The 114,706-nt window shown below is 60.8% G+C and carries 109 protein-coding genes (2 of these 109 running past the window's edge); 47 read left to right on the forward strand and 62 right to left on the reverse strand.

Annotated features, from left to right (window positions below):
- The 6 genes from GA0061101_RS08550 to GA0061101_RS08580 all read right to left on the reverse strand — a co-directional run.
- A protein-coding gene (locus tag GA0061101_RS08550; RefSeq protein WP_092573467.1) for a sarcosine oxidase subunit alpha crosses the window boundary here: on the reverse strand, positions 1-2,532 show its 5' portion. Its footprint begins 462 nt before the window's first position; only the first 2,532 of its 2,994 coding nucleotides appear in the window; it begins with the start codon at positions 2,530-2,532; its stop codon lies off the left edge, out of view.
- Complete coding sequence (locus GA0061101_RS08555; RefSeq protein WP_037196347.1) at positions 2,529-2,894, reverse strand: sarcosine oxidase subunit delta; 366 nt, start codon at positions 2,892-2,894, stop codon at positions 2,529-2,531. Before GA0061101_RS08555 ends, GA0061101_RS08550 begins: the two co-directional genes overlap by 4 nt.
- 15 nt (positions 2,895-2,909) lie before the next feature.
- A complete protein-coding gene (locus tag GA0061101_RS08560) occupies positions 2,910-3,329 on the reverse strand; it encodes a hypothetical protein (protein ID WP_092573468.1) in 420 nt (139 codons plus the stop codon).
- A complete protein-coding gene (locus GA0061101_RS08565) occupies positions 3,329-4,582 on the reverse strand; it encodes a sarcosine oxidase subunit beta family protein (RefSeq protein ID WP_092573469.1) in 1,254 nt (417 codons plus the stop codon). The genes GA0061101_RS08560 and GA0061101_RS08565 overlap by 1 nt, the downstream gene beginning before the upstream one ends.
- 385 nt (positions 4,583-4,967) lie before the next feature.
- Positions 4,968-5,174 (reverse strand): hypothetical protein, encoded by a 207-nt coding sequence (locus GA0061101_RS08575; RefSeq protein ID WP_141694056.1) that lies wholly within the window; start codon positions 5,172-5,174, stop codon positions 4,968-4,970.
- A gap of 16 nt (positions 5,175-5,190) precedes the next feature.
- Positions 5,191-5,469, reverse strand: a complete 279-nt coding sequence (locus GA0061101_RS08580; protein ID WP_047555308.1) for a hypothetical protein — start codon at positions 5,467-5,469, stop codon at positions 5,191-5,193.
- A 322-nt stretch (positions 5,470-5,791) separates the two neighbouring features.
- On the opposite strand from GA0061101_RS08580, the gene rpsU reads away from it, so the two are divergent.
- From rpsU to GA0061101_RS08600, 4 genes are all read left to right on the forward strand, one after another.
- The gene (gene rpsU / locus GA0061101_RS08585) at positions 5,792-6,004 is read left to right on the forward strand and encodes a 30S ribosomal protein S21 (protein ID WP_003585885.1); all 213 of its coding nucleotides are present in this window, start codon (positions 5,792-5,794) and stop codon (positions 6,002-6,004) included.
- Between the two features lie 137 nt (positions 6,005-6,141).
- The gene (locus GA0061101_RS08590) at positions 6,142-7,017 is read left to right on the forward strand and encodes a tetratricopeptide repeat protein (protein WP_037196343.1); all 876 of its coding nucleotides are present in this window, start codon (positions 6,142-6,144) and stop codon (positions 7,015-7,017) included.
- 115 nt (positions 7,018-7,132) lie between these two features.
- Complete coding sequence (locus tag GA0061101_RS08595; protein WP_037196342.1) at positions 7,133-8,203, forward strand: NAD(P)/FAD-dependent oxidoreductase; 1,071 nt, start codon at positions 7,133-7,135, stop codon at positions 8,201-8,203.
- Between the two features lie 254 nt (positions 8,204-8,457).
- Positions 8,458-10,113 (forward strand): sensor histidine kinase, encoded by a 1,656-nt coding sequence (locus GA0061101_RS08600; RefSeq protein WP_037196585.1) that lies wholly within the window; start codon positions 8,458-8,460, stop codon positions 10,111-10,113.
- Positions 10,114-10,146: 33 nt separating this feature from the next.
- On the opposite strand, the gene GA0061101_RS08605 is transcribed toward GA0061101_RS08600, so the two are convergent.
- From GA0061101_RS08605 to GA0061101_RS08635, 7 genes are all read right to left on the reverse strand, one after another.
- Positions 10,147-11,541, reverse strand: coding sequence for an NAD(P)(+) transhydrogenase (Re/Si-specific) subunit beta (locus GA0061101_RS08605; RefSeq protein WP_092573548.1), 1,395 nt, complete (start codon positions 11,539-11,541; stop codon positions 10,147-10,149).
- A 10-nt stretch (positions 11,542-11,551) separates the two neighbouring features.
- A complete protein-coding gene (locus GA0061101_RS08610) occupies positions 11,552-11,950 on the reverse strand; it encodes a proton-translocating transhydrogenase family protein (protein WP_037196341.1) in 399 nt (132 codons plus the stop codon).
- Between the two features lies 1 nt (position 11,951).
- Positions 11,952-13,115, reverse strand: a complete 1,164-nt coding sequence (locus GA0061101_RS08615; protein WP_037196340.1) for a Re/Si-specific NAD(P)(+) transhydrogenase subunit alpha — start codon at positions 13,113-13,115, stop codon at positions 11,952-11,954.
- A gap of 112 nt (positions 13,116-13,227) precedes the next feature.
- Positions 13,228-13,452, reverse strand: coding sequence for an aa3-type cytochrome c oxidase subunit IV (locus tag GA0061101_RS08620; protein WP_037196339.1), 225 nt, complete (start codon positions 13,450-13,452; stop codon positions 13,228-13,230).
- A gap of 180 nt (positions 13,453-13,632) precedes the next feature.
- Positions 13,633-14,388 carry an N-acyl amino acid synthase FeeM domain-containing protein gene (locus tag GA0061101_RS08625; RefSeq protein WP_037196338.1) on the reverse strand — a complete coding sequence of 252 codons (756 nt, stop codon included), beginning with the start codon at positions 14,386-14,388 and terminating at the stop codon, positions 13,633-13,635.
- 376 nt (positions 14,389-14,764) lie between these two features.
- Entirely contained in the window at positions 14,765-17,068 is a 2,304-nt protein-coding gene (locus tag GA0061101_RS08630) for a putative bifunctional diguanylate cyclase/phosphodiesterase (RefSeq protein ID WP_092573472.1), read from the reverse strand.
- 228 nt (positions 17,069-17,296) lie between these two features.
- Positions 17,297-18,403 (reverse strand): TRAP transporter substrate-binding protein, encoded by a 1,107-nt coding sequence (locus GA0061101_RS08635; protein WP_037196336.1) that lies wholly within the window; start codon positions 18,401-18,403, stop codon positions 17,297-17,299.
- A gap of 292 nt (positions 18,404-18,695) precedes the next feature.
- On the opposite strand from GA0061101_RS08635, the gene GA0061101_RS08640 reads away from it, so the two are divergent.
- A complete protein-coding gene (locus GA0061101_RS08640; protein WP_092573473.1) occupies positions 18,696-19,484 on the forward strand; it encodes a gamma-glutamyl-gamma-aminobutyrate hydrolase family protein in 789 nt (262 codons plus the stop codon).
- On the opposite strand, the gene GA0061101_RS08645 is transcribed toward GA0061101_RS08640, so the two are convergent.
- The 3 genes from GA0061101_RS08645 to GA0061101_RS08655 all read right to left on the reverse strand — a co-directional run bounded on the left by GA0061101_RS08645 (position 19,485) and on the right by GA0061101_RS08655 (position 22,136).
- Positions 19,485-20,453, reverse strand: a complete 969-nt coding sequence (locus GA0061101_RS08645; RefSeq protein ID WP_092573474.1) for a 2-hydroxyacid dehydrogenase — start codon at positions 20,451-20,453, stop codon at positions 19,485-19,487. It abuts the gene before it with no gap.
- A gap of 29 nt (positions 20,454-20,482) precedes the next feature.
- A complete protein-coding gene (locus tag GA0061101_RS08650) occupies positions 20,483-21,505 on the reverse strand; it encodes a LacI family DNA-binding transcriptional regulator (RefSeq protein ID WP_037196333.1) in 1,023 nt (340 codons plus the stop codon).
- Positions 21,506-21,623: 118 nt separating this feature from the next.
- Positions 21,624-22,136, reverse strand: a complete 513-nt coding sequence (locus tag GA0061101_RS08655; protein WP_037196332.1) for a MarR family winged helix-turn-helix transcriptional regulator — start codon at positions 22,134-22,136, stop codon at positions 21,624-21,626.
- Between the two features lie 86 nt (positions 22,137-22,222).
- Between GA0061101_RS08655 and GA0061101_RS08660 the strand changes: the two genes are divergently transcribed.
- The 6 genes from GA0061101_RS08660 (at position 22,223) to GA0061101_RS08685 (ending at position 29,551) form a co-directional block, all read left to right on the forward strand.
- The gene (locus GA0061101_RS08660) at positions 22,223-23,014 is read left to right on the forward strand and encodes a creatininase family protein (RefSeq protein WP_092573475.1); all 792 of its coding nucleotides are present in this window, start codon (positions 22,223-22,225) and stop codon (positions 23,012-23,014) included.
- A 141-nt stretch (positions 23,015-23,155) separates the two neighbouring features.
- Positions 23,156-24,247 (forward strand): CobW family GTP-binding protein, encoded by a 1,092-nt coding sequence (locus GA0061101_RS08665; protein ID WP_092573549.1) that lies wholly within the window; start codon positions 23,156-23,158, stop codon positions 24,245-24,247.
- On the forward strand, positions 24,247-25,236 hold the full coding sequence (locus GA0061101_RS08670) for a WD40 repeat domain-containing protein (RefSeq protein WP_092573476.1): 990 nt from the start codon (positions 24,247-24,249) through the stop codon (positions 25,234-25,236). Before GA0061101_RS08665 ends, GA0061101_RS08670 begins: the two co-directional genes overlap by 1 nt.
- 13 nt (positions 25,237-25,249) lie before the next feature.
- On the forward strand, positions 25,250-26,068 hold the full coding sequence (cysE, locus tag GA0061101_RS08675) for a serine O-acetyltransferase (protein ID WP_376774238.1): 819 nt from the start codon (positions 25,250-25,252) through the stop codon (positions 26,066-26,068).
- A 447-nt stretch (positions 26,069-26,515) separates the two neighbouring features.
- On the forward strand, positions 26,516-28,147 hold the full coding sequence (locus tag GA0061101_RS08680; RefSeq protein ID WP_037196582.1) for a phospholipase C: 1,632 nt from the start codon (positions 26,516-26,518) through the stop codon (positions 28,145-28,147).
- A gap of 21 nt (positions 28,148-28,168) precedes the next feature.
- Positions 28,169-29,551 (forward strand): cytochrome-c peroxidase, encoded by a 1,383-nt coding sequence (locus GA0061101_RS08685; protein WP_037196328.1) that lies wholly within the window; start codon positions 28,169-28,171, stop codon positions 29,549-29,551.
- Here the strand turns inward: GA0061101_RS08685 and GA0061101_RS08690 are convergent.
- From GA0061101_RS08690 to odc2, 3 genes are all read right to left on the reverse strand, one after another.
- On the reverse strand, positions 29,548-30,711 hold the full coding sequence (locus GA0061101_RS08690; RefSeq protein WP_092573477.1) for a GGDEF domain-containing protein: 1,164 nt from the start codon (positions 30,709-30,711) through the stop codon (positions 29,548-29,550). The two genes, GA0061101_RS08685 and GA0061101_RS08690, sit on opposite strands and share 4 nt — an antisense overlap.
- A gap of 123 nt (positions 30,712-30,834) precedes the next feature.
- On the reverse strand, positions 30,835-31,425 hold the full coding sequence (locus GA0061101_RS08695) for a GNAT family N-acetyltransferase (protein WP_037196326.1): 591 nt from the start codon (positions 31,423-31,425) through the stop codon (positions 30,835-30,837).
- Positions 31,426-31,521: 96 nt separating this feature from the next.
- Positions 31,522-32,655, reverse strand: a complete 1,134-nt coding sequence (odc2, locus tag GA0061101_RS08700) for an ornithine/lysine decarboxylase (RefSeq protein WP_037196325.1) — start codon at positions 32,653-32,655, stop codon at positions 31,522-31,524.
- Positions 32,656-33,183: 528 nt separating this feature from the next.
- On the opposite strand from odc2, the gene GA0061101_RS08705 reads away from it, so the two are divergent.
- The 3 genes from GA0061101_RS08705 to GA0061101_RS08715 all read left to right on the forward strand — a co-directional run bounded on the left by GA0061101_RS08705 (position 33,184) and on the right by GA0061101_RS08715 (position 35,936).
- The gene (locus tag GA0061101_RS08705; RefSeq protein ID WP_037196324.1) at positions 33,184-34,077 is read left to right on the forward strand and encodes a LysR family transcriptional regulator; all 894 of its coding nucleotides are present in this window, start codon (positions 33,184-33,186) and stop codon (positions 34,075-34,077) included.
- A 90-nt stretch (positions 34,078-34,167) separates the two neighbouring features.
- Complete coding sequence (locus tag GA0061101_RS08710) at positions 34,168-34,827, forward strand: DUF1007 family protein (protein WP_037196581.1); 660 nt, start codon at positions 34,168-34,170, stop codon at positions 34,825-34,827.
- A complete protein-coding gene (locus tag GA0061101_RS08715; protein WP_047555299.1) occupies positions 34,821-35,936 on the forward strand; it encodes a nickel/cobalt transporter in 1,116 nt (371 codons plus the stop codon). Before GA0061101_RS08710 ends, GA0061101_RS08715 begins: the two co-directional genes overlap by 7 nt.
- Positions 35,937-35,948: 12 nt before the next feature.
- Here the strand turns inward: GA0061101_RS08715 and GA0061101_RS08720 are convergent, their stop codons facing one another.
- The 3 genes from GA0061101_RS08720 to GA0061101_RS08730 form a co-directional block, all read right to left on the reverse strand.
- Positions 35,949-36,164 (reverse strand): hypothetical protein, encoded by a 216-nt coding sequence (locus GA0061101_RS08720; RefSeq protein ID WP_034505356.1) that lies wholly within the window; start codon positions 36,162-36,164, stop codon positions 35,949-35,951.
- 182 nt (positions 36,165-36,346) lie between these two features.
- The gene (locus tag GA0061101_RS08725; protein ID WP_047555298.1) at positions 36,347-37,060 is read right to left on the reverse strand and encodes a tellurite resistance TerB family protein; all 714 of its coding nucleotides are present in this window, start codon (positions 37,058-37,060) and stop codon (positions 36,347-36,349) included.
- Between the two features lie 130 nt (positions 37,061-37,190).
- Positions 37,191-37,829, reverse strand: coding sequence for a 2-dehydro-3-deoxy-phosphogluconate aldolase (locus GA0061101_RS08730; RefSeq protein ID WP_037196320.1), 639 nt, complete (start codon positions 37,827-37,829; stop codon positions 37,191-37,193).
- 159 nt (positions 37,830-37,988) lie between these two features.
- Between GA0061101_RS08730 and GA0061101_RS08735 the strand changes: the two genes are divergently transcribed.
- The 3 genes from GA0061101_RS08735 to trhO all read left to right on the forward strand — a co-directional run bounded on the left by GA0061101_RS08735 (position 37,989) and on the right by trhO (position 40,396).
- On the forward strand, positions 37,989-38,474 hold the full coding sequence (locus tag GA0061101_RS08735) for a CYTH domain-containing protein (RefSeq protein ID WP_037196580.1): 486 nt from the start codon (positions 37,989-37,991) through the stop codon (positions 38,472-38,474).
- A complete protein-coding gene (locus GA0061101_RS08740; RefSeq protein ID WP_037196319.1) occupies positions 38,452-39,363 on the forward strand; it encodes a CHAD domain-containing protein in 912 nt (303 codons plus the stop codon). Before GA0061101_RS08735 ends, GA0061101_RS08740 begins: the two co-directional genes overlap by 23 nt.
- An 88-nt stretch (positions 39,364-39,451) precedes the next feature.
- Positions 39,452-40,396 (forward strand): oxygen-dependent tRNA uridine(34) hydroxylase TrhO, encoded by a 945-nt coding sequence (trhO, locus tag GA0061101_RS08745; protein ID WP_047638992.1) that lies wholly within the window; start codon positions 39,452-39,454, stop codon positions 40,394-40,396.
- Between the two features lie 5 nt (positions 40,397-40,401).
- Here the strand turns inward: trhO and GA0061101_RS08750 are convergent, their stop codons facing one another.
- The 3 genes from GA0061101_RS08750 to GA0061101_RS08760 form a co-directional block, all read right to left on the reverse strand.
- A complete protein-coding gene (locus GA0061101_RS08750) occupies positions 40,402-42,615 on the reverse strand; it encodes a bifunctional diguanylate cyclase/phosphodiesterase (protein ID WP_037196316.1) in 2,214 nt (737 codons plus the stop codon).
- Between the two features lie 110 nt (positions 42,616-42,725).
- Positions 42,726-43,274: an NADPH-dependent FMN reductase gene (locus tag GA0061101_RS08755; protein ID WP_037196314.1), complete on the reverse strand. Its 549-nt coding sequence runs from the start codon at positions 43,272-43,274 to the stop codon at positions 42,726-42,728.
- A 163-nt stretch (positions 43,275-43,437) separates the two neighbouring features.
- Positions 43,438-44,811, reverse strand: a complete 1,374-nt coding sequence (locus GA0061101_RS08760; protein WP_037196312.1) for a GH1 family beta-glucosidase — start codon at positions 44,809-44,811, stop codon at positions 43,438-43,440.
- A gap of 259 nt (positions 44,812-45,070) precedes the next feature.
- Between GA0061101_RS08760 and GA0061101_RS08765 the strand changes: the two genes are divergently transcribed.
- The gene (locus GA0061101_RS08765) at positions 45,071-45,475 is read left to right on the forward strand and encodes a DoxX family protein (protein ID WP_037196311.1); all 405 of its coding nucleotides are present in this window, start codon (positions 45,071-45,073) and stop codon (positions 45,473-45,475) included.
- A 60-nt stretch (positions 45,476-45,535) separates the two neighbouring features.
- Here GA0061101_RS08765 and GA0061101_RS08770 read toward each other — a convergent pair whose 3' ends face one another.
- From GA0061101_RS08770 to GA0061101_RS08790, 5 genes are all read right to left on the reverse strand, one after another.
- On the reverse strand, positions 45,536-46,723 hold the full coding sequence (locus tag GA0061101_RS08770; protein WP_037196310.1) for a Gfo/Idh/MocA family protein: 1,188 nt from the start codon (positions 46,721-46,723) through the stop codon (positions 45,536-45,538).
- Between the two features lie 227 nt (positions 46,724-46,950).
- Positions 46,951-48,003, reverse strand: coding sequence for a sugar phosphate isomerase/epimerase family protein (locus tag GA0061101_RS08775; protein WP_037196309.1), 1,053 nt, complete (start codon positions 48,001-48,003; stop codon positions 46,951-46,953).
- 258 nt (positions 48,004-48,261) lie between these two features.
- Positions 48,262-49,209 (reverse strand): substrate-binding domain-containing protein, encoded by a 948-nt coding sequence (locus tag GA0061101_RS08780; RefSeq protein WP_037196308.1) that lies wholly within the window; start codon positions 49,207-49,209, stop codon positions 48,262-48,264.
- 65 nt (positions 49,210-49,274) lie between these two features.
- Positions 49,275-50,288: an ABC transporter permease gene (locus GA0061101_RS08785; protein ID WP_037196579.1), complete on the reverse strand. Its 1,014-nt coding sequence runs from the start codon at positions 50,286-50,288 to the stop codon at positions 49,275-49,277.
- A gap of 61 nt (positions 50,289-50,349) precedes the next feature.
- Positions 50,350-51,873, reverse strand: coding sequence for a sugar ABC transporter ATP-binding protein (locus GA0061101_RS08790; RefSeq protein ID WP_092573478.1), 1,524 nt, complete (start codon positions 51,871-51,873; stop codon positions 50,350-50,352).
- A gap of 167 nt (positions 51,874-52,040) precedes the next feature.
- On the opposite strand from GA0061101_RS08790, the gene GA0061101_RS08795 reads away from it, so the two are divergent.
- A complete protein-coding gene (locus tag GA0061101_RS08795; protein WP_037196305.1) occupies positions 52,041-53,066 on the forward strand; it encodes a LacI family DNA-binding transcriptional regulator in 1,026 nt (341 codons plus the stop codon).
- A gap of 12 nt (positions 53,067-53,078) precedes the next feature.
- On the forward strand, positions 53,079-53,435 hold the full coding sequence (locus GA0061101_RS08800; RefSeq protein ID WP_047555289.1) for a VOC family protein: 357 nt from the start codon (positions 53,079-53,081) through the stop codon (positions 53,433-53,435).
- A 40-nt stretch (positions 53,436-53,475) separates the two neighbouring features.
- Here the strand turns inward: GA0061101_RS08800 and xylA are convergent, their stop codons facing one another.
- From xylA to GA0061101_RS08825, 5 genes are all read right to left on the reverse strand, one after another.
- Positions 53,476-54,786, reverse strand: coding sequence for a xylose isomerase (gene xylA / locus GA0061101_RS08805; RefSeq protein WP_047555288.1), 1,311 nt, complete (start codon positions 54,784-54,786; stop codon positions 53,476-53,478).
- A gap of 223 nt (positions 54,787-55,009) precedes the next feature.
- Positions 55,010-56,467 carry a xylulokinase gene (xylB, locus tag GA0061101_RS08810; protein ID WP_092573479.1) on the reverse strand — a complete coding sequence of 486 codons (1,458 nt, stop codon included), beginning with the start codon at positions 56,465-56,467 and terminating at the stop codon, positions 55,010-55,012.
- 37 nt (positions 56,468-56,504) lie between these two features.
- Positions 56,505-57,530 (reverse strand): LacI family DNA-binding transcriptional regulator, encoded by a 1,026-nt coding sequence (locus GA0061101_RS08815; RefSeq protein WP_037196301.1) that lies wholly within the window; start codon positions 57,528-57,530, stop codon positions 56,505-56,507.
- A 151-nt stretch (positions 57,531-57,681) separates the two neighbouring features.
- A complete protein-coding gene (locus GA0061101_RS08820) occupies positions 57,682-59,289 on the reverse strand; it encodes a DHA2 family efflux MFS transporter permease subunit (RefSeq protein ID WP_037196300.1) in 1,608 nt (535 codons plus the stop codon).
- Positions 59,290-59,315: 26 nt separating this feature from the next.
- Entirely contained in the window at positions 59,316-60,536 is a 1,221-nt protein-coding gene (locus tag GA0061101_RS08825; RefSeq protein ID WP_092573480.1) for an HlyD family secretion protein, read from the reverse strand.
- A 162-nt stretch (positions 60,537-60,698) separates the two neighbouring features.
- Here GA0061101_RS08825 and GA0061101_RS08830 point away from each other — a divergent pair, with 162 nt between their 5' ends.
- From GA0061101_RS08830 to GA0061101_RS08840, 3 genes are all read left to right on the forward strand, one after another.
- Positions 60,699-61,385: a TetR/AcrR family transcriptional regulator gene (locus GA0061101_RS08830; RefSeq protein ID WP_047555439.1), complete on the forward strand. Its 687-nt coding sequence runs from the start codon at positions 60,699-60,701 to the stop codon at positions 61,383-61,385.
- Between the two features lie 109 nt (positions 61,386-61,494).
- Positions 61,495-62,334 (forward strand): GyrI-like domain-containing protein, encoded by an 840-nt coding sequence (locus GA0061101_RS08835; protein WP_092573481.1) that lies wholly within the window; start codon positions 61,495-61,497, stop codon positions 62,332-62,334.
- Between the two features lie 134 nt (positions 62,335-62,468).
- Positions 62,469-63,212, forward strand: a complete 744-nt coding sequence (locus tag GA0061101_RS08840; protein ID WP_037196296.1) for a TerC family protein — start codon at positions 62,469-62,471, stop codon at positions 63,210-63,212.
- 34 nt (positions 63,213-63,246) lie between these two features.
- Here the strand turns inward: GA0061101_RS08840 and GA0061101_RS08845 are convergent, their stop codons facing one another.
- Complete coding sequence (locus GA0061101_RS08845; RefSeq protein ID WP_047555283.1) at positions 63,247-63,657, reverse strand: hypothetical protein; 411 nt, start codon at positions 63,655-63,657, stop codon at positions 63,247-63,249.
- Between the two features lie 364 nt (positions 63,658-64,021).
- Here GA0061101_RS08845 and gltX point away from each other — a divergent pair, with 364 nt between their 5' ends.
- The 3 genes from gltX to GA0061101_RS08860 are packed head-to-tail and all read left to right on the forward strand — an operon-like array spanning position 64,022 to position 67,309.
- Positions 64,022-65,479 carry a glutamate--tRNA ligase gene (gene gltX / locus GA0061101_RS08850; protein WP_047555282.1) on the forward strand — a complete coding sequence of 486 codons (1,458 nt, stop codon included), beginning with the start codon at positions 64,022-64,024 and terminating at the stop codon, positions 65,477-65,479.
- Between the two features lie 16 nt (positions 65,480-65,495).
- The gene (gene lysS / locus GA0061101_RS08855; RefSeq protein WP_047555281.1) at positions 65,496-66,992 is read left to right on the forward strand and encodes a lysine--tRNA ligase; all 1,497 of its coding nucleotides are present in this window, start codon (positions 65,496-65,498) and stop codon (positions 66,990-66,992) included.
- Between the two features lie 32 nt (positions 66,993-67,024).
- Positions 67,025-67,309 carry a hypothetical protein gene (locus GA0061101_RS08860; protein WP_037196292.1) on the forward strand — a complete coding sequence of 95 codons (285 nt, stop codon included), beginning with the start codon at positions 67,025-67,027 and terminating at the stop codon, positions 67,307-67,309.
- 41 nt (positions 67,310-67,350) lie between these two features.
- On the opposite strand, the gene GA0061101_RS08865 is transcribed toward GA0061101_RS08860, so the two are convergent.
- Positions 67,351-68,190, reverse strand: coding sequence for a hypothetical protein (locus GA0061101_RS08865; protein ID WP_092573482.1), 840 nt, complete (start codon positions 68,188-68,190; stop codon positions 67,351-67,353).
- Between the two features lie 193 nt (positions 68,191-68,383).
- Here GA0061101_RS08865 and GA0061101_RS08870 point away from each other — a divergent pair, with 193 nt between their 5' ends.
- The 8 genes from GA0061101_RS08870 (at position 68,384) to GA0061101_RS08905 (ending at position 76,285) form a co-directional block, all read left to right on the forward strand.
- Positions 68,384-69,292, forward strand: coding sequence for a LysR family transcriptional regulator (locus GA0061101_RS08870; protein WP_037196290.1), 909 nt, complete (start codon positions 68,384-68,386; stop codon positions 69,290-69,292).
- Between the two features lie 36 nt (positions 69,293-69,328).
- A complete protein-coding gene (locus GA0061101_RS08875; RefSeq protein ID WP_092573483.1) occupies positions 69,329-69,943 on the forward strand; it encodes a 3'-5' exonuclease in 615 nt (204 codons plus the stop codon).
- 223 nt (positions 69,944-70,166) lie between these two features.
- Positions 70,167-71,327, forward strand: coding sequence for an ABC transporter substrate-binding protein (locus tag GA0061101_RS08880; protein WP_037196286.1), 1,161 nt, complete (start codon positions 70,167-70,169; stop codon positions 71,325-71,327).
- A 229-nt stretch (positions 71,328-71,556) separates the two neighbouring features.
- A complete protein-coding gene (locus GA0061101_RS08885; RefSeq protein ID WP_092573484.1) occupies positions 71,557-72,543 on the forward strand; it encodes an ABC transporter ATP-binding protein in 987 nt (328 codons plus the stop codon).
- Positions 72,540-73,514 (forward strand): ABC transporter permease, encoded by a 975-nt coding sequence (locus tag GA0061101_RS08890; RefSeq protein WP_037196283.1) that lies wholly within the window; start codon positions 72,540-72,542, stop codon positions 73,512-73,514. Before GA0061101_RS08885 ends, GA0061101_RS08890 begins: the two co-directional genes overlap by 4 nt.
- The gene (locus GA0061101_RS08895; protein WP_037196281.1) at positions 73,504-74,319 is read left to right on the forward strand and encodes an ABC transporter permease; all 816 of its coding nucleotides are present in this window, start codon (positions 73,504-73,506) and stop codon (positions 74,317-74,319) included. Before GA0061101_RS08890 ends, GA0061101_RS08895 begins: the two co-directional genes overlap by 11 nt.
- Before the next feature lie 13 nt (positions 74,320-74,332).
- Positions 74,333-75,760: a gamma-aminobutyraldehyde dehydrogenase gene (locus GA0061101_RS08900; RefSeq protein WP_092573485.1), complete on the forward strand. Its 1,428-nt coding sequence runs from the start codon at positions 74,333-74,335 to the stop codon at positions 75,758-75,760.
- A gap of 351 nt (positions 75,761-76,111) precedes the next feature.
- The gene (locus tag GA0061101_RS08905; RefSeq protein ID WP_037196276.1) at positions 76,112-76,285 is read left to right on the forward strand and encodes a DUF1328 domain-containing protein; all 174 of its coding nucleotides are present in this window, start codon (positions 76,112-76,114) and stop codon (positions 76,283-76,285) included.
- A gap of 31 nt (positions 76,286-76,316) precedes the next feature.
- On the opposite strand, the gene GA0061101_RS08910 is transcribed toward GA0061101_RS08905, so the two are convergent.
- From GA0061101_RS08910 to GA0061101_RS08965, 11 genes are all read right to left on the reverse strand, one after another.
- Positions 76,317-76,991, reverse strand: coding sequence for a DUF1345 domain-containing protein (locus GA0061101_RS08910; RefSeq protein ID WP_047555276.1), 675 nt, complete (start codon positions 76,989-76,991; stop codon positions 76,317-76,319).
- Between the two features lie 109 nt (positions 76,992-77,100).
- Positions 77,101-77,832, reverse strand: coding sequence for an SDR family oxidoreductase (locus GA0061101_RS08915; RefSeq protein WP_037196272.1), 732 nt, complete (start codon positions 77,830-77,832; stop codon positions 77,101-77,103).
- A 114-nt stretch (positions 77,833-77,946) separates the two neighbouring features.
- Positions 77,947-79,077: an extracellular solute-binding protein gene (locus tag GA0061101_RS08920; protein ID WP_092573486.1), complete on the reverse strand. Its 1,131-nt coding sequence runs from the start codon at positions 79,075-79,077 to the stop codon at positions 77,947-77,949.
- A 13-nt stretch (positions 79,078-79,090) separates the two neighbouring features.
- On the reverse strand, positions 79,091-79,552 hold the full coding sequence (locus GA0061101_RS08925) for a MaoC/PaaZ C-terminal domain-containing protein (protein ID WP_037196268.1): 462 nt from the start codon (positions 79,550-79,552) through the stop codon (positions 79,091-79,093).
- Positions 79,553-79,555: 3 nt separating this feature from the next.
- Positions 79,556-80,629, reverse strand: a complete 1,074-nt coding sequence (locus GA0061101_RS08930; RefSeq protein WP_092573487.1) for a Gfo/Idh/MocA family protein — start codon at positions 80,627-80,629, stop codon at positions 79,556-79,558.
- A gap of 174 nt (positions 80,630-80,803) precedes the next feature.
- On the reverse strand, positions 80,804-81,133 hold the full coding sequence (locus GA0061101_RS08940; RefSeq protein ID WP_092573489.1) for an L-rhamnose mutarotase: 330 nt from the start codon (positions 81,131-81,133) through the stop codon (positions 80,804-80,806).
- Between the two features lie 13 nt (positions 81,134-81,146).
- A complete protein-coding gene (locus tag GA0061101_RS08945; RefSeq protein WP_092573490.1) occupies positions 81,147-82,259 on the reverse strand; it encodes a mandelate racemase/muconate lactonizing enzyme family protein in 1,113 nt (370 codons plus the stop codon).
- 11 nt (positions 82,260-82,270) lie between these two features.
- Positions 82,271-83,368: an ABC transporter ATP-binding protein gene (locus tag GA0061101_RS08950; RefSeq protein WP_092573491.1), complete on the reverse strand. Its 1,098-nt coding sequence runs from the start codon at positions 83,366-83,368 to the stop codon at positions 82,271-82,273.
- 5 nt (positions 83,369-83,373) lie between these two features.
- Positions 83,374-84,240, reverse strand: a complete 867-nt coding sequence (locus tag GA0061101_RS08955) for a carbohydrate ABC transporter permease (RefSeq protein WP_092573492.1) — start codon at positions 84,238-84,240, stop codon at positions 83,374-83,376.
- A 2-nt stretch (positions 84,241-84,242) separates the two neighbouring features.
- Complete coding sequence (locus GA0061101_RS08960; RefSeq protein WP_037196258.1) at positions 84,243-85,136, reverse strand: carbohydrate ABC transporter permease; 894 nt, start codon at positions 85,134-85,136, stop codon at positions 84,243-84,245.
- Positions 85,137-85,323: 187 nt separating this feature from the next.
- Positions 85,324-86,607, reverse strand: coding sequence for a type 2 periplasmic-binding domain-containing protein (locus GA0061101_RS08965; RefSeq protein ID WP_376774239.1), 1,284 nt, complete (start codon positions 86,605-86,607; stop codon positions 85,324-85,326).
- A gap of 213 nt (positions 86,608-86,820) precedes the next feature.
- On the opposite strand from GA0061101_RS08965, the gene GA0061101_RS08970 reads away from it, so the two are divergent.
- The 4 genes from GA0061101_RS08970 to GA0061101_RS08985 all read left to right on the forward strand — a co-directional run bounded on the left by GA0061101_RS08970 (position 86,821) and on the right by GA0061101_RS08985 (position 90,257).
- Positions 86,821-87,612, forward strand: coding sequence for an IclR family transcriptional regulator (locus GA0061101_RS08970; protein ID WP_037196575.1), 792 nt, complete (start codon positions 86,821-86,823; stop codon positions 87,610-87,612).
- A 65-nt stretch (positions 87,613-87,677) separates the two neighbouring features.
- Positions 87,678-88,514, forward strand: coding sequence for an amidohydrolase family protein (locus GA0061101_RS08975; protein ID WP_092573493.1), 837 nt, complete (start codon positions 87,678-87,680; stop codon positions 88,512-88,514).
- 32 nt (positions 88,515-88,546) lie between these two features.
- Complete coding sequence (locus GA0061101_RS08980) at positions 88,547-89,092, forward strand: MaoC family dehydratase (protein ID WP_047555267.1); 546 nt, start codon at positions 88,547-88,549, stop codon at positions 89,090-89,092.
- Between the two features lies 1 nt (position 89,093).
- Positions 89,094-90,257 carry a CaiB/BaiF CoA transferase family protein gene (locus GA0061101_RS08985; RefSeq protein ID WP_047639008.1) on the forward strand — a complete coding sequence of 388 codons (1,164 nt, stop codon included), beginning with the start codon at positions 89,094-89,096 and terminating at the stop codon, positions 90,255-90,257.
- 108 nt (positions 90,258-90,365) lie between these two features.
- Here the strand turns inward: GA0061101_RS08985 and tal are convergent, their stop codons facing one another.
- Positions 90,366-91,331 carry a transaldolase gene (gene tal / locus GA0061101_RS08990; protein WP_037200087.1) on the reverse strand — a complete coding sequence of 322 codons (966 nt, stop codon included), beginning with the start codon at positions 91,329-91,331 and terminating at the stop codon, positions 90,366-90,368.
- 503 nt (positions 91,332-91,834) lie between these two features.
- Between tal and GA0061101_RS08995 the strand changes: the two genes are divergently transcribed.
- Positions 91,835-92,824: a sugar-binding transcriptional regulator gene (locus GA0061101_RS08995; RefSeq protein WP_037200086.1), complete on the forward strand. Its 990-nt coding sequence runs from the start codon at positions 91,835-91,837 to the stop codon at positions 92,822-92,824.
- Positions 92,825-92,896: 72 nt separating this feature from the next.
- Here GA0061101_RS08995 and GA0061101_RS09000 read toward each other — a convergent pair whose 3' ends face one another.
- Together GA0061101_RS09000 and GA0061101_RS09005 are read right to left on the reverse strand one after the other, a co-directional pair.
- A complete protein-coding gene (locus tag GA0061101_RS09000) occupies positions 92,897-93,769 on the reverse strand; it encodes a methylated-DNA--[protein]-cysteine S-methyltransferase (RefSeq protein ID WP_047555264.1) in 873 nt (290 codons plus the stop codon).
- 112 nt (positions 93,770-93,881) lie between these two features.
- On the reverse strand, positions 93,882-94,385 hold the full coding sequence (locus GA0061101_RS09005; protein ID WP_092573494.1) for a DUF2244 domain-containing protein: 504 nt from the start codon (positions 94,383-94,385) through the stop codon (positions 93,882-93,884).
- A 22-nt stretch (positions 94,386-94,407) separates the two neighbouring features.
- On the opposite strand from GA0061101_RS09005, the gene nth reads away from it, so the two are divergent.
- Entirely contained in the window at positions 94,408-95,187 is a 780-nt protein-coding gene (gene nth / locus GA0061101_RS09010; protein WP_037200082.1) for an endonuclease III, read from the forward strand.
- A gap of 6 nt (positions 95,188-95,193) precedes the next feature.
- On the opposite strand, the gene GA0061101_RS09015 is transcribed toward nth, so the two are convergent.
- Positions 95,194-95,907, reverse strand: coding sequence for a sulfate transporter family protein (locus GA0061101_RS09015; protein ID WP_092573495.1), 714 nt, complete (start codon positions 95,905-95,907; stop codon positions 95,194-95,196).
- A 255-nt stretch (positions 95,908-96,162) separates the two neighbouring features.
- On the opposite strand from GA0061101_RS09015, the gene GA0061101_RS09020 reads away from it, so the two are divergent.
- The gene (locus GA0061101_RS09020; RefSeq protein WP_047639036.1) at positions 96,163-97,014 is read left to right on the forward strand and encodes a MurR/RpiR family transcriptional regulator; all 852 of its coding nucleotides are present in this window, start codon (positions 96,163-96,165) and stop codon (positions 97,012-97,014) included.
- 28 nt (positions 97,015-97,042) lie between these two features.
- Here the strand turns inward: GA0061101_RS09020 and GA0061101_RS09025 are convergent, their stop codons facing one another.
- From GA0061101_RS09025 to GA0061101_RS09065, 9 genes are all read right to left on the reverse strand, one after another.
- Positions 97,043-98,626: an FGGY-family carbohydrate kinase gene (locus GA0061101_RS09025; protein WP_092573496.1), complete on the reverse strand. Its 1,584-nt coding sequence runs from the start codon at positions 98,624-98,626 to the stop codon at positions 97,043-97,045.
- A 20-nt stretch (positions 98,627-98,646) separates the two neighbouring features.
- Positions 98,647-99,321 carry an HAD family hydrolase gene (locus tag GA0061101_RS09030; protein WP_092573497.1) on the reverse strand — a complete coding sequence of 225 codons (675 nt, stop codon included), beginning with the start codon at positions 99,319-99,321 and terminating at the stop codon, positions 98,647-98,649.
- A 98-nt stretch (positions 99,322-99,419) separates the two neighbouring features.
- Positions 99,420-100,901 (reverse strand): mannitol dehydrogenase family protein, encoded by a 1,482-nt coding sequence (locus tag GA0061101_RS09035; protein ID WP_092573498.1) that lies wholly within the window; start codon positions 100,899-100,901, stop codon positions 99,420-99,422.
- A 210-nt stretch (positions 100,902-101,111) separates the two neighbouring features.
- Positions 101,112-102,053 carry an ABC transporter ATP-binding protein gene (locus GA0061101_RS09040; protein WP_092573499.1) on the reverse strand — a complete coding sequence of 314 codons (942 nt, stop codon included), beginning with the start codon at positions 102,051-102,053 and terminating at the stop codon, positions 101,112-101,114.
- Positions 102,054-102,064: 11 nt separating this feature from the next.
- Positions 102,065-102,907 (reverse strand): carbohydrate ABC transporter permease, encoded by an 843-nt coding sequence (locus tag GA0061101_RS09045; protein ID WP_037200073.1) that lies wholly within the window; start codon positions 102,905-102,907, stop codon positions 102,065-102,067.
- A 1-nt stretch (position 102,908) separates the two neighbouring features.
- Positions 102,909-103,781, reverse strand: coding sequence for a carbohydrate ABC transporter permease (locus GA0061101_RS09050; protein ID WP_037200071.1), 873 nt, complete (start codon positions 103,779-103,781; stop codon positions 102,909-102,911).
- A 148-nt stretch (positions 103,782-103,929) separates the two neighbouring features.
- Positions 103,930-105,246: an ABC transporter substrate-binding protein gene (locus GA0061101_RS09055; RefSeq protein WP_037200070.1), complete on the reverse strand. Its 1,317-nt coding sequence runs from the start codon at positions 105,244-105,246 to the stop codon at positions 103,930-103,932.
- Positions 105,247-105,392: 146 nt separating this feature from the next.
- Positions 105,393-106,346, reverse strand: coding sequence for a sugar-binding transcriptional regulator (locus GA0061101_RS09060; RefSeq protein WP_037200068.1), 954 nt, complete (start codon positions 106,344-106,346; stop codon positions 105,393-105,395).
- Positions 106,347-106,388: 42 nt separating this feature from the next.
- Positions 106,389-106,844 carry an RbsD/FucU family protein gene (locus GA0061101_RS09065; RefSeq protein ID WP_037200067.1) on the reverse strand — a complete coding sequence of 152 codons (456 nt, stop codon included), beginning with the start codon at positions 106,842-106,844 and terminating at the stop codon, positions 106,389-106,391.
- Positions 106,845-107,070: 226 nt separating this feature from the next.
- Between GA0061101_RS09065 and GA0061101_RS09070 the strand changes: the two genes are divergently transcribed.
- From GA0061101_RS09070 to GA0061101_RS09095, 6 genes are all read left to right on the forward strand, one after another.
- Positions 107,071-107,730 carry a response regulator gene (locus GA0061101_RS09070; protein WP_037200066.1) on the forward strand — a complete coding sequence of 220 codons (660 nt, stop codon included), beginning with the start codon at positions 107,071-107,073 and terminating at the stop codon, positions 107,728-107,730.
- Positions 107,727-109,079, forward strand: coding sequence for an ATP-binding protein (locus GA0061101_RS09075; RefSeq protein WP_092573500.1), 1,353 nt, complete (start codon positions 107,727-107,729; stop codon positions 109,077-109,079). Before GA0061101_RS09070 ends, GA0061101_RS09075 begins: the two co-directional genes overlap by 4 nt.
- Before the next feature lie 87 nt (positions 109,080-109,166).
- Positions 109,167-110,093, forward strand: coding sequence for an ROK family protein (locus tag GA0061101_RS09080; RefSeq protein ID WP_092573501.1), 927 nt, complete (start codon positions 109,167-109,169; stop codon positions 110,091-110,093).
- Positions 110,083-110,793: a copper homeostasis protein CutC gene (locus GA0061101_RS09085; RefSeq protein ID WP_092573502.1), complete on the forward strand. Its 711-nt coding sequence runs from the start codon at positions 110,083-110,085 to the stop codon at positions 110,791-110,793. Before GA0061101_RS09080 ends, GA0061101_RS09085 begins: the two co-directional genes overlap by 11 nt.
- A 169-nt stretch (positions 110,794-110,962) precedes the next feature.
- On the forward strand, positions 110,963-111,832 hold the full coding sequence (locus GA0061101_RS09090) for a DUF6030 family protein (protein ID WP_245297457.1): 870 nt from the start codon (positions 110,963-110,965) through the stop codon (positions 111,830-111,832).
- Between the two features lie 322 nt (positions 111,833-112,154).
- Positions 112,155-113,606: a DHA2 family efflux MFS transporter permease subunit gene (locus GA0061101_RS09095; protein ID WP_092573550.1), complete on the forward strand. Its 1,452-nt coding sequence runs from the start codon at positions 112,155-112,157 to the stop codon at positions 113,604-113,606.
- 14 nt (positions 113,607-113,620) lie between these two features.
- Here GA0061101_RS09095 and GA0061101_RS09100 read toward each other — a convergent pair whose 3' ends face one another.
- Positions 113,621-114,706 carry the 3' portion of a SpoVR family protein gene (locus tag GA0061101_RS09100; RefSeq protein WP_047640763.1) on the reverse strand. 462 nt of this gene lie beyond the right edge of the window, so only the last 1,086 of its 1,548 coding nucleotides appear in the window; its start codon lies off the right edge, out of view; it ends in the stop codon at positions 113,621-113,623.

The raw sequence follows: 114,706 nt of genomic DNA on the forward strand, positions 1-114,706 counted from the left end.
ATAGGCGCAGGCGCCCAGCGGCTCGGCCCGCGCCCAGACGGCTTCGAGAACCGACTGGCCGTAATCGGCCGGCACGTTGATTTCATAGCCGACCTCACCGGTAAACGAGACGCGGAACAGCCGCGCCGGCACGCCGCACACCTTGCACTCGGCCACGCTCATATGCGGGAAGGCCTCGTTGGAAAGATCGAGCCCCTCGACCAGCGGCTCGATGATCTCGCGCGCCTTCGGTCCTTGCACGGCAATGACAGCCCATTGTTCGGTCGTCGACGTCAGCCAGACTTTCAGATGCGGGAATTCCGTCTGGAGATAGTCTTCCATGTGATGCAGCACACGCGGTGCGCCGCCGGTTGTGGTGGTCACGTGGAAGCGGTCGTCTGCCAGACGTCCGACGACGCCGTCGTCATAGACGAAACCGTCCTCGCGCAGCATGATGCCGTAGCGGCAGCGGCCGGGCTTCAGCGTGTCCCAGGCGTTGGTGTAGATCAGGTTCAGGAACTCCGCCGCATCCGGCCCGACCACCTCTATCTTGCCGAGCGTCGAGGCATCGAACACGCCCGCCACCTCGCGCGCCGTGCGGCATTCGCGGTCGACGGCCTGATGCATGGTTTCTCCGGCGCGCGGATAGAACCACGCGCGCTTCCAGTTGCCGACATCCTCGAAGATGGCGCCATGCACCTCTTCCCAGGCATGCATCGGCGTCTTGCGGGCGGGATCGAAGAGCGACCCGCGCGAATGGCTGATCAGCGTGCCGTAAGTAACCGGCGTATAGGGAGCGCGGAAGGTGGTGAGACCCACCTGCGGAATATCCTTGCCAAGCATTTCGGCGGCGATCGCCAGCCCGTGCATGTTGGAAAGCTTGCCCTGGTCGGACGCCATGCCATTCGTCGTGAAGCGCTTGATATGCTCGATGGAATGCATGCCCTCGCGCACGGCAAGGCGGATATCCTTGGCGCAGACGTCGTGCTGGAAATCGACGAAGGCCTTGGCATTGGTGTCCGGTCCTGCGCCCTCGGCAGCGCCGATCATGCCACCGGTCCATTCGAAAGCCTGCTCCGCCTGGAGCTGGATCTTTTCCCCGCCACTTGCTCCGGCTGCGCGCGCCATGAGCTCGCCGGCGGCAAGTGATTCCTCGATTGCCGCCTGCAGCCCGTCGGTGCCGTTGCATGCGCCGACGGAAAGACAATCCTGGACATAGGTGCCCGGCAGGAAACGCTGCTTCTCCGCATCGAACTTCAGCTTGCCGCGCGATTGCGAGAACAGATGCACCGACGGCGTCCAGCCGGCCGAAACCAGCAGCGCATCCACGGCGATCTTGCGAGAGCTGGAGCTGCCATTGCGCGCAACGGTCATGGACGAGACCCGCAGCTTGCCGGCCGTATCGACAACAGCATAATCAGCCATGACCTCGATGCCGAGCCGCTTTGCCTCGGCAACGACTGCCTCGCCCGGCCGCACCCGGCTGTCGACGATGGCAACGACTGAGACACCGGCGCGCTTGAGATCGAAAGCGGCTTCGTAGGCCGAATCATGCGCGGTATAGACGCCGATCTTGGCACCGACGGCGACGCCATAATGGTTGAGAAAGGCGCGCGCGGCCGATGCCAGCATGATGCCCGGCCGGTCGTTGTTCGGGAACACCATGTGGCGTTCGATCGCGCCCGTCGCCAGGACGACGCGCTTGGCGCGGACCTGCCACAGGCGCTCGCGCGGCAGGTTGCGGCCCGGCTTCGCCAGATGATCGGTCACCCGCTCGGCAAGCCCGAAGAAATTGTGATTGTAGTAGCCGAAGGCCGTCGTGCGGGTCAGCACCTCGACATTCGGCATCGCCTTCAGCCTGGCAACAATCTCCTGCGCCCAGGCATAGCCCTCGACGCCGTCGATCTTGACGCCGGTATCGAAGCGCAGCGCGCCGCCCGCTTCCGCCTGCTCGTCGCAGAGAATGACCTTCGCGCCGGCTTCGGCAGCGGCCAATGCCGCTGAGAGGCCGGAAATGCCGGCGCCGACGACCAGCACGTCGCAATGGGCATAGCGGCTGGCATAGTGATCCGGATCCTCTTCCGTCGGCGCGACGCCAAGGCCGGCGGCGCGACGGATGAAGGGCTCGTAAATGTGCTTCCAGGCCGCCTTCGGCCACATGAAGGTCTTGTAGTAGAAGCCAGCGGCAAAGAAGGGCGACATCAAATTGTTGACGCCGCCGATATCGAAGGCGAGCGATGGCCAACGGTTCTGCGACTGCGCCTTCATGCCGTCGAACACCTCCTGCACGCTGGCGCGGACGTTCGGCTGGCGCCGGGCCGCATCGCGGGAGATGTCGAGCAGCGCATTCGGCTCCTCGGCTCCAGCCGACAGGATGCCGCGCGGGCGATGATACTTGAACGAGCGACCGACGAGATGAACGCCATTGGCAAGCAGGGCGGAGGCGACGGTGTCGCCTTCGAGCGCCGTGTAGCTTTTGCCGTCAAAGGTGAAGCGGGCGGTTCTGGCGGGCGTCAGACGCCCCTTGCCCGCAATACGATTGGCGCCGCTCATTCAGCAAATCCCTCTTTTTGTGCCGTCTGTTCTTGTTCGCTCTGGCTCGGGGCTATCGGCTCGGATGCGCCCGGCAGCAGCGTTGAAGGATCCGGCTTCGGCTCGCCGGCCTTGTAGGTGCGGTAGAAATGGTCGCTCACCGTGTCGCGCGCCGCGTTGAAGAAGCGGCCGCAGCCATGGATATGCCGCCAGCGTTCGAAGATCAGGCCCTTCGGATTGTCGCGCAGGAAGAAATATTCCTCGAATTCCTCGTCAGAGATTCCGGCGATATTGGCCGGCCGCACGATATGCGCGTCGCCGGCGTTGCGGAATTCGAGTTCCGAACGCTCTTCCTCGCAATAGGGGCAGTAAATCAGCAGCATCGTTTTCTACCTGTGTTAAAGCTCGGAGCCGGAAAGGCTTGTACCGGGTGGCTGCGCGCAAAGCTGCCGTCCCATGGTGACGAAAGGTGTTATGCGCTTCAGCAGCGCCTCCAGCGACCCGTAGGGTTTCAGCACGTTGGTCATCCCCAGATTGATCAGACTCATGCCCAGCAGATCCGTGTCGACTTCGAAAGCCCTCGTGGCCGCCAGCGTCTGTTCCGGCACGAAATAAACGGCCGGCTTGTTCAGCACCTTGACGCAGGCAAGCACGCCGCTTTCGGCCACGAACGGCCAATCCGCTTCGTCCTGTGCCTTGTGGATCACCTGCATGCGAACATCCCCGGCCCCCGGAAAGAGATCGCTGACCTTGGTCACGATCGTCCCTGCCGGAAGCGAAAATCCCGCCGCAAGAACGATCCCGACCGCCGCCAGCATCAATGCGCCACGGCAGCCGCTGCCGCCTCGTCGATCAATCGGCCAGTGCGGAAACGATCCAGATTAAGCCCGGCATTGAATTTGTGCGGCTCGTCGCGGGCAATCAGATGCGCAAACAGATTGGCCGAACCCGGCGTTGCCTTGAAGCCGCCCGTGCCCCAGCCGCAGTTGACATAGAGCCCCGGCACCGGTGTCTTCGACTGGATCGCGGACCGATCCGGCGTGTTGTCGACAATGCCGCCCCAGGAGCGCATCATCTTCACGCGCCGGAACATCGGGAAGAGTTCGCAGATCGCATCCAGCGTGTGGGTGATGATCTGCAGGCCGCCGGTCTGGCTGTAGGAATTATACTGATCCGTGCCGGCGCCGATAACGAGCTCGCCCTTGTCGGACTGCGAGATATAGGCATGCACCGTGTTCGACATGACGACGCAGGGGAAGATCGGCTTCAGCGGCTCGGAGACCAGCGCCTGCAATGGGCTCGACTGCAGCGGCACACGCACGCCCGCCATCTGCATGACAACGGTGGTATGACCGGCTGCGGAAACGCCGATCTTCTTGGCACCGATGAAGCCCTTGCTCGTGTCGACACCGGTCACGCGGCCGTCCGACCCGCGGCGGATGCCGGTCACTTCGCAATTCTGGATGATATGCACGCCGCGATCCGACGCCGCGCGGGCAAAACCCCAGGCGACCGCATCGTGCCGCGCCGTGCCGCCGCGACGCTGCAGGGCGGCGCCATTGATGGGGTAACGCGCGGTGCTGGAAATATCGAGCGGCGGACAAAAGGCCTTGGCCTGCTCCGGCGTCAGCCATTCATTGTCGATGCCGTAGAGGCGGTTGGCGTGGATATGCCGTTTGAACGATTGCTGGTCGTGCACATTGTGCGACAGCATCATCACGCCGCGGGGCGAATACATGACGTTGTAATTGAGATCCTGAGACAGCCCTTCCCAGAGCTTCATCGAATGCTCGTAGATGTGCATGCTCTCTTCATAGAGATAGTTCGAGCGGATGATCGTGGTGTTGCGGCCGGTATTGCCGCCGCCGAGCCAGCCCTTCTCGATAACGGCGACATTGGTGATGCCGTGCTCCTTGGCGAGATAATAGGCCGCGCCCAGGCCATGACCGCCGGCGCCGATGATGACGACATCATACTCCTTGCGCGGCTCCGGCGAGGTCCATTGAGCCTCCCAGCCCTTGTGAGCCCGCATCGCTTCCCTTGCCACGGCAAAAACCGAGTATTTACGCATTCGCCCTCAACTCCTTCAGGCATGACGCCCTTTTATGGGTCATACAGATCGCAAATCAAAAACCGACACAACGGCTCTTTTGCGACGCATTCAGGACCGGCTTTCGACACGGTGAAAAAGAATGGGCGAACGCAACGTCAAACCATCTGTGGAGTCTGTGCCGATGTGGCCGAATTCATGTCCGCTTGAAGAACAAACCACATTGTTGCGTCACGGGTAAAAAGAAGACACGCGGCAAGCAAATAAAAGGAAGTCATCAAAATTAGCAAAGCAAATTCGAAAACCGTTCCCTCTGCGTGACCCTTAATAGCGAGTACTCCGAAGCCGAAACCAATCAAAAACATCATAGCGAATTGCCCGCAAAGTGTCATCCAGCGCGCCCAGTTCACCAGTTATGGACAACCAGCCAAACCCAGAAGATTTGGATGCAAAGAATCGCAATTTGTAAAATCGTGAAAGCCAATGGTGCTTCAGCAAAACGACTGGCCGTCCGATCCCAGTTCACCACCTGATTTATCAAAACAACCGCCACCCCAGCATATGTGAGGCGTTCGTAATATCGAACGCTCGTTGGCATGGTCTTATCGCTCATAATTCCCAGCTCCATCCTACTTGCGCTGTAGGTGACAAACCTTCACCCGGCCACCACGGCCGTCGCTGCGCCAGATGCATCCTTCCTTGCGCGGCTTATGGTTGTAAAGGTAGATTCTCGCGCGATGCTTGCTATCGAAGGTCTGGTTCGAAAAATCATGACCGCCGACGCGGACGTTCTTACCAAAACGCACCTCACCGGCTGCGGCAGGCGCAAGCATTGCAGCAAGAACGACCAAAGCAACCATGGGCATTGCAAGCAGCCTCCCGGCAGCAACGAGGCCGAGTGATTCCATAAAGTGATTCCTCCTCTCGCATCGGACGACTGAACGGACGCGCGAATGGTTGTGATACAGAACCTTCGCACCGGCATGTCAGCGGTCGCTAAACATCGAAAACCAAGTCCGCACCCTATACGGCGAAGGTACCAATAGCCCAATTCAGGGCTCGACAAGCCGCTTTTTACCCGGCAAACTCACGATCTGGCTAGACTTTGACAAACCGATCTGCTATCTCGCCTAACCAATCGCAAGGCTACGGCTGCGCGAACGTTATATTTTTGCCTCCTGGCGCCGCCGTCGCCGCTGGCATTAACCAAACCAAAGGAACGTGATTCTCGTGCAGGTACTTGTCCGCGATAACAATGTCGACCAGGCTCTCCGCGCTCTCAAGAAGAAGATGCAGCGCGAAGGCATTTTCCGCGAAATGAAGATGCGCGACTACTACGAAAAGCCGTCGCAGAAGCGTGCTCGTGAGAAGGCTGAAGCTGTTCGTCGTGTTCGCAAGCTGGCACGCAAGCGCGCGCAGCGTGAAGGCTTGGTCGCACGCTAATCGTCGTCTTTTCGACGTTTTCAGATGTATGTGTGGCGGGGGCGAGTCGTTCGCCGCCGCCTTTTTGATTTATTCTGCGTACAAATCGGATTAGATCAGAACAGCCTGATATGACGCATGGGAAAGCGAACCCGATAATGGCAATCACGACTACCGAACGGCTCCGTACTTCGAACCTGCTCTTTTTTGTTTCGAAGCGCGCCGCCGCACTGCCAGCTTTGGCGATTCTTGCCGCAATCAGCCTATCCGGCTGCCAGACTGCTTCCACCGATAACGTGATCCGCATCGACAAGGCGCAGGGCTCCTCGGAGAATATCGCTTCGCTGACCTCGGTCATCAATGCCAATCCACAGGATCCGGAAGGCTACAATGTTCGCGGTACGGCCTACGGCCGCGGCGGAGATTTCAGCCGCGCGCTTGCGGACTTCAATCAGGCGATACAGCTCAATCCGAAGTTCTATCAGGCCTATGCCAACCGCGCGCTTATCTACCGCAACATGGGCAAGCTGCCGGAAGCGGTCGCGGACTACAATGCCGCGCTGCAGATCAATTCCAACTACGACGTCGCCTATATCGGCCGGGGCAATCTCTATCGCCAGTCAGGTCGCGACGACGACGCGTTCAACGACTATTCCAAGGCGATCAGCTTGGGAACGACGGATGGCCGTGCCTTCAACGGCCGCGGCGTGATCTATCAGAAGCGCAATCAGCAGGATAAGGCGATCGACGATTTCTCCAAGGCGATCTCGCTTTCACCGAACTCGCCCGAGCCCTACAACAGCCGCGGCATTTCCTATCTTGCACAGAACGACGACGACAACGCCTTCGCCGACTTCAACCATGCGATCGATCTTGACAACAAGGTCGCCCAATCCTGGGCGAACCAGGCCTTCGTCTACGAGCGCAAAGGCGACAAGGCGAAAGCCCGCCGTTCCTACCAGCATGCCGTCAACCTTGATCCAAACTACCAGCCGGCCAGAGATGGCTTGGCGCGCGTGGGCGCCGGCTCCTGACATAGCCGCATAGCAATGAGACGTTGAGCCGCCGACGACCCTTCGTCCGGCGGCTTTTCTTTGCGTCATCGAACGCCTAGTCTCGAATATCTCCCCATCCAAACGAGACCACGACATGCCCTCCCCCCAGAAAATCATCGTTATCGGCGCTGGAATTATCGGCGCCTCCATCGCCTGGCATCTCCAGCGCAAGGGTGCGTCCGTCACGACAATCGCGCAAAAGATTGGCGGCGAGGCAACACCGAATTCCTTCGCCTGGATCAATGCCAGCTGGGGCAATCCCGAGTTCTATTTTCATTTCCGTCACCGCTCGATGGCCGAATGGTCGCGGCTTGCGGCGGATCTGCCCGGTCTGCCACTGTCCTGGTGTGGCGGATTGTGCTGGGATATGCCGGAGGCCGCACTGGATGCCTATGCCGCGCAACATCATGGTTGGGGCTATGGCATACAGCCGGTCAATCGTGCGACGAGCGTCATGATCGAGCCGAACCTCGCCACCCCACCCGACTATGCGTTGCATATCGCCGAGGAAGGCGCCGTCGAGCCCGTTGCTGCAGCCGAGCTGCTGCTGCAGGACGCCGGTCGTCATGGCGCCGGGCTTCTGCACGGTGTCGAGGTGACAAGTCTATTGACTGAGAACGGCAGGATCGCCGGCGTCGAGACAAATGAAGGGCCGATGCACGCCGATCATGTCGTTCTTGCCGCCGGCGCCGGCACGGCAGCAATTGCCGCATCGGCCGGCATTCATGTGCCGCTCGAAACGCCGCCTGGTCTGATCGTTCATTCCCGCCCCACGCCGAAACTGCTGAACGGCCTGGTGATGGCTCCGGAACTTCACATGCGCCAGACGATGGAAGGCCGGATTATTGCCGGCGGTGATTTCGGCGGCACCGCTCCCGGCGACAATCCACAGAAAGCCGCAGGCGAGCTTTTCGCCAAGGTGAAGGCGGCATTGAAGGGAGGCGATGCGTTGGAACTCGATTTCCATACCATCGGCTATCGTCCGACACCGAAAGACGGCCTGCCCATCCTCGGCGGTGTCGACGCCAGGCCAGGGCTCTATCTTGCGGTCCTTCATTCCGGCGTCACGCTCGCGCCGCTCGTCGGGCTGCTGGCAGCGGAGGAAATCCTCGATGGCAAGGAGGTTACGGAACTCTCCCCTTTCCGACTATCGCGCTTCGCCTAAGGCGGACGATGGGGCGCGGACGCGCAACCACAACGATGCATCACCGCCCCGTAAACGCCCGGGATTATTTACGATTTCACGGCAATGAATTTTCAGATGTTGCAAGGCAATTTGCCGAGCCCTAACATGGGTGCCCTGAGAGTATGTAGCTCAGGGTCTAGGCATGGGGGCGCTTGGCATGATGACCGGAACCGTTATTCTTGCTTCCGCAAGCGCTCCCGATCGTCATCGAGGTACGATCGGTTGATCGCACCATGAGGAAGCTGCATTTCCCGAAGGCGTCGATTGGGGCTTATCTGATCGCCATCGCACTGGCGATTGCCTTGCCCATTCTCGCCTTCGTCGCGCTGCTTTTGGTCCAGCTCGAAAACAATGAACGCGATGCATTGAAAGGCGACACCGTTCAGGACGCCCAGTCTTTGGCCCGCGTGATCGATCGGCAACTGCAGGATATGGCGACGACCCTGCGGCTGCTCTCCTCTTCGCCTGAGTTGGAGCACAACGATATCGAGACCTTTTTCACCCGGACGGAGACGGTGTTGCGCACCGATGCGCTTTTCGTCCTGCTCCTGGAAAAGGATGGCCAACTTCGGTTGAACACACGCTGGCCGCTCGGCAAGCCGCTTGGCAAGACGGGCAACATCGCCGCGCTGCAATCGGCGCTGGACTCCGGACGCATCGAGGCGTCCGATGTCTTCGTAGGCCCGAACGCCCGTCGATGGGTCTATAACGTCACCCTCCCGCTCGATCATTCGCCGGCCGGCGCCGCATTGGCGATAACCCAGGATGCGGATCAGCTCGCCAAGCTCATCACGACGGAAGCGCTCCCCCCGGGCTGGTCGGCCGCGGTCCTGGACAAATCCGGCCATGTCGTCGCCGCCGGCGGCCCGACGATCCTTTCCCCCGGCGATACATTCAACAAGGATATTCTGCCCAAATTGATCGCTTCCAGCGGCGTCTATCAGGATGACAAGGTCCTGCCGCACTCGCTGCTCGGCTATGCGCAGATCTCCGGCTGGTCATGGAAAGCGGTCGTGTGGGGGCCTGTCATCTCGGCACAGGCATCGCTGATGAGCACATGGCGTTTCCTGATTTATGGCGGCGTCACATTGCTGCTGGTCGCGCTGATCGCCGTCTATGCCCTGGCGCGCCAGGTACGCATAACCATACAGAGCATCGCCGACATGGCGGATCGCATGGGCCGGGGCGAGATCGTGTCGCCGATCGACAGCAGTGTCGTCGAGGCCAATCAGGTGGCCGTCGCGCTTTCCAACGCGTCCTTCGACCGCAGCGTCACCGAGGACCGGCTGCATTTCGTCATGCACGAGCTCGTCCACCGCACCAAGAACCTGCTGGCGCTCGCCCAGGCGATGACCCGCCAGCTCGCACGCCAGACGGATAGCGTCGATACCTTCCAGCGCGCGGTCGCCGACCGGCTGGAAGGATTGGCGCGCTCGATAGAGGTCCTGACCAGCGAGCAATGGTCCGGCGTCTCGCTGCGCCGCGTGATCGACATCCATCTGGCGACCTTCCTGCAAGGGCCGCAACAGCTCGACGTAAAAGGCAACGATTTCCTGTTGAAGCCCGAAGCGGTGCAGAATCTCGGCTTGATCCTGCACGAGCTGGCAACGAATTCGGTAAAATACGGAGCGCTCTCGGCCCCCGAGGGCAAGATTGCCATCGAATGGACGAACGAGCCAGGTGAGACCGGACCGATGATCCGGTTCGTCTGGACTGAAAGCGACGGCCCGCCGGTCAAACCACCGACCGAGACCGGCTTCGGCACGACGGTCACGAAAGCCCATGCCGCCGCATCCTTCAGCGGTCATGTCGAGATCGATTTCCGGCCCGCTGGCCTCGTATGGATACTCACCGCCCCGCGCGCCACGATGGAGCGCAAGCGAACATAGAACGGGTCACGATCGGGAAATGGGGGGTGAACGCTACTCGTTCATAGCCTTGACGATCTCTTCCGTCACCTTCTTGGCGTCACCAAGCAGCATCATCGTCCCGTCCTTGTAGAACAGGGTATTGTCGATGCCGGCATAGCCGGAGCCGAGGGAGCGTTTGACGAAGAGGCAGGTCTTGGCCTTGTCGACGTCGAGGATCGGCATGCCGTAGATCGGCGAGGCCTTGTCGTCGCGCGCGGCCGGATTGGTGACGTCGTTGGCACCGATGACATAGGCGACATCGGCCTGCGCAAATTCGGAATTGATGTCCTCGAGCTCGAACACCTCGTCATACGGCACGTTTGCTTCGGCGAGCAGCACGTTCATATGGCCGGGCATCCGTCCGGCGACCGGATGGATAGCATATTTCACTTCGACGCCGTGCGCCTTCAGGCGATCGGCCATCTCGCGCAGCGCATGCTGGGCCTGGGCAACCGCCATGCCGTATCCCGGCACGATGATGACCTTTGAGGCATTCGCCATGAGATAGGCTGCATCCTCAGCCGAGCCGAGTTTGACGGTCTTGTCGGAATTATCGGCGCCGCCCGACATGCTTTCACCGCCGAAGCCACCGAGAATGACCGAGACGAAGGAGCGGTTCATGCCCTTGCACATGATGTAGGACAGGATCGCCCCGGAGGACCCCACAAGCGCGCCGGTGATGATGAGCGCCAGATTGCCGAGCGTGAAGCCGATGCCGGCGGCCGCCCATCCGGAATAGGAATTCAGCATCGACACGACAACAGGCATGTCCGCCCCGCCGATCGGCACGATCAAGAGCACGCCGAGCGCCAGCGACAGGACGACGACGGCCCAGAAATCGAAATGGCTTTCGCTTACCGCAAGGCCGATGATGAAAAACACGATCAGGATAAGCAGGGCGGCATTGATGATGTGCCGGTATGGCAGCAGGATCGGCTTGCCGGACATGCGCCCGTCGAGCTTCAGGAAGGCGATGATCGAACCGGTAAAGGTCAAGGCGCCGATGGCCACACCGATCGCCATTTCGATGCGGGCCTCGGTGTGGATGGATCCGATATTGCCGATGCCGAAGGAGGACGGCGTATAGAGCGCCGACGCCGCCACCAGAACCGCCGCCAGGCCGACCAGCGAGTGGAAGCCGGCCACGAGCTGCGGCATCGAGGTCATTGGGATGACACGGGCAATGTAGGCGCCCGCTCCGCCGCCGATGGCGAGGCCGAGAGCGATCAGCACGAAGCCGCCGAAGGACGGCGTCGCCAGCACCAACGTCGTGACGATGGCAATGCCCATGCCGATCATGCCGTACAGATTGCCGCGCCGGCTGGTTGCCGGATGGGAAAGGCCGCGCAGCGCCAGAACGAATAGGACGCCGGAAACCAGATAGAGGAAAGCCGCGATATTGGTCAGCATGCCGCCCTCACTTGTCTTTCTTCTTGTACATCGCCAGCATGCGCTGGGTGACAAGGAAGCCGCCGACGATATTGACCGAAACGAGCACCAGCGCCACGAAGCCGAAGCCCGTGGCCAATCCGCTGGCGGAAATACCGACCGCCAGCAGCGCGCCGACGACGATGACGGAGGAGATGGCGTTCGTTACCGCCATCAGCGGCGTGTGCAGGGCCGGCGTCACCGACCAGACCACATAGTAGCCGACGAAGATCGCCAGCACGAAGATCGCGAACTGGAAGACGAAGGGATCGATCGCCCCGCCGGTTGCGGCGCTGGCCGCCTCAGGCGCTTGTGCCGCAGCGGTCATGACGGCGGTAACGGCATCATTCAGTTGCTGGAGTGCCCGATCCATTGCTTGGCTGGCCATTTCAGAGATCTCCCTTCTTGACCGTCGGCTGGTCGGGATCGACGAAATTCGGGTGCACGACTTCACCGCCATCGGTCAGCATCGTCGCCTTGATCAACTCGTCGGCGCGATTGAGGCCGAGGCTCTTGCTGTCCTTGTCGACCATCGTTTCCAGGAAGGTGACGAGGTTCTTGGCATAGAGAGCCGACGCGCTCGCCGGGATCCGGCCGGCCATGTTGGGATATCCGACCACCCTGACGCCTTCGACATCGGCCACGGCGCCGTATTCAACGCCCTCGATATTGCCGCCGCGCTCGACGGCGAGATCGACCGCGACCGCACCCGGGCGCATGGCCTTCAGCATGTCGCGGCTGACAAGCCGAGGGGCAGGACGTCCAGGGATAAGCGCTGTTGTGATGACGATATCCTGTTTGGCGATGTGATCCGCGACCAGCGCTGCCTGCTTGGCCTGATATTCCCCGGACATTTCCTTGGCGTAGCCGCCGGCGGTTTCGGCGGCCTTGAACTCCTCGTCCTCGACAGCGATGAATTTCGCGCCGAGCGAGGCGACCTGCTCCTTGGCTGCCGGACGCACGTCGGTGGCCGACACCAGAGCACCCAGCCGCCTTGCCGTCGCGATCGCCTGCAGACCGGCAACGCCGGCGCCCATGACGAAGACCTTTGCCGCCGGCACCGTACCTGCCGCCGTCATCATCATCGGCAGCGCCCGGTCATAAACGGCGGCAGCCTCGATGACTGCCTGATAACCGGCAAGGTTTGCCTGCGACGACAGGACATCCATCGACTGCGCGCGCGTGATGCGGGGCATCAGTTCCATGGCGAAGCTCGTCAGCCCGGCGCGCGCCATCTCGACAAGGGCTGCCTCGTTGCCATAGGGATCCATGATGGCGATCACGATCGCGCCGGTCTTGTAGCCGGTCATCTCCTTGCTCGTCGGTCGCCTGACCTTGAGAATGACATCGGCCCGCTTGGCATCCTTCACAGCGCCGATGCGCGCACCGATGGCCTCGTATTCGCGGTCCGGAATGCGCGAGGAAGCGCCCGCACCGGCTTCGATCACGACGTCGAAGCCGAGGCTTCTCATCTTTTTCACTGTCTCGACGGACGCCGCGACGCGCGCTTCCTCCGCCACGCTTTCCTTGGCCACGAAAACCAGATTACCCAACGACAACACCTCGCATCAAACGGCCGCACGCCCAAATGCGGTGGCGTGACAGCCCGCAGAATTACGGGAAGGCTCGAGCCAGATAGGCCCGGCGTCGATCAGCGCTGGAATGTCAGCGCAACAGGATAATGCTGGCGATGGAAAGAACGATGAAAATGAGGACGCCACCGAGGAAGCCGGCATGGCCGAAGAAGCCTGCCGCCATGGCGATCAACAATGCGGCAATGATCGCAGATCCGACCCGGGCGCTCGAGAGGAAAAGATTATAAGTCTTCTCATGCTCCTTGTAGTCCATAGGAGCACCGGTTTCAGCGGGTCCGGTATTATGTTCGGCCATTCAAAAATCTCCCCTCGATGCGCTCCTCCCGAAAGACCCGACAACAGGCGGGCGGTTGGAGTTCGTCCTCAAAAGCCACGGCATCTGGCAAGGAGATGCCGCAGCCGAATTTCCTCTACCGAGGGGTTACACAAAGCGACGAAAAATGCAATGCACGAGAAGGTCGCATCAGTGCGCAGGCTAGCCGAATTGCCCGCGAATATCACGCCGGACGCCGCTTGCCAGTCTCGCGGTCGGCAGAATGGTCAAGGGAGGCGAGCCGGTATCCTCGCCGCGGGAAAACATCATGCGTCGCTCGCAGGGCTCGGAATCGAAGAACGGATATCGCTGCATCAGCTTGCCGCGGATCTCCTTTGATCGAGATGCCAGAAGCGTCAATTCGAAACCATAGGTCTTGGTCATGCGGGGCGGAACGACCGTATCGGCGTAGAACACACGCTTGTAAAAGGCCGCATGCGCCGGACGAATATGCTGCATCACCCTGTCGGTGTCGAAATAGATGGCACCCACGATCGCCGGTCTCAGCGTCAGATAGGGCAAGGCCGGCAATTCCAGCTCGAAATCGGGGTCGACGGCAAAGCGTGCCGGGTCGATCAACGTCATCCCGGCATCGAGGAAGGCATGAATTTCGTCCGGGAAAATGCCGGTTGACTGGCACACGCGATGATCCGGCGTGACATGGTGTATCCGCACCGTGCTCACCAGCTCCTCGTAATAGTAGACGCCGAAGATATAGGCATGGTCGTCGAAGTCTATGTCGTCGATCAGGTTCTTGGCCGCCACGGGCAAGACTGCGTGCGCCTTATAGGCCTTGTAACGCAGCCGCGCGACATCCTCCATGTCCTCGCTGCTTTCAATTCGGCGGTATTCTACGTGATCGAGCACCTCCATCAGCTTGCCGGCAAAGCCGCTTTCTTTAATACTCACATGAGTCATGGTTAATGTTCCGTTATGATTAACGGACCATTATTGGTATTAAGAGAAAAATTGATCAATGTTTGTTTCAAATTTTCATTAACTATTCGTTCATAAAGGTTAATTTTTCAACGAATACCGGTATAGATTCGAATATGATCAGGTTCTGAATATTGCATTACTGCTAACCATGAAGGTGCGCATGCGGCCACCAGAACCATCCTATGAAGGCACAGGCCTGATATTCGTGGAGGCAGTCAGGTGACTGTCAGCTCTGGTCTGATGTGGAAAGAACGACGTGAATGGCATGCACCGGCGGGGCGGTGAGACACGGTCGTTACTATGCGCCTTTCAGGGCAGGTGCTTCAGCGACGCGGTCTGAAAAGCTTCGACCGCCTCACGCGACATTGTCCTGCCGCAGGGCCGGCTGCCGGCGGCTGAGGCTGTCGACCATCTCGACGACTTGTTCGCGCGACACGGGAACAGAGAACACATAACCCTGGATGATGTCAGCCAGGTTCTTCTCAACGACTAGCGCCAGTTGCTCGAGCGTCTCCACACCCTCGATCACGATGTGGAGGCTGAGGGCGCGGGAGAGATCGACGATGCCGCACAGCAGCTTGAAACGACGGCTGTCGGTCGTGATGTCGCGGACGAAGGAGCGATCGATCTTGACGACATCCACGGGCAGCGAATCGAGATAGCTAAGGCTGGAGAAGCCCGTTCCGAAATCATCGATGGCGACCGTGATGCCTCTGGCACGCAGATCGGCAAGAATGGACCGGACTGTCGCCACCTCGTCCATCAGGCAGCTTTCCGTGACTTCGAGATGCAACCGTGACGGCTCCAGCCCCGATGCTTCCAGTGCATCCATGACGATATCGACGATGTCGTTGCTGCGCAGATCCTGTGCCGAGAGGTTGACCGACACCGACACTGGCGCTGGCCATGAAACGCAATCCCGACAGGCCTGGTTGATCATGAAGCGGGTGATACCGCCAACGATGCCCATCTCCTCGGCGATCTGCACGAAGATGTTGGGAGGGATGGAACCCTTCTCCGGATGAATCCATCGCGCCAGAGCTTCGCAGCAATCGATGCGGGAGCCATCCGGCGTGAACATGGGCTGATACACCGCCTGAAGGCGGCCGGCTTCCACCGCCTCGCGCAGATCCTCCTTCAGCCTTTGCCGCTCGACGTAGCGCGCATCCATCTCCTCTTCGAAGGCGGTGCAGCCACCCTTCATCCGCAGCTTGGCATCGAACAGCGCCAGGTCGGCCTTGATCTGCCATTCCTCCGAGCGAAATTCGCGGCTCGACATGGTCACGTAACCGCCGCTGAAGGAAATCCGAAAGCTGTTGCCATCCACATCGTAAGTGCCCGTCACCGCGGCATGCAACGCCTGCACGCAGCTCCCCACGTCCGACGTGCCATCCTCATTCGGGAAAAACAGCACGAACTGATCGCCCACCAGACGCGCGGCAAGCGCCGTGGTACCGGCAAGCTCCTTCAGACGCTCAGCGATGGCGACCAGCAGACGGTCTCCGGTCACATGCCCCTTGGTGTCATTCACATGTTTAAAGTCGTCGACATCGAGAACCAGGATGCCGATCTGGCTTTCTCTGGTGCGAGCGGCAAGCTGCTCCTTGACCAGCTCGACGAAATATTCACGGTTCGGCAAGCCCGTCAGCGGGTCGTAGCGCACCATATGCAGGATCTTGCGCTCCGCCCGGATACGCACTGTCACATCCTCGAAGATCAGGATGACGACACCGTCGGCGCGACGGCTGGCCGCGAACTCCAGAAACTGATCCTCATTGAACTGAATGAGCGTGCGGGAGAGCGAACCGCTAACGAGTTGCGCCATCTGCCGCTGGATCAATCCAGGCAAGGAGCCGTCGATGAATGCATGACGCGCACCATACCGCAGCACGACGTCGAATTCGCAATCCTTCAGCTGCTCCTGATGTGTGAAATTCAGGAGTTCGCATGCCTTGCGATTGACCACGAGGATACGGTTATGGGCATCCAGCATGAACAGGCCATGCGTCATATTATTGAGCGCGGTGTCGAACCGGTCGGCAATCTGCGATATCTCGCGCGACGCGATGACATTCTTATAGAGAAACTCGCGCACGCCGTTTGCCATTGCGCGCGTCGTCAACCCGAAGGGAACGAGCATGATGGAAACGATCGCCTTATAGAGCTGTTGCGACATCAGGCAGGCGATGATGATCGGCAGGCAGCATGCCAGGGTCTGGAGGTCGATCGCTTTCTGGGAACCATAGTTGCGGCCGACGATCGACACCATCGACGCCATGGTCACCGCGATGCAGATGAATTCAGCCAGCGGATCCTGCACGATCAGGATGGCATAGCCGCTGCCGATGCCGAGAATGGACGCGGTTGCCGCAGCACCAATCACATAGCGGGTTTCCCAACGAGCGATATCGGCACGCGCGAAGCTGTGCTTGTCGGCGGCATCGAATAACCAGAAGGAGTACATGCGTAACGCAAAGACAGCGGCAAAAGCCAGGCACAGAACGAGATATATATTTGCACGCGTACTCAGGAAAACGACGACGTATGTCAGGATGTGAACGAACACCCCCGTAAACAGCGTTTTACGGTTTCCGAAAAGCGAACTGACGAACGACAGATAGACATCTGTCGGTACGGTGTCCGGGCTTGGAGGCTTCATTCAGAGTTCCCCTGATGCGGCGGACACCCTAGGTGAAACGTTTTAAAATTTGATTGCCCAAATAGGATGCATCCGGGCGAATTTACCAATCATGCCGGTAACTTACGCTGATTTAAAGTTGCGCACCACATCGTATTCGCGCATTCACCTAACGATTACTCTACCCGCGATATATGTTTCAAGTCACTCATGAAAAGCAGAGTATTACCGAGGCTTAAACAACGTCGATCAAAGTTTGCCCGCCCGCTGCTGGATCATCATGAACGTATCGAAAGTATATTCCGAGAGCTGCATCCAAAGATAGGCATCCTTTTTATAGGCTACCTGATCCTCATAGATACGTTTGAAGTAGGCGTTCGACTTTGAAAGATCGGCGTACAATCCGCTGGCCGCCTGAAAACAAGCTTCCATGATCTCTTGGCTGAAAGGACGAAGCGTCACGCCCTGCTGCACGATATCCTTCAGCGCGTGGGGGTTCTTGACATCATATTTCGCCAGCATGTTGGTGTTGGCGAAGGCACAGGCATCGGCCAGGATCGCCTGATAGTTTTTCGGAAGCGCGCCCCATTTTTCCAGATTGAAGAAGGCGTGCACGACAGCACCGCCCTCCCACCATCCGGGATAATAGTAGTATTTGGCGATCTTCTGCAGCCCGAGCTTCAGGTCGTCGTAGGGGCCGACCCATTCGGCGGCATCGACCGTGCCCTTGTCCAGCGCGTCGTAAACGCCACTGACGGCAATGTCCTGTTGCGGTATCACGCCGATCTTCTCGATCACCTTGCCCGCAAGGCCCGCGATGCGCATCTTCAAGCCCTTTAGATCATCCAGCGTATTGATTTCCTTGCGGAACCAGCCGCCCATCTGCGCCCCGGTATTACCGGCCGGGAGGCCCATTATGCCTTGCGTGGCATAGAACTCGTTCATCAGTTTGTTGCCGTCGCCCTGGTAGAACCACGCATTGGTAAGCCGGGCATTCAGGCCGAAGGGAATGGCCGTGCCAATGGCGTAGGTCGGGTCCTTGTTCCAGAAATAATAGGAACAGGTGTGCGCGGCATCGACCGTGCCGGCGCTCACCGCATCGGCAGCCTGCGCGCCAGGCACGATTTCGCCGGCTTCATAGGTCTGGATGACGAAATTGCCGTTTGTCGCGTCGGAAACATGCGCGGCGATATCCTCGGCACCGCCGTAGATCGTATCCAGGCTCTTCGGAAAGGACGATGTCATCTTCCAGGTGATCTTGGGATATTCCTGGGCCAGGGCCGGGCTCGCAAGCGCGGAGGCGGCAGCACCCGCGCCAACTGCTCCTGCCCGCCTGATGAAGGAACGGCGATCCATTGAAATCTCCCATACGGACGGCATTGCTGGGGAACGACGTTCCCGGTCATGGCGCAAGGCATGGAACTAACCACGCCGCACACGGTCTTTCAAGTTTGCTTTCGCATCGCATTATGGCGATTCCTGTACATCCTCATGACGAACGGAAACAAAGCCTTATCGAAACCGCTCCGCGTTGCCGGCCGCGCGCTCTTCGCGTAGATTTGCAGCAGGGATAATCCGCCCTCGGATTGACATCATGATCATTCAGGGGTCTCAACGAATAATCGTTTCGCATCTTCCGGAGCCTTGAATGTCCAGACCGATCATCGCCATTCCCGCAGATATCCGCGAGTTCGACGGCGCGACCTGGCATGCGGTGCAGCAACAATACGTCCAGGCCACCGTCAAGGCTGCGGGACTGATGGCGCTGATCGTCCCGGCGCTGGAAGAAGAGAATGATGCGGACGCCATTCTGGACCGCGTCGACGGACTGCTCGTCTCCGGCTCTGCCAGCAACGTTAATCCATCGCTCTATGGCAAAGAGGCTCTTGAAAGCGACGGTCCTTTCGATCCGGCACGCGATGCGACATCTTTGCCGCTCATCCGCCGGGCCATCGATCGCGCCATTCCCATGCTTGCCATCTGCCGCGGCATTCAGGAACTGAACGTCGCCCTCGGCGGCACGCTTGCAAGCGAGATCCACGAACAGCCGGGCATCTGGGACCATCGCAAGCCGCAGGATGTCGATCGCGATACGATGTATTCCATCCGCCAGAGCGTTTTCGTCAAGGACGGCTCCTGCATCGCCCGCGTCATCGGCCCGGGCGAAGTGCGGGTCAACTCGCTGCATCGTCAGGCGATTGCCGATACGGCCCCGAGACTGCAGGTAGAGGCTCTGGCCGAAGACGGCACGATCGAAGCCGTCTCCGTCATCGGCGCGAAGGCCTTTGCCGTCGGCGTGCAATGGCATCCGGAATATTGGGCGGAAACGGACTCGCCGTCACGCAAGCTCTTTGTGGCATTCGGCGACGCCGTGCGCGACTATGCTGCGAGCAAGGAGCGGCTCGTCGCCGCTTCTCATCAGCAAAAAGCCGTTTGATCAGCCGCGCGGCTTGACCGGAGTTTCCGGCACCGGCGTCAGCGGCTTGCCCTTTTCGAACCACTCGATGATGTTGTCGGCGACGAGATCGGCCATAGCGTCGCGTGTTGGCACAGAGGCGGAAGCCACATGCGGCAATAACGAAACGTTCGGCAGCGTGAGATAGCCGGCCGGAACATTAGGCTCGTCGTAAAACACGTCGAGGCCCGCGGCGCCGAGCGTTCCGTTGCCGAGTGCCGCGATCAGGGCGTCGTCGTCGACGGACCAACCGCGACCGACATTGATGAACACGCCTCGCGGTCCAAGCGCCGAAAGGATCTCGGCATTGATCACCTTATGCGTTTCCGGCGTCTTAGGCACGATGGAGATCAGCGTATCCACCGATTGAGCCATCTCCTTCAGGGTCGGATAGTAGTCGTAGGGCAACGAGTCGCGCGGCGAGCGCGTGTGATAGCCGATCTTCACCTTGAACGGCTCAAGCCTTCTCGCGATCTCCAGGCCGATGCGGCCGAGACCGTAAATGCCGACTCGGCGTCCCTTCATCGAGAAGGGCGAGAGCGGAAAGGCACCATCCTTCACCCAGCGCCCATCGCGCAGCCAGCTTTCCGCTTTCGGAAATTGCCGCAGCGTGTTCAGCAGAAGAGCGATCGCCGTGTCGGCAACTTCATCGTTCAGGACATCGGGCGTGTTGGTGACGACGATCCCCTTCGAGGCGGCATGCTTGACGTCGATGCCGTCATAACCGACGCCGAAATTGGCGATGACTTCGAGATGCGGAAAGGCATCGATCCAGGCGGCATTCACGCCACCGGCGACCGCAATGCCGCGCACACGCGCCGCGACGTCCGCATCGACCTGAGGCCCATCGGTGCGATCGACGGAGACGACCTCGAATTGCTTCCCAAGCCTTTCAAGAACACGCGGGTGTATCTTCCCCGGAACGAGGACGGTAGTGCGATTATCGGACATGGATCTTCCTCTTGAGAAACGGTTCGGCGCTACTGGCGAGCTTTGTAGGGCGTCGTCGACTGGCGGATGCGCATTTCCGGCTTGATGAGATGAATACCATCCGGCTCATGGCTTCCCGCTAACCTATCCAAAAGTGCTCGCGCTGCAAGCCTTCCGACCTCGGCCTGGCCGTTCCACACAGTGGTCAGCGCAGGCGTTGCGATCGCCGCCTCCTCCAGGTCGTCATAGCCGGTGACCGAGATGTCCCGTCCCGGCACGAGACCCGCGCGGGAAATGCCGTTCATGAGGCCGATGGCGACCAGATCGTTCCAGCAGACCGCCGCGGTCGGCTTCTGCGGCAGCGACAGGAAATGCACGGCTGCCTCGAAACCGCCCTGCTTGGAGCGCGCGCCGGGAATGCGCAGATCGGGATCGACTTCGATGCCCGCCTTGCGCAGCGCATTGACATAGCCCTGATAACGGTCGCGCCCGGTCGAGGTCTGGTCCGTGCCGCCGATCATGGCGATGGTGCGATGACCGAGGCTGATCAGGTGATTGGTCGCAAGCGAAATTCCGTAGCTGTCGTCGCCGCGAAAGGTCGGCAGATCCAGCGCCTCGATCTGGCGCGCCACAAGAATGGCCGGCATGCCGTTTTCTTCCGCCAGCTCGAAATCTTCAGGCGGCGTTCCAATCGCCGGCGACATGATGACACCGTCGCCGCCGAGCTGCAGCAGCGTCTCGATGAAGGTCCGCTGCTTCTCGACCGAATCATAATGGTTGGAAAGGATGAAGGTGTGGCGGCTGCGGTCGAGCTCGCTTTCGATCGCCTTGAGGATTTCCCCGTAAAAGGGGTTCATGATGTCGTGAACGACGACGCCGATGATCCCGGACCGCGATGTCCTGAGACTGGCCGCGCGACGGTTGTAGATATAACCCAGCGCGCGAGCCTGATCCTTGATCTTTTCGCGCGTGTTGGTCGCGACCAGCGGACTGTCGCGTAAGGCTAAGGATACCGTTGCTGTTGAAATGCCAAGCGTTTCCGCAATCGTCGAAAGCTTTATCTTTTGCGCCACGCGCACCCTCCCCGTGAAACGCAGCCATATTCACATTCCGTCGTTTAACGATTCCGGAATTTAAAATATTTAATTAAAAGGTTTAATCACGTCGTGCAACTTGAATTCTCGGGGATTCTCAAAATTCGTCTTCGTCCTCGTCGTCATCGCCGGCCTGGAGATTGCTTTCGATCGCCTTGAGCAGGCGCACGAGCGAGCGGATGTCCTTCTCGGAGAAGCCGCGTGTAGCGAGTTCGTCACAACTGGCCGCCGAGCTTTCGATCTCGCTGACGCTGTTGCGCCCCGTTTCGGTAAGATAGACCTTGGTCAGTCGGGCATCCTCGGCATCCGGCCGCCGCTCGACGAAGCCCTGCGCCTCCATGCGGCCGATCGTACGTGTCATCGTCGGCGCCTTGACGCCGAGCTTCTGCGCCAGCGATCCGGCGGGTAAGCCGTCGCTTGCCGCGAGCGCGAGAATGACGCCATCCTGCCCGGCATAAAGACCGCTCGCCGTAAGGCTCCGCGTTATCACCGTACGCATCGACCGCGCCGCCTGCGTCAATGCTGGCGACAGATCGGCAAGCGTGTAGTCGCGGTGATCCTTCTTTTTACCTGACTTACTTTTCTTCCCGACCTTGTTCTTCTTACCCATCGTGATTCCGTTGACCTTTTCGCCGATGCGCCATCACGCTATGACATTGCGCAGGTTATTGACATAAACAAGAGGCACACCCTCAGATGGCGCATCCTTTGCCATGTTTCGACGACAATGATGGGACATTGACGCCGCGGGAACGGGCAAACTGGATCGCCGTGCTGCCGCTTGGCGCCTATGAGCAACACGGCCCGCATCTGCCCTTCGAGACCGACACGCTGATCGCCGAAGGCATCGTCTCGCGTCTGAAGGTTGCCCTGCCCGCCAACTTACCCGTCACCTTCCTGGCCGTCGAGCCTGTCGGCTACTCCGTCGAGCATATGGACGTCGCCGGTTCGAAGACCCTGGCCTTCGACGAAGCCATCAGCCGCTGGCTCGGCATCGCCGAGCGGATGAGCGGGCTCGGCATCCGCAAACTCGTCATGCTCAATGCCCACGGCGGAAACTCACCGCTCATGACCATCGTCGCGACGGAAGCGCGCATGCGCTTCGCCATGCTGGCGGTGGCAACCAGCTGGACCCGCTTCGGCATTCCGGACGGACTGATCGCGCCTGATGACAAGGCCATCGACATTCACGGCGGCGATATCGAGACTTCTGTCATGCTTGCCCTGCATCCTGAAAAAGTCGATATGTCGAAGGCTGCGGATTTCCCATCCCTGCAGTCCGACTATATGGAGCGCTTCAAGCACTTGCGAGCCTATGGGCCGCATGCATTCGGCTGGAAGATGTCCGATCTGAGCACTCAGGGTGTCACCGGCAATGCTGGCGCCGCCACAGCGGAAAAAGGCGAAAGGCTGATTGCGCATGCGGTGCAAGGGCTTGTCGAACTGCTTGAGGATGTCGACAGCTTCGATGTGACGACGCTGACTTGACCAGGCGACCCAATCTCCTGATCCCAAACCTAATGTGATCTTATAACATACAAAAGCCTTTGAACTGACGCTGCCAACTCCTTATATGGAACCCGATCAATGTCCGCTCCCCGGGGCAACCTTCCATATTTCGAGGCTCCCATGACCGAAACAGCCACGCAAAAGCCCATTCCCGTTACCGTTCTCACCGGCTATCTCGGCGCCGGCAAGACGACGCTGCTCAATCGCATCCTCTCCGAAAACCACGGCAAGAAATACGCCGTCATCGTCAACGAGTTCGGCGAGATCGGCATCGACAACGACCTCATCGTCGAGTCGGATGAAGAAATCTACGAGATGAACAATGGCTGCGTCTGCTGCACGGTGCGCGGCGACCTCATCCGCGTCGTCGAGGGCCTGATGCGCCGCCCTGGCCGCTTTGACGGCATTATCGTCGAAACGACGGGCCTTGCCGATCCGGTTCCCGTCGCCCAGACCTTTTTCATGGACGACGACGTCCGCGCCAAGACCGAACTCGACGCCGTCGTTGCGCTTGTCGACGCCAAGCACCTTCCGCTGCGCCTGAAGGACAGCCGCGAGGCCGAAGACCAGATCGCTTTTGCCGACGTTGTCGTCATCAACAAGTCCGATCTCGTATCGCCGGCCGAGCTGGCCCAGATCGAGGACATCGTCCGCGCGATCAACCCGGCCGCCCGCGTCTACAAGACGACCCGCTCCGGCGTCGACCTCGCCCGCGTGCTGAACCAGGGCGCCTTCAATCTGGAACGGGCTCTCGAAAACGACCCGCATTTCCTCGAGCACGGCCATGACGACCATGTCTGCGGCCCGGATTGCAATCATGACCATCACGACCATGATCACCACCATCATGGCCACGACCATCACCACCATGATCATGACCACCATAGCCACGCCCCTTCGCCCATCCACGACGTGACCGTGCAATCGGTGTCGCTGCGCGGCGGCGAGATGAATGCGGAGCGCTTCTTCCCCTGGATCCAGAAGATCACGCAGACTCAGGGGCCGAACATCCTGCGCCTCAAAGGCATCATCGCCTTCAAGAACGATCCGGAGCGCTATGTCGTCCAAGGCGTGCACATGATCATCGAGGGCGACCATCAGCGTGCCTGGAAGGATGGCGAAAAGCATGAGAGCCGCCTGGTCTTCATCGGCCGCGAACTCGACCGCGAAAAGCTGGAAGCAAGCTTCAAGGCTTGCGAGGCGTCTGCCTGATGCCGACTGTCGCTCCGCTTGATATCGACGGCCACGTTCTGGCCGTCGAATTTTTAGGGGACACCCCCTTCTTCGCCAGCGCCGCCGGCGCAGTTCATCGCCTGGAGGGTGGAGACAAGGTCACCGAGGCCCATCGGGGCATGCTGACCTGCATTCGCGATCCCCATAGCGACAGCCTGATTTCCGGTGGCGAGGACGGTAAAGTCCTGCGGATTGCGGCCGATGGCAGTGTGACGGTTCTGGCCGAGGTCCCGCGCAAATGGATCGGGCAGATTGCCGCCGGTCCGCAGGGTGCGGTGGCCTACTCCTATGGAAAGAGCACCTTCGTGCGGCTGTCCGACGGCACGACGAAGGAGTTTCCGGAAGAACGCACGGTCGAGGGCATCGCCTTCGCTCCCAAGGGCTTGCGCATCGCCGTCGCCCGCTACAACGGCGTGTCGCTTCACTGGGTCGGCATGAGCGCGCAGCCGGTCAATCTGGAATGGAAGGGCGCCCATACCGGCGTCACCTTCTCGCCGGACGGCCAGTTCATCGTGACAACCATGCAGGAAAACGCCCTGCATGGCTGGAAGCTGGATGCCAAGCCAGGCGCCGAAGCCAGGCACATGCGCATGACGGGCTATCCCGCCAAGGTGAAATCCCTGTCCTGGTCCAACAAGGGCAAATGGCTCGCCTCTTCCGGCGCGCCGGCGGCGATCGTCTGGCCTTTCCAGGGCAAGGACGGACCGATGGGCAAGGCGCCGCTCGAGCTCGGCACCCGCGCCAACATCATGGCGACCTCGGTGAAGTTCCACGCCGCCGAGGATATTCTCGCCATCGGCTTCATCGACGGCATGATCCTGGCGGTCCGTCTTGGCGACGCCAAGGAAGCGCTCTTGCGCCGGCCGGGCAAGGGTGCGATCACATCGATGAGCTGGAGCAAATCCGGCAAGCTGCTCGCCTTTGCCTCCGAGGCCGGCGATTGCGGCGTCGTAGACGTTTCCGGTTGAACAGAAAGACAGGATCATGCCTCAGTCGGGAACGGCAATTGCCGGAAATACCCCTGCCCCAGCCGAAAACGTCTGGGATGTGATCCGCCGCGAGGCCGCCGAACTCGCTGAGCGCGAGCCGACGCTCGCCCCGCTGCTGCGAGCGCAGATCCTGGCCAGCCGCTCGGATGCAGACAGCCTTGCCAATGTGCTCGCCGCACGGCTTTGCGTCGTCCGGATCGAGCACGACGATCTGCTTTCGCTGCTGTCCGGCGTGCTGGCGCGGCATGTCGCAATTCTGCAAGCGACGGAGGCCGATCTCGTCGCCGTGCGCACCCGCGATCCCGCCTGCACGACCTATCTGCATGCGCTTTTGAATTTGAAGGGCTTTCACGCCCTGCAGACCCACCGCATCGCCCATGCGCTCTGGACCGAAGGCCGCACCGAAATCGCCAGCTGGCTTTCCAACCTCGTCTCGCTCGTCTTCGGCCCGGATATTCATCCGGCGGCCAGGATCGGTTCTTCCATCATGCTCGATCATGGCTCCGGCATCGTCATCGGCGAGACAGCCGTGATCGAGGATGAGGTTTCCATCCTGCAGAACGTCACGCTTGGCGGCACCGGCAAGGAAAGCGGAGACCGGCATCCGAAGATACGCCACGGCGTGATGATCGGCGCCGGCGCCAAGATCCTCGGCAACATCGAAGTCGGCGCCTTCAGCAAGGTGGCGGCGGGCAGCGTCGTGGTGAAGCCCGTCCCACCCCACTGCACCGTTGCCGGCGTCCCGGCCACGGTGGTGCGCATCCACCCAGCCGACGAGATCCCGGCGGAAACGATGGATCAGAATATCTAATTCTAGTTTCCGAGCCATCGTGGCCACCCGTCCTTCGAGGCTCCGCCCCCTCTTCGACAGGCTCAGGGGGCTGCGCACATCGGGATAAGGCGGGGTGAGTTCGGAGCCACGACAAACGATTGAGCCTTCTTTGCCTCCAAGTGGGGAAGAACTAGCCCTCATGGTGAGGGGGCCCAAAGGGCCGTCTCGAACCCCGAGGGCGGGTGATCAGCTGCCTCCCCCGCCCGTGACATAAGGTAGCATCGCCAGCGCCGTTATGTCTCGCCAGCATACAAACCTCTCGGTCATCTCAGCAAAATCAGCTGCCCAGCCGCACCCCTTACGCGGTGCAATCCTCCTCCCCTTCATGGAACTGTCATACTCCGTTGATAGCTCGAAAGAGTTCTCTATGCCCGGCGCGGCGCAACAAGCGCCGGAGCAATGCCCCCACTCGAAGAGGATATGACGATGACCAGTCTTTCGCGTCGCGCCGCCCTTGCAGCCGGCAGCGCGCTTACCCTTATTTCGCTCTGTTCCACCGCCGGCGCCGCCGATATGGCGCCCGCGCCGAATACCGCAACGCCGATCAAGCACCTGGTGGTTATTTTCCAGGAAAACGTCTCTTTCGACCATTACTTCGCGACCTACCCCAAGGCCGCCAACATCGCCGGCGAGCCGGAATTCAAGGCCGCCGACAACACGCCGACCGACATCAACACGCTGGCAAATGCGGGCCTGCTGGACAACAATCCGAACAAGACCAACACGGCGAACGGCGCCGACGCCGCAGCCCCCTTCCGCCTCGATCGCACGCAGGCGGCCACCCAGTCCCAGAACCACGGCTATACTGCCGAGCAGGCCGCCTATAACAATTTCGCCATGGACCTCTTTCCGGCCAATACCGGCAGGGGCACCAAGGGTGCGGCCGGCGCCTTCGGCACGAAGGGCCAGGTCATGGGCTATTATGACGGCAACACCGTCACCGCCCTCTGGAATTACGCTCAGCATTACGCACTGAACGACAATTCCTTCTCTACCAACTTTGGCCCCTCGACCCCCGGCGCCCTGAACCTCATCTCCGGCCAGACCAACGGTGCCATCCTGCCGCCCGGCTACGCGCTGGAAAGCGACGGCACCTATTCGAAGGGGCGCATCGTGCCCGATGGCAGCGGCGGCTGGACCGCGATCAGCGATTTCGACCCGACAGGCGACGTCTGCTCGACCGGCCAGACGGCCCTGATGTATGGCAAGAACATCGGCGACATGCTGAACGAGCACAAGATCACCTGGGGCTTCTTCGAAGGCGGCTTCGACCTGACGTTGACCAACCCCGACGGCACGACCGGCTGCAAGCGTGCGACCACCTCGACCGTCACCAAGGTCAACTACACGGACTACATCCCGCATCACCAGCCGTTCCAGTACTACGCCTCGACCGCCAATCCGACGCATGCGCGCCCGTCCTCCGTGGCCGCGATCGGCACCACGGACGCCGCCAACCATCAGTACGACACAACCGACTTCTATGCGGCGCTGAAGAACGGCAACATGCCGGCCGTCAGCTTCCTGAAGGCGCCTGCCTATCAGGACGGCCATGCCGGCTATTCCGACCCGCTCGACGAGCAGGAATTCGTGACCCAGGTGGTCAACACCGTCCAGGACTCGCCGGACTGGAAGGACACCGCCATCATCATCCTCTACGACGACTCCGATGGCTGGTATGATCACGCCCATGCAGTCGTCAATCCGTCCAAACTCGGCGTCAAGGGCTATGACGTGCTGACCGGTGGCGACAGCTGTTCGACCGGCACGCCGCTGCCCGGTGTCAACGGTCAGCCGGCCCAGGGCCGTTGCGGCTACGGCACGCGTCAGCCGCTGCTGGTCATCTCGCCCTACTCCAAGGTCAACTTCGTCGATCACACGCTGACCGACCAGACCTCGGTCATGCGTTTCATCGAGGATAACTGGATGGGCGGCGCCCGCCTTGGCGGCGGCTCATTCGATGCCATCTCCGGCTCGCTGAAGGCCATGTTCGACTGGTCCAAGGGCGATACGCCGAAGCTGATCCTCGATCCGAAGACCGGCAACCAGGCCTCTTGATGCACAAAGGGGGGGACGGAAATGCCCTTGCAGATCGACCGCCGTCTCCTGCCCTTCATCGCACTCGCGGGCCTATCGCTCGCGAGTGCGGCCATTGGCGCGGCAAGCAAGCCGGTCGCCAATGCTGCCGCCACGGACGGCTATGACAGCCCGGCGCCGCTGAGTGCCGTCGCCCAGCTCGGCAAGCAGCTCTTTTTCGATCCGACGCTATCGGGCGGCGGCCAGATGTCCTGCTCCACCTGCCACGATCCCGGCAATCATTATGCGCCCGCCAACGATCGCGCCGTGCAGCTCGGCGGCCCGCATCTCGACCAGCCGGGCATCCGCACCGTGCCGAGCCTCGCTTACAAGATGTCGACGCCTTCCTTCTCGGTCGGGGCTGAAAGCGCTGCCGACGAGGCTGCCGAAGCCGCGCCGATGACCGAAGCTTCAGGCGTAGCACTCGCCAACGCGCCGGCGGCCATAGCCGGGCCGCTGACGGCGCAAGCCGTCGTCAAGGCCGATTCGACCGCTCCGGATCTAGTGCCGCAAGGCGGAATGTTCTGGGATGGACGCGTGGATTCGCTGGAAGAGCAGGCTTTGCAACCGATGATCTCACCGTTCGAAATGGCGAATGTGGATGCGGCCACCGTCTATGCGAAGCTGAAGAAAGGCTACGGCAAGGACATCTCCGCACTCTTCGGCAAGAATATCCTCGACGATCAGGACATGACAATCGCCGAAATCGGCTTCGCCCTTGCCCGCTACCAGATCGAGGAGCCGTCCTTCCATCCCTATACGAGCAAATATGATTATTACCTTCGCGGCAAGGCCGTGCTCACGGATGCGGAAGCACGGGGATTGAAGCTGTTCGATGATCCGAACAAGGGCAATTGCGCCTCGTGTCACCTCGACAAGATGACCGGCGACGGACAGATGCCGAACTTCACGGATTTCGAATTCGAAGCCCTGGGAGCGCCGCGCAATCCGGCCATTCCGGCCAATGCCGATCCGAACTACGACGATACCGGCATTTGTGGCCCGCTGCGCAATGACACCTATTCCGCCCAGCCGCAGAATTGCGGGCTGTTCAAGACGCCGACATTGCGCAACGTCGCCGCTCGCCACGTCTTCTTCCACAATGGCGTCTATCGCACGCTCGAGGACGTGACGCGCTTCTACGTCAAGCGCGACACCAATCCTGAGGAGATCTATCCGAAGGATGCCGGTGGCAAGGTGATGAAATACAACGATCTGCCTGAGCAGTACCGGGCCAATATCGACGTCATCGACGCGCCGATGAACCGCAAGCTCGGCGACGCACCGGCGCTCAACGACGTCGAGATCGCCGATGTCATCGCATTCCTGAAGACGCTGACGGACGGTTACGACCCTGCGAAGGAAAGTGTGAAGGCGGCGAATTAAGCCGCTTTTTCAACGGCTTCTCCGGGCTGGGTCTGAAACTCGACGCGATCCCGCCCGTTGCGCTTGGCGCGATAAACGGCTTCGTCGGCTCTTTCCAGGAGCCGTTCGAGGCTGTTGCGGCCCTCGGCAATACCGATCGACAAAGTCGGCGAGACCTGTAGGTCGCTTTCCCGCGACATGGCATCGGCGAAGGCTGCACGAATGCGTTGCGCCAGTCGCACCGCCTCGTCCGCCGTGGTGTATTCGACGACGAGCACGAATTCATCCCCGCCCTGACGTGCCACGATCCCTCGGACGCCAAGCTGCGATTTCGCCACCTGCACGAAGAGACTGAGGATGCGATCCCCCACCGCATGGCCATGGCTGTCGTTGAGCGTTTTGAAATGATCGATGTCGATCAGGAACACGGCAACGGGCAGCCTTCCGGCCAGCCGCGTATAGGCGCTGGCAAGACCGCTGCGGTTCATCGCGCCGGTCAGAGGATCGTGATGGGCAAGCTCGATCAGCTTGTTGCGGTTGCGTTCGGAAGCCATCAGAACAATGGTAATGCCGCGCAGGCAGATGAAAACCGCGGCCGTCAGCGCCAGCCATTGATCGCCGCTGGGTTTGTCGAACAGGCCGTCGCCATCCAGCCGGCCCAGGAGGGCAAGCGTTGCCCGTCCCGCAAAGATCAACGATGTCGGGGCAAAAAGGCCAACGAGGATCCAGCCGGAAACCAAAGTCTCGCGCCGGACAAGCCTGTATCCCTCGCGCATGATCGCGAGATCACAGAAACTGAAGACGAAGGAGAGATAGGCGATGCGCGGCAAATAGCTGGCGCCGTCATCGAAAACGAGAAACAAGGGCAATGAGCCGATGGCGATGACGGCAGCATAGCCCCGTAAATTGATGTGTTTTCCGGCAAAGATCTTGATAGCCGCGAGCAAGGCTATGTAACCCGCCAGCGTCAGGCTGTTCGCCACGCCGACCGTTATGAAATCCGGAGCGATATCGCGCAAGGCAACGCCGAGAGAGCCAAGGCCCAACAGCACATTGCTTCCGCCCCACCACAGAGGCCAGCGTTCGAACCGTCCCGTCGCAAACGCGAGAAGCTGCACGCAGCCCAGCACAAGACAAGCGAAACCACAGACAACATAGATCGTCCGCAGATCCAGCACCATGATGACGTCGTCCCTTGTCGACCCTCTGAGAGTTCGAGGATACGACAGGCCGCTTGCGGTTCTCTTAATTCAACATAGCAAATTGAGGCTGTCTCGCTGCGGTTTGCGAGGCAGCCTCGCATCTCAGGCGGCTCTTGCGACAGGCGGCTGGGCCAGCTTGCGACCACTGGCGACGATCATGCCGGCAGCGCCGTTGAGCCAGCCGTCCTTCAGTTCGAGGGCGAGGAAGCGCTCGCGCTGGAACGGGCCTGGCATCACCAGATGGCGGGTCTTTTCGGCAAAGAAGCCGAAACGCTCGTAATAGGGTGCATCGCCGACGAGCAGGATGGCGCCATGGCCGCGCTTCTTGGCTTCCAGGATGGCGGCGCGCATCAGCGCCGAGCCCATACCCTTGCCTTCATACGCAGGATCGACGGCCAGCGGACCGAGCAGCAGCGCATCGACCGGACGGGTCTCGCGATCGACGCCAGCTTCGACGTTCCATAGGCGAACCGTGCCGATGATGTGGCCGGTGCGATCGCGCGCGACCAGTGCCAGACCTTCGGCCGGAACGCGGCCCCGGCGCAGCTTTTCCGACGACTTCTTGCGGCGGTCGGCGCCCATGGCGCGATCGAGCAGATTTTCGCGAGCAACGACGTCGCCTGCGTTTTCCAGGTCGAGTGTGAAAGTAGTGGGCGCAAAGAATGCGCGGACAGAATCAAGAACAGCGGCCATCTCGGCCTCCCGTTGCCCAATACCGTTATCAGCGGTGGTGACAAATAATTGTGAGGGTGCCGCCCCGGCTGATTACGGGGTCGGCAAAGTCAGACCTTAGATGATGTAGGCCTTCAGCGGATCGAAACCGTTGAACGCCACAGCCGAATAGGTCGTGGTGTAGGCGCCGGTGCCTTCGATCAGGACCTCGTCGCCGATGGTGAGCGTCACCGGCAGCGGATAGAGGTTCTTCTCGTAGAGCACGTCAGCGGAATCGCAGGTCGGGCCGGCGATGACGCAGGCTTCCATCTCGTCGCCGTCGCGCTCGGTGCGGATCGGGTAGCGGATCGCCTCGTCCATGGTTTCGGCGAGACCGCCGAACTTGCCGATGTCGAGGAAGACCCAGCGAGCGGCATCATTGTCCGACTTCTTCGAAATCAGGACGACTTCAGCCTTGATCACGCCGGCATTGCCGACCATGCCGCGGCCCGGCTCGATGATCGTGTGCGGGATCTGGTTGCCAAAATGGGCGCGCAGAGACGCAAAGATCGCCTTGCCATAGGCTTCGGCAGACGGAACGTCGCGCAAATACTTGGTCGGGAAACCGCCGCCCATGTTGACCATCTGCAGGTGGATGCCCTGCTTGGCCAGCGAGACGAAGACGCGCTTGGCATCGGCAAGAGCCGCATCCCAGGCATCGACCTTGGTCATCTGCGAGCCGACGTGGAAAGACACGCCGTAGGATTCCAGACCCAGCTGATGGGCATAGACGAGCACGTCGACAGCCATCTGCGGGACGCAGCCGAACTTGCGCGACAGCGGCCATTCGGCGCCTTCGCCATCCGTCAGGACGCGGCAGAACACACGGGCGCCGGGAGCGGCACGCGAAATCTTCTCGACTTCCTCGTGGCTGTCGACGGCGAAGAGGCTGATGCCGAGCGCATGCGCACGGGCGATATCGCGCTCCTTCTTGATCGTGTTGCCAAAGGAGATGCGAGCAGCCGTCGCACCGGCGTCGAGCGCCATTTCGATTTCGGCGACGGACGCGCAATCGAAGTTGGAGCCGAGGCTTGCGAGCAGGCGCAGCACTTCCGGAGCCGGGTTGGCCTTGACGGCATAGTAGATGGCGCTGTCCGGCATGGCATGACGAAAGGCACGAAAATTGTCGCGGACGACATCGAGATCAACCACCAGGCAGGGACCGTCCGGACGTCGGGTAGCGAGAAAGTCGCGAATACGTTGCGTGGTCATGTCAATTCCCTTTCAATTCCAATAGCTCCGGGGAAAACCCAGAGGACAAAGGGCGACGCTCATTCGCTCAGGAACCAGCCGGTGGAGACCCCGGTACCGTGCAAATGCGCGAAGCGCGAATGATGAACGAGTGCCGCAAGCGGCGCTAATTCGCTTTGTCTGCCATGGATTGGAGGGATTATCCCAACCGCACTTCCGGCAATGAAGGTGTGCCTCTTCAGTAACCCCGGCTGATGGAAAGCCGGGAGAGAACAAAAAGGCCCGCACCGTCGTTGCTTTAGATGTCCTCGCATTTTTCGGTTGGCCGAAATAGCGACTGGAGGGGTTAGTTCCAGGTACCTTACCGATTTTCTCACCACATCGAGGATCGGCGGACACCCACGGGCACGTGCGACTTTGGGCTGATCGGGAAATAGGTATATTCGCCGTCATAATCAAGAAAATTTTTCACCCGCGTCCTAAAAAAATAATTGAACAAACCGGCGGGTTTTGTTCAACATCCGGCAACAATTAACGGGAGACTTCACCATGGACACGTTGACCCGGATTCGCGCCTTTATCGACGTGGTCGAAGCCGAAGGATTTTCAGCGGCCGCGCGCAAGACCGGCCGCTCCAAGGCGCTTCTCTCCAAATATGTCCGTGAGCTCGAAGACGAGCTCGGGGCGCTGCTGCTCAACCGCACCACCCGCCAATTCTCCATGACCGAAGCCGGCCACACATATTATCGCACCGCCTCCGACATCCTGAAGGAGATCGACAATCTCGCCGACCTCGTTCGCGAGAACAACCAGCAGCTCAAGGGACGGCTGCGCGTCTCGGTGCCGCGCACCTTCGTCGATGCCGAGGTCGGGCAATCACTGATCGATTTCGCCAAGGAAAATCCCGACCTCGCACTGGAAATCGCCGCCGACGACCGTTTCGTGGATCTGATCGAGGAAGGCTTCGATGTGGCCGTCCGCATCACAAAGCTCGAGGATTCCGGCATGATCGCCCGCAAGATTTCGGATTTCCGCGTGCATCTCTGCGCAACCCAGGAATTCCTCGATCGCTATCCGGCCTTGGAGCACCCGACCGATCTTGCACGAGTGCCTTTCATCATCGACAGCAACAACCGTTCGCAAGGCAATATTCGCTTCGTCGATGCCGACAGTACCACCTTCAACGTCGCCATCACCGGCACGCTCGAGGTCAACAGTCCGCATGCGACTTTGCGAGCTGCCCTGAACAGTCTCGGCGTTGCCGTCGTTCCGGATTTCATCGGTCGCAAGGCGATCGAAAGCGGCCAATTGTTGACGCTGTTCAACGATTATCTTCCGACCGATCGCGGCATCTATGCGGTCTATCCGCATCGCCGCTATCTCCCGGCCAAGGTGCGTATGTTTGTGGACTACCTGCATAACTGGTTCCGCAAGAATGGCTGAGCGGCGCAGACGGGCCGGCCGGTCCCAATTCCGTCTTATTTTCTGACCAGAAGTCGAAGTGAATCAATGCTCGCGAAACATATCGGACGCATGAGAAAATCCACGATTGTCCACACTGTCGCCCTCGCCGGGGGTCTGCTGCTCGCGCCCGCCGTGGTGTCGGCGCATCCGCATATTTTCGTGGAAGCGCGCCTGGAGGTTCTGGCCGGGCCGGACGGCAACGTGCAGGAATTGCGCAACGTCTGGCGCTTCGATGAGGTGTTCTCCTCCTCCGTGCTGATGGACTTTGACAAGAACACCAATCTGAAGCTCGATCCCGACGAGCTGAAGGAAGTCGGCAAGACGGTGCGCGATTCCCTCGCCGAGTACGAGTATTACACGAACCTGACGCTCAACGGCAAAACGATCAAGGTGGCCAAGCCTGACGTCATCAATGTCGATTATCGCGATGGTCAGCTTCTGATGTTCTTCGCCGTCAAGCCGTCCGAGCCGATGCCGCTGACGAAGGGCAATAAGCTCAGCTTCGGCATCTACGACCCGACACTCTACACATCGATCGACTTCCCGACCGACAAGGAACTGGTGACGGAGGGCGACGCCTTCAAAAGCTGCACGCACCAGGTCGTCCGCCCCAATCCGGACGAAGTCATCGCCGAAAACAAGACGACATTGACGGATGCCTTCTTCAACGATCCGACGGGAACGACCATGTCGAAGCTCTTCGCAACGCGGATAGACGTCCAATGCTGATTTCGAAACCATGGCGGTTGCTTCCAGTGGCAATGCTTGCCCTTCTCGCGGCAGCGGGGCTCGCGCATGCCACGGGATCCCCGCTGGGCATCGGCACGGCCGAACCGAGCTTCCAGCCGACGGGCGGCCCGCTGGCGCCCATCTTCCTTTATGTGAATTACGAGCAGCAGGCTTTCTACCGGGCTCTCACCAAATCGATCGAAGCGATGCGCCAGGACCCCTGGCAACTCTGGACGCTGATCGGTCTCTCCTTCGCCTATGGCATCTTCCACGCGGCCGGCCCCGGCCACGGCAAGGCGGTCATCTCCTCCTACATGGTCGCCAATGAAATCGAGCTGAAGCGCGGCGTCGCCATCTCGTTCGTCTCCGCGCTCATCCAGGGCGTCGTCGCAGTCCTCGTGGTCGGAGCCGCTTATTTCGTCCTGCGCGGCTCCGGCATCACCATGACGATGGCCACCAACGCCATGGAGATCGCGAGCTTCGTCATGGTCATCCTGTTCGGCGGCTGGCTTCTGTTTCGCAAGCTGCGCACGATGATCCGCAACAGGGCACAGTACCGCAAGGTCCAGCTGGCGACCTCCGCGGGCCCGATCGGCCTGGCGCTTTTCGAAGACGCCGCAACCGGCACGGGCCCCGCCAGAAGCCTTTCCCGCAGCCGCGCAGCTGCCATGCCTGCCGCCGACGGCTATCAATGCTATGACCCCGCTCACGCGACAGGCGACGGCGCCTTCTGCGAGACCTGTGGCCATGCGCATCTTCCCGATCCGAAAATGCTGTCGAACGAGCAGTTCAGCGCCCGTGAAGCAGTGTCGGCGATCATCGCTGTGGGTTTGCGGCCTTGCTCCGGCGCGCTGCTGGTCATGACCTTTTCGATGCTGAACGGTCTCTATCTCGGCGGGCTGCTATCGGTGCTCGCCATGTCGATCGGCACGGCGCTCACCGTCTCGCTGCTTGCCATCATCGCCGTTTTCGCGAAGGGTACCGCCGTGCGTTTCGCCGGCCGCGGTTCGAAGCTTTCGACATGGGTCGGCGATGGCATCGAAATTTTCGGTGCCTTGCTGGTCATCTGCACCGGCGTCATCCTCCTCGGCGCCTCGTTGCAGACCTGACGGGAACCGAACCTACAGGCCCTTGCGCCTTTGATAGCGAGCCCTGAGCCAGAACACGAAGAAGAAGGCCAGGATGACCAATACGCCGAAGCCGGTGCCGAGCCATGGCGAAATCGTTCCGAGCCAGACGATGACGTTCGGCATGAGATAGAGCACGGCTGTTGCGACCAGCAGAATAATACCGGCGGCGATCGCCGCCGAACGGGTGTCGCTTTTTCTGTCCGTCAAATCGCCGATCCCTAGCGCGCCGTGAAATGTTTCGGCGAAGGCTTAGGCCAGCCGCCGATGAAAGGCAACGGTCCCAGAGCAATTCCAGCAAAAGTGCGCTGCGGCTTTCCGTCCGAAATTGCGTAAAAACAATAGCATAGAGCGGTAAAGCGATCCCATGAAACGCTTTACCGCGCTGTCCGTCAGAGTTGCACTTTGGCGCCCGCAACCGTCGCCTCGATATGATCGACCAGCGCATCGGCCAGGCCGAGCCGCCCGGCAAGCAGATCGAGATAGCCGCGCTCGGCCCTGGAATCCGGCTCGATTGCGAGGCGCGAGGCCGTGTAGACCTGCACTCGCTGCTCCTCGGTCTGCGCCGAGGCGACGATGGCGTCGAGATCGACGGGGTTGGCAAGCTCGCGCTGGAAGAAGGCTTCCGCCTCGGAGCCGACGCCGGCCTCCTGCACCTTGCCGAGAATGCGCTGACGCTCCGCGTCATCGATATGGCCATCAGCGCGGGCAGCTGCGATCATTGCCCGGACCAGGGAGAGCGCAAAATCATTGCTCGCGACTGCAGGTGCAGTGCTGAAGCCGGAGTTCGACGGCGGCGGCAGGAATTGCGGCTCGGCCTGCGGAACCGATTGCGGCGCCGGCTGCGGCTGATTGCCGTCCCTATAATTCTTGTAGGCCTGATAGCCGAGCCCGGCGATAGCGGCGAGGCCGCCGAGTGCCAGCGCATTGCCGGCGACCTGGCGCCCGGTTTTCGTGCCGAGCAGCACGCCTGCGATGGCGCTGGTCGCCATCGGGTTATCCCTGGCGAGATTGATTGCCTGGGTTGCCTTGTCTTTCACGCTTCCTTGCATTCCTGGAACCTGCGACCCCAGGAATTGGTCAAGAAGCTTGCGGGCGTCGATCATCTGAATGGTCCTCCGTCCTTTTGATGGTGAAAGGGAGATAGGAAGCGCAACCGCAAATACAAATCCGCGACAAAGAAAAAGGCGCGCATGAAGCCATGCACGCCTTTGAAATCGATGGGAGAGAAATCGTTCAGCCCTTGAGGGCTGCGGCCTCGGCTGCGAGCTTGGTGATCCCGGCCCAATCGCCGGCCATAACCAGCTCTTTCGGCGCGACCCACGAGCCGCCGACGCAGATGACGTTCGGCAGCGACAGATAATCATGCGCGTTCTTCAGCGAGACGCCGCCGGTCGGGCAGAAGAGCGTGCCTGATAGCGGCGAGGACAGAGCCTTGAGATAGGCGGCACCGCCGGCCTGTTCGGCCGGGAAGAACTTCAGCACTGTGTAGCCCTCCTCGCGCAGGGCCATGACCTCGCTTGCCGTGGCAGCGCCCGGCAGCAGCGGCACATGCGAGGCGCGGGCGGCATCGAGAAGCTCCTGCGTCGTGCCGGGGCTGACGATGAACTTGGAACCGGCTTCGACGGCCGCGTCCCACTGGGCGACGTTCAGGATCGTGCCGGCACCGACTTCGGCGCCCTCCACCTCTTCGGCGACGGCGCGGATGGCGTCGAGCGCGCCGGCGGTCCGCAGCGTGATCTCGATTGCCTTCAGGCCGCCGGCAACCAGCGCCCGGGCAAGCGGAACGGCCGATTTCGCATCATCGACGATCAGCACGGGAACGACCGGCTGCAATTTCAGAACGGAAAGAAGCTTCTTGGTTTTCTCGCCCATGGTCGGTGCGCTCCCTTAAAACGATTGAAATCCGGCCTTCGAATAGCCTTCCCGAAGGTGCTTGTCGAGACAAAAGCTCGCGTTAGATACGACGGGTAGGAAATCGCCAGAACTTGCTATAGTCTACTCTGATCTGTGCCGGTGGAGCATGTCAAACGCATGGCAAAAGAGATCGAGCGGAAGTTTCTGGTGCGCGGCGATCACTGGCGTGATTTCGTCTCCGAGAAGCTTATCCTGAGACAAGGCTATATCGCCTCCATGGACGATCGTTCAGTGCGCATAAGGCTGACGAACGACAAAACGGCGACCCTGACGATCAAGATCGGCAGGTCGTTGACGCGTGACGAATTCGAGTATGAAATCCCTATCCCCGACGCGGAGGAATTGCTGGGAACGGCAATCGGCCTTGTCATCGAGAAGACCCGCCACAAGGTGCCTTTCAAGGGATTTGTCTGGGAAGTGGATGTCTTCCGCGGCGCCCATCGCGGCCTTGTGATCGCTGAGGTCGAGATGGAGGACGAAAGCGATGCTCCGGAACTGCCGGACTGGATCGGCCGCGAGGTGACCGGCGAATACCGCTATTCCAACCAGGCCCTCGCGACGCAGTTCGAACAGGAATACGATGAGCTATCGCATACGGCCTGACCGGCCCCTTGATGACGAGGTGCAAAGGGTCGCCGCGCATCAACTCGGCAAGGCGATGGCCGTCCTGACGGACCGACCGCAAGGCCTGCACGAAGCAGTGCATGCCGCCCGCAAGAACATCAAGCGCGTGCGCGGCCTTTATCGGTTGATCGCCCCGCGCGCGCGCGAATTTCAGCAGCAGGAGAATGACAGGCTTCGGGACATGGCCCGTACGCTCTCAGGCGTGCGTGACGCCACGGCGCTGATCGAGGTCAGCCACTATCTGCAGGCGACTGCGACGTCCGAGGACGAGCTTCACGCACTCGCTCGCGTCACCGAGGTCCTGACAACCCGGCGTGACCGCTTGTCAGAGGCAGAGACCGACCTTGAGGACAAGGCACAGGCGGCAATCGCCACCTGTGGCGAAGCGATCCAGGCGCTGAAAGGTGCCTCCTTCGAGAGCGGCCGGCGCGACACCGCCCGCCTTTTCCAGAAAAGCTGGCGCAGGAACGGCGACAAGGCCATGCAGGCACTCTCCGAATGCCAGGGCGAAGCTGCCCATGCGGAGAGCTTTCACGACCTGCGCAAACGCAGCCAGGACTGCTGGATGCACCATATGCTGCTGCGGGATGTCTGGCCGGCGGCCATGCATGCCAAGCAACTCGAGGCCAAGGCATTGGTCGACGTACTCGGCCGCTATCTCGACCTGTCGATACTATCCGGCGTCGCGGACCGCGAGCCGCATCTTTTCAATGGAAGCGACGACCGCGCACGTTTGCTGGAAGCGATCATCTCCCGTCAGCAGACTGCTCGCGAGGAAGCGCTGAACAGGGGCCGCTGGGTCTTTGCCGACAAGCCGGAGCGCGAGGCGCGAACGATCAAGCGACTTTGGCTAGAGATGGCGGAATGAAGCATTTGCTACGACATTATGCCGATCACGCAGGGCTTCCGTGTAAATCCTGATTGCCTGCTGACGCACAAAATTGTATTTCCCCCGCATGACAGACATCCTTTCCAGCCCACGGCATGAGGCGACCGGCGCATTCCTCGTTGCGGCGCTCTACCATTTCGTTTCCTTTCCGCGCTTCGAAAGCCTGCAGGAGCCGCTGCTTGCGCTCTGCGAGGCAAACCGCGTCAAGGGCACGCTGCTGCTCGCGCACGAGGGGATCAACGGCACCATCGCCGGCACGGATGCCGCCATTGGCACCGTGCTCGGCTTCCTGCGGGCGCAGCCGGAATTTTCCGGCCTGGAGCACAAGGAAAGCCGTGCGTCGAAAATGCCTTTCGTGCGCATGAAGGTGAAGCTCAAGAAGGAGATCGTCACCATGGGCGTCGAAGATATCGACCCCACCAGGGTCGTCGGCACCTATATCGCGCCGAAGGACTGGAACGCGCTGATCTCCGATCCCGATACCATCGTCATCGATACCCGCAACGATTACGAGACGGCCATCGGCGTCTTCAAGGGCGCGGTCGACCCGAAGACGAAGACCTTCCGCGAATTCCCCGAATGGGTGCGCCAGAATACCGGCCTGCACAACAAGCCGAAGATCGCCATGTACTGCACCGGCGGCATCCGCTGCGAAAAGGCGACCGCCTTCATGAAACAGCAGGGCTTCGACGAGGTGTTCCATCTCAAGGGCGGCATCCTGAAGTATCTGGAGGAAGTGTCGCCGGAAGAGAGCCTGTGGGAAGGCGCGTGCTTCGTCTTCGACGAACGCGTCTCCGTCGAGCATGGCCTGAAAGAGGGCAATCACAAGCTCTGTCACGCCTGCCGCCAGCCGATCACCGCGGAAGAAGTGACATCGCCCTTCTACGAAGCGGGCGTCTCCTGCAGCCATTGCTATCATCAGCGTAGCGAGGAAGATCGCGAGCGCTATCGCGAAAGGCAGCGGCAGATCGCGCTCGCCCGCAAGCGCGGGCAGGAGCATATCGGCGGCTGACGATCTCAGGCGGCGGCGACACACTCTTCATCGAGGGCAGTCGCCATCTGCGCGGCAAGGCGCTTGCTGATTTCGGCCTCCGGCATAGGCTTTCCGTAGAAATAGCCCTGCAACTCGTCGCAGCCGAAGCCCTGCAGCGCCCATCCCTGCTCTTCCGTCTCGATGCCTTCGGCGGTGACGGGAATGTCGAGCGAGCGGGCCAGCGCCACCGTCGCCTGCAACATCTCGCGGGCGCTGCTGTCCTCCAGTATATTCATCGTCATCGAGCGATCGATCTTGATGCGATCGAAACCGAATTGGCGCAGATAGCCGATGGAGGAAAAACCAGATCCGAAGTCGTCGAGGGCCACCTTGACGCCAAGCGCCTTCAGCCGCTCGATCGACCGGCGGGTGCGCTCCGGATTTTGAATGATGTAGCCCTCGGTGATCTCCAGCGTAACGCGATCGGCTTCGATGGCCGCGCTGTTCAGAACGTTGCGAACATAGTCGGCGAATGCGGGATTGCGGAATTGCCCCGGCGAGACGTTGACGGCGATCCGCAGGTCCGGCCAGCGCCGTGCCGCCTCGCAAGCCTTGCGCAGGACCAGCAGCCCCAGCGCCTCGATCAAGCCGCTGGTTTCGGCAACGGGAACGAAGTCATCGGGCGGAACCGGCCCATGACCGGGCCGGTTCCATCGCACGAGCGCCTCGACACCGATCATGTCGCAGCTCGACGCATCCACCAGCGGCTGATAGGCGACGGTCAGCTCCTCCATTTCGATCGCGCGGCGCAGATCGAGCTCCAGGGCGTTGCGTTCCTCGCGATGGGCGTCCATGGCCGTCTCATAGCAGGTCATGCGGGCGCGGCCGGCTTCCTTGGCCTTGTACATGGCAAGGTCGGCGCGACGCACCAGCTCCTCGCGGTCGATCCGACCTTCCGGTGAGCTGGCGATACCGATGCTGGCACCGACCACCACCACCCGCCGGCCGATTTCCAAAGGCTCCGAAAGAAAATCCAGTACCTGTTCCGCCAGCCGCAGCGCCGGCGCATCGTTGAGCTCCCGGGTCGGAAAGGCAATGGCGAATTCATCGCCGCCGAGCCGCGCCAGTGCCGCATGGGGCGGAACGAGCACGCCCAGGCCTGCAGCCACAGCGCGAATGAGCTGATCGCCGGTGCCATGCCCATAGGAATCGTTGATTTCCTTGAAGCCGTCGAGATCGAGATAGAGAAGCAGAACATTGCCGCCGTCGCCGCGCGCCTGCTCGACCAGGCGGTCCACATCGAGGCGCAGCCCTTCGCGATTGAGAAGGCCGCTCAAGCGATCCCGAAGAGAGCCCTGTCGCGCCTGGACCTCCTCCGCGCGCAACCGGCGCCCCGCCAGCGATCCCAGAATGAGCAGCACGACGAAGAACAGCCCGACCAGACCGAGCGCGCCGAGCACCAGCGGACGGACCTGTTGATAACTGAGGTCACCCGGTTGGCGCGAATTCCAGATCAGCCGTCCCAGCGACATGCCGAGCGGATCGACTATGGAAACGGCATAGCGCACGACGGTATCCGGCGGCACCAGCTTGAGACCGCTGATGACATAGGTATTGGACAGCATCGTGATCCTGGCGGCATCGAGATAACGCACGAGGATCAGGTAGCGCCGCTGGCCTTCGGGCACGGGAATACGGCCGGATCTTTCCCGGATCGTCGCGGCCGCGGCAGCGGCAATGCCGTTGCTGGTCATGATATAGCCGCCCGCTTCGGGCACTCCGGTCACACGCGTCATCCGGGCCTGGTCGACCAGAGCCCAAACGGCGGTGCCGAGAATGCCCTCGATTCCCTCCGTCACCAACTCCCCATCGTGATAGGCGACGATCGGCTTGTTGTTGTCATCGACGATGACGGCGATATCGAACAGGGCGCCATTGGAGGATATGTCGCCGTAATTGCCGGCGATCCAGCCTTGCTCGTCCTTCCCGTAGATACTTCTCGCGGCATCATTGCGAGCGGAGTGATCGTGCAGCGTCGCCTCGAGCTGTCCTTGAAAGGTCTTGAGCGCGCCGACCGTCGTTTCCCAGGAGCGTTCGTCGTCCAGCTTATTGGAGTAATCGGCGACGCGACCGATCGCGGTAAGCACCATCAGGGTCACTACGGCAACGACTACTGCGAAAGAAATCAAAACGGCCGTCACGATGGAATGACGACCGATGTGCGTACCTCGCCTTAATGACTGTAAAATTGCGCCCAACGCCTTTTCTCCTTGGCATGGAAGTCTGCCGTCAGGTCTTCAACAAACGGTTAAGGCGAGTTCGAGATCCCTACAGGACGGAGTTATATGTCTGTCGCTGGCGATAGAATTCACGCCTCTGTGCAAATCGCCTCCGCGAACCGGCTGAGACTGGTCTGCAACAGGCCGCTTTCGCGCGCCTGCGACAGAATTGCCGCCTGCGCCTCATCGCCCTTGCCAGCGATCGGTAAACGCAAAAAGGCATCCGACACGATGCGTAGCGACATGGTCTGCAGCACGTCGGCAAGTTGTTCCAGCACAAGGTCGCCGCGATGAGAGGCATGCGCGAACATCAGCGGCTTGAACGGCACCTCGTCGCGCGACACCAGCCAGTCCAGCGCATTCTTGAATCCGCCGGGAATGCCATGGGCATATTCGGGGCTGGAGACGATCAAGCCATCGGCTTCGCCGATCTTCCCGGCGAATTTTGCGACGACAGGCGGCGTCCTCTCGCCCTCGTCATCCGGACTGAAGATCGGCAGGCCGGCGATCAGATCGCAGATTTCGATGGTGATGCCCTCTGGGCATGCGAGCCGCAGGGCTTCCAGCAGCCGACGGCTGGCCGAAGCCTGCCGCTGGCTGCCGCAGAGTGCATAAAGGAAAAGCGGGCGCGAGCTCATGCGCTAGACCTAACAGGCTCCACCGATTCGGACGATAGCTACCCTCTCTTTGAGGGGGAGGGTCGGACCAGTGGTCAGGGGTGGGGCGACCATTGCGGACACCGGAGGTCACCCCCACCCGCGCGTTCCGTGCGACCTCCCCCCAAGGGGAGGCAGAACCGCATCAATCCGCCTTGTGGTTGCCCTTCGGGAATTGGGCGGCGAGCTCCCGGTACCATTTGCCGCTTTTCTTCACCGTGCGCACTTGCGTCTCGTAATCGACATGCACGAGGCCGAAGCGCATGCGATAACCCTCAGCCCATTCGAAATTGTCCATCAGGCTCCAGGCGAAATAGCCGCGCATCGGATAGCCGTCCTTGATGAGATCGGCGACGATGCCGAGATGCTCGATGTAGTAATCGAGACGCGGCTGATCATCGATCTCGCCTTTGACGATCCCCATGTTGTAGCAGGCGCCGTTCTCGGTGATGTAGCACTCCGGCAGCTCGTAGCGCTTGTTGAGATCCTCGACGACGTGCTTCAGGCCCGGCGCGTAGATTTCCCAGCCGATATCGGTCTTCACGTCGCTGACCGGCGGCGCTTCCTTCGTCCATGGGAAATCGCCGCTCTTGGAAGCGTCGTCGAAGACGCGCATCGGCATGTAGTAGTTCAGGCCCCACCAATCGAGCTTCTGGTTGATGGTCTTGAGGTCGCCATCCTCGATGACAGGCATACGGTCGCCGAGCGCCCCGACGAAATCCTTCGGATACTCGCCCTTGAAGATCGGATCGAAGAAGGCGCCGTTGTGGAACTGATGGGCGCGCTCGACCGCAGCCAGATCTTCGGGACGGTCAGAACCCGGCAGGATGGAGGCTGCGTTGAGCACGATACCAACAGGCACCTTCGGCGCCACGGAACGGATCGCCTCGACGCCGAGACCGTGGGCCAGGTTCATATAGTGCATGGCGTAGAGTGCCGCCTGCATGTTGCGCTCGCCCGGCGCATGGACGCCGTAGAGGTGGCTCAGCCAGACGATGCACCACGGCTCATTGAAGGTGGCGACGGAATCCAGACGGTCGCCGAGGCGTGCCATGACGGTCTTGGCGTAGCGCTGGAAGGCATGCGCAGTCGACCGCGCCGTCCAGCCGCCGTCGCCGGCAAGCGTCAGCGGCAGATCCCAATGATAGAGCGTCGCGAAGGTCTTGATACCGCGGGCCTTGCAGCCGTCGACGAGACGATCGTAGAAATCGAGGCCTGCCTCGTTCACCGGGCCGGTGCCGTCGGGGATGATGCGCGGCCAGGCGATCGAGAAGCGATAGGCTTCGACGCCCATCTCCTTGATCAGATCGAGATCCTCCTCCAGCCGGTTATAGTGATCGCAGGCGACATCGCCATTCTGGCGCTGAAAGACGCGGCCGGGCATGTTGGCGAAGGCGTCCCATATCGAGGGCTTGCGGCCATCCGCCTTGGTGGCGCCTTCGATCTGGAAAGCGGCGGTGGCGACGCCGAACGTGAAATCGCCGGGGAAGCGATCGGCAAGAAGCTTCGGATCGATCATGATGAAAATCCCGTCTGTTATAGGCTTCGTTGGCTGCGGTTTAGCCAAGCCGCGTGACAAAGTACAGTGCCGATATCAAAGAGCTGCAACGTTACAGTCTCTGAAAATGCGAGCCGGCTACCGGTTTTTCGGAAGATTGCTCCGACTGGCGCCAGAGCCTTTCGGGTGGTCCGATAACATCAATGTCAACAGTCGTGACTTGTGTTTTCACCCTGGATCAATTGAGGGTAGCAGTCATTTCCCAAACGGAAGGACCGAAATGCTCCCTGTGCTCCACTCTCTCCACCCTTATCTGCTGAGCCTCCTGCGCATCGTCTCGTCGCTCGTGCTGTTCAGCTATGGAACGCAGAAGATCCTGCATTTTCCCGCCGCTCAAAACGTGCCATCCGCCTGGTCCTTGCCGTGGATTGCCGGTCTGCTCGAGCTTGTCCTCGGCTTTCTCGTTCTGATCGGCTTCCAGACACGGATCGCTTCCTTCGTGCTGTCAGGCCTGATGGCTTTCGCTTATTTCCTGCGCCATGCGCCGCAGAGCTTCTATCCCGCGCAAAACGGCGGCGTCTCCGCCATTCTCTTCTGCTTCATCTTCCTGTTTCTCGTCGGCGCCGGCAGCGGTCCGTTCAGTGTCGACGCGCTGACAAAGCGCAAGCAGGAACTCGCCGCCTGAACTGCGATTTCTCCATGAGTTCGAGGCGGCCTACGCCGCCTCGAACAAGAAGCTCGAACCCTACAGCTTGATCCAGGCGCCATTGCGCTTCGAGGAGGCAACGCAAGCCTCGACGAAAGCAACACCCTTCACGCCGTCATCGACGGTCGGATAGATCACGGCGGGATCGACGGCCACACCCTTCTTGCGGGCGTTGATGGCGCGCGCCGCCTCGGTGTAGATCGTGGCGAAGGCTTCGAGATAGCCTTCCGGATGGCCGGACGGGATACGCGAAACACGGGCCGCAGCAGCTCCCGAGCCGGCGCCATTGCGGGTAATCAGCCGCTTTTGCTCGCCGAACGGCGTGTACCAGAGATAGTTCGGATCCGCCTGCGTCCATTCGAGGCCGCCCTTGGTGCCATAGACGCGGAGCTTCAGGCCGTTCTCATGACCCGGCGCCACCTGGCTGCACCAGAGCATGCCCTTGGCCGGCTTTTCCGAACCCTTGGCCTTAAAACGCAGCAGCAGATGGGCATTATCATCTAGACGTCGGCCTTCGACGAAGCTGTCGAGATCGGCAGCAAGGCTGTCGAGTTCCAGGCCGGTAACGAAGGAGGCTAGATTATAGGCATGCGTGCCGATATCGCCGGTGGAACCGCCAGCGCCGGACTGTGAGGGATCGGTGCGCCAGGCCGCCTGCTTCTGGCCCGACTGCTCGATATTCTCCGTCAGCCAGTCCTGCGGATATTCCGCCTGCACGATGCGGATATCGCCGAGCTCGCCATTGGCGATCATCTCGCGCGCCTGCCGGATCATCGGATAGCCGGTGTAGTTGTGCGTGAGGATGAAGAGCGCGCCGCTCTCGTCGGCCACCTTCTTCAGCTTCTTGGCATCGGCAAGATTGGATGTCAGCGGCTTGTCGCAGATGACGTGGATGCCGCGCCTCAGGAATTCCTTGGCGGCATCGTAATGGACATGGTTCGGCGTCACGATCGAAACAGCCTCGATGCCGTTCTTCAGCTTGGCTTCGCGGATCGCCATGTCACGATAGCTGGAATAGGTGCGGGTCGGATCCAGCCCGAGATCGCGCCCGGAAGCAATGGCCTTTTCCGGCGAGGACGACAGCGCGCCGGCGACGAGATCGAATTGATCGTCAATGCGTGCGGCGATGCGATGCACCGCGCCGATGAAGGCGCCAGCCCCTCCGCCCACCATGCCAAGCCGAATGCGCGGCTGCCGCGTCTGTTCCGATGATCCTTCGATTGCCATAAGGCTCCTCCTCAATGAAATGAATTGTTTGAACACGATCGCTTGCCGCAATCGTCCCCTCTCCCCGCCTGCGGGGAGAGGGTTAGGCTGAGGGGCTACCGCGGGTCCGGCAAAATCTGCCGTCGCGATGGATATCGAGAAGGCCCCTCATCCGTCCTCTCTCGGCTTCGCCCCGCTCAACCGTTCGAGTCCACCTTCTCCCCGCTTTGCAGGGCGAAGGGGCTTGATTAGAGCCCCAACATGCGCCGGTTGGCTGCCTGATCCGTGCCGCTGCCGGCGAAGTCGTCGAAGGCCTTCTCGGTCACCCGGATGATATGCGCCTTGACGAACTCGGCGCCTTCGCGTGCGCCGTCCTCGGGATGCTTCAGCGCGCATTCCCATTCGACCACGGCCCAGCCGTCGAAATTGTTGGCGGTCATCTTCGAGAAAACAGCGCCGAAATCGACCTGGCCATCGCCGAGCGAACGGAAGCGGCCGGCGCGCTCGACCCAGCCCTGATAGCCGCCATAAACACCCTGACGTCCGGTCGGATTGAATTCCGCGTCCTTGACGTGGAACATCTTGATCCGGTCCTTGTAGATGTCGATGTTGTCGAGATAGTCGAGGCACTGCAGGACGTAGTGCGAGGGGTCATAGAGCATGTTGGCGCGCGGATGGTTCTTCACGCGCTCCAGGAACATCTCGAAGGTGATGCCGTCATGCAGGTCTTCACCGGGATGTATTTCGTAGCAGACGTCGACGCCGTTTTCGTCGGCATGGTTGAGGATCGGCGTCCAGCGGCGCGCAAGCTCTTCGAAAGCGGTTTCGACGAGACCGGCCGGGCGCTGCGGCCAGGGATAGATGAAGGGCCAGGCGAGCGCGCCTGAGAAGGTGGCGTGCGCCTTGATGCCGAGATGCTTCGAGGCCGTCAGCGCCATCTTCACCTGCTCGACAGCCCATTCCTGCCGCGCCTTGGGATTGCCGCGCACCTCCGGCGCCGCAAAGCCGTCGAAAGCCTCGTCATAGGCCGGGTGGACAGCGACGAGCTGGCCTTGCAGATGGGTCGAAAGCTCCGTCACTTCGACGCCGTTCGAACGGGCAACGCCGGCGAATTCGTCGCAATAGTCCTTGGACGTGGCCGCCTTCTTCAGGTCGATGAGCTGGCCGGCCCAGGTCGGAACCTGTACGCCGACATAGCCGGCATCGGCCGCCCATTTGGTGATCGAATCCCATGAGTTGAACGGCGCCGCATCGCCTGCGAACTGGCCGAGAAACAGGCCGGGGCCCTTGATCGTCTTCATCCGTAATTCCTCCCTAATCGCGTTCTGTAAACGTTTCCGAAGCCTTTCGAACCTCTATTCGAGGTGGTTTTGACACCGTTACCTCAAAAAACATAGGGTCGTTTGGCTGAAAGTCGAATGCCTCGTGACCTAATCACGGCCCGCCGCCGACGGCAAGAGGTACGTGCCGCAAAAATCGCCGCCCAGTGCGAAACGAAGCGGCAGCTGCATAGAAAACGCCCGCCGGAACCGGCGGGCGCATCCGTTCAAATCAACCGATCAGAAGGGTGAATCGGCGAAGTAGAAATCCTTGGCATTGTCCTTGGTGACCAGGGTCGCATCCAGGATGTAATTGCCGCGAACCGGAACCTGATTGTAGAAGTTGGCGGCGGTCAGCTCCATGGCCGTCCCGACCATTGCCGGTGGGTAAAGCACGTCGACCGGGATCAGCTTGTCGCCGTCCATGACCTTCTTGACCATGTCCTTCGAGCCGGCGCCGGCGATGACATACTTGATGTCGGTGCGCTTGGCCTGATCGATCGCCTGCAGCACGCCGACGGCCATGTCGTCATCCTGGCACCAGACCACGTCGATCTTCGGGAACTTCGTCAGATAATCCTGCATGACCTTGAAGGCGTCGTCTCGATTCCAGTTGCCGTATTGGCGGTCGAGAACCTTGACGTTCGAGCCGGCAATACCCTTGTCGAAACCGTCCTGGCGCTGCTGATCGATCGGGATCGGCAGACCGCGGATGACGACGACCTGAGCGTCCGGCGTATTCTTCTTGATATATTCGCCGGCGGTCTGGCCGAGCGCCGGATTGTTGCCGGCGACATAGAGGTCGCGGACGGAATTGTCGTTGTTGCTCGGCGCACGGTCGACAAGCGTCACGAACTTGCCCTTGTCCTTCACTTCCTTGATGGCGTTGACGAGAGGATCAGGGTCCGAAGGCAGGATCACGAGCGCATCGATGCCCTGGGTCTCAAGGTCCTGCACGGCATTCGCCTGGCTTGCCGCATCCGGCGAGGTCTTGACGATGACGGTGAGCCCCGGATGCTCCGCCATCAGCAGCTTGGCGACACGCTCGGCATGAAAGACGACGCCCGAGGTCCAGCCATGATCCGCCGCCGGAATGGAAACGCCGATCGTCACCTTCTTGTCCTCGGCATGCACCGTGCCGGCCAGAGCGGCGAGCACGACGGCCAGACCAATTAGTCTTTTACGCATGATTTATCCTCCCAGATAGAAACAGGGCCTTGTCCTGATGACCGGGCGCCCCTTGACCCGGTTATTCATGATTTGCGAGCAAGCGAGCGCTGAACCAGCATGGCGATGATGATGATCGCGCCCTGGATGGCACTCAGCAGATACTCGCTGATGAAATTGGAAAGCAGCATGATATTGCCGACCAGCTCGAGGATGAAGGCGCCGCAGATCGTACCCCACACCCTGCCCGCACCGCCCTTCAGCGCCGTGCCGCCCACGACGACGGCGGTGATCGCCTGCAACTCCCAGAGGATACCCGTCGTTGCCGAGGTGGAGCCAAGCCGTGGCACGTAGAGAAGCACGGCAATCGCCACACACAGACCCTGGATAACGAAGGCGACGGTGCGGACGCGATTGACCGCCACGCCGGAATAACGCGCAACGTCGCGGCTGGAGCCGACGGCGATGACATGCCGCCCGTAACGGGTGCGATAAAGAATGAAGGCCGCGACGCAGGTGACGACAAGGATGACCACGATCGGCACCGGCACACCGAGAACGGAGCCGTAATAGGCGGGCTTGTAGAGCGCCTGCAGATTCGCCGGGCGCAAGGTGATCGCGCCGCCCTGCGACAGCCAGGTCGTCAAGCCGCGGTAGACGCCCATTGTGCCCAGGGTCGCGATGAAAGGTTCGATCTTGCCCATGGTCGTGATCAGGCCATTGGCCAGGCCGCACAGGACACCGGCGATGATCGAGAACAATACCGCGGCCGCCAACATCAGGCTGGGATCGGCGATGACGCCCGAGTTCATAAAGAGGATCATCAGGCTCGCGACGAAGGCGACCATCGCACCAACGGACAAATCGAGATCGCCGGCCGAAATGACGAAGGTTGCCCCCACCGCGATGATCGCAATAAAGGCGCATCTCGTCGCGACATTGGTAAGATTGGTCATGCCGATGAAATTCGGATTGACCAATGCGCCCACGATCAGAAGCAGCACCAGCGCCGCAAACGGTGCGACTGCCCGCAGATCGACATCCCGCCAGGATCGGCCCCGTCTGCCTGTCTTCTCGCCGCTATCCTCGCCCACGCTCATATCCAAAACCAACCTCCCGTCCCATTATTGCTGGGAATTCACCCATGCCTTCGCCGCCCGTTCAGGCGGCCGTCTTTTTCTTCAGGCCCGCCGCATACCGCATGATTTCCTGCTCGGAGATCTCTTCGCCCTCGAGCACGCCGACGATCCGGCCCTCTCGCATCACGGCAACCCTGGTGCACAGCCCGATGACCTCAGGCATCTCCGACGAAACCACGATGATCGAATGGCCGTCGCGCGCCAGCGCCGAAATGAAATGATAGATCTGCTGCTTCGTGCCGACGTCGATGCCGCGGGTCGGCTCGTCGATGATGATGATCTGCGGCTCGGTCTCCATGACCTTTGCCAGCAGCAGCTTCTGTTGATTGCCGCCTGACATGCGGCCGGCGACGATATTTCCATCGCGGACACGGATATCGAAGCGACGGCGCGCCCGCGCCAAGGCGTTCGCCTCGCTCGTGGCGCTGAGATAGCCGAACTTGCCGTGCCGATCGAGAGATTGCAGGGTAAGGTTCGCCGTCATGCCTGAGTTCAGAAGCAGGCCCTTGGATTTGCGGTCCTTGGTCATATAGGCAAGACCGGCGTCGATCGCGGCATGCACATCATGCGGCGGCACGGGTTGCCCATTGGCGATGACTTCACCGGCGGCACGCGAGCGCAGACCGACGATCGCCTCCATCAATTCGGTACGCCCGGATCCGATCATACCGGAAAAGCCGAGTATCTCGCCCTTGCGCAGCTCGAAGCTCGCATCGCGGACATAGCCCGTCGAAACGGAATTCACGGCGAGCACGACCTTCTCATCGACATCGGGCTCGTTCTTGGCAGGATAGAGGCTGGAGAGTTCGCGCCCGACCATCAATTGCGCAATCGATTCACCGTCGAGCAGTGAAGTCGGCGATGTCTTTACCCACTGGCCGTCGCGCAAGATCGTGACCCGGTCCGTCAATTCCATGACCTCGTCGAGCTTATGGGACACGAAGACGAAACTCGTCCCCTGGTCGCGGAGCTTGCGGACCTGCTTGAACAGGAAATTGGTTTCCTCCCGCGACAGCACGGCGGTCGGCTCGTCCATGAAGACGATCCTCGCATCGCGGCTGATCGCCTTGGCGATCTCCACCATCTGCTTGTCGGCGATCGAAAGCGTGCCGATCAGGGCATTCTCGTCGACATGCGAACCGAGGAGATCAAGCACGCGCCGCGTCTCGGCGCGCATATGCTTGCGGTCGAGCACGCCGAAACGCGTGACCTCGCGGCCGAGAAACAGGCTCTCGGTCACGGTCAGATGTTCGGCGAGATTGAATTCCTGGTGGATGATGACGATGCCGAGCGCTTCGGCGGCGCCATTCGGCGGCAGCTTCACCGGCTGGCCGTCGAGCAGGATTTCGCCGGAGCTCGGCTGCTCGAAACCTGAGAGAACCTTGACCAGCGTCGACTTGCCGGCGCCGTTTTCGCCCATGAGCGCATGGATTTCGCCGGCGCGGAGATCGAAGTTGACGCTGAACAGCACCTGCACGCCGCTGAAGGATTTGCAGATTCGCCTCGCGGACAGCACAACTGCACCGTCGACGGCCTCCGAACTCATGGCTTCCTCCCTTGCGGCTCCACCCGCTTTCCATGCTATGTAAACCTTTACATATAACGTGTAAAGGTTTACATCTTTGGATATTGCACAATTTTTCGCGGTCGCCTTTGACCTCCACGGAAGTCTGTGTAGTGTCCGGTGCGAGACGAGACCCAAGGCAGAGCGCAGTGTCGAATTCCACGCCCGCAACCATCGAAGACGTCGCCCGAATTGCCAATGTTTCGATCGCAACGGTCTCGCGGGCAATCCATATGCCGGAGAAAGTCGCCAACTCGACGCGGCTGAAGGTCAACCAGGCGATCGCAGTCACCGGTTATACGACCAATGCCATGGCGCGCAGCCTTCGGCTCGGCCGCTCGAACATGATTCTGGTGGTCGCACCTGACATCGGCGACCCCAATTTCTCTAATATTCTCATCGGGCTGGAGAACGAGGCGCGTTCGCACGGCTACGGCATTCTGATCGGCCACACGCAGAACGATGCCCAGCGCGGGCTGGAATATCTGAAATTCCTGAATTCCAACCAGGCGGCGGGTCTGATCCTGTTCACCGGCATCCTGCCCTTCGGACATCAAACGATGACGGCACGGCTGCCGCCGAGCGTCGGCGTCTTCGAGCCGGTCTTCAATGGCGGCATCCCCTATGTCGGCGTCGACGACATCGCGGGAGCCCGCAAGGCCGTCGACCTCTTGATCGCCGAAGGCCACCGGAAGATCGCCTTCATCGGCGATTCCCGTACCCGCCTCGCCTACAGCCGGCGGCGCATGGGCTATGAGGCGGGGATGGATGCCGCTGATATCAGCGCCAATCTCCGCATCGTTTTCGAAGGCGACGGCACCATCGAGAGCGGCCGGCTGGCCGTCGAGCAGCTTTTCATGCGCGACACGCTGCCGACAGCCTTCATGTGCGTCAACGATCAGACTGCGATCGGCGTTATGATCGGCCTCAAGGCGCGCGGTTACGACATTCCCGGGGATTTTTCGGTGACCGGCTTCGACGACGTGCCGCAAGCCGTGTTCATGACGCCGTCGCTGACGACGATCCGCCAGCCGCGCACCGCCATCGGCAAGCATGCCATGGCGCTTCTCCTCGAACTCTTGTCCGACGGCCAGCCGGCCGAGACGGAAATTCTGCTCCGGCCGGATCTGGTGGTACGCAATTCGGTCTCGGCGCCGTCGCGTATCAGGCGATAGGAATGCGAAGCGATGCCGCTCGGCAGGATCACTCTTTATGTCCGCGATGTGGAGGCGACGATCGGCTTTTACGAGAGGCATTTTGGGTTCAAGCCGCTCCGGCAGGAGGGCGATCGGATTGTCGAGCTGCTGGCGCAGGATGGTGGCGCCAATCTGATGATCCATCTCGCAGGAAAGGCTCAAAAGATGGGCCAGGTGCTGGTGAAACTGGGCTTCGACGTGGAAGATGTCGAAGCCTTCCGCGCCAAATGCGCTGCCGAGGGACTTGAATTCGGACCTCTGCATCAGGCCGACGGCTATGTGTTCGCCAATGCCAAGGATCCCTCTGGAAATCCCATAGCTATTTCCAGCCGCGCATTCAGGCGGTAGCCCGAGAGGCGATGAGTGATCGCCTCTCGGATGTCGTCGATCAAACGTAGCGGTTGACGATATTCTCAAGCAGTTCCTGCTTGCCGGATTTCGGCTGTGGATTGATATCCTTGGCCTCGACCCACTGGGCGATCTGATCGAGCGAATATTCGCCGCGAAGCAGCTTCTGGCCTTCGGCCGAATCCCAGCCGGCGTATCGGTCAGCGAGCGGCTTGGAGAGCGCCTTGTCCTCGATCATCTTAGCGGCGGCCTTGAGACCACGGGCGCAGCAATCCATGCCGCCGATATGGCCGATCAGCAGGTCTTCCGGATCGAGCGACTGACGGCGCAGCTTCGAGTCGAAGTTGGTGCCGCCCGACTTGAAGCCGCCGCCTGCCAGGACCTGATAGTAGGCGAGCGTCATTTCCGGAACATTGTTCGGGAACTGGTCGGTATCCCAGCCGGACTGGTAGTCGTTGCGGTTCATGTCGATCGAGCCGAAGATGCCGAGCGCGTTGGCAAGTGCCAGTTCATGCTCAAAGGAATGGCCGGCGAGGATCGCATGGCCCTGCTCGATATTGACCTTCACTTCGTTTTCGAGGCCGTTCTTCTTCAGGAAGCCGTAGACCGTCGCGACGTCATAATCGTACTGATGCTTGGTCGGCTCCTGCGGCTTCGGCTCGATCAGGATCGTGCCCTTGAAGCCGATCTTGTGCTTGTATTCGACCACGAGGTTGAGGAAGCGGCCCATCTGGTCCAGCTCGCGCGACAGATCGGTATTGAGCAGGGTTTCATAGCCTTCGCGGCCGCCCCAGAGCACATAGTTCTCGCCGCCGAGCTTGTGAGTCGCGTCCATGCAGGTCTTCACGGTCGCAGCCGAGAAGGCGAAGACATCCGGATCCGGATTGGTGGCAGCGCCCGACATGAAGCGGCGGTTGGAGAAAAGGTTAGCCGTACCCCACAGCAGCTTGACGCCGGTATCGGCCTGCTTCTGGGCGAAGTAATCGACGATCTCATTGAGGTTCTTGGTGTTCTCGGCGAAATTCTTGCCTTCCGGACGCACGTCTGCATCGTGGAAGCAGTAATAGGGCGAGCCAAGCAGGGTAAAGAATTCGAAGGCGACATCGGCCTTCAGCTTGGCGGCTTCCATCGTGTCGTTGAACCAGGGGCGAAGGAAGGTCTGGCCGCCGAAGGGATCGCCGCCCGGCCAGGTGAAGGTGTGCCAATAGGCGACGGCAAAGCGCAGATGGTCTTCCATGCGCTTGCCGGCAACAACCTCGTCCTTGTTGTAGTGGCGGAAGGCCAGCGGATTGGTGCTGTCGGGGCCTTCATATTTTACCTTGCTGATGTCGCCGAAAAATCCGGTGCTCATGATCTATCTCCTTGGGTTGGTTGTTCAAATGTTGTTGTTCGTGTCGTGTCGCTTAGCCCTTCACCCTAACCCTCTGCCCGCCTGCGGGGAGAGGGGATGACCTCTGTATCCTCGCCGAGAAAATCGTTAGGGACGGGCAGTAGCTGCCGCTTTCCTCTTCTCCCCGTCAAAACGGGGAAAAGGTGCCCGACAGGGCGGATGAGGGGCATTACGCCACGGTATTTCAATGCGCAGACCACGGCTTGATCGCCGGATAGAGCGCCCGATAGCGCTTGTAGGCATCCGCATAGGCATCGCTCAGCGAAGCAACCGGTTCGATCGTGCCGGCCGTCTGCGGAGGGGTGCAGACCGCAACCGGATCGGCGCCCGTCGCCGCGATCAGGCCGAGACGTGCCGCACCGAAGGCAGCTCCGAAATCGCCGTCCGCCGGCAGATCGACGGGTACGCCGAGCGCGGTGGCGATCGAGGCCAGCCAGTAGCGTGACCGCGAGCCGCCGCCGATTGCGGTGACGCGCGCGATATCGGTGCCGGCCGAACGCAACGCCTCGAGATTGTCGCGGATGGCGAAGGCGACGCCTTCGAGCACGGCCTGGGTCAAGACGACGCGGCCGCTTTCATGGCCGAGACCGATAAAGGCGCCGCGGATCGTCGCATCATTGTGCGGCGTGCGCTCACCAGAGAGATAGGGCAGGAAAGTGACGCTGGAAGGCGCTTTCAGCGTCTCGCCAAGTTCGCCAGTAAGGTCTGCGGCGGATTTGCCTGTCACGCTCGAATGCCAGTTCAAAGCATCGGTCGCGGACAGGATGACGCCCATCTGATGCCAGGTGTTCGGAAGCGCATGGCAGAAGGCATGAACGGCGCTTTCCGGCTTCGGCAGGTAGGAGCCGTTGGCGGCAAAGAGCACGCCGGATGTGCCGAGCGAAACGAAGGCGGCTCCATGGCTCACCGTGCCCATGCCGCAAGCCGAGGCCGCGTTGTCCCCTGCCCCGCCGGCGACGACGACATCGCCGCCAATGCCCCATTTCGACGCCAGTTCGCCACGCAGCTTGCCGGCGACTTCGGTGCCCTCGACCAGTGTCGGCATCTGCTTTTCATCGAGGTTGGTTGCGGCCAGCAGCTCGGAAGACCATTTGCGCTTGCCGGTGTCGAGCCAGGAGGTGCCGGCGGAATCGGACATTTCCGACATGTGCTCGCCCGTCAGCCAGAGACGCAAATAGTCCTTCGGCAGCAGGACCCAACGCACTTTGGCGAAGACATCAGGCTCATGCTTGGCGACCCATGCAAGTTTCGGCGCGGTGAAGCCGGGGAAGACGATATTGCCGGTCAGCGCGCGGAAACGCGGGTTGGCATCGAGCGCTGCGGCCTCATGATAGCTGCGCGTATCGTTCCAGAGGATGCAGGGCCGCAACACCTTGTCGTCGGCGTCGAGCAATGTCGCGCCATGCATCTGACCGGAAAGGCCGATGCCGCGTACGGCGGCCAGCTCCTTCGGATGCGCCGCCTTCAGGCCGGCAACCGCCTCTTCGGTCGCGCGGATCCAGTGCGCCGGCTCCTGCTCCGACCAACCGGAATGCGGACGCGATACATCGAGGTCGCCATTGGCGGAACCGATGATCTTCTGATTACCGTCGATCAGCATCGCTTTGACGCCGGACGTTCCGAGATCGAGACCCAAATACATCAGATGCAACTCCCTATGTTCTGCCGCTTTCGAATGATCAGGGCAGATTGTCCTTCAAGAAAATGTCGAGACGTATGCGCTCCTGGTCGGCGATGACGCTTTGACCATCGGCCTTCGCCTTCATGACGCGGATGGCGCTGCGCACTTCATGACCGGCATCCTGGTTGAGAACAGCATCGACCGTGCCGTCCATCAGCGCGGCCCGCGTATGCTGCGTCAGCTCGTGCACGACCACCGTCAGCTCCCGCTTGGGCCGGACGGCCTTCAGCGCCGCGATCAGCCCTCGATTGCCGGCGCCGAGGCTGTAGACGCCGATGATGTCCTTGCTTGCCGAAAGCGCCTTGGACACGAGCGATCTGGCAAGCTCCGGATCGTCTCGCCCCTCGAGCACGGGCAGCAGCCGCAACCTCGGAAACTCCGCCGCCATGACGGCCGAGAACCCTTCCACGCGCTCGCGATGGTCGCGCACCAGCATCGAGCCTGCAAGAACGGTGATATCGCCCTCGTGGCCGCCGAGAAAACGGCCGAGCAGCCGGGCAGCAGTCCGCCCCGCTGCGATATTGTCGATGCCGGCATAATGATGCCGGGTGGAATCGGTGAGATCTGAGACCAGGGTGACGACGGGGATTCGCTTGGATACGAGCCGATCGACCGCAGCCCGCACCTCCGGCGCATCCGTCGCCACTAGGGCGACGCCGGCGATATCCTGCCCCTGAAGGGCATCGAGTGCCGCAACCAGCGCCGATACGTCGAAAGCCGGCACCTCTACGATGCGGATTTCCGTGCGCTCGAAGCTCGAGCGCAACGTCGCGTGATGCACTTCGGAGCGGAGCCCGTGCATAAAGGAATTGTCGCCCGTCGGAAGGATGAAAACGAAGGGATAGACGCGCCCCTTGGCCAGATTGGCGGCAGCGACATCGCGGACATAGCCGATCTGGCGGATGGCCGCCTCCACCTTCTCCCGCGTCACCAGCCGCACGCCCGGCCGCTGGTTCAGCACGCGGTCCACGGTGGCGAGGCTGACGCCCGCAGCGGCGGCGATATCATGCACAGTCGGTCTCATCAGCTCCTCCTGCTGAAATCCTTACTGCGATTTCTGATGTACGTAAATCAGAAATTTTCGACGGCCCGATTTTCCTGGCGCTCGCCCTCCTGAAACGAAAAAGGCCCCTTGGAGCGAGGGGCCTTACATTGGTGCTGGCATAGCGGCGAGGTCAATGGCCTCCGCCGCCTCCGCCTCCCGGTGCCTTCGGCTTGCTGAGCATGAGGACGCCGAGGATCATCGCCAGGAACAGGATGGTGAGCATCAGGAAGATATCGCTGAAGGACATGACGATTGCCTGTTGCGTCGCCATGTTGACCATCTGTTTCAGCGCAGCCTGCTTCCCATCCAGGCCTGACGCGCTGAAGTTGGCGGCCATGTTGTTCAGCTGAGCGACGGCAGCCTGGTTGCCCCAATGGATATTGTCGCGCAGGTTGAAGTAATGCTGATCCTGCCTGTCCGTCAGCAGCGTATTGATGATCGCAAGACCGACGGCGCCGCCGAGGTTACGCGTCAGGTTGAACAGGCCGGAAGCCCCGCGCATGCGGGCGGGCGGCATGGTTCCGAGCGCGATATTGTTGATCGGCACCATGCAGAGCATCAGTCCGAAACCGCGCAGGATCTGCGGGATCAGCAGTTCCCAGAAATCCCAATCCGTCGTCAGATGCATCATGATGTAGGTGCCGGCCGAGAAGCTGGTGAAGCCGATGATCATCAGGATGCGCAGGTCGAGCTTGCTCGACAGGAAGCCGGCTAGCGGCGCAGTGAAGAACATGGTCAGGCCCGAGACGAACATAGTCTCGCCGATCTGCAGCGAATCGTACCCACGAATGCGGGCAAGATAGAGCGGGTAGATATAGGTCAAACCATAGAGGCCGATGCCCATCACGAAGGAGAACACCGAACCGAAGGAGAAGTTCTTATTCGTGAAGGCCTTCAGATCGACCACGGGGAAATCCACCGTAAAGGCACGGTAGAAGAAAATCACAGCTGCGATGGCAGACGCGATGGCACCGGCAACGATGTAATTGTCGTTGAACCAGTCGTTGGTGTTGCCTTCCTCGAGCACATATTCCAGTGCGCCCAGGAAAACGCCCATCGAAACCAGGCCCCACCAGTCGAATTTCTTGAACAGCGATAGTTCTGGCTTGTCGAAATCGATGTAGTTCCAGGTGACGATGGCAACGATGATACCCGGTGGAATATTGACCAGGAACAGCCAGTGCCAGGAAAAGGCATTGGAGAGATAGCCGCCGACCGTCGGGCCGATGGTCGGCGCCAGCGTCGCGATCAGGCCGATGATCGGCGAGACGACATTGCGTTTCGACGGCGGGAAGATGGTGAACGCCGCCGCAAAGACCGAAGGGATCATGCCGCCGCCGATAAAGCCCTGCAGGGCGCGATAGACGATCATCTGGTCGATGTTGGTGGCGGTCGCGGCGAGCGCGCTCGCCGCGGTGAAGCCGGCGGCCGAGATCGCGAACAGGTAGCGCGTCGAGATGATGCGCGCCAGCGTTCCCGACAGCGGAATCATGATGACTTCGGCGATCAGATAGGCCGTCTGCACCCAGCCGATCTCATCCGAGCCGGCGCTGAGGCCGGCCTGGATTTCACTGAGCGAGGCCGAGACGATCTGAATGTCGAGGATCGACATGAACATGCCGAGCACCATCGCCAGGAAGGCGATGAGCTTTCTCGGCTCGATATGATCCACCGCCGGTGGCGCGGCGGGCCCGGCCGCGCGTGGGGGCGACCCGGCTGTAGTGCTGGCGGACGACATGGCGCGTCTCTCCCGAGCTTGATCGCTTACTTTTCCGGTGCCGTGCGGGTATCGACGTCGACAACGACGCTGAGGCCTGCGCGCAGACGACCGGTATCGAGCGCATCCTGTGGCAATGCGATGCGAACAGGCACACGCTGGATGATCTTGGTGAAATTACCGGTCGCATTTTCTGGCGGCAGGAGCGAGAAGACCGAGCCGGACGCCGGCGAGATCGACTCAACGGTGCCGACGATCGGATGATCGCCATAGGCGTCGACGTGAACATTGACCTTGGAACCGGGAACCAGGTGCTGGATCTGCGTTTCCTTGAAGTTGGCATCGATATAGAGCTGCCGGGTCGGCACGATCGCCATCAGCTTCTGTCCGGGAGAGACAAGGTCACCTTCCTGAACGGAACGATTGCCGACGACACCGTCATAAGGCGCCTTGAGCACGGTGAAGGACAGATCGCGGGCAGCTTTGTCACGAGCAGCCGCGAGACCCTTGATCGTGCTTTCGGCCTGGCGGCGCTGGGCCTGCAGCAGGTTGATATTGGCTTGCGCGGAAGCGATGGCGGCATCGCCACCGACCAGGTTGGCCCTTGCTTGGTCGAGCGCGATGTTAGCGCTATCCAAGGCGGCCGTGGTGCCGACCGACTTGGACTGCAGTTCCGCAGCGCGCGTCTGGGTGATCTGGGCGCCACGAACAGTGGCTTCCAGGGCAACCTTCTGCGCCTGCGACTGGGCAAGAGCGGCCTGGCCGGCGGCAATTTGTGCATCGATGGTGTGGAGCGAAAGCTGTTCGGTGTCGTACGAGGCCTGAGCCTGATCCAGCGCCAGCTTGTAGTCACCGTCATCGAGCGTGGCAAGCACATCGCCCGCCTTGACCAGCTGGTTGGCGACGACGTTCACCTTGGCGACATAGCCGGTAACCTTCGGCTGGATGGTCGCGATATCGCCTTCGATATAGGCATCATCGGTGGAGACCATGAAGCGGCCCGTCGTCCACCAGTCATAACCGTACCAACCGCCGGCTGCGAGGGCCAGGACAACGATGATCGGCATGGCCAGGCTGCGCCGCTTCTTTGCCGGCGGCGGTGGGGCCGCGGGAGCCGGAGATGCGGGCGCAGCCTGGGCCGGAGCCGGATTGCCGCGCGTTTCAGCAACGGGAGCATCGGCAGATGCGCCGACCTCCTGGGCTTCCGCTCCGGCATCAGCGGGCTCATTCACGATGCGCGCTACATTGTTACCATGACTTGACGACATTGCCCTACCACCGGAATTCTGGGTAAAATAATCGAACCGAACGGTTCAGTTCAATTGACATAGAGCCTTTTTCACTCCATATCAAGAGATATCGAACTGCATGGTTCGATTATTTGACGAGTCTGTTTAAGATTCATAAAAAATGATCGATTGAAGGAGACGATGAAACACGAACCGCAAAATGCCATTGCACTCGACGCCACAGCGCCTGCATCTGGTGGGCGTTGGGCCGCTGGCGAAGATCCGGTCAAACGTCACCAGATTCTAGAGGGCGCCAAGCGCGTCTTCATGAAGATGGGGTTTGACGCGGCGAGCATGAACGACGTTACCCGTGAGGCCGGCGTCTCCAAAGGCACGCTTTACGTCTACTTCGCCAATAAGGAAGACTTGTTTTCCGCGATGATGGACAGCGAGCGCGCTCATTTCGTCGAGTTGGTGCGTACCGTCCTTGCCGACGAAGCGGATGTCGCTTCCTGTCTTTATGAATTTGGCATGGTATTTGGGACGCATGTTACCTCGGACAAGACCATCAGCGCCATGCGCACGGTCATCGGCGTGCGCGCACGCATGCCCTCGCTCTGTCAACGCTTCTTCAGCGGCCCGGAAAACCTGCGAACCGTGTTGCGCGGCTTTCTCGAACGCAAGGCTGCGGTAGGCCAGGTGAAGATCGACGACTTCGATATGGCCGCGCGGCAGTTTCTTGAGATGGCAAGCGGCGGTTACTTCAAATTACGGCTGTTCGGCGACATGGACGTCCCTCCTTCGAAAGAGGAGATCGACTACGTCGTGCGCGGTGCCGTGCGCGTCTTCCTTGCCGCTTATGGCCCCAATCGCCGGGATCAAGACTGACAATCTTCCCAGTTGCCAGCGAGCGGAGGCACCCCAACTCCGCAATGGCGATCAAGCGTCCCGGCCACCATGCGGCTATGACTGGCCCGGCAACCAGGGGAGTTAAGCATTGAGCGCGATCGGAAGAGCGATATGGTTTATCGAAAGCCACTTTGCATCCGACATCTCGCTGGACGAGATCGCGGAAACGGCCGGTCTGTCGCGCTATCATCTGTCGCGCGTTTTCGGGATGACGACAGGCCATTCGATCAGCGGCTATATCCGTAGCCGCCGCCTCAGCGGGGCAGCTCTCGCCCTGATCGACAGCTCCTCCACAATTCTCCAGGTTGCCCTCGATGCCGGCTACGGCTCGCACGAGGCTTTCACCCGTGCCTTCCGCGAGCAATTCGGCATGACGCCGGAAAACCTGCGCAAACAGGGGCACGTTCGCAACCTCGCTCTACAGGAGCCGATCAGAATGGACGACACCCGCCTTCCCAAGCTCGATGCCCCGCGCTTCGAGACCCGCCCCGCAATGCTGCTTGCCGGCCTTGTGGAAACCTATGCCTATGAAGCCACGCAAGCGATCCCTTCGCTCTGGCAGAAGTTCAATCAGCATTTCGGCCACATCCCGGGCCAGGTCGGCAATGTCGCCTACGGCGTCTGCACCCAGGCGGACGAGGGCAGCGAAGGCTTTCGCTATATGTCCGCCGCCGAGGTCACGGGCACCGACGGCCTGCCCGAAGACTTCACGACGATAAGACTGCCGCAGCAACGCTATGCGGTTTTCACCCATCGCGGCCATATATCAGGCATTTCCGCTACCGTGCATCAGATCTTCGGCGAATGGCTTCCGCAATCAGGCCATCAGCACGGCGGAACCCCCGACATGATGGAGCGCTATGACGATCGCTTCGATCCGCGTACCGGCATGGGCGTGACCGAGATCTGGATCCCGCTCAAGGCGTAGATGCGCCCGCCGCCATGAAAATGACGGCGGCGCTTGTCTTGTACGGACGGCGACGCTCCTTACATTACGGCCATTCTTGACAGGCCGGGCTGGGGGTCAGCATCGGCATATGCTGACCAAAGGGGAAATAGTCTATGGATATTGTTGGGCTGGTGCAGGATCCGAGTGCGTGGGTCGCACTCGTCACGCTCGTGGTCATGGAGGTGGTGCTTGGCATCGACAACCTCATCTTCATCTCGATCCTGACCAACAAGCTGCCGGCGGAACACCGCGACAGGGCGCGCAAGATCGGCATCGGCCTTGCCCTTGGCATGCGTCTCGTCCTGCTCGGCACGGTCGCCTGGATCGTCCAGCTGACGACGCCCGTCTTCGAGATCTTCGGTCAGGGCTTCTCCTGGAAGGACATGATCCTCATCGGCGGCGGCCTCTTCCTGGTCTGGAAGGCGACGAAGGAGATCCATCACAACGTCGATCCCCAGGAACAAGGCGAGGATTTCATCGCCAAGTCGACGACGTCGACCTTCGCTTCCGCCATCGGTCAGATCCTGTTGCTCGACCTGGTCTTCTCGATCGACAGCATCATCACCGCCGTCGGCATGACACAGCATCTGCCGATCATGTTCATCGCCGTGATCGCCGCCGTTACCGTGATGCTGGTGGCCGCCAATCCGCTCGCCAACTTCATCGAGAAGAACCCGAGCATCGTCATGCTGGCACTGGCCTTCCTGCTGATGATCGGCACGACGCTGATTGCTGAAGGCATGGGTGTGCATGTGCCCAAGGGCTATATCTACGCCGCCATGGCCTTCTCCGCTCTCGTGGAAGTGCTCAACATGCTGGCGCGAAACCGCCGGAAAAGGGCATCCGGCAGCCATTGAGCACAAGACCCGCACCCCGAAACGGGTGCGGCGTTCACTCCTGAACGTGGACGTCGACCCATTCGCCGGTGTCGCCGCGCCCATAGATATCGACCTTGATCCAGACATTGCCGCGGACGATGAAGTTCCCGGCATCGTCCGCGATATTGCCGCTTGCCAGCATGGCTTCAAGCTTCTGACGGTTTGATGGCAGCGAGAAGAAGCTGTCGCCCTGATCGCCGCGGTCGCGGCGGCGGTAGGCGTGATAGTTCGCGCGATCCTGACGGATGATCTGCCAGGGCAGCGTCAGACGCTCCCCCTTCGAGTTGTATAGGTCGTCGCTGCCGATATAGGCACGATAGGACTCGATCAGCTTCGCCGAACTGTCGCGCGTAATCGTCGATTGGGCCGCGGCGGGACCGAAAACGGCGGCTGCCAATATGAAGCTCAAAATCAATCTCTTCATTATTTCCTCGCGGTGATTGATTGAAGACCTATTCCGTCACTGCCCCAAAAATTGCAAATAAAATTCAGCGAGCGACCCTGTTTTATCCCGATAGCCTTATGAGGGGTAAAGAGGCATCATGACTTTGATAGGTCGGCTCGAATCGTCGCGCCGTACTGTCCCTAGCATATTACCCGGTTGATCTTGCGGCGCAGTTTCCCTTGACGTCATCCATTGAATATGGCCTAAGGCCAGCCATACGGAAAACGCGGGACTGAAGCGGCAACACGCCCTTTTCCGACCGTTTTCCTGATCCAGATACACATCTTCGGCTGGACAGCGCTTGTCCCGAGCGCGGCCCGGCCTTTTATGACGGGCAAACAAAATGACCACTTCAGGCGTTCGCGTCCGCATCGCACCCTCTCCGACAGGCGAACCGCATGTCGGCACCGCCTATATCGCGCTGTTCAACTATCTCTTCGCCAAGAAACATGGCGGCGAGTTCATCCTGCGCATCGAGGATACCGACGCGACCCGCTCCACCCCGGAATTCGAGACCAAGGTGCTCGACGCGCTGAAATGGTGCGGCCTGAAATGGTCTGAGGGACCCGATGTCGGTGGCCCCTATGGCCCCTATCGCCAGAGCGACCGCAAGGATCTCTACAAGCCCTACGTCGAGAAGATCGTCGAGGCCGGCCACGGTTTCCGCTGCTTCTGCACACCCGAGCGCCTGGAGCAGATGCGCGCCGCCCAGCGCGCCGCCGGCCTGCCGCCGAAGTATGACGGCCACTGTCTGAACCTTTCGGCCGAGGAAGTCTCGACACGCGTTGCCGCCGGCGAGCCGCATGTCGTGCGCATGAAGATCCCGACCGAGGGCACCTGCAAGTTCCATGACGGCGTCTATGGCGACGTCGAAATCCCGTGGGATGCCGTCGACATGCAGGTCCTGCTCAAGGCCGACGGCATGCCGACCTATCACATGGCCAACGTCGTCGACGACCATCTGATGAAGATCACCCATGTGGCACGCGGCGAGGAATGGCTTGCCTCGGTGCCGAAGCATATCCTGATCTACCAGTATCTCGGCTGGGAGCCGCCGGTGTTCATGCACCTGTCGCTGATGCGCAATGCCGACAAGTCGAAACTGTCGAAGCGCAAGAACCCGACCTCGATCTCCTATTATACGGCCCTCGGCTATATCCCCGAAGCGCTGATGAACTTCCTCGGCCTGTTCTTCATCCAGATCGCCGAAGGCGAAGAGCTCTTGAGCATGGATGAGCTTGCCGCAAAGTTCGATCCGGAAAACCTCTCCAAGGCCGGCGCGATCTTCGACATCCAGAAGCTCGACTGGTTGAACGGTCGCTGGATCCGCGAAAAGCTGTCGGAAGAAGAATTCCAGCACCGGGTGCTGACCTGGGCGATGGAAAACGACCGCCTGAAGGAAGGCCTGAAGCTGTCGCAGTCGCGCATCACCAAGCTCGGCGAGCTGCCCGACCTCGCCGGTTTCCTGTTCAAATCCGACCTCAACCTCGATCCCTCTGCTTTCGCCAGGATCAAGTCGACGCCGGAAGAGCTGCTGGAAATCCTGAACACGGTGCAGCCCGACCTCGAAAAGATCCTCGAATGGAATGTCGAGACCATCGAAGCCGAACTGCGCGCCATCGCCGACCGCATGGGCAAGAAGCTGAAGGTCATCGTCGCGCCGCTCTTCGTCGCCGTCTCGGGCTCCTCGCGCTCCCTGCCGCTTTTCGATAGCATGGCGATCCTCGGCCGTTCCGTCGTGCGCCAGCGGCTGAAACTTGCCGCCCAGACCGTTGCGACCCTCGTCGGCCCGAAGAACTGAACCGGACTTTAAAACCATGAACGACAAGACCGAAGCCTCCGCCCTCTCCTCCGACGCAACGGAAGTTCGCCGCCAGAAGCTGAAGCTGCTGCGCGAACAGGTCGGCGACGTCTATCCGGCGCATTTCCACCGAACCATGACCAATGCCGAGCTCGCTGCGAAATACGAAGGCCTGGAGCCGGATACGGAAACCGGCGATGTCGTCACCGTTGCCGGCCGCGTCTATTCCTCGCGCAACTCCGGCATGTTCATGGATATCCACGACGCCTCGGCCAAGATCCAGATCTTCAGCCACAAGGACGTGACCGGCGAAGAAGCCCGCGCCTTGCTGCCGATGATCGATATCGGCGACATCATCGGCGTCACCGGCGTCGTCCGCCGCACCAAGCGCGGCGAGCTGACGATCAATGCGCAGCAGATCACCATGCTGACCAAGTCGCTGCTGCCGATGCCGGAAAAGTGGCACGGGCTTTCCGATATCGAGCTGCGCTATCGCAAGCGTCACCTCGACATCATGACCAACGAGGAATCGAAGCTCCGCTTCCAGCAGCGCAGCCGAATCGTCTCCGGCATTCGCCGTTTCATGGAAAATGACGGCTTCATGGAAGTCGAGACGCCAATGCTGCATTCGGTCTATGGCGGAGCGACAGCCGAGCCGTTCAAGACGCATCATAACACGCTGAAGCTCGACATGTACCTGCGCATCGCGCCGGAACTGTTTCTGAAGCGTACTCTGGTTTCAGGCCTCACCGACAAGGTCTTCGAGATCAACCGCAACTTCCGCAACGAAGGCGTCTCCACCCGGCACAATCCTGAATTCACCATGATGGAGTGCTACTGGGCCTACGCCGACTACGAGGACATCATGGACCTCGTCGAGCGCCTGTTCTCGACGCTCGCCATGTCGATCCACGGCAGCACCGAATTCGCCTTCGGCGACAAGCAGATTTCCTTCAAGGGCCCGTTCCGTCGCGTGCCGATGCCCGATGCCGTCAAGGAAGCGACCGGCATCGATTTCCTGGCGATCAAGACCGACGAGGAAGCCCGTGCCGCCTCTAAGGCTGCCGGCTTCGCTGTCGAGAAGGACGCCACCTGGGGCGAATGCCTCGCCTTCATCTTCGAAGAGAAGGTCGAAGGCACGCTGATCCAGCCGGCGCATGTCACGCATTTCCCGAAGGACATCTCGCCCTTCGCCAAGGAAGTGCCGGGCGAGCCGCGCCTCGTCGAACGCTTCGAGACCTATTGCAATGCCTGGGAGCTCGGCAACGCCTTTTCCGAACTTAACGATCCGGAAGAGCAGCGCGCCCGCATGGTCGAGCAGCTCGAGCAGGCCCATGCGCGCGGCGAGAAGCAGAAGGAACTGGATGAGGAATTCCTCGACGCCATCGACCAGGGCATGCCGCCTGCAGGCGGTCTCGGCATCGGCGTCGATCGCCTGATCATGCTGCTCACCAACTCGCCGTCGATCCGCGACATCATCCTCTTCCCGGCGCGTCGCGCCAAGGCGGATTGACAGTTCCGCCCTCCGAAAATCAAAGGTGAACCATGACCGAGAAAGAGACATTGGCCGCGGATGCCGACAGCGAGCAGCAGCGGTTGGCCGATCTTGCGGAGATCGGCGATATCGATCTGTCGCAATACGCGCCGGGAACTTTCGGCTGCCACGAGGCGATGCACACGACGTCGCTCATGCTCGACATGACCGACGATCACTTGCTGCAACACCCCGCCATCGTCGCGGATCCCGAATTCTACCGTCTTGCCGGCGAAGTTCACGAGGCGCTCTTCGCGCTTTACCAAGCTATTGGCGAGAAGCATCTGGCGGATTGACGGGGATTCCCCTTCCGCTCACGGCGCAAAGCCAGCTTAGATCAGTTCGTTACCGGCGAGCGTCGTTCGGCAGCACCCGTCATGGTCGGATCGAGCCCCGGTGAGGGGCTCTTTTCCTTGTCGCTGGCATCGGCGCCGATGAATTCGCCATTCTTGTCATATCCGGGCTGCACGTTGCCGGTCGACTTCGGCTCCGGAGGAGCCGGCTTCGCTTCCCGCTCTTCCGTCTTGGCAGACGCCTTTTCTTCGGCGGCGATCGCTGCCTTGACCTTGTCCTTCTTGGCATTGCCGCCAGCACCGGCGTCGGCCGCCAGCGCATTGTCACAATCGCTGTAATCCTTCAATCCGGCCAGTGCTGCATCGATATCCTCGACGGGCATCGTGATCTCCTCGCCGTAAAACAAGCCAGCAGTGCTTGCGCCGCCATTGTAATAACGTGCTGTGACCGGCTCTTCGACACTGCCTTCGGTAAGTTTGTCGGGATGCGGGACGTAGACGACGTCGGCCCCCAGCGCCCGACCGCGTATGTCGGATCGAAGCGACGGTCCATTCTTGTCGAGAACCACAACCTGAACGAGATCAGGCTTTTGCTCCTGGTACACGGCTTTAGCGACACGAAGCGCCGTTCTTACCCGGGTCAAACCATCGGTCGGATCGGTGCGGATATATTTGCGCACCCAGAAGCGATTTTCCTTGCGAATGGTCACGAGATTGACGTCGGTGCACTCCAACCCGTTGGGCGAAGGCGACATAAAACCAAGCAGTCTGTCTTTGCCGATACAAAGCGCGAAAACGCCGGAGGAGCCTATGAGAAAGGCCACTCCGCCGATTATGACGACAAGCTTCCGGGGAATCCGGAAAATGTGCAGTAAGGCGCTCACGCCAACTGCTCCCGCATAGACCGCTCCAAGGCAACAAAGATGATCAACCCTCACGTTAGGGAAATGGCGTTTCGGAATACTTAAAGCAGAAGCGAAACTTGCAACTCTGACGGCATCGACACAAAAAAGGTCCGAACTTTCACAGCGATGGCGACGCTTGCCTTCGGTGCCGCGCACATGCTCTAACGGCAACATGGCGTTCACCTTGAGACAGCTGCAATACTTTGTCGCCGTGGCGGAACAGGGCTCGATCACCCGCGCCGCGCAGAACCTGTCTATCTCGCAATCCTCGGTCACCGAGGCCCTGAAGGAGCTGGAAGGCGACCTCGGTGTCGAGCTGTTCGACCGGCATCCGCGCGGACTGTCCATCACCCATAACGGCCATCAGTTCCTGCGTCATGCCACGAAGATTCTGGCGACCGTTTCCGATGCCCGCACGAGCTTTTCCGGCCAGCAGAATGCAGCCGGCGGCACGCTGAACATCGGGGTCACATCGCTCGTCGCGGGCTATGTCCTGTCGGATCTCCTGGCGCGCTACCGTCGTGCCTGCCCCGGCGTCGAGGTCAGCGCCATCGAAGACAATGGCGGCTATCTGGAACATCTTCTGGTTGGTGGCGAGCTCGACGTCGCTGTCATGGTCATTTCCAACCTGCGCGACCGCATGGCCCTGCAGGCCGAGATCCTTGAAACGTCGCCCTACCGGCTCTGGTTGCCCATGGGCCATCCGCTCGTCTCGGCCGACATCATCAGCGTCGCCGATATCACCCGCGAGCCGCTGATCATGCTGACCATCGACGAGATCGAGGAAAACACCGGCAAGCTGCTGACCGCGCTTGGCGCCCGCCCTCACGTCGCCTTCCGCACACGCTCGGTCGAGGCGGTGCGCAGCCTCGTTGCAACAGGCGCCGGCGTGGCGCTGCTGCCGGACCTCGTCTATCGCCCCTGGTCGCTCGAAGGCGACCGCATCGAGAGCCGCGACGTGTCCGGCTCGTTGCCGGTCGTGCAGGTCGGCATGGTGTGGCGCAAGGGATCAAGCCTGCCGCAGGCCGCCCGGGACTTCGTCGGCGTCGCGGAGAGCATGCGCTCCGGGCGCCAGAGATAACGCAACGCCAATCATTGCGAAGGAAAGGGACCGATTATGAAGAACGCAATCATATTCGACTGCGAATTTCTTTGTCTTGAAGGCTCGCAACGCAGATTCTGGTGCGCGGCCCATGATCCCGATCCGGTCATCGCTGAGATCGGCGCCGTCAAGCTGGGGCTGGAAGGCGATTTTCCTATTTTGGGCACCTATAAGGCCTATGTTCGCCCGATCGACAGATTTGGCAACCAATATGCGCTCGACCCGTTCTTCACCACGCTGACCGGCATTACCGACGAGAATATCAAGGCCGAAGGAGTGGCCTTGCAGGATGCGCTTGCTGGCCTCGACAGCTTCTCGGACGGCGCCCGCTTATGGTCCTGGGGCAAGGACGAACTGAACATGGTGGCGATCAGCTGCTATGTCTCAGGAATTCAGCCGCCAATTCCCGCCCACCGGTTCGACAATGCCGTCAAGCTCCTGATTGCGGCGGGAATGCCGATCGAGGATCTGGCGAAGACGCCGAGCAACAAGCTTGCCGACTACTATGGCGTGGAACATCCGCATTTACAGGGTCATGACGCGCTCGACGATGCACTTTCAGTGTCATATACCCTGCAATACCTTATGAAGGCTGAACATTTGCGGCCTGAAGTCTTCGATCGCAACTAGCAGCGCCGCGCTTTAACTTGGTGCATATGGAGTGCGATCGCCTCTCAAGCAGGCCATATTCCCCCTCACCTACGGTCACATGCGAAGCAATCGGAATTTCCGATATCGACTTTCTGATAAATGAATTTGCGAATGCGGCGAAATCGGATCACCTTTTCTTCCGGGAACAAAAAGCCAGCTACTGGCTCCGCCAATATCAAGGCTCAAAAACCGGGAGAGTCCGATGAAGCATCTGCTGAAATCATGCACGGCTGCATTCGCATGCTTAAGTTTCGCCACGCAGGTCATAGCTGCTGAGCCGCTGAAGACGCTCGGCAAGGGCGAAGGCGCCGTCAGCATCGTTGCCTGGGCCGGCTATATCGAGCGCGGCGAAAGCGACAAGAATTACGACTGGGTCACCGGTTTCGAGAAGGAAACGGGCTGCAAGGTCAGCGTCAAGACCGCCGCGACCTCGGACGAAATGGTCGCCCTGATGAACGAAGGCGGCTTCGACCTCGTCACTGCCTCCGGTGACGCATCGCTGCGGCTCGTCGCCGGCAAGCGCGTCCAGCCGATCAACACCGACCTGATCCCGAGCTGGAAGACCCTCGACGACCGGCTGAAGAATGCTCCCTGGAACACGGTGAACGGCGTCCATTACGGCGTTCCCTATCTCTGGGGGCCGAACGTGCTGATGTACAACACCGACGCCTTCAAGGGTGAGGCACCGAAGAGCTGGAACGTCGTTTTCGAAGAAACGACCCTTCCCGACGGCAAATCCAACAAGGGCCGCGTCCAGGCCTATGACGGCCCGATTTATATCGCCGACGCCGCCCTCTATCTGATGGCCCACAAGCCCGAACTCGGCATCAAGGACCCGTACGAGCTCAACGAAGATCAATACAAGGCCGCCCTCGACCTGCTGCGCGGCCAGCGCAAGCTCGTCAGCCGCTACTGGCATGATGCGATGATCCAGACCGACGACTTCAAGAACGAAGGCGTTGTTGCCTCCGGCTCCTGGCCGTTCCAGGTGAACCTGCTGCAGGCCGACAAGCAGAAGATCGCCTCGACCTTCCCGGATGAGGGAACGACCGGATGGGCCGATACGACCATGCTGCATGCCGACAGCGAACATCCGAACTGTGCCTATATGTGGATGGAGCATTCGCTCCAGGCCAAGGTTCAGGGCGACGCGGCAGCATGGTTTGGCGCCGTGCCCTCGGTTCCGGCCGCCTGCAAGGGCAATGAGCTGCTGACCGACAGTGGCTGCGCCACCAACGGCTACGATCACTTCGACAAGATCAAGTTCTGGAAAACCCCTGTTGCGAAATGCGGCACGCAGGGCGAATGCGTGCCCTATCATCGCTGGGTCTCCGACTATATCGGCGTGATCGGCGGGCGGTGACGTCTCTTCTTCCCCAGCGGGGAGAAGATGCCCGTCAGGGCAGATAAGGGGGCGAGGAGCGAAGCGACGAACGTCCTGAGCGATGAGAGAAGGACAGCTTATGCCGCGCTCCCCCTCATCCGACCCTTCGGGCCACCTTCTCCCCGCTGGGGAGAAGGAGAAGTGTCTCCGCCAAGCGCCCTTCGAACATCAAGCCGGCGCAAGACATAACCATTTTGGGGAGAAACCAATGACCGCCGTTCGTTTCCAGCAGGTGTCGCGCCATTTCGGCCAGGTCCGCGCTGTGGATCGCGTCGATCTGGAGATCGCGTCCGGCGAGTTCTTCGCCATGCTCGGCCCTTCCGGTTCCGGCAAGACCACCTGCCTCAGGCTGATCGCGGGCTTCGAGCAACCCACAGGCGGCCATATCGAGATCTTCGGCGAGACCGCCGAAGGCGTGCCGCCTTACCGGCGCAACGTCAACACGGTCTTCCAGGACTATGCGCTCTTCCCGCATCTGAATATTCTCGACAATGTCGCCTACGGCCTGATGGTCAAGGGTGTGGGCAAGGCCGAGAGGCTACGCGCCGCCGAGCAGGCGCTGGAACTGGTGAAGCTGCCAGGCTATGGCGCCCGCCGCCCCGGTCAGCTCTCCGGTGGGCAGCGCCAGCGCGTGGCGCTTGCCCGCGCCCTCGTCAACAAGCCGAAAGTCCTGCTCCTCGACGAGCCGCTCGGCGCGCTGGACCTGAAATTGCGCGAGCAGATGCAGGAGGAGCTGAAGGGCTTGCAACGGGCACTCGGCATCACCTTCGTCTTCGTCACCCATGATCAGGGCGAAGCGCTTTCGATGGCCGACCGCGTTGCCGTCTTCAATGATGGTCGCATCGTGCAGCAAGGCACGCCGCACGACATCTATCAACGGCCGAAGACTCGTTTCGTCGCCGATTTCGTCGGCTCTTCCAACGTCATTACCCCTGAGATGATGTCGTCGCTCGGCGGCGAGCGGCGTTGGGCGAGCCTGCGCCCGGAAGCAATACGGTTGACTGAGGAGAGCGGCGTGGCAGCGACCGTGAAAGCGATGAGCTTTCTCGGTGCTGCTACCCGCCTCTCGGTGGAGGCGAATGGCGCGCACCTGCATGTAACCGTGCCCGCCGGCCAGCCGACGCCGGATACCGGCACTTCCGTCCGCCTCGCATGGCTGCCCGCGGACGTACACTACATGGATGATGCCGCATGAACGCCGCCGCCTTCCCAGCCTCGTCAGCGCAAGCGCCGGCCTCGATCCTGCCGAGCCGGGGCGGCTTCTTCGGCCGCCTCTCGGATCTCTTCTGGCGCCGTCCGCGACTGCTGCTCTTCCTCATGCTGACGCCGCCGCTGCTCTGGCTCGGCGTCATCTATATCGGCTCGCTGATCGCGCTGCTGCTGCAGAGTTTCTTCTCGATCGACGACTTCTCGGGAATGGTGAACTACGAATTCACCCTCTCGACCTATGCGCAGCTGCTGAATTCAGCCAATTTCGATATCATCGTCCGCACGGTGGTCATGGCCGCCCTCGTCACGTTAGCCTCCGCCTTCGTCGCTTTCCCGATCGCCTATTATGCGGCGCGCTATGCCCAGGGAAAATGGAAGGCGCTGTTCTATCTCGGCGTCATGCTGCCGCTCTGGTCGAGCTATCTGGTGAAGGTCTACGCCTGGAAGCTGATCCTCGCCAAGGAGGGCATCCTCACCTGGATCTTCGACAAGCTGCATCTGGGTTGGCTGCTCGACGGCGTGCTCGCTTTGCCCATCATCGGCGGCAATTCGCTGTCGGTGAGCTATATCGGCACCTTCCTGGTCTTCGTCTATATCTGGTTGCCCTATATGATTCTGCCGACGCAGGCTGCTCTCGAGCGCGTGCCGGCCAATCTGCTCGAAGCCTCGTCCGACCTTGGTGCGACGCCGAACCAGACCTTCCGCACCGTGCTGCTGCCGCTGGCGCTGCCCGGCATCGTCGCCGGCTCGATCTTCACCTTCTCGCTGACATTGGGCGACTACATCATCCCGCAGATCATCGGCTCCTCGCGCCTCTTCATCGGCCAGGCCGTCTATGCGCAGCAGGGCACCGCGGGCAACGTGCCGCTTGCCGCAGCCTTCTCGGTTGTGCCGATTGTCATCATGGCCATCTATCTCTGGATCGCCAAGAAACAGGGAGCTTTCGATGCGCTCTGATCGCGGCCAACGCGCCTCCCTATCGTTGAAGACAGCCGCTGCCGGCGGCCTGCTCTTCCTGCATCTGCCGATCCTTCTGATTTTCGTCTATGCCTTCACGACCGAGGAGAAGAGCTATCAGTGGCCACCACCCGGCTTCACGCTGCAATGGTTCGGCATTGCCTGGAACCGGCCGGACATCTGGTCGTCCCTGGCGCTCTCGGTGCAGGTGGCGACCATCGCGACTGCCATTGCGCTCGTGCTCGGCACGCTTTGCGCCGCCGCCGTCAGCCAGACCAAGTTCTTCGGCCGCGAGGCGATCTCGCTGCTGGTCATCCTGCCGATCGCGCTTCCGGGCATCATCACCGGCATTGCGCTGCGTTCCGCCTTCAGCCTGTTCGACATCCCGTTTTCAGTCTGGACCATCGTTCTCGGCCATGCGACCTTCTGCGTCGTCGTTGTCTATAACAACGCAGTCGCCCGCTTCCGCCGCACCTCCGGTTCGCTGATCGAGGCGTCCATGGATCTCGGCGCCGATGGCTTCCAGACCTTCCGCCATATCATCCTGCCGAATATCGGCACGGCGCTGCTCGCCGGCGGCATGCTCGCCTTCGCGCTGTCCTTCGATGAAGTCATCGTCACCACATTTACCGGCGGTCAGCAGATGACCCTGCCGATCTGGATGCTGGAGGAGCTTATCCGCCCGCGCCAGCGACCCGTGACCAACGTCGTCGCCATGGTCGTCGTGCTTGTCACTTTCCTGCCGATCCTGGCAGCCTACTATCTTACCCGCGACGGCGATCAGATCGCCGGCGGCGGCAAATGAAAGGGAGATAAATATGGATACCCAGATGCTGATCGGCTCCCGCTTCGAAGCCGGCATGGAAACGGAAGAGCATGTCCTCAACCCGAAGACGGGCGAGACCGTGCTCGACCTGCCGGAGGCCTCGCTCGGCCAGATCGATGCCGCCGTCGATGCTGCCGAAAAGGCCTTCACGAGCTGGTCACAGACGACGCCGAGCCAGCGTTCGGCCTATCTCCTCAAGATCGCCGACGCCATCGAGAGGGATGCCGAAGGCTTCGCTGCCCTCGAAGCACTCAACTGCGGCAAGCCCATCAATGCCGTCCTTAATGACGAGATCCCCGCCATCGTCGATTGCTACCGCTTCTTTGCCGGCGCCGTGCGCAACCTGCATGGCCCGGTCGCCGGCGAGTATCTGCCCGGCCACACCTCGATGATCCGCCGCGACCCGATCGGCATCGTCGGCTCGATCGCGCCGTGGAACTATCCGCTGATGATGATGGCCTGGAAGCTGGCGCCGGCGATTGCCGGCGGCAACACCGTGGTCTTCAAGCCCTCCGAACAGACGCCGCTGACGGCGCTGAAGATGGCGAAGCTGCTCTCAGAGATCCTGCCCGAGGGCGTCGTCAACGTCATCCTCGGTCGCGGCGAGAGCGTCGGCAATGCGCTGATCAACCATCCGAAGATCGGCATGGTCTCGATAACGGGCGATGTCGCCACGGGCAAGAAGGTGCTTGCCGCTGCCGCCAAGACCGTCAAGCGCACCCACCTCGAACTCGGTGGCAAGGCGCCCGTCGTCATCTTCGACGACGCCGACATCGACGCCGTTGTCGCCGGCATCCGGACCTTCGGCTATTATAATGCTGGGCAGGACTGTACGGCCGCCTGCCGCATCTATGCCGACGCCAAGGTCTACGACAATTTCGTCGCCGACCTGACTTCCGCCGTCTCCAGCATCAAGTTCAACCAGGCCGACGACACGGAGAACGAGATCGGCCCGCTGATCTCCAAGCGCCAGCGGGATCGCGTCGAAAGCTTCGTCACCCGCGCCGCCGAACACAAGCACATGGAAATCACCACCGGCGGCAAGACCTCCGGCGAGCGCGGCTTCTTCTACGCCCCGACCGTGGTTGCCGGCGCAACGCAGGACGACGAGATCGTCCGCCGCGAAGTCTTCGGCCCTGTGGTCTCGGTCACGCGCTTCACCAATCCCGACGACGCCGTTGCCTGGGCCAATGACAGCGACTACGGCCTTGCCTCCTCCGTCTGGACCAGAGACATCAGCCGCGGAATGCGGACGGCCGCCCGACTGCAATATGGCTGCACCTGGATCAACACCCACTTCATGCTGGTCAACGAAATGCCGCATGGCGGCCTGAAACAATCCGGCTATGGCAAGGATATGTCAGTCTACGCTATCGAAGATTATACGGCCGTCCGACATGTGATGATCAATCATGGGTGAGGCATAGATCTCGATCAGGTCGGTTTTCCGAATTTGGGACAGCGTTGTGCCCCCTCCCTCTCTGTCGGGACATCTCTCCCACAAGGAGGGAGATCGTTGGGCGTTTGACGCCCGCCTTCACCAAAATCGGGACATCCGTGCCAGCAGATGCAATGTCAGCGTGAGATGAGAGGATGCCACAAGTTACCAATCTCCCCCCTCGTGGGGGAGATGTCACGAAGTGACAGAGGGGGTGCCCCACTCGCCACAAATTCAGCAGCACCTGCGATAACACTCCTTAATCGAAACGGCTTCGGAACAATTTACCGTCCTTCCGCGTCTTTAAGGAGTGCAACGCAGAGGAGATTCACCATGCTGAAGTGGGCACTTATATTCTTTGTTATTTCGCTGATTAGCGGCTTTTTCGGCTTTTCCGGCGTGTCGGCGGCAACCGCAACCATCGCGCGCGTCCTCTTCGCCATCTTCCTGATCATCTTCCTGGTGTTCCTGGTTCTGGCTGTTATGGCCGGCAACGCCGTGGTCTGAGGATATAAGCCGCTATTTTTGAAGGGCGGGCCTAGATCAGGCTCGCCCCTACATTTATGGCGAGCGCCAGGATGGTCGTGTTGAACAGGAACGACAGGATGGCGTGCAGAAGCACCAGCTTACGCATCCCGACGGTGGAAACGCCGATGTCGGCGGTTTGCGCGGCGACGCCGATGGTGAAGGAGAAATAGAGAAAATCCCAATAGATCGGCTCTTCCACCGGCTCGGCGAATTTAAGCCCCTGCCCCTTGCCCAGGCTGCCATAGAAGCGATGCGCATAGTGGGTGGTAAACAACGTGTGCAGAAACGCCCATGAAATCAGGATCGTCACGATCGCCATCATCACGCGGAAGAATGCGACCTCCGGCGACGCATCCTTCACACCAATCAGATCCAACACGATACCGCCGATGCTGGCAATCGCGGCCGCGATCGACAGGAACAGCAGCAACCCGTCCGAAAAATCGAGATCGGCGGAGCGTTTGCGGATCCGTTGCACATTGGCCGTCAGCATCCGGTAGAGACTATAGAGGATATAGACGACGGCAGTCGTATCCCAGGCGATGAGCAGATTGCTCGTGTCGAGATCCCTGGAGGTCAGCAGCAGAAACACGGCGATACCGGCGAGTACGGCAATCAGGATCACTTGATGCTTGCGCAACAGCACGAGACCCCTGGAACGCTGCAACAGTCCGTTGGTGCTCATGCGCCGTTCTCCCGATCGAAAATCGCCTTGCAGAACCGATTCGCAAACGAGAGTGGCAAATAAAAGGAGGCCCCGCAATACGGAGCCTCTTATCGGTCAAGCGAGGGATTCAGCCGGTCCAGCCGCCGTCGACGACGTGGATCTGGCCCGTCGTGAAGCCTGCCTCGTCGCCAGCCAGGTAGGTCACCAGCGCAGCGATCTCTTCGGCGTTTGCAATCCGGCCCATCGGCTGGCGTGCAATGAAATCCTTCATCGCCTTGTCGTAGTCGCCCGTTGCCCGCAGCCGCTCGTGCAGTGAGGGGCTGTCGACCGTGCCCGGGCAGATAGCATTGGCGCGGATGCCCTTGGAGACGAAATCGGCGGCGATCGACTTGGTAAGCCCGATAACGGCGGCCTTCGAGGCGCAATAGGCGAAGCGGTTGGGCACGCCCTTCACGCTGGAGGCAACCGAAGCCATGTTGACGATCGAGCCCTTGCCCTTGTCAAGCATGCCCGGCAGGAAGGTGCGGCATGTCGTGTACATCGCCTTGGCGTTGAGGTTGAAGGAGAAATCCCAATCCTTCTCTTCGCAGTCTAGGATCGTGCCCGCATGCACGAAGCCGGCACAATTGAAGAGCACGTCGATGGGGCCGATTTCGCTGGCGTAAGCCTTGACCGCGGCACTGTTCAGCACATCAAGCACATGCTTGCTGGCGCCTTCCAGCGTCGAAAGCGTCTGCTCGTTGATATCGGTCGCGTATACATGCGCACCGAGCGAAATGAAGCGCTCCGCCGTCGCCCGGCCGATGCCCTGCCCCGCCGCCGTGATGACGACCTTCTTGCCTTCCAACCCGTGACCCATAATCCTGATCCTTTCCTCGGGAATATGATCTCATCCATTCCGGCCGCCGGAAAAGTCACCGGCGGTATGTCAGATAAGATCATGCAATAACAAACAGATGGCGCAGCCTTTGCCTTAACCTTCGAACGATCGCGCGAAGCGCCGGTTGAGCTTTTCGACGAGGACTGTATGCCGCTCGCCCGTTCGCAGTCCATCGCTAATCATCTCAGACGCCTCGCTCTGGAACGCCATGTAACCGTCGTGCCGCGGCCGCACATAGGCGCCTTCCAGCGTGGCGCGCGTGTTGCGGTAGAAATCGAGCGCCGCGCCGTTGACGGCATCGCTGACCCAGGCGTCGGAATGACCAGGCTGACCGTTGCTGGCGGCATAAATGCCTGCTTGCACCGGGCCGCCGGCGATCCAGCGCGCAAAGGCCTTCGCCTCTTCCGGCGCTTGCGTTCGGGCCGAGACGGCAATGCCTGTGCCGCCAAGCGCCGAACCGTTCGGCATTCGGCTATCGATGACGGGCATGTCGGCGAAGGCGATCCGCGCCGGCCTGAACCCGGCGAAGGAATAGTTGACGTAACCGTAGACGAACGGAGACACATCGTATGGGCTGTCGGGCTGGCTCATCAGATCGAGCACCGCTATCGGATCCATCCCATAGCAGCGGACATCCATCGCGGCGACGATCCTTGCCATCCAGTCGAGCACCGCCTCGCCAGCCGCCTTCCCGATGAAATCCGGTCCCTCGATGCTGCAGGGCGTGCCGAGATGAGCTGCAAGCGTGATGAAAGTCATCAGCGAATGCGGCGGTCGCATCGGCAGGATTGCCTTGCCCTTTGCAGCGAGCGTCACGAACTCGGCAAGGTCCGCCACCGGGGCGCTCAGGCGATTCGGACGGTAAGCCTGCACCTGCGTCGCCGCGTCGATCGGAAAGGCCCATTGCCGACCCTGCCAGTTGTAGCTCGGATAGGAGCGGCCGACCGTGCCGGCGGCAATCGCGGCGATCTCGTCCGTATAAGCGGCATCGTCGAGCGGCAGCAGGCAGTTCTCGCGCATGATCTGCCCGACATGCGGATGATCGATGACGATAAGATCGTAGGCGGCAGCAAGCTCCTCCACCGGGAAGGTCTCGAAATCCTGCAGCGAGCGCTTTTCCCAGGTGATCGCGACGCCGGTCTTGTCCTGCCAGATCTTCGAACATGCCAGCATCGGATCGTAGCCGCGCGGATGCGACCATGTCATTCCCCTGAGCTTAATCATGTGAGCTTCACCATCATGCCTTCTCCGTAGCCGATTTGCGCTCGACGATCAGGATATGATCGGCGGCGAGCACGACTTCGTCCCGCTGGTTCAGCACCTCACAGCGCTCGACGACGCGGCCGGCCGCCGGCCGCTTCGGATCGTCCTCCTTCGCCGATATGGTGACGCGGGTGCGGATCGTATCGCCGATATGCACGGGACGAACGAAGCGGAGCCGGTCATAGCCATAGGAAAAGGCGACAGGATTGATGAGCGACGCCGTGAGCCCGACGCCGATCGAAAAGATCATCGTGCCATGGGCGATACGCTGCCCGCCTGGCAAGGTCTTGGCGAATTCCGCATCCATATGATGCGGAAAGAAATCGCCGGTATGGCCGGCATGAACGACGAAATCGGTCTCGGTGATCGTCCGTCCGGTGGTCACCCTGACATGACCGAGTTCGTAGTCTTCGAAATGGATTGTTTGTTCAGACATTCCTCAAGCCTTCGGAAGTTCGGCAATCGGCGTCGCCGGAGCGGCGCTCGACTGATAGGCGGCTTCGACGAGCGCCATGGTCTGCCAGGCATCTTCGACAGAGCCGATCAGCACCTTGTCCTCACCCGAGGCGAAGCGCTGCAGATTGGCCATGCGGTTGACGAAAGCATCCGGGAACCAGGCCCCTTCGAGCTTCACCTCCACCCATTCGCTGCCACCGTCGGGGCGGATCCACAGCTCGTCCGGCTCGCCGCGCGGATAGTCGAGATTGACGCCGAGCTTGATATAGGCAGCCCCCTTGGTGCCGGAGATGCGGAACTCGCACGCCTGGTACTTACGCCCGAAATCATGGTCGTGATTGACCGAGAGCACGCAGCGCACCTTGTCGCCATAATCGAGAATCGCCGCCGTCCGCGTCTGGGCGACATCGTGGTTGGGATGGCCGATGGTCTTGGCATGGACACCCTGCGGATTGCCGAGCAGCCCGCGAATGAAATCGAGGTAGTGGATCGAGTGCATGGCGATCTCGATCCGCGGCAGGCCCTTCAGGAAGGGCCAGAGCCCCCATGGCGTGGCAAGCGCCAGCCAGGCGTCGAAGTCGACGACCTCGCCGAGATAGCCCTTCTCCACCGCGTCATAGAGCGCCAGCATCATCGGCGCGAAACGCAGCTGGAAATTGACCGCCGCCTTGATGTCGCGCTCGCGGCAGACCCGCAGGATTTCCGTGGCGCCAGTGAGATCGCTGCCCATCGGCTTCTGGATCAAAGCAAAAGCGCCGCGCGGCAATTTCGCAAGGATCGCCGCATGGGCGGCCGGCGGCGTCGCGAGATCGAAGATCGCGCCTTCGACGGCTAGCGCCTCGGCCTCATTGGCGAATACGCGGATGTTCCATTGAGCGGCCAACGCCGCCGCTTTCTCGGCATTCGGGTCATAAAGGCCCGCCACCGGGAAACCGCCCTTCTTGTAGGCCGGCAGATGCGCGTCACCGACGATGCTGCCGGCGCCGAAGATCACGATCGGCCGGGGATTCGACGGCTTCGGCCACCATTGGCGGAGGGATTTGGGATCGAAGGTCATTACACCCTCCCCTTGAGGGGGAGGGTCGGACCAAAGGTCCGGGGTGGGGTGATCCCTCCCCGTGTAAGAAAGACAGACATGTGCATCCCGAGCGTCACCCCCACCCGCGCGTACCGCGCGACCTCCCCCCTCAAGGGAGAGGTGACCGCTTCACGGCGCCTTCCATTCCAATCCCTAATCATGATGAAACACCTCCTCCATCATGGCCCACCACTCGCCCTCCTTGCGGGTCTCGAGCGGCTTCTGGCACGGAATACAAACCGACCACCATTCCTGGTTCTTCGGGCTCGCGGCCATCTTACGCATATCGGCCTCGAAATCCGTGCCGACATATTCCCAGTAACCGAAGAGCAGGTTTTCCGGCTCTTTCAGGAAGATCGAATAGTTGGTGATGTTGCATTCGGAGATCAGCGCCAGGATCTCGGGCCAGACGGCCGCGTGAAGCGCCTTGTATTCCGCGACCTTGGCCGGCTCCAGGCCGATCACCATACCCATCCGTTGCATGGCCAGTTCCTCCTCAGCCGTGAATTTCCAGGGTGAATTCACCGATCGATCGAGCCTTCACCGCCTCCCAATCCCAGGCAATGCCGATACCAGGCTCGGAGGGCGCAAGCGCCTTGCCGTCAACGATCTCCATGCCCTTGGTGATGAGATCGTCGAGCTGCGGAATGTATTCGACATATTTGCCGTTCGGCACCGCGCAGGCGAGGCTGACATGCAACTCCATCAGAAAATGCGGGCAAACCGGGATGTCGAAGGCTTCGGCCGCATGTGCGACCTTCAGCCAGGGCGTGATGCCGCCGATGCGGGCAACGTCGACCTGGACGATCGAGCAGGCGCCCTTCTGCATATATTCACGGAAATGCCGGATCGAATAGATGGATTCGCCGACCGCAATCGGCGTCGGCGTCGATCGCGTCAGCCGGATATGGCCGTCAAGATCGTCGGCTGGCAGCGGTTCCTCGATCCAGGCGAGATCAAGCTCCTTGAGGCGCGCAGCCCGGCGGATCGCCTCATCGACGGTAAAGCCCTGATTGCAATCGGTCATGATCTCGAAACCGGAGCCGAGCGCCAGGCGCATCGCCGCAAGCCGATCATAATCCTCCGAGCCATGCGGCTTGCCGATCTTTACCTTGGAGCCGGAAAAGCCCTTGGCCTTCGCCCGCAGGGCGTCCTCGACCAAGGCTTCCTTCTCGATGTGCAGCCAGCCGCCTTCCGTGGTGTAGAGCGGGCAACGATCCCTAGCGCCGCCGGCGAGCTTCCAGAGCGGCAAGCCCTGCTTCTTGGCCCGCAGGTCCCACAATGCCGTGTCGACGGCGGCAAGCGCCAGCGCGGTTATCGGACCGATGGTCGTCGCGTGGGTGGCGAATTCCAGTCTGTGCCAGATCGCCTCGATGCGATCGGCATCCTCGCCGATCAGCAGCGGTACCAGATGATCCGATAGCAGTCGCATGACGGACGAACCGCCCGTGCCGATCGTATAGCTGTAGCCGGTGCCGACGGCGCCGTCAGAATCCGTGATGGTGACGATCGGCGTCTCCTGGCTGACGAAACTCTGGATCGCATCCGTCCGCTTCACCTTCGGCGGCAGGTCGACCATGCGCAGTTCTATCTTCTCGATACGTGCCATGGGGCGGCTCCTCAGATTGCCAGGCTCTTGCCGGTTTCGACGGAAAAGAGATGCGCCTGGCTGAAATCGAAGCTCATCTTCAATTGCTCGCCGCTCTTCAGAGCATGCGGATTGAGCATGCGCGACACCCAGTCGCGTCCGGCGAACTCAACGAAAACAAGCGTTTCATTGCCGAGCGGCTCGGTGATGGCGACAGGCAGCGTCAGCTCGTGTACCGCCGATTCAGCACCGGAATGCAGGCCATGGCCGGTCGGGAAGATATCGTCGGGCCGCAGGCCGAAGGCAACCTTTTCGCCTTCCTTGACCCGGCCGACAAACTGGCCGGGCAGTGGCAGCCGGTCGCCGTTCTTGAACACCAGCTCGCCAGCTTTCACCGTCGCCTCCTCGATATTCATCGGCGGCGAGCCGATAAAGCCGGCGACGAAGCGGGTGGCGGGCTTCTTGAACACCTCATCCGGCGTGCCGACCTGCTCGATATAACCGTCGCGCATGATGACGATGCGGTCAGCCAGCGTCATGGCCTCGACCTGGTCGTGCGTGACGTAGACAACGGTCGACTGCACCTTGGCATGCAGTTTCTTGATCTCGGTGCGCATCTGCGTGCGCAGTTTGGCATCGAGGTTCGACAGAGGCTCGTCAAAGAGGAAGACTTCCGGCTGGCGAACGATGGCACGGCCCATGGCGACGCGCTGGCGCTGGCCGCCGGAAAGCTGCGCCGGACGGCGGTCCATCAGCGCCTCGAGGCTTAGAATGGCCGCCGCCTCGTTGACGCGGCGATCGATCTCGGCCTGCGGTTGCTTGGCGATCTTCAGCGAGAAGCCCATGTTCTCGCGCACCGTCATATGCGGATAGAGCGCGTAGGACTGGAACACCATGGAGATGTTGCGATCGCGTGGCGGCAGCTCGTTGACGACCGTATTGCCGATCTCGATCGTGCCGGCGGAAACCTCTTCGAGGCCGGCGATCATGCGTAGCGTCGTCGACTTGCCGCAGCCGGAGGGACCGACGAGCGCGATGAACTCCTTGTCGGCGATATCGAGATCGATGCCGTGGACGATTTCCAACGCGCCGTAGCGCTTGACGAGTTTTTTGAGAGAAACCTGAGCCATGAGGATCAACCTTTGACCGCACCGAATGTCAGACCCGACACCAGATGCTTCTGAATGATGAAAGTGAGAGCGAGCGCCGGAATGATCATCACGACCGCGAGCGCGCACATGCCGCGCCAGTCGATGGTGAATTCGGACGTATAGTCGAGCAAGCCGACCGGCAGCGTCTTCGAATCGACCGACCGGGTGAGCTGCGAGGCCAGTGCATATTCGTTCCAGCAGGTGAGGAAGGCGAAGATGCCGGCCGAAGCGATACCGGGGCCGGCGAGCGGGAACTCCACCTGCCAGAAGGCCTGCCAGCGCGTGCAGCCGTCGATCTGCGCCGCCTCGGCGAGATCCTTCGGCACCTGCCGGAAGAAGCCGTCGATCAGCCAGATGGTGAAGGGCACGTTCAGCGCGACATAGGTGAGGATCAGGCCGAAATGCGTGTCGATGATGCCGAGCCGCGCATAGACCATGAACAGCGGCAACGACAGGGCGACGCCCGGCACCGAGCGCGTCAGCATAAGCCCCAGGAACACCGTCGACTTGCCGCGGAACCGGAAGCGGGCGAAGGCATAGCCGCCGGACATGCCGATAATGAGCGCGATGGCCGTTGACGTGATGGAGATGATCAACGAATTGCGGAAGTAATCCCAGACGGGAATGCCGCCCTGCCCGACGCCGCTGAACATCGAGCGGTAGGCTTCCAACGAAAGCTCCCTCGGGATCCATACCGGCGGCTTCGCCATGATCTCCACCGTCGGGCGCAGCGAACTGATGATGATCCAGAGGCCCGGCAGGCAGATGATGAGAATCGCGATGAAGAGGCCGATGAGATAGGCGACTTTGCGCAGACGGCGCTGCAGACGTTGTTGAGCGTTGCGATCCATGATTACCACTCCGCTCCTATCTGGGTGCGGGCAAGCGCCAGCTTACGGAAGAAATAGACTGTGAAGGCGATCGACAGGATAATCGAGACATAGGCCATGGCGTTGGCGAGACCCATCTGCGCGTCGGCATAGGCGGTGCGCCCGACCAGCGTCCAGATCAGCTCCGTGCGCCGCGCCGGGCCGCCATCGGTCATGATCTTGACGATGTCGTAGGCGCGGGCGACGTCGAGCGAACGGATCGTCATGGCGATGAAGGCAAAGGGCATCAGAAACGGCCAGGTCACGTAACGGAAGGTCTGCCAGCCGGTACAGCCATCGACCTTGGCGGCCTCGACCGGCTCCTGCGGCATGGCGAAGAGGCCGGCCAGAATGAGGATGGCGAAGACCGACGTCGACGACCAGACTTCCGCGACGATGATTGAAAACAGCGCCAGATTGCCGTCGATCAGCCAGGGGATGGCATCGTTTGTGATGCCTAGGGATTGCAGGGCATTGTTGATGATGCCGACATTGTCATTGAACATGAATTTGAACTGGAAGCCGACGAGAACAGGCGAAAACATCATCGGGAACATCATCAACGTGCGCAGGATGCGCTTGCCGTGCGTCGCCTTGTTGACCAGAAGAGCCAATCCGAGGCCGAGCAGCATTTCCAGATTGAGCGCGATCGTCAGCAGCACGACGGTGCGCACGAAAGCGGCTAGAAACACTGGATCGGTGAGGATGCGGATGTAGTTGCGCAGGCCGATGAAGGTAAAGAGCGTGGCCGGCCGTGTCAGGCGAAACGGCGTGAAGCTCGAATAGAAGGACAGAAGCAACGGAAACAGCACCACGGCGACAAGAACGATGATCGCCGGAAGAAGTAGCAGGACCGGTGGAGATATCTTTTTGAACATGGTTTGCACCTGTCGGCATTCCTCGGCAGCGTGGCCCGGACTGCTTGGAATGGATTGCGTGAGGACGAGAGGCCGGCACGAAACCGGCTGGATAGACCGGCTCCTTGCGGCGCAGGTCGAAAGCCATTCTCGAAGTCAGATTGCAGAAGTCCCGCGCACTTGCCGCGCGGGACTTCGATTGCATCGCTTACAGCGCGCCGGCGTCCTTCAGGACATCGGTTGCCTTCTGGGCCGCGGTGTCGAGCGCCTGCTTGGAGGTTTTGTCACCGAGAATGGCCGCCTGCAGTTCCGGATAGACGACGTTGGAAATTTCGATCCATTGCGGCGTGCGCGGAACCGGGAAGGCGTACTTCATCGATTCCTGGAAGGTGCTCAGCACTTCCTTCTTGTAGGGGTCGGAAGCAGCCTGCTGGATGTCCCACTCCCAGACCGCCTTGCGGGTCGGCAGCGTTCCGTTGGCAGCTTCGAGCTTCTGCGAGTCGTCGTTGGTCAGGAACCATACGAGCGAAGCAGCCGCATCCTTGTGGGCGCAAGCCTCGGTTACCGAGAAGCCGTGGTGACCGGACCAGCCAGTGTGCTTGCCGGAGGAGCCAACGGGCTGCACGACGACGCCGACATTGCCGGCGACCTTCGAGGACTTCGGATCGTTGAAGTAAGTCGCCCAGCCCGGCCAATCGAGATCGAGCGCGATGGAGCCGGAAGCAAAGCCAGCGCCCAGATCGTCCCAGAGATAATTGGTCGTACCGGCCGGAACGGCCTTCGCCTTGTACATGTTGACGAACCAGTCGAGCGCACGCACGCCGGCTTCGGAATTGAAGGCCGGCTTGCCGTCCTTATCGAGATATTCGCCGCCCTCGGCGACCAGCATTTCAAAGAAGCGGCCGTTGATGGCCTCTTCCTTGCCGGGGAACTGAGTGCCGAAGAAGTTCGGCGGATTGGAGAAGAAGATTGCCTGATCGGAGACTTCCTTCCAGGTCTTCGGCGGCGCCAAGTCGTAACCATACTTGGCCTTGAAGGCAGTCTTCTTGGCGTCGTCGTTGTAGAGGCTCTTCTGGTAATAGAGCGCCGAAACGTCGAACTGGGCGCGCGGCAGCATGATCAGGCGGCCATCGATGGTCGAGGCCTGAATGGTGGAATCGACGAACTGGCCGATTTCTTCCTTGGGCAGCAGCTTACCGAGGTCGGTATAGAGGTCGGGGTACTGAGGCGCGAAGGACGAGTGGTTCGAGCCGACACACCAGGAGATGCTGCCCGAGGCCATGTCGGACTTGATTTCCTTGTCGAGCTCGAAATGGTTCTTCTTGGACAGGATGTTGACCTTAGCGCCCGTTTCCTTCTCCCACTCGGAAATGCGTGCATAAAGCGGCTCATATTGCTGGCCGCCGATGAGCTTGGCGTCGATCGTCACACCCGGAAACTTGCCGGGCAGATCGGCGGCGAAGACCGAAGTACTCGCAAGCAATGCCATCATGCCGGCAGCAAGACCGGCCCTCCAATTCCTCATCGAAATTCCTCCCAAAAAACCGGACCCCTTGTCCGATAGTCCTCTCGACCCAAATATGGATCAATGATTTATAAGTAAACATCTTATTCATATGCCGTCAAGCCGTGATCGCACGCTTGTAAAATGCAGTCATTCATATATGAATGATGATTCATGTTTCTTCGTTCAGGGGGCCTGTTGATGAATGTAGAAGACGACAGTGATCGCTATCGCGCGCCGGCATTGGACAAGGGGCTGGATATCCTTGAGCTGCTCGCGACGATCGATGGCGGCCTGACGCAGGCGGAAATCGCCAAGGCGCTCAACAAAAGCCCGAACGAATTCTACCGTATGCTCGACCGCCTGGTGCGGCGCGGCTACGTGCAGAGGCAGGATGGCGATCGCTTCTATCTGACGCTGAAGCTCTTTGGCCTGGCGCATTATCATGCGCCGGTGCGCCGGCTCGTCTCCTTCGCCACGCCGCTGATGCGCGAATTCTCCAATCGGGCCGAACAGGCCTGTCATCTGGCGATCTACGATCGCGGCTCGGTCGTCGTCATCGCCCAGCAGGATTCGCCGACCTATTGGGGCATCTCGATCCGGGTCGGCGCCCAGATCAATCTCTACAACACCGGATCGGGTCACATCCTCCTCGCATTCCGGGATGACAAGCAGCGGCAGATGATGATCAACGAGCAAAGGCGTCAGGAGCAGGACGCCGAGGAACCGCCTGCCGATCTCGAGGAGAAGCTGCGGGCGATCCGCGAAAAGGGCTATGAGACCATGGACAGCCTGCAGACCAGTGGCGTGCGCAACATTTCCGCGCCGGTTCTGGCCATGGACGGCAATGGGCTTGCCGCTCTTACCTGTCCCTATATCGAGCCCGTCAACCCCAAGGCGCCCACCTACGATCAAGTCATCGAATATGTGCGGGACGCCGCAAAACAGATCTCCGAAACCGTGGCCGGCACGGTCGACAAGGCTGAACTATAATTTTTATTTGAATAAACTATTCTTCTGTGAGTATATGTTGGGCAAGCAGGTATGGGAGGAACGCCATGCTTTTCGACAGCCACTTGCACATCGTCGACCGGAAACGTCTCGCCTATCCCTGGCTGACCGACGCCGGTGCGCTCAATCGCGACAGCCTCTACGAGGACTATGCCCGCGAGGCGAAGCGGCTCGGCATAGCCGACACGCTTCACATGGAAGTCGATGTCGCGGAGACCGATATCGAGCGGGAAACCGACTATGTCAAAAGCCTGAGCCGCGAGCCGGGTAGCCTCCTGCGCGGCGTCATCGCCGCCTGCCGTCCTGAGAGTACAGATTTTCCCGCCTACCTCGAACGCGTGCTTGCCGATCCCTTCGTCAAGGGCTTCCGTCGCGTGCTGCATGTGGTGCAGGATGATGTTTCCGAAGGGGCACTGTTCCGCGAGAACCTGAAACGGCTCGCCGGCACTCGCCTCACCTTCGACCTCTGCGTTCTGCCGCACCAGATATCCAAGGCGGTCGCGCTCGTCGACCTCAACCCCGACGTCAGCTTCATTCTCGATCACTGCGGCGTGCCGGCTGTCAAGGATGGGCTCAGTGAGAGCTGGTCGTCAGGGATCACAGAAATTGCCAGACGTCCGAATGTCGTCGTCAAGATTTCCGGTGTTGTGGCCTATGCCGATCCCGACAACTGGACGCCCGAAACGCTGCGTCCTTTTGTCGAACACTGCATCGCAAGCTTCGGCTGGGACCGCGTCATCTGGGGCAGTGACTGGCCGGTCTGCACCCTCGGAGGCAATATCTCCACCTGGGTCGCCGCCACCCATGCGCTGATGCAAGGCGTCAGCGCCGACGAACGCAACAGGCTTTATCATCTCAACGCCAAGCGCCTCTGGTCTCTCTGAGGCCGGACAGTTTTCCATCGAAAGACAATGCCATGACCGCCACCGTCGGCGTATCCAGCACCTATCCGAAGACCATGCCGGCCGATCACGCGGAGATTCCCGTCTGGAATGCGGAAAACTGGTTCTATGAGGATTTCGAAGTCGGCCACAAGATCCGCTCGCTGCGCCGCACGATCTCCGAGGGCGAGTCCCAGCAGTTCAACGCGCTGGTGCTCGACATGCACCCCTATGTCAGCGACCAGATCTTTGCCGAAACCGAAGGCCTGTTCGGCAAGCGGCTCGTCGCCGGCGCCTTCGTCTTTTCCGCCGGCCTCGGGCTTGTGGCTACCAACTGCGTCAACGCCTTTTCCTATGGTTATGACAAGCTGCGCTTCATCAAACCCACCTTCATCGGCGACACCATCTACACCATCCGCACCAATCTGGATAAGCAGCCGAAATATGCCGAACTCGGCCTGATCCGCTCTTCTTACGAGGTCTTCAAGGGCGAAGGCGAATTGGTGCTTTATTGCGAGCATATCCAGACCGTGCGCTACAAGAACGGCCGTCCGGCGGACGCGCCGCCGCTGAAAGCCTGACATGACTACGAAAAACGAAGAGGGCCTGCTTTCCGGCATTATCGTGCTGGATATGAGCCAGTTTCTTGCGGGACCGATGGCCGCCCTGCGGCTCGGCGATCTCGGCGCGCGCGTCATCAAGATCGAGCGGCCCGACGGCGGCGATCTCTGCCGCCGGCTCTATCTCAGCGACACCGAGATCGGCGGCGATTCCACGCTGTTTCATGCCATTAACCGCGGCAAGGAGAGCTTTGCCGTCAACATGAAGGATGAAAGCGATCTACAGGAACTGCGCACGCTGATCGCCAAGGCCGATGTCGTGATCCAGAATTTCCGCCCCGGCGTCATCGAGAGGCTCGGCCTCGATTATGCCTCCGTCGCCGCCATCAATCCGCGCATCGTCTATGGCAGCATTACCGGCTATGGCCCCGACAATGAGTGGCGGCATTTTCCGGGACAGGACCTGCTCGCCCAGGCCCGCTCCGGCGCCATGTGGCTGAATGGCGAAGCCGATGACGGACCGGTGCCATTCGGGCTTGCCGTCGCCGACATGCTGGCCGGCAACCTCCTCGTCCAGGCGATCCTTGCCGGCCTGGTGCGGCGTGGCGTGACCGGGCGCGGCGTTCATGTCGAAACGAGCCTGCTGGAAGCAATGGTCGATTTCCAGTTCGAGGTACTGACCACGCACCTGAATGATGGCGGGCGCCTTCCCAAGAAATCCGCCGTGCGCAACGCCCACGCCTATCTCGCAGCCCCGTATGGTGTCTATCGCTGTGCCGATGGCTGGCTGGCGCTGGCGATGATGCCGCTGGCGAAGCTTGCCCCGCTGCTGAACCTCCCTGCCCTTGCCGACTACACGCCGGACGATGCCTTTCAGCGCCGCGACGAGATCAAGAGCCTGATCGCTAGCCGCCTTAAGCAAAAGGCGATCAGGGAATGGCTTGATATAATGGAACCCGCCGATATCTGGGCGGCGGAAGTACTCGACTGGCCGAAGCTGCTGCAGACGTCAGCCTTCCGCCAACTCGACATGCTGCAGACCGTCACGCGCGGCGATGACGTCTCCGTGCAGACGACGGCAAGCCCGATCCGCGTGAACGGCGTACGAGCCAAGAACGGATTGGCTGCGCCGGCGATCGGTAGTCAGTCGGATAAGATCCGGGCGGAGTTTATTGAGGGTCGGTAGTCTTCTCAGACTTCTCATCCGCCGCACCCGCGAAAACATAAAGGGGTGCCGCATTGCTGCGGCACCCTCTCAAAATGACAGCTCCCCTTAAAGGAGAGCCAAACCGCCTCAGGCAGCAGCGAGCTGCAGTTCCTTGCTGACCATGGCGCGTAGCGTGCCAAGATCCTTGGCGAAGGCGCGGATGCCTTCGGAGAGCTTTTCGGTGGCCATTGCGTCTTCGTTCATCATCCAGCGGAAGGTCTTCTCGTCGACGGTGATCTTGGCGACGGGGGTCTTGTTTTCCGGCGAGAGCTTGCGCTCCAGCTTGCCTTCGTCCTTGGCGAGCTCGTCGAGCAGGTTCGGGCTGATCGTCAGGCGATCGCAACCGGCCAGAGCTTCGACTTCGGCAGCGCTGCGGAAAGAGGCGCCCATGACGATCGTCTTGATGTCGTTGGCCTTGTAGTAGTTGTAGATCTCGCGAACGGACAGAACGCCCGGATCTTCTTCCGGCGTGTAATCCTTGCCGGTCGACTTCTTGTACCAGTCGAGGATGCGGCCGACGAAGGGCGAGATCAGGAAGACCTTCGCATCGGCGCAGGCAACGGCCTGAGCCTTGCTGAACAGCAGCGTCAGGTTGCAGTCGATGCCTTCCTTCTGCAGCACTTCGGCGGCGCGGATGCCTTCCCAGGTGGAAGCAAGCTTGATCAGGATGCGGTCGCGCTCGATGCCCCGCTCCTTGTAGGAAGCGATGATGGAGCGAGCCTTGGCGAGCGAGGCTTCGGTATTGAAGGACAGGTCGGCGTCGACTTCGGTCGAAACACGGCCGGGGACGAGGCCGGACAGCGCAGCGCCGACGGAGATGGCCAGACGGTCTGCCACGGCGTGAATCACTGCTTCCGACGCACCGCCCTGCTTCTTGCCCCAGGCGACGGCTTCCTTGATCGCATCGGCGAACATCGGCGTGCCGAGCGCCTTGAGTACGATGGTCGGGTTGGTGGTGCAATCCACCGGCTTCAGGCGTGCGACAGCCTCGATATCGCCGGTGTCGGCCACGACCGTGGTCATGGCGCGGAGTTGGTCAAGCTTGGAAGTCATAACAGGTATCCTTGTTGAATGAGGCCCATTTGAATGGGGAGATGCCGGGCTGCAAATTCCGTCCGGTCGATGGACGGCTTGAAGGCGTCAGGCGGAGCGCGCCCTTCCTTCTCCTATGTGTCGATAACGGGATAAAAAGCGCGAAAGTTCCATTTCCGGTGAACGGCCGAGCGGTGAACAAACAACCTTCCGACGACAAGCTTTTCACCGGCACCGGGCGCCCTATATGGTCCCATGTCCGGTCTGGCACTTGCTCGGAGCAACACTCGCACATTGTCCTCCTCGATTGGACAAGACCGAATTCCTCAGCACCGACTATCAGCAATCTGGCAACGAAAAGTCAAGGACATTTGTGCAATTCAATTGACATAAGTTTCATGTCATAGAATATCGGCAGCAGAAGAGCCGATCTCGCCTGCCCCTGTCATCCGCCATCGCCACAATTCCTGGTCGGGGCGATCATGACGCTAAAAGGCGCATGCGACAATCATGCCGGAGGACCTGTGGCCAAACTGAGACGCGGGACGCATACCGCCTATTCGGAGACGTCGTCCCTGAGGCTTCGCGCCGCATGGCTCTACTACAACCAGGGCCTGACGCAGAAAGATGTCGCCGAACAGCTGGGCATCAGCCGAACCACGGTCATCCGCCTGCTCGACGAGGCGATGCGCCGTGCCGAGGTGCAGATCTGGATCACCGAAGGCATCGACGATTGCGTCGAGCTGGCAATCAAGCTGGAGCGCACCTATGGGCTTGACGAGGCGATCGTGGTTCCCGAGCCAGCCGGTGGCGACGTCAACGCGCAGGCAAAAAGCGTTGGCTTGGCGCTCGGCCAGTTCCTGACGGAGGCGATCCCGGACAATTATACGATCGGGGTCGGCTGGGGCCGGACGATGACGGCCTCTCTTGCAAGCTTCCGCCCTCCCCGGCGTGACAATTGCAAGGTGGTCTCCCTGCTCGGCGGCATCGTCGCCGTCCATCAGACCAACCCGATCGATTACACGTGGCGTCTGGCGAGCCAGCTCGGCGCGGAATGCTACATGTTCCTGGCGCCATTGCTGGTCGATTCCATCGAGACCAAGCACAACCTCATCGAAAAATGCGGCCTGGAAGCGATCTACCGGCTGGCGGAGAACCTCGACCTGGCCATCGTCAGCTGCGGCGACATCGGCCCGCAATCGACGTCGCTGTCGGAGGGTTTCATTTCAAAGAGCGAGTTGCAGCAGCTGATCGACGCCGGCTGCGTCTGCGATACCATGTTCAACTTCCTCGACGCCGAGGGCAATTCCGTCGATCACCCCATCAACAAACGCGTCATGTCCGTCGACCTCGACACATTGAAGAAAGCCAAGCATATCGTCCTTTCTTCAGGCGGCGCGCACCGCGCCCAGGCGATCAGCGCCACCATCAAGCGCATCGGCTGCAACACGCTGATCACGGACGAGAGTGCCGCCAAGGCGCTGTTGCAGATGGCTATGGCGAAGGCGGCTTGATCAGTTAATTCCGTGTTTGCGGAGGGTTACGTAGGTTCGGCAAACTCAAAACCTTCAAGAATACACAAACCCTCAAGCGTCGCCCGCTTCCCATCCCAGCATCGCGCGCTTGCGCGTCAGCCCCCAATGGTAGCCCGTAAGCTGGCCGTTCTTGCCGAGCGCGCGATGGCACGGCACGACGAAGGAGATCGGGTTGCGGCCGACGGCTGCCCCCACCGCCCGCATCGCCGTCGGCTGGCCGATATCACTGGCGATATCTGAATAGGTCACGGCGCGGCCCATCGGAATCTTCAACAGGCTTTCCCAGACGCGCAGCTGGAAATCCGAGCCGATCAGCACAACGCGCAGCGGCTGATCGCTCGACCAGTTCGACCGTTCGAAAATGCGCGCCGCGTAGGGCGCCGTCGCCTGCGAATCCTCGATGAATTGCGCATTCGGCCAACGGCAGGTCATGTCTTCCAGGCAAGCCCTTTCATTGCCGGAATCGCTGAAGGCAAGTCCGGCGAGGCCACGATCCGTGACCATGATCAAGGCAAGACCGAACGGCGAGATGTGGAAACTGTAGCGCATCACCAGACCACTGCCCCTGGCCTTCCATTCGCCCGGCGACATCGCCTCATGCGTGACGAAGAGATCGTGCAGCCGGCTCGGGCCGGAAAGGCCGACTTCGAACGAGGTCTCGAGAAGCGGCAGATCTTCCTGGCGCAGCAGGCGCTTGGCATGGTCTAGGGTCACCGCCTGCAGAAAGGCCTTGGGCGACAGCCCGGCCCAGCGGGTGAACGTCTTCTGCAACTGGGTCGGCGACTGGCTGAGCCGATCGGCGAGCATCTCCAGCGATGGCTGGTCGCGATATTCCTCGGTGATGAGCTCGATGACCCGCCGAACGGTCTCGTAGTCCTGACCCTGCGGCGTGATGTCGTGCTTCAACTGTGCAATCGCATTCATGATCTTTCTCCTTGGAAAGGAGAAAACCACGGCAACGGAGGCAAAACCACCCGTTTCTTGCGCGGACGGCCCGCCTGCGAAAATGTGATGCCGTCGGTTTTGACAGGCCCGCTCATATCCGCTGCGTCACCGTCGCCAAGGCACGCTTGAAAGCCTTGGCAAAACTCTCCCGATCTTCCGGATTGAGGAAGGAGCCGACATCGGTATCGTGGTGTCTGTCGCGAACATGCATGGATACGACGCCAATTTCATGATGGCGGCGAACGAGGAGACGCGTCCAGAACGGATTGAAGCGATGCTCCACCATTCGCCCGGTGGGCGAGAATTTGCGGATGGAGACATTGGTACGCGACACCGTGACCTCCTCCCACACGCGCCCGGAACGGTAATTCAGCCAGAAGGCCCCGTAAAGCAGGAAGAAATCAGCGCCGAAGAAGAGGCCGATCGGCCATGCGCCCACGGCGACAAACAGAACGCTGTAGAAGAGGCAGAAGGCACCTGCCAGGGCCAGCATGATCCTGAACCCCTTTCGTCCCAGCGAGCGATGGGGGAACAATTCGGCGGCGAAAACCGGCCTGTTGCCGTCTGCCGCAGTATCGGCGTTGCGTTCCATCATAGGACTTGAGTATAGGTCGTTCATGGCAAATCCCAAGATCAAATCCAGCGCCCAAAACGCGAAAAAGTCAAATGCGACCGCAGGCCGCAAGCCGGCGTCGAAGAGCCTTTATTCGAAAGCGGATTTGGAAGAAATCTTCCGCCGCTTCTCCATTCAGCGGCCCGAGCCGAAGGGCGAGCTGGAGCACGTCAATCCCTTCACCCTCGTCGTTGCCGTGGCGCTATCGGCACAGGCGACCGATGCCGGCGTCAACAAGGCGACCCGCGCCCTCTTCGCCATTGCCGATACGCCACAGAAGATGCTCGATCTCGGCGAGGAACGCATCCGCGACTACATCAAGACGATCGGCCTTTACCGCAACAAGGCCAAGAACGTCGTGGCGCTGTCGGAAAAGCTGATCACGGATTTCGGCGGCGAGGTGCCACGGACGCGTGAAGAGTTGATGACCTTGCCGGGCGTCGGCCGCAAGACCGCGAACGTCGTGCTGTCGATGGCCTTCGGTCAGGCGACGATGGCCGTCGACACGCACATCTTCCGCATTGCCAACCGGCTGCTGTTGGCGCCCGGCAAAACGCCCGACGAAGTCGAACAACGGCTGATGAAGGTGGTCCCTGACCAATATCTCTACCACGCCCACCATTGGCTGATCCTGCATGGGCGCTATTGCTGCAAGGCGCGCAAGCCGGAATGCGAGCGTTGCGTCATTGCGGATCTCTGTCGCTCGCCCGAAAAGACCTGGGACATCCCCGCCCCGCTGGTCGAACTACCCGCTCAGATCATCGGTGCAGAAGCCGCCGGCTAGATCCCGCTACACACGCAGACCCATCTCCCGGCGCGAGATCAGCTTGTGCAGATGCACCATCATGCCAGCTGCAAATAGCGGCGTCAGCAGATTGAGAAGGGGGATGGCGAGGAAAGCGGCGATCGCGAGGCCGGCGAGGAACACCGTGAAGGCGTGCTTGACGCGGAACTGCCGCGTCTCTTCCGGCGAACGAAACCGCATCGCGGCGAATTCGAAGAATTCCCGGCCGAGCAGATAGCCGTTCACCAGAAAGAAGGCGATCAGATTGACGCCCGGAATGAAAAGCAGGAACAGCGCCACGATATTGCCAACGATGACCACGCCCAGAAACCGCACCGAGCTTTTCATCGCTGCTGCGAACGGCATGGCCTTTCCCGGTGGATCGGAAGGATAGTCGCGCCTTTCCACGACCTCGGCCACATCGTCCAGAAACAGGCCGGCAATCAATGCCGTCACTGGCGAGATCAGTAACGCCATTGCGAGCGCCAGCGCGATGCCGGCCAGAATGGCGAGGAAGAATGTAAGCCAACTCGTCCAATCCGAAGTGGACGGCATGAAACCTTGCAGCCAGGGCAGAACGAAAGAATTGAACACGCCGCGCAGCAGGAACCAGAACGCGGCGAGCGCCAGCAAGGTCAGGCCAAGAACCTTCCAGAAGACCTTGCGCGTTTCCGGTGCGAAGAGGTTTGCCAGGGAAAGGCGCACAGCAAGAACAATCATTCGGGTCGACATCTCCTGGTTGGTGAACCGACACCTAGGTATCGGCGACGCCGATATCAATATCTCCGCCGACATACGAATACGCTCAATTAAAAATTTGCATTGTTGTAATAAAGTTTAAGCTAATATATTCTGCGAGTCATATTAAGAACAACAACCAAAACAAGATCGGCGGCTTTGTGAAATCTGCGCGCCCGATTGTTCCAGCAGTTGGTGCGACCAGACATCGGAAAGACCGTCAGCGAGGCGCAAAATTTGGAAGACCTTAGCCAGAAACTTAGGGAATATATAAAGGTTGGCACACCGGCCGAGCGACGTATTGCCAAGTATTTCTCTGAGCACCTGAATGAACTGCCCTTCGAGACGGCCTCCTCCGTGGCCGATAGACTGGAATTGAGCCCGATGACAGTTGGGCGTTTCCTGCGATCTCTCGGCTATCACGGACTGGATGGAATAAAGGTCCATCTGAAAGACAACCTGGCCCCGGTTACGTTACACTTGCCTAACATTCTGGAGCAGCTTCAGAAGGACGCCAGCGAGGGTCGCCCGCTCGCAACCCAGATCGCCGAACAGGTCGAGATGCTGCAGCATATCTACAATCTCGCCAACCAGCCGCAATGGCTGGAAGCGGTGACAACGATCCTTTCATCCGGGAATGTCTTCATCACCGCCCATCCCAGCCTCGCAGGTCTCGGGCGCCATTTCTGCGACCGCCTGACATTTGCCCGCGATCATGTGCTCTTCCTCGACGGGGCCAACGGCAGCTATGTCGAGCTGCTAGGCGGGCAGTCCCAAGACGAGCTGCTCATCGTCATCGATTCGCCGCGCTTCGTCGCATCGCGGCTGTTGGCACGTTCCGCTCGTCGCGCCGGACACAAGGTGCTGCTGGCAACCGGCCAATTCACGGAATGGGCGCATGAATTCGCAAACATCACGCTTTCGCTGCCGCCTCAACGGGCCAATAGCCGCGAGAACCTCTCGGCCATGATGTCGCTGCTGGAATTCCTGGCCATAGCCGTCATCCAAGCCGCCGGCGAAACCGCGGAAACCAGAATTCGCCGGATCGAAGAGCTGCAAGGCATGTTTGCCTATGCACCGCTGCGGTAGCGGACGCCCTCGCGGCAAGCCGACCCGCCTATTCCATCGCGTCCAGTTCGGCCCGATGCCGATACATGGCAAGGAAGCGCCTGTATTCGCGATCGTAAAGCGCCTTCTTGCCGGTGTCAGGCAGACGTTCGTAACCGCCCGGATACATAGCGGCGCCAGCAACAGCCAGGCTTTCATGAAGACCACAGGAAACGGAAGCCGCGATTGCGGTCCCGAGCAGCACCGCCTCGTTCATTTTCGGAACGACGACCCTGCAGCCGGTGACGTCGGAATAGAGCTCCATGAGCACCGAGTTCTTCACATGGCCGCCTGCGACATGCAGCGTGTCATGCACGTAGCCATAGTCGCGCATCCTGTCGAGGATATGGCGGATACCGAGCGCTATGCCGATGCTGGTACGCCAATAGAGCCGGCAAAGGCCATCGAAGGAGGCGTCAAGCGTCATACCGCTGATAACGCCCATCGCGTGCGGATCGGCCAGCGGTGACCGATTGCCATGAAAATCGGGTAGCACATGGATGCGTCCGCCGAGGGATTCGCCCTCGGCAAGCCGAAGCTCCGCGATCCTCTTGACGATACGGTCATGCAATGCCGCCGTCGGCTGGCCGCCCGCCGCGTGCATGCTGACGATATGGTCGAGCAGAGCGCCCGTTGCCGATTGCCCGGCTTCGGCAAGCCACATGCCTGGAAAGACGGCCTCGTAATAAGGACCCCACATGCCGGTGCTACGCTTTCGTTCGCGCGCGAGGGAGACGATGCAGCTCGACGTTCCGGCGATGAGCGCCAGCTGGCGTTCCAGAGTGCCGGGATCCCCGGCATGCCCACTGAGCGCGCCGAGCGCACCCGCATAGGCGTCGATCATGCCGGCGCCAACATGGCAGGCGCGGTCCAGCCCCAGCGCTTCGGCAGCCTCCGCCGTCAACGTTCCCATGCTCTTTCCGACGGGAACGCTCTCTTCGGGCAGACCGCCGCGCTCGCGCAGGTCGCCGAGGCCGATCACGTTCAGGAAATCCGCCTGCCAGCCCGGTTGGCGATGGGCGAGATAGTTCCATTTCGCCACGAGCGTGCAGCGCGAGCGCGCTGGCGATCCCGTTGCCTTCCAGGTCATGAAATCCGCTAGATCGAAGAAATAGCCGGCCTGCACCCAGCTTTCCGGCAGGTTCTCTTTCAGCCACATCAGCTTCGGCATTTCCATTTCCGGCGACATGAACTCGCCGGAATAGTCGAGAACCTCGTGCCTAGTCGCCGTGCAGTAATCCGCCTCGGCAAGCGCCCGGTGATCGAGCCAGACGAGGGTATCGAAACGGGCCTCGCCTCCTGTGGAAACCGTCAACTGCCTGCCCTGCCTGTCGCGCACGACCAGCGAACAGGTAGCGTCGAATCCGATCGCGCCGATAGCGGATGCATCGACACCGGAGACCTTCACCGCACTACGAACGGCCGCGCAGACGGCGGCCCAAATGTCCTCGGAATCATGCTCGGCGTGGTTTTCACGCGGGCGATTCATCAGGATCGGAAATTCGCTTTTTCCCAGCAGTGAGCCGTTCGCCGTGAAGACACCGGCGCGTGCGCTGCCTGTGCCGATATCGACCGCAACCACGTGATCACGCATGCAAAAGAGGTCCCGACCACTTATCTCTTGTTGCGGACAAGTTGTATCAAATCCGGCATCGCGTCAAACACGACTTCCGGAGAAAGCTGCTCCAGTTCCGCGCGATAACTGGGTGAATGAGCATGCGAACCACCGGTAAACGCGAAGACCGTCATGCCCGCCGCCCGCGCCGCCGTGATCCCCGCCGGACTGTCTTCGATGACGATGCAATCTCCTGGAGCGACCCCCATCCGTTTGGCGGCAAAGAGGAAAAGATCGGGTGCGGGCTTGCCCCGCTTGACCATGCTGGCGCTGAAGATGTTCGGCTCCAGCCGCTGCAAAAGGCCGGTCACCCCGAGCGAGAGCCGGATACGTTCCAGCTGGCTCGAAGACGCGACGCAACGGGGAAGCGTCAGTGCATCCAGCGTTGCCGCAATGCCGTCGATCGGCTTCAGCTCGTGCTTGAAGCGCTCGTAGAGATCGTTGCGGATGCGATCGAGGAAAACCTGGTCGATGAAAACGTCGAATTCCGTCTGCAGCGTGTCGACGAGCGTCGCGAGGCTCTTGCCGAGAAAGCGGCTGTAGACATCCTCCTCGCTCATATCCACGCCGACATCGTGCATCGCCCGGATGAGCACGCTGACCGACAGCGGCTCGCTATCGACAAGCACGCCATCGCAATCGAAGATTACGAGTCCCTTCTTCGCATCGGTCATCGTAGATCCAACCCGAATTCTGTTGCTGTCCCGCCGACCCTAATATCGACATGACAATGAAAAACGGCCGGAGCAGGAGAACTCCGACCGTTCAAAAGTTATTCCGCGAGTTTGTTGTCCAGGTATAGCTGCAGGGTGACGCGGGTACCCTTTTCCCACAGCGTTTTTAGGGCATGCGCGAAGCGCTTGCGGAAGAGATCGGATTTGGCGACGGTGCCGAAGATATCGTCGAACACGAGGAAGGCATCCGGATCGTCCTTTGCCTTCAAAGCGGCTTCGTGCAGCCGGTCGGCACTGGCATCGTTGAAGACGATGTCCTGGCCGCTGTCCGTCTTGCCGGCGAAATATCGGCACCACAGGGCGGAGACCAGCGCGAGACCGACCACATCCTCGCCGCGGGCGAGGCGGTCTGCCGTGGACGGCAGGATGAACTTCGGCTGGCGGTTGGAGCCGTCCTGCGCCAGACGCGGAATGGTGTCGGCGATCTTCGGATTGGAGAAGCGCCGCTCGATCAGCTTGAAGTAATCCGCGAGCACCGTGTTCGGCACCGGCGGAATGACGGGGATGATCTCGTCATTCTCGAGCTTGGCGAGATAGGCGCGGATCAACGGTTCCTCCATCGCCTCATGCACGAAATGCACATCCATCAGTGCCGCCGGATAGGCGATGGCCGCATGACCGCCATTGAGGATGCGGATCTTCATGTGCTCATAGGGCGTGACATCTGGAACGAAGGTGACGCCGACCTTCTCAAGCGCCGGGCGGCCTGCCGGAAAATTGTCTTCCAGCACCCACTGCTTGAATTCCTCGCAATAGACGGGCCAATTGTCCTCGATATCGAAGACATCCTTGAGCAGATCGATCTCGCGCGTGCCGGTCGCCGGCGTGATGCGGTCGACCATGCCGTTCGGGAAGGCGACATTTTCGGCGATCCAGTCGGCAAAGGCCGGATCGGAAAGCCGCGCCGTACCGATGACGGCGGCTTTGGTGACGCCGCCATTATGAGGGATATTGTCGCAGGACATGACGGTGAACGGCTGCAGACCGGCAGCGCGGCGCGCCTTGAGGCCGGCGACAATAAGGCCGAACACCGTCTTAGGCGCATCCGGGTTCTGCCCGTCGGCGACGATCGCCGGATGGGCCGGATTGAACTTGCCCGAGGCATCGATGAAATAGCCGCCTTCGGTGATCGTCATCGAGACAATGCGGATGGAGGGATCGGCAAGCTTGGCGATGATCGTCTTGGCATCGCCGACCGGCAGGATGCCGACCATGGGCGCAGTGACGCGGGCAGCCGTGCGGTTGTTGTCCTGCTCGACGACGGTCGTCAGAAAGTCCTGCGCGGCGAGCTTCTCCCGCATGGCGGCATCGGACGGCAGCACGCCCGCGCCGATGATCGCCCAGTCATGGTCGTGGCCGGCGTTGAACAGGTCGTCGAGATAGATTGCTTGATGCGCGCGATGGAAATTACCGACACCGAAATGCACGATGCCCGCCGACAGCGACTTCGGATCATATGCGGGAATGGCGGCTGTTGCGGCCGCCTCCTGGAGAGTTGCGAGCGATAGTTTGCACGTCATGTCTCTAGTCCTTCTGGAAAGGTCTCTGGCTCCGGGCGGCTTGGGAGGACCGCTCCGGCTGGTATGCTTCCCGGCCCGCTGATATCGATGGATGCGGACCGGGACAGATGCATTTGCCGAGCGCATGCGGCGAGCAAGGCGTCGGCGCGGGGCTCAGATCGACAATCCCTCGGCGTTGAACCGGTGAATCTGCGACTTGTCCGGCGTCAGCTAGACGGTATCTCCGGCGCGGGCCGGGAAATCGCCGGAACCGCGTGCCGTCATGACACCGATCCCGTCGACGTCGATATGCAGGAACGTGTCGGAACCAAGGTGCTCGGCGACGGTTACCTTGCCCTGCCAGTCGCCCGAGGTGGTCGACAGCAGGACATGCTCCGGCCGAACGCCGATCGTGTCGCCGCCAAGACTCTGCGCATAGGCGCCCTTGACGAAATTCATCTTCGGCGAGCCGATGAAGCCGGCGACGAAGAGATTGCGCGGTCTCTTATAGAGCTCCAGCGGCGAGCCCACCTGCTCGATGTTGCCGCGGTTGAGCACGACGATCTTGTCGGCCATGGTCATGGCTTCCACCTGATCGTGCGTCACATAGACCATCGTCGTCTTCAGCTGCTGATGCAGCTCGCTGATCTCGAGGCGCATGTTGACGCGCAGCGCCGCGTCCAGGTTCGACAAGGGTTCGTCGAACAGGAAGGCTGCCGGCTGGCGCACGATGGCCCGGCCAATGGCGACGCGCTGACGCTGGCCGCCGGAAAGCTGGCGAGGCTTGCGCTCCAGATAATCGGTCAGGTTGAGGACGCGTGCTGCGTCTGACACCTTCCTGTCGATCTCCGCCTGCGGCAGGTTCGCCATCTTCAGCGGAAAGGCGATGTTCTTGCGTACGCTCATATGGGGATAGAGCGCATAGGACTGGAACACCATGGCCAACCCTCGGTCGGACGGCTTCAGATTGGTGCCGTCCTTGCCGTCGATCAGAATCTGCCCGCCGGAGACGTCTTCGAGGCCGGCGATCAGACGCAGCAGCGTGGATTTGCCGCAACCCGACGGGCCGACGAACACCACGAACTCGCCATTGCTGATTTCGAGGTCGATGGAAGGGATGACCTTGGCTTCGCCAAAGACCTTAGAAACCTTCTTAAGGACAATGCTACCCATGTTTCTCTCCCTTACTTAACCGCGCCGAAGGTAAGGCCGCGAACGAGTTGTTTTTGACTAAACCAGCCGAGGATCAGGATCGGGGCGATCGCCATGGTCGATGCCGCCGAAAGCTTGGCATAGAACAGGCCCTCCGGGCTGGAATAGGAGGCGATGAAGGTGCTCAGCGGCGCCGCGTCGACGGCGGACAGGTTGAGCGTCCAGAAGGCTTCGTTCCAGGCGAGGATGATGTTGAGCAACATCGTCGAGGCAAGGCCGGGGATCGCCATCGGCGTCAGCACGTAGATGATCTCCTTTGCCAGCGTCGCGCCGTCCATGCGGGCGGCTTCGAGGATCTCGCCGGGGATCTCCTTGAAGTAGGTGTAGAGCATCCAGACGATGATCGGCAGATTGATCAGCATCAGCACGACCACCATACCCACCCGGCTGGCGAACTGGTTGTTGAGCAGCCCGAAACCTTGGAACAGCAGATAGATCGGGATGAAGGCGCCGACCGGCGGCATCATCTTCGTGGACAGCATCCACATCAACACGTCCTTGGTCCGCTTGGTCGGCGAAAATGCCATGGCCCAGGCGGCCGGAACGGCGACGATGAGGCCGAGGATCGTCGAGCCGAAGGCGATGATGACCGAGTTGCCGAAGTGGAGGAAGTAATCCGAGCGCGACTGCACCTCGAAATAATTCTCCAGCGTCCAGTGAAAGAAGAGGAACTGTGGCGGCGAGGCGATCGCATCGCCTTCCGTCTTGAAGCTCGTCAGGATCGTCCACAGGATCGGGAAGAAGATGAGCAGGGCGACGATCCAGGCGACCACCGACATGAGCACCTTGCGTTGCGTAGTGACTTTGCGTGCCATCTTAAGCCTCCAGATTCTTGCCGACCGCGCGCATCAGGAAGATCGCGACGATATTGGCGAGGATGACTGCGATGATGCCGCCCGCCGATGCGCCGCCGACATCCTGCGACAGCACGATCTGCGAATAGACAAGATAGGTGAGATTGGTCGTCGCCGTGCCCGGGCCGCCATTGGTGGTGACGAGGATTTCGGCGAAGGCGGACAGAAGGAAGATCGTCTCGATCAGGATCACGACCGTAATGGCGCGGGCCAGATGCGGCAGGGTGATATAGATGAACTTCGAAACCGGGCCTGCGCCGTCCATTTCGGCGGCTTCCTTCTGCTCTTCGTCCAGCGACTGCAAAGCGGTGAGCAGGATGAGCGTGGCGAAGGGAAGCCACTGCCAGGCGACGATGATAATGACCGACAGCAGCGGAACGGTCTCCAGCCAGGTCAGCGGATCGAGCCCGAACAATCGGAAGAGATGCGCCAGCAGCCCGTTCACCGGGTTCATGAACATATGCTTCCAGATGAGGGCGGCGACCGTCGGCATCACGAAGAAGGGCGCAAGCACCAGCATGCGCACGATGCCCTGGCCGAAGATCGGCTGATCAAGAAGGAGTGCCAGCGCTATGCCGCCGACCACGGTAATCAGCAACGCACCACCGACGAGCAACAGCGTCACGATCAACGAACTCAGGAAGGCCGGATCGCTTAAGAAGTATTCGAAGTTGAGCCAACCGACGAAGTCGTGCGCGCCGGGCGACAGGAGATTGTAATTCAGCGTCGAGAAATAGATCGTCATCACGAGCGGGACGATCATCCACGCAAAGAGGAGGAGAACCGATGGCGCCATCATGATGCGCGCGGTGGAACGGGTGTGCAACGTTGCCATGGCAAGTACCGACCTATCTTTTAAGCAGGGAGAGGTGGCCGTGGACCGGCTGAAATAAAAAGGGCCGCCAAGGGCAATGCGGGCGCTCGGCGGCCTGGTGGAAAGCAATACCCGAGAGGAGCACTGCTTTCCATACCTTCAACGGCTTCTATTTCGGATAACCAGCCTTCGTCATTTCGCGGCTGGTCAGCTGCTGTGCGGCCTTGAGAGCCTGATCCACGGAGATCTGGCCGGCAAGGGCTGCGGAGAACTGCTGGCCGACGGCCGTGCCGATGCCCTGGAATTCGGGGATCGCCACGAACTGGACGCCGACATAGGGAACCGGCTTGACGGTCGGATGCGTCGGATCAGCAGAGTTGATCGAGTCGAGCGTCATCTTCGCGAAAGGCGCAGCCTTCTGGTAATCCGCACTCGCATAGAGTGACGTACGGGTGCCGGGAGGTGCGTTCAGCCAACCTTCCTTCTGGGCGACAAGGTTGGTGTAATCCTTGCTGGTTGCCCAGGCGATGAACTTCTCGGCGGCCTCGGTCTTCTTCGAAGAGGCCGGGATGGCGAGGTTCCATGCCCAGAGCCAGTTGCCACGCTTGCCGAGGCCCTTGTCCGGAGCCAGCGCGAAGCCGACCTTGTCTGCCACCTTCGACTGCTTCGGGTCGGAAACGAACGAAGCTGCAACCGTCGCGTCGATCCACATGCCGCACTTTCCGGTCTGGAAGAGCGACAGGTTTTCGTTGAAGCCGTTCGACGATGCGCCCGGAGGGCCGGCGTCCTTCATCAGCTTGACGTAGAAGTCGAGCGTGTTCTTCCACTCCGGCTGATCGAACTGCGGCTTCCACTTCTCGTCGAACCAGCGCGCGCCGAACGAATTCGACATCGCCGTCAGGAACGCCATGTTCTCGCCCCAGCCGGCCTTGCCGCGGAGGCAGATGCCGTAGACTTCATGATCCTTGTCGGTGATCTTGCGGGCAGCATCGGCGATGAAATCCCAGGTCGGCGCATCCGGCATCTTCAGGCCGGCCTTGTCGAACAGGTCCTTGCGGTACATCACCATCGAGCTTTCGCCATAGAACGGCGCAGCGTAAAGCTTGCCGTCCGTGGTCAGGCCGCTGCGAATGGCCGGGAGCAGGTCATTCACATCATAGTTCTTGTCGCCGGAGAGCTTGTCGAGCGGGGCGAGCCAGCCGAGCTTGCTCCAGATCGGCACTTCATAGGTGCCGATCGTCAGAACGTCGTATTGGCCCGCCTTGGTGGCGATGTCGGTCGTAACCTTCTGGCGCAATACGTTTTCTTCAAGGGTGACCCATTGCAGGTCGATATCGGGGTTCTTGGCTTTGAAATCGTCCGTAAGCTTCTGCATACGGACCATGTCGCCATTGTTGACTGTCGCAATTGTAAGGGTTTCAGCAGACGCCAAGCCGGCAAACATCAGGGCCGAGCAGGCGCTCAGCAATATGGTTTTCAATTTCATATCTTCCTCCCAGAAGATTAAAAATGAGCATTCGCTTTGCTCGTGGGCAATTACTCACCTCTTGCGACAAAATGTCAATGCGAATTCGTTGCTGCATTGCCGTGCAAACAACCTATCTATTTGTTTTCATGGACTATATTTTTTGCTCACGCCCTGAGCAAAAATTCGGCAACAGCCTCATCGGTAATCAAACCGTTGATTTGGCGGCCAACGACGGCCGCTTTGATCGCCTCGAACTTGCGTCTTCCCTTGGCGATTCCAATGACGGAAGAGGTGTCGCGCGACGGCAGGGGCGCGCTTGCGACGCGATCGTTGACGTCATCAGGCATCAGCTTCCCCTCGCCATCGAAGACCCAGCCGCAGATCTCGCCGGCAGCGCCGCGCTTCATCAGCGCCAGCATCTCATCCTTCTCGAGAAAGCCGTCGAGGCAAAGGGGCGCCTCGATGCCCATCTCGCCGATACCGACGAAGGTCACGTCGGCCTGCGCGCTGATATCGAGCGTCGAACGCACCAGCGCCTGCGCATGCAGGAGCTCGCGCTCCCCGGCGGAGGACACGAGCACCGGCAGCGGCATCGGAAAGTGCCGCGCCTTGATGACGTCGGCCATGCTGAAGATGACGTTGTAATAGGCAGCCGAGCCGTCCGGGCCGATATTGCCCGTCAGCGACACCACGCGATGCTGCAGACATTCGATGGCAGGCAATTGATCGACCGCGGCCTTCAGCGTGCGGCCGGTACCGATCGCCAGCACGATCGGATCGCTGCGCCTCAGCCAGCGCTCGATCTCGGCGGCGCCCGCCTGGGCGATGCCGATCGTGGAAGACGTGCCGTCGGGATCGCTCGGCACCACGTCGACATGCCGGAGATTGAATTTCTCGCGCAACGCGGCGGCATATTCCAGGCAGGCGGCGATCGGATGATCCAGCCGCACCTTGATCAGCCGTTCCGCGACAGCCAGCGACACCAGTCTCTGCGCCGATTGTCGGGAGATCCCCATGGCGACCGCAATCTCGTCCTGTGTCCGCCCGGCGACATAGTAGAGCCACCCGGCTCGCGCCGCGTCGTCAAGCCGCCCCTGGGAATCCAGCTTCTTCGCCATCGCATTCCTTTACCGAAACAGCGCTCTTGTCCGAGTATCGGATCACTCAGTTTCCGGCGGGATGACGCCCTTGGTCAAGGTGAAACAACCATAGAAGCGGCGTTCGCCGGTCTGAACAACGCAATAGGCATTCTTTGCACGCTCGTAGAAAGCGAAGCGCTCGACAGGCGACAACGGCCAATGCTTGCCTTCGGCCTTGTCGATCGCCGCCTGCACCTCGTGCTGGACCTGCGGCACCTCGTCGGGTGCGCCGACCACTTCCATGCGCGTCGCCGCATCATCGATGAACGTATCGAGCGGCATCAGGGACAGCAGCGCGGCAACCGCGTCGGCGGCCGAGACGTTGTCGATGCGCAGGAGATGGCCCAAAGTCGTCTGCTGAGCGATGGCTTCGGCGGGAAAATTGGTGTCGACAACGACCAGCATGTCCCCGTGCCCCATCGACTTCAACGCATACAGCACGTCCGCATTCAACAGCGGCGAAATTCCCTTCAGCATGATCGAGCATCCTTTGATTGCCAGTGGCGGCTCTCCCGCGGCCGCCTCGTTCTCCGGGGCAAAGAAGTAACTACGGCGTTCCTATCTGTCCATAGGCACCGGGAACGTTTTCGGAAGGAAATCAGGCTATGAATACGCTCATCTCAGCACGGCTTATTTCGGCCGTTATTGACCCGATACGTTCACCGGCATTAACTGAGGTCCGGTCAGTAGCTGAGAGGCACAGGTGCGAATTCTTCTGGTGGAAGACGACGATACGATCGGCAGCGCGGTTCGCGATCATATCGCGGCAGGTCCCCATGCCGTCGACTGGGTTAAAAACCTGGCCGATGCCGAAGAGGTCACCAACGCCGTGCAATACGGCCTCATCCTGCTCGACCTGCAACTTCCGGATGGCAGCGGCGTCGATTTTCTGAAAAGACTGCGCCGCAGACCGGATGAAACCCCGGTCATGATCCTCACCGCCCGCGACCAGATCTCCGATCGCATCGAAGGCCTGAACAGCGGCGCGGACGACTATCTCGTCAAGCCGTTCAATCTGGGCGAACTCACCGCCCGCATCCTGGCGGTCGCCCGCCGTTATACCGGCAGTCCACAACCGACCATTCGGTTCGCCGATCTCGAAATCGATCAGCCGCAGCGGCGCGTCCGGCTTGACGGCAGGGACATCGTTCTCACCGGACGCGAATGGGCCGTGCTCGATCTGCTTGTGGCACGACCGGGCGCCATCGTGTCGAAAGACAAGATAGAGGAAGCGCTTTACGCCTTCGGCTCCGAGATCGAGAGCAATACGGTGGAAGTCTATGTCAGCCGTCTGCGCAAGAAGATCGGCAGGGACCGCATTCGGACGGCCCGCGGCGTCGGCTATTGCCTGGGCGACCGATGACTGAGCGCACGGGGCCTAGCCGCGCCAGCATCACCAGGCGTCTCATCGCCGCGCTCACCGGCACGGTCGTGGTCTTCTGGCTGATTGCGGTCGGCATCGGCGTCTATGTGGTCAACAAGGAACTCTCGGAGACCTTTGACGGGGCGTTGCAGGAAACCGCCGAGCGGCTGATGCCGCTGGTACTCGACGATCTTGCCAATCGCGATCCCTCTAGCGATCCGCAAAGCCTCAAGGAACTCAACAAGGGGCTGAACCGCGAATATCTGACCTATCAGGTACTCGACGGAAACGGCAAGGTCATCCTCCATTCGCACGACGCGCCGGCCACGGTCTACGACGTGCCGTTGAAGATCGGTTTCCACAATACGCCGCGATATCGCATCTACACGGAATCATCCCAGGACGGCTCGGTCTTCCTGCATGTCGCCGATGCCTTCAAGAATCGCCGGGAAGCCTCGCGGGAAAGCGGCGTCGCGCTGCTCTGGCCTTTGCTGGCCCTCATCCCCGCCAGCATCATTGCCATCGGCTTCGTCGTCGGCCGCTCCCTGCGGCCGATCGACCGGTTGAGATCGCAGATCGCCACCAAGGACAGCGGCAATATGGCGCCGTTGGATAGCGACGTGCTGCCGCGCGAACTCCAGCCGATCGCCCGCTCCGTCAATCTGCTGCTCGATCGTCTGCGGCTCGCCCTCGAGGCCGAGCGCGAATTCACCGCCAACAGCGCCCATGAACTGCGCACGCCGATCGCGGGCGCTCTCGCGCAGACCCAACGCCTGCTCGCCGAACTGCCGCAAGGCCAGTTGACGGAACGCGCCAGCCGCATCGAGACCTCGCTGTCCAACCTCGCCCGGCTGGCGGAAAAGCTGCTCCAGCTCTCCCGCGCTCAGGCCGGTATCGGCGCGGGCGACAAGCCCGCCGATCTGATTGCGGTCATCGAAAGCGTTATCGGCGACTACGACCGCGACACCGGCACCGCCGGCCGCGTCCTATTGGAGACCGGAGCCAAGGAAAAACTGATCCGAAACGTCGATATCGATGCCTTCGCCATCGTCATGCGCAATCTGATCGAAAACGCGTTGATCCACGGCCCGGTCGACGACGAAGTAACCATCAGCGTCGACGGTGGCACGGTCCGCGTCGTCAACGCTGGCGATGTGCTTTCGCAGGAAGAGCTGGCCGGCCTGAAGAAACGCTTCTGGCGCGGCAAGACGAAGGCCACCGGTTCGGGCCTCGGGCTTTCCATTGTCGAACGCATCGTCGAGCAGATCGGCGGACGCATCGAACTGCTGTCGCCCGCCACGGGCAGAGCTGATGGTTTCGAGGCCAGGATCACGCTGCCTGCCGGCTGACCGCTTCGCAGCCCGGCACGGATTGATCTTGCAAACACCGGCAAAGGGTGCGAGCAAGTGCCGCATGTTTCCTGCAGGTCGGTATTCATGATCGTTTCCTTCGACATCGGCGGTAGCGCCATCAAAGGCGGCATTGCCCGCTCCATGACGGATATTATGCCGCTGGCGCGGCGCCCCACTCCCAAGCACGACTTCGCCGAATTCGTGGGTGTTCTGCGCGCCGTCATCGCCGAAGCAGGCGAGAAGCCGGATTGCCTCTCCTTTTCCATTGCCGGCGTGGTGGACCCCGATACCCAGGCACTCACCTGCGCCAACATTCCCTGCATCCATGGTCGACGCCTGGCAGCAGACCTGGAGGCCGAACTAGGCCATCCCGTCCTGATCGCCAACGATGCCGATTGCTTCGCCATGGCGGAAGCCATGTCGGGCGCCGGCCGCGGTCATCGCATCGTGTTCGGCGCCATTCTCGGCACCGGCGTCGGCGGTGGTCTGGTGGCCGACGGCCGTCTCGTCAACGCTGCCGGCGGCTTTGCCGGCGAATGGGGCCACGGACCCATCATCGCGTCCCATGCCGGCGATCCGCAGGTCGCCATCCCGGCCTATCCCTGCGGCTGCGGCCAGAAGGGCTGTGTCGATACCGTCGGCGGCGCCCGCGGCATCGAACGCCTGCACAAGACGCTGCACGGGCTGGAATTGACCAGTGAAGAAATCATCGACCATTGGCTGAAGGACGACGTGCAGGCACGGCGCACGATCGACGTCATGATCGACCTGGTCGCCTCGCCGCTCGCGCTGACGGTCAACATAACAGGCGCGACCGTCGTTCCGGTCGGCGGCGGTCTCTCCAATGTCGAACCGCTGCTGGCGCGGCTGGACGAGGCGGTGCGCGCCCGAATCCTGCGCAAGTTCGGTCGCCCACTGGTGGTGCCCAGCCAATGCAAGCTCGAGCCCGGGCTCATCGGCGCTGCCCTGCTGGGGCTGCAATATGCCGGAGAGCGCGACCATGCTGCTTGAGGTCTGCGTCGAGGACATTGCCGGCCTCATGGCAGCCGTCGAGGGGGGCGGCGATCGCATCGAGCTTTGCAGCGCACTCGCCGTCGGCGGCTTGACGCCGAGCGCCGGCCTTATGGCAGCCGCGGCCAGCATGCCCGTTCCCGCCTATGCCATCATCCGCCCGCGCGCCGGCAGCTTCGTCTATTCGGCCGACGAACTCGCCATCATGAAGCGCGATATCGATGCGGCCCGGCATACGGGCCTCGCGGGCGTCGTGCTCGGCGCATCGCTGCCGGATGGACGGCTGGATTTCGATGCGCTGGCGGCGCTCGCCGCCCATGCCGAAGGTCTCGGCACGACGCTGCATCGCGCGTTCGATCTGGTCCCCGATATAGGGGAGGCCGTGGAAGTGGCCGTTTCCCTCGGCTTCGAACGCATCCTCACATCGGGTGGCGCAAAGACTGCCGCAGAAGGGGTCGCCGCTCTCGAGCAGGCGATCACTATTGCCGCCGGCCGCATCTCCATCATGCCCGGCTCGGGCGTCAACATCGCGACGATCGGTCAATTGTGGCCACGATTGCCGATCAGCGAAGTGCACTCCTCCTGCGCCGTCACCACGGCCGAGACGGACGAACGCCTGCTCACCCTCGGATTCTCGGCGGTATCCGCACGCCACACCGATGCGGCGACCGTCAGGGCGCTCAAGGCCTACTTCGCCTGAGCAACGTCATGAATTGACAAAGAAACATTAGAATGATCAATCGTTCATAAACGCATATGCTGTAGCGATGGACGGGCTGCGCAACAGACAGTTATTGCAGCAAGGCAGATTTCCTCGGGAGTAGCTGTAGATCTGAATCATGTCGGTGGCGCCACCTAGCAAGAAAAGCATGGCTGTCTTCTGGATTGCGGCGATCATTATCGGCTCGATCATCTTGGCGACTGCGTTGCTTGCCAACGACATGCGTAACCTGCGGGCGCTGGACAGCCGCTATCACCTGAACCTGTTTTCCCGACCGGCACAACAGGCCGGAATGTCACCGGCAAAAGCCGCCAGGGTCAAGACTCCGCCGCCTGCCGGAGCTGCCTCGAACAATACGGTTGGAAATGCCGCGACTGTCGTAGCTGGCACAGCGGCACATGCCCCCGCGACACCGGCCAAGGCGGCGGCGGCCAAACCGCCACATACCAAGACATCCCACTTGTTTGACGCCCCCGTCGACGCTCTGCTGAGCGCCTTCGTACGAAACTGGCGGATATCGGGCCAGACGCTCTGCGCCGATCTGGCAAAATTCGGCCTGCCCGTGGGTGAATGGCGGCAAAGTGAATTGGGCACCGGCACATCCGAATGCAGCTATGCCGTCCAGAAGGGCGCCTATGGCAACGCGAACGCGGCATCTTTCTTCATCATCGCCCGCGGCAAGCCGACCGGCGAACTCGACACTATCCGCATCAAAGTGATCATGCCCGATAATCCCGATGGCAAGGCCATCGGTGGCACCTTCGTCGATGCCGTCGTGCTGCTGCTGAACGAGACACACTGGCTGGACTTTCAGACGGCGCTGGATGCGATCGGCAAACTGCAGGACGTGACGCTGCAAGCCTTCGGCGCCAAGCTCAGCTTCTTCAAGGAATTCCGGGGCAACAACAGTTTCAATCTTCAGCTGGAATTGCGCAGAACCGCGCCCGAGCAGATCCGGACGGCCATCGTCTTCGATAAGACGCGCTGGACGCTGCCCTCCCCCTTATCGATCAACTAGAGCAATTCGAGGAAAAGTGCGTAGCGGTTTTCCGTCCGGAATTGCGCAAAAACAATAGCATAGAGCGGCTAGGCGGTTCTGTGAAACGTGTTACCGCTCCAGGCGATCGCGCATATACCGGATGACGATCGAGCCTTCGGTCTATCCGGTTTTTGTTGCGCCGCGCCATGGATGGTGGTCATATGAGGACGATTCCGAAGGTCGGCGGATCACCGGCCGCAAGCAACATGATTCCCAAGAGCACGAAGCGGTTTCCGAAGGGAATCATGCCTATCATAAACACTCCGGATCCCCCTCCGGCGGTGGAAAGCTAATACATCCGATGGATTCGACGGACCCCAATCCGCAGGGCCAGACTTTCGCGGTCGAACGCAACCCTCGCCTCCGCTACATCATACCCGCCGTGGTTGCTGTCGCCTTCCTGATGGAACAGCTCGATTCGACCATTCTCATCACCGCCGTTCCGGATATCGCCAAAAGCCTCGGCACCACTCCGGTGCGCATGAACCTCGCGGTGACAACCTATATCCTGACGCTTGCCATGTTCATCCCGGTGAGCGGCTGGTTCGCGGATCGCTTCGGTGCCCGTCGCATCTTTGCCCTGTCCCTCTTCATCTTCACCGCCGGCTCGATCCTGTGCGGCGTGGCAACGAGCCTGCCCATGCTGATCGCCATGCGCGCGCTTCAAGGTTTTGGCGGCGCGATGATGACGCCGGTCGGACGGCTCATCCTCATCCGCAGCTTTCCGCGCAGCCAGCTTGTGACCGCGATGACATATATGACCCTGCCTGCCGTCATCGGCCCGGTGATCGGTCCGGTGCTCGGCGGCTTCCTGACGACCTATCTTTCCTGGCGCTGGATATTCTGGGTGAACCTGCCCTTCGGCCTGATCGGCATATTTATGGCGCTGCGCTATGTCGAGGACACCACACGCGACAAGTCGATCAAGTTCGACTTTCCCGGCTTCATCATGGTCGGTGTCGGCTGCGTGCTGCTGCAATACGGTATCGAAAATATCGGCCGTCCCACAATTCCGCTCTGGGCCATCCTCCTCGTTCTTGCCGCCGCCGGTCTCCTGCTCGTCGGCTTCATCCGCTATGCGAGGACGGCTGTATCGCCGGCTGTGGATCTCACGTTGTTCAAGCTGCGCACGTTCCGCGTCGGCACGCTTGCCGGCGGCATCTGTCGCGTCGGGCTGAACGGCGTTCCCTTCCTGTTGCCGCTGATGCTGCAGGTCGGCTTCGGCCTGAGCCCGATCGTGTCGGGCACGCTGACCTTCGTCAGTGCGCTTAGTGCGCTCGTCGTGCGGCCCGTTTCGGTGAAACTATTGAAGCTCTATGGCTTCGACCGCATCCTGACATGGAGCGCCGTTTTAGGCGCAGCCGTCGTTGCCGGTTTCGCCCTGATCACGCCCGAGACGCCGCACTGGTTCATCATTGTCTATGTCTTCATCTTCGGGCTGGCGCGCGCGGCGCAATTCATGACCTCCAACACGCTGTCATATTCCGATACGCCGGCAGCCCAGCTTAGCCGCGCGACCAGCCTCGGCGGCGTCCTGCAGCAATTGAGCGTCAGTTTCGGTATTTCCGTTGCCGCCATGCTGCTCGGTCTGGTCACGCTGGATGGGTCTGAGCTGACGCCGGAGAAATTCCATCTGGTTTTCCTGCTGATGGCCGTGATCCCGCTGCTCGGCATACCCGGCTTCCTCAAGCTGCAGCCGGAAGATGGTGTGCAGGTGAGCGGCCATCACCGCCGACCTGAAAAGTCATCATAGAAGGTCTGCAGCTCTCACGCCGCGAGCACGGAAGAGCGCGGATGCACGAGGTGGTCGCGAAGCACCGTCCCGGCGCCATCGACTTCTTGCATCACCACATCATAACTCCACAGGTCGGCAAGATGCTGGAGTACCCGCTTGGCATCCATATCGTCAAGCAGCGCGCCGTTCAGCACCGTGTGCCGGACGATCAACCGCCTGTCGCCGGCGAGATCGACATCGACGATCTCGATATGTGGATCGATCCAGCCGACGTCATATTGCCGCGCCAGTTCCCGGCGGATGCGCCGGTAGCCGCGCTCGTCATGGATCGCCGCCACCCTCAAACCCTCTTCCTCTTCGGGATCGTCGGTCAGGTGGAACATCCGCATCTTCCGCATCAGATGCGGGCTGAGGAATTGCGAGACGAAGCTCTCGTCACGATAATTGGCCCAGAGGTCGCGCAGCACTGCCATGGCATCGCCGGTGCCGGCGATTTCCGGGAACCACTGCCTGTCCTCCTCCTTCGGCTTCGTCACGATGCGCTCGAGGTCCTGCATCATGGCAAAACCGATCGCATAGGGGTTGAGGCCGGAATAGCGCTGATCGTTGAAGCTCGGCTGGAAAACCACGTTGGTATGGGATTTCAGGAATTCCAGGAAATCGCCGTCGCTGATACCGCCAAGCTCATGCAGCCGGGTCATGATGCGATAGTGCACATAGGTCGCGGTGCCCTCGTTCATCACCTTGGTCTGGCTCTGCGGGTAGAAATACTGGGCGACGTGGCGCACGATGCGGATGATCTCGCGCTGCCAAGGCTTCAGCCGCGGCGCCATTTTCTCCAGGAAGTAAAGAATGTTCTCCTGCGGCAGGCCCGCAAGCGAGCGCCGCCGCTCCAGATCGAGGTCGGGCATCTTCTTGCCTGGCCCGACCGGAATCGTGCGCCAGAGATCGTTGAAGATCCGCTCGTCATATTCGCGGCGTTCGCGCTCGCGCTTTTCCTCGTCGCGCAGGTCGGGCGTCTTCCTGCCGGCATAGCGATGGACGCCATGCGACATCAGCGCATGCGCGGCATCAAGCGTCCGCTCGACGGCGGCATGACCATAACGCTCCTCGCAACG

Source organism: Martinezella lusitana, assembly GCF_900094565.1.
Taxonomy (GTDB): domain Bacteria; phylum Pseudomonadota; class Alphaproteobacteria; order Rhizobiales; family Rhizobiaceae; genus Rhizobium; species Rhizobium lusitanum.

Coding starts and splice junctions, on each gene's coding strand:
- GA0061101_RS08555 (WP_037196347.1), bottom strand. CDS start 2,894: ATGCTGCTGATTTACTGCCCCTATTGCGAGGAAGAGCGTTCGGAACTC.
- GA0061101_RS08560 (WP_092573468.1), bottom strand. CDS start 3,329: ATGCTGGCGGCGGTCGGGATCGTTCTTGCGGCGGGATTTTCGCTTCCG.
- GA0061101_RS08565 (WP_092573469.1), bottom strand. CDS start 4,582: ATGCGTAAATACTCGGTTTTTGCCGTGGCAAGGGAAGCGATGCGGGCT.
- GA0061101_RS08575 (WP_141694056.1), bottom strand. CDS start 5,174: ATGAGCGATAAGACCATGCCAACGAGCGTTCGATATTACGAACGCCTC.
- GA0061101_RS08580 (WP_047555308.1), bottom strand. CDS start 5,469: ATGGAATCACTCGGCCTCGTTGCTGCCGGGAGGCTGCTTGCAATGCCC.
- GA0061101_RS08590 (WP_037196343.1), top strand. CDS start 6,142: ATGGCAATCACGACTACCGAACGGCTCCGTACTTCGAACCTGCTCTTT.
- GA0061101_RS08595 (WP_037196342.1), top strand. CDS start 7,133: ATGCCCTCCCCCCAGAAAATCATCGTTATCGGCGCTGGAATTATCGGC.
- GA0061101_RS08600 (WP_037196585.1), top strand. CDS start 8,458: ATGAGGAAGCTGCATTTCCCGAAGGCGTCGATTGGGGCTTATCTGATC.
- GA0061101_RS08610 (WP_037196341.1), bottom strand. CDS start 11,950: ATGGCCAGCCAAGCAATGGATCGGGCACTCCAGCAACTGAATGATGCC.
- GA0061101_RS08620 (WP_037196339.1), bottom strand. CDS start 13,452: ATGGCCGAACATAATACCGGACCCGCTGAAACCGGTGCTCCTATGGAC.
- GA0061101_RS08625 (WP_037196338.1), bottom strand. CDS start 14,388: ATGACTCATGTGAGTATTAAAGAAAGCGGCTTTGCCGGCAAGCTGATG.
- GA0061101_RS08630 (WP_092573472.1), bottom strand. CDS start 17,068: ATGAAGCCTCCAAGCCCGGACACCGTACCGACAGATGTCTATCTGTCG.
- GA0061101_RS08635 (WP_037196336.1), bottom strand. CDS start 18,403: ATGGATCGCCGTTCCTTCATCAGGCGGGCAGGAGCAGTTGGCGCGGGT.
- GA0061101_RS08640 (WP_092573473.1), top strand. CDS start 18,696: ATGTCCAGACCGATCATCGCCATTCCCGCAGATATCCGCGAGTTCGAC.
- GA0061101_RS08645 (WP_092573474.1), bottom strand. CDS start 20,453: ATGTCCGATAATCGCACTACCGTCCTCGTTCCGGGGAAGATACACCCG.
- GA0061101_RS08655 (WP_037196332.1), bottom strand. CDS start 22,136: ATGGGTAAGAAGAACAAGGTCGGGAAGAAAAGTAAGTCAGGTAAAAAG.
- GA0061101_RS08660 (WP_092573475.1), top strand. CDS start 22,223: ATGGCGCATCCTTTGCCATGTTTCGACGACAATGATGGGACATTGACG.
- GA0061101_RS08665 (WP_092573549.1), top strand. CDS start 23,156: ATGACCGAAACAGCCACGCAAAAGCCCATTCCCGTTACCGTTCTCACC.
- GA0061101_RS08670 (WP_092573476.1), top strand. CDS start 24,247: ATGCCGACTGTCGCTCCGCTTGATATCGACGGCCACGTTCTGGCCGTC.
- GA0061101_RS08680 (WP_037196582.1), top strand. CDS start 26,516: ATGACCAGTCTTTCGCGTCGCGCCGCCCTTGCAGCCGGCAGCGCGCTT.
- GA0061101_RS08685 (WP_037196328.1), top strand. CDS start 28,169: ATGCCCTTGCAGATCGACCGCCGTCTCCTGCCCTTCATCGCACTCGCG.
- GA0061101_RS08690 (WP_092573477.1), bottom strand. CDS start 30,711: ATGGTGCTGGATCTGCGGACGATCTATGTTGTCTGTGGTTTCGCTTGT.
- GA0061101_RS08695 (WP_037196326.1), bottom strand. CDS start 31,425: ATGGCCGCTGTTCTTGATTCTGTCCGCGCATTCTTTGCGCCCACTACT.
- odc2 (WP_037196325.1), bottom strand. CDS start 32,655: ATGACCACGCAACGTATTCGCGACTTTCTCGCTACCCGACGTCCGGAC.
- GA0061101_RS08705 (WP_037196324.1), top strand. CDS start 33,184: ATGGACACGTTGACCCGGATTCGCGCCTTTATCGACGTGGTCGAAGCC.
- GA0061101_RS08710 (WP_037196581.1), top strand. CDS start 34,168: ATGAGAAAATCCACGATTGTCCACACTGTCGCCCTCGCCGGGGGTCTG.
- GA0061101_RS08715 (WP_047555299.1), top strand. CDS start 34,821: ATGCTGATTTCGAAACCATGGCGGTTGCTTCCAGTGGCAATGCTTGCC.
- GA0061101_RS08725 (WP_047555298.1), bottom strand. CDS start 37,060: ATGATCGACGCCCGCAAGCTTCTTGACCAATTCCTGGGGTCGCAGGTT.
- GA0061101_RS08730 (WP_037196320.1), bottom strand. CDS start 37,829: ATGGGCGAGAAAACCAAGAAGCTTCTTTCCGTTCTGAAATTGCAGCCG.
- GA0061101_RS08735 (WP_037196580.1), top strand. CDS start 37,989: ATGGCAAAAGAGATCGAGCGGAAGTTTCTGGTGCGCGGCGATCACTGG.
- GA0061101_RS08740 (WP_037196319.1), top strand. CDS start 38,452: ATGAGCTATCGCATACGGCCTGACCGGCCCCTTGATGACGAGGTGCAA.
- trhO (WP_047638992.1), top strand. CDS start 39,452: ATGACAGACATCCTTTCCAGCCCACGGCATGAGGCGACCGGCGCATTC.
- GA0061101_RS08755 (WP_037196314.1), bottom strand. CDS start 43,274: ATGAGCTCGCGCCCGCTTTTCCTTTATGCACTCTGCGGCAGCCAGCGG.
- GA0061101_RS08760 (WP_037196312.1), bottom strand. CDS start 44,811: ATGATCGATCCGAAGCTTCTTGCCGATCGCTTCCCCGGCGATTTCACG.
- GA0061101_RS08765 (WP_037196311.1), top strand. CDS start 45,071: ATGCTCCCTGTGCTCCACTCTCTCCACCCTTATCTGCTGAGCCTCCTG.
- GA0061101_RS08770 (WP_037196310.1), bottom strand. CDS start 46,723: ATGGCAATCGAAGGATCATCGGAACAGACGCGGCAGCCGCGCATTCGG.
- GA0061101_RS08775 (WP_037196309.1), bottom strand. CDS start 48,003: ATGAAGACGATCAAGGGCCCCGGCCTGTTTCTCGGCCAGTTCGCAGGC.
- GA0061101_RS08780 (WP_037196308.1), bottom strand. CDS start 49,209: ATGCGTAAAAGACTAATTGGTCTGGCCGTCGTGCTCGCCGCTCTGGCC.
- GA0061101_RS08785 (WP_037196579.1), bottom strand. CDS start 50,288: ATGAGCGTGGGCGAGGATAGCGGCGAGAAGACAGGCAGACGGGGCCGA.
- GA0061101_RS08790 (WP_092573478.1), bottom strand. CDS start 51,873: ATGAGTTCGGAGGCCGTCGACGGTGCAGTTGTGCTGTCCGCGAGGCGA.
- GA0061101_RS08800 (WP_047555289.1), top strand. CDS start 53,079: ATGCCGCTCGGCAGGATCACTCTTTATGTCCGCGATGTGGAGGCGACG.
- xylA (WP_047555288.1), bottom strand. CDS start 54,786: ATGAGCACCGGATTTTTCGGCGACATCAGCAAGGTAAAATATGAAGGC.
- xylB (WP_092573479.1), bottom strand. CDS start 56,467: ATGTATTTGGGTCTCGATCTCGGAACGTCCGGCGTCAAAGCGATGCTG.
- GA0061101_RS08815 (WP_037196301.1), bottom strand. CDS start 57,530: ATGAGACCGACTGTGCATGATATCGCCGCCGCTGCGGGCGTCAGCCTC.
- GA0061101_RS08820 (WP_037196300.1), bottom strand. CDS start 59,289: ATGTCGTCCGCCAGCACTACAGCCGGGTCGCCCCCACGCGCGGCCGGG.
- GA0061101_RS08825 (WP_092573480.1), bottom strand. CDS start 60,536: ATGTCGTCAAGTCATGGTAACAATGTAGCGCGCATCGTGAATGAGCCC.
- GA0061101_RS08830 (WP_047555439.1), top strand. CDS start 60,699: ATGAAACACGAACCGCAAAATGCCATTGCACTCGACGCCACAGCGCCT.
- GA0061101_RS08840 (WP_037196296.1), top strand. CDS start 62,469: ATGGATATTGTTGGGCTGGTGCAGGATCCGAGTGCGTGGGTCGCACTC.
- GA0061101_RS08845 (WP_047555283.1), bottom strand. CDS start 63,657: ATGAAGAGATTGATTTTGAGCTTCATATTGGCAGCCGCCGTTTTCGGT.
- gltX (WP_047555282.1), top strand. CDS start 64,022: ATGACCACTTCAGGCGTTCGCGTCCGCATCGCACCCTCTCCGACAGGC.
- lysS (WP_047555281.1), top strand. CDS start 65,496: ATGAACGACAAGACCGAAGCCTCCGCCCTCTCCTCCGACGCAACGGAA.
- GA0061101_RS08860 (WP_037196292.1), top strand. CDS start 67,025: ATGACCGAGAAAGAGACATTGGCCGCGGATGCCGACAGCGAGCAGCAG.
- GA0061101_RS08870 (WP_037196290.1), top strand. CDS start 68,384: ATGGCGTTCACCTTGAGACAGCTGCAATACTTTGTCGCCGTGGCGGAA.
- GA0061101_RS08875 (WP_092573483.1), top strand. CDS start 69,329: ATGAAGAACGCAATCATATTCGACTGCGAATTTCTTTGTCTTGAAGGC.
- GA0061101_RS08880 (WP_037196286.1), top strand. CDS start 70,167: ATGAAGCATCTGCTGAAATCATGCACGGCTGCATTCGCATGCTTAAGT.
- GA0061101_RS08885 (WP_092573484.1), top strand. CDS start 71,557: ATGACCGCCGTTCGTTTCCAGCAGGTGTCGCGCCATTTCGGCCAGGTC.
- GA0061101_RS08890 (WP_037196283.1), top strand. CDS start 72,540: ATGAACGCCGCCGCCTTCCCAGCCTCGTCAGCGCAAGCGCCGGCCTCG.
- GA0061101_RS08895 (WP_037196281.1), top strand. CDS start 73,504: ATGCGCTCTGATCGCGGCCAACGCGCCTCCCTATCGTTGAAGACAGCC.
- GA0061101_RS08900 (WP_092573485.1), top strand. CDS start 74,333: ATGGATACCCAGATGCTGATCGGCTCCCGCTTCGAAGCCGGCATGGAA.
- GA0061101_RS08905 (WP_037196276.1), top strand. CDS start 76,112: ATGCTGAAGTGGGCACTTATATTCTTTGTTATTTCGCTGATTAGCGGC.
- GA0061101_RS08910 (WP_047555276.1), bottom strand. CDS start 76,991: ATGAGCACCAACGGACTGTTGCAGCGTTCCAGGGGTCTCGTGCTGTTG.
- GA0061101_RS08915 (WP_037196272.1), bottom strand. CDS start 77,832: ATGGGTCACGGGTTGGAAGGCAAGAAGGTCGTCATCACGGCGGCGGGG.
- GA0061101_RS08920 (WP_092573486.1), bottom strand. CDS start 79,077: ATGATTAAGCTCAGGGGAATGACATGGTCGCATCCGCGCGGCTACGAT.
- GA0061101_RS08925 (WP_037196268.1), bottom strand. CDS start 79,552: ATGTCTGAACAAACAATCCATTTCGAAGACTACGAACTCGGTCATGTC.
- GA0061101_RS08930 (WP_092573487.1), bottom strand. CDS start 80,629: ATGACCTTCGATCCCAAATCCCTCCGCCAATGGTGGCCGAAGCCGTCG.
- GA0061101_RS08940 (WP_092573489.1), bottom strand. CDS start 81,133: ATGCAACGGATGGGTATGGTGATCGGCCTGGAGCCGGCCAAGGTCGCG.
- GA0061101_RS08945 (WP_092573490.1), bottom strand. CDS start 82,259: ATGGCACGTATCGAGAAGATAGAACTGCGCATGGTCGACCTGCCGCCG.
- GA0061101_RS08950 (WP_092573491.1), bottom strand. CDS start 83,368: ATGGCTCAGGTTTCTCTCAAAAAACTCGTCAAGCGCTACGGCGCGTTG.
- GA0061101_RS08955 (WP_092573492.1), bottom strand. CDS start 84,240: ATGGATCGCAACGCTCAACAACGTCTGCAGCGCCGTCTGCGCAAAGTC.
- GA0061101_RS08960 (WP_037196258.1), bottom strand. CDS start 85,136: ATGTTCAAAAAGATATCTCCACCGGTCCTGCTACTTCTTCCGGCGATC.
- GA0061101_RS08965 (WP_376774239.1), bottom strand. CDS start 86,607: ATGATGGCATTGCTTGCGAGTACTTCGGTCTTCGCCGCCGATCTGCCC.
- GA0061101_RS08970 (WP_037196575.1), top strand. CDS start 86,821: ATGAATGTAGAAGACGACAGTGATCGCTATCGCGCGCCGGCATTGGAC.
- GA0061101_RS08975 (WP_092573493.1), top strand. CDS start 87,678: ATGCTTTTCGACAGCCACTTGCACATCGTCGACCGGAAACGTCTCGCC.
- GA0061101_RS08980 (WP_047555267.1), top strand. CDS start 88,547: ATGACCGCCACCGTCGGCGTATCCAGCACCTATCCGAAGACCATGCCG.
- GA0061101_RS08985 (WP_047639008.1), top strand. CDS start 89,094: ATGACTACGAAAAACGAAGAGGGCCTGCTTTCCGGCATTATCGTGCTG.
- tal (WP_037200087.1), bottom strand. CDS start 91,331: ATGACTTCCAAGCTTGACCAACTCCGCGCCATGACCACGGTCGTGGCC.
- GA0061101_RS09000 (WP_047555264.1), bottom strand. CDS start 93,769: ATGAATGCGATTGCACAGTTGAAGCACGACATCACGCCGCAGGGTCAG.
- GA0061101_RS09005 (WP_092573494.1), bottom strand. CDS start 94,385: ATGATGGAACGCAACGCCGATACTGCGGCAGACGGCAACAGGCCGGTT.
- nth (WP_037200082.1), top strand. CDS start 94,408: ATGGCAAATCCCAAGATCAAATCCAGCGCCCAAAACGCGAAAAAGTCA.
- GA0061101_RS09015 (WP_092573495.1), bottom strand. CDS start 95,907: ATGATTGTTCTTGCTGTGCGCCTTTCCCTGGCAAACCTCTTCGCACCG.
- GA0061101_RS09025 (WP_092573496.1), bottom strand. CDS start 98,626: ATGCGTGATCACGTGGTTGCGGTCGATATCGGCACAGGCAGCGCACGC.
- GA0061101_RS09030 (WP_092573497.1), bottom strand. CDS start 99,321: ATGACCGATGCGAAGAAGGGACTCGTAATCTTCGATTGCGATGGCGTG.
- GA0061101_RS09035 (WP_092573498.1), bottom strand. CDS start 100,901: ATGACGTGCAAACTATCGCTCGCAACTCTCCAGGAGGCGGCCGCAACA.
- GA0061101_RS09040 (WP_092573499.1), bottom strand. CDS start 102,053: ATGGGTAGCATTGTCCTTAAGAAGGTTTCTAAGGTCTTTGGCGAAGCC.
- GA0061101_RS09045 (WP_037200073.1), bottom strand. CDS start 102,907: ATGGCACGCAAAGTCACTACGCAACGCAAGGTGCTCATGTCGGTGGTC.
- GA0061101_RS09050 (WP_037200071.1), bottom strand. CDS start 103,781: ATGGCAACGTTGCACACCCGTTCCACCGCGCGCATCATGATGGCGCCA.
- GA0061101_RS09055 (WP_037200070.1), bottom strand. CDS start 105,246: ATGAAATTGAAAACCATATTGCTGAGCGCCTGCTCGGCCCTGATGTTT.
- GA0061101_RS09060 (WP_037200068.1), bottom strand. CDS start 106,346: ATGGCGAAGAAGCTGGATTCCCAGGGGCGGCTTGACGACGCGGCGCGA.
- GA0061101_RS09065 (WP_037200067.1), bottom strand. CDS start 106,844: ATGCTGAAGGGAATTTCGCCGCTGTTGAATGCGGACGTGCTGTATGCG.
- GA0061101_RS09075 (WP_092573500.1), top strand. CDS start 107,727: ATGACTGAGCGCACGGGGCCTAGCCGCGCCAGCATCACCAGGCGTCTC.
- GA0061101_RS09080 (WP_092573501.1), top strand. CDS start 109,167: ATGATCGTTTCCTTCGACATCGGCGGTAGCGCCATCAAAGGCGGCATT.
- GA0061101_RS09085 (WP_092573502.1), top strand. CDS start 110,083: ATGCTGCTTGAGGTCTGCGTCGAGGACATTGCCGGCCTCATGGCAGCC.
- GA0061101_RS09090 (WP_245297457.1), top strand. CDS start 110,963: ATGGCTGTCTTCTGGATTGCGGCGATCATTATCGGCTCGATCATCTTG.
- GA0061101_RS09095 (WP_092573550.1), top strand. CDS start 112,155: ATGGATTCGACGGACCCCAATCCGCAGGGCCAGACTTTCGCGGTCGAA.